Source organism: Limnobacter sp. (assembly GCF_036846585.1).
Classification (GTDB): domain Bacteria; phylum Pseudomonadota; class Gammaproteobacteria; order Burkholderiales; family Burkholderiaceae_B; genus Limnobacter.
On sequence record NZ_DAIUBR010000005.1, the window covers coordinates 36,784 to 125,907 of the forward strand.

84 protein-coding genes and 3 tRNA genes are annotated in these 89,124 nt (G+C 54.7%); 47 read left to right on the forward strand and 40 right to left on the reverse strand.

The window, feature by feature from the left end; all coding sequences use genetic code 11:
* Nucleotides 1-2 precede the first annotated feature (2 nt).
* The 4 genes from V7028_RS03845 to V7028_RS03860 all read left to right on the forward strand — a co-directional run bounded on the left by V7028_RS03845 (nt 3) and on the right by V7028_RS03860 (nt 6,463).
* A complete protein-coding gene (locus tag V7028_RS03845; protein WP_334118782.1) occupies nt 3-5,084 on the forward strand; it encodes a beta strand repeat-containing protein in 5,082 nt (1,693 codons plus the stop codon).
* A gap of 96 nt (nt 5,085-5,180) precedes the next feature.
* On the forward strand, nt 5,181-5,588 hold the full coding sequence (locus V7028_RS03850) for a heme-binding protein (RefSeq protein WP_334118783.1): 408 nt from the start codon (nt 5,181-5,183) through the stop codon (nt 5,586-5,588).
* 10 nt (nt 5,589-5,598) lie between these two features.
* On the forward strand, nt 5,599-5,949 hold the full coding sequence (locus V7028_RS03855; protein ID WP_305565089.1) for a DUF4870 family protein: 351 nt from the start codon (nt 5,599-5,601) through the stop codon (nt 5,947-5,949).
* A gap of 1 nt (nt 5,950) precedes the next feature.
* Nucleotides 5,951-6,463: an NlpC/P60 family protein gene (locus V7028_RS03860; protein WP_334118784.1), complete on the forward strand. Its 513-nt coding sequence runs from the start codon at nt 5,951-5,953 to the stop codon at nt 6,461-6,463.
* 59 nt (nt 6,464-6,522) lie between these two features.
* On the opposite strand, the gene htpX is transcribed toward V7028_RS03860, so the two are convergent.
* A complete protein-coding gene (gene htpX / locus V7028_RS03865; RefSeq protein ID WP_334118785.1) occupies nt 6,523-7,401 on the reverse strand; it encodes a protease HtpX in 879 nt (292 codons plus the stop codon).
* A gap of 108 nt (nt 7,402-7,509) precedes the next feature.
* Between htpX and V7028_RS03870 the strand changes: the two genes are divergently transcribed.
* The 7 genes from V7028_RS03870 to pstS all read left to right on the forward strand — a co-directional run bounded on the left by V7028_RS03870 (nt 7,510) and on the right by pstS (nt 15,406).
* Nucleotides 7,510-8,409 (forward strand): LysR family transcriptional regulator, encoded by a 900-nt coding sequence (locus tag V7028_RS03870; RefSeq protein ID WP_334118786.1) that lies wholly within the window; start codon nt 7,510-7,512, stop codon nt 8,407-8,409.
* A gap of 51 nt (nt 8,410-8,460) precedes the next feature.
* Nucleotides 8,461-9,333: an AEC family transporter gene (locus V7028_RS03875; protein WP_334118787.1), complete on the forward strand. Its 873-nt coding sequence runs from the start codon at nt 8,461-8,463 to the stop codon at nt 9,331-9,333.
* Between the two features lie 87 nt (nt 9,334-9,420).
* Nucleotides 9,421-11,403 (forward strand): peptidase U32 family protein, encoded by a 1,983-nt coding sequence (locus V7028_RS03880; RefSeq protein WP_334118788.1) that lies wholly within the window; start codon nt 9,421-9,423, stop codon nt 11,401-11,403.
* Nucleotides 11,404-11,537: 134 nt separating this feature from the next.
* Complete coding sequence (gene pstC / locus V7028_RS03885) at nt 11,538-12,488, forward strand: phosphate ABC transporter permease PstC (protein WP_334118789.1); 951 nt, start codon at nt 11,538-11,540, stop codon at nt 12,486-12,488.
* Nucleotides 12,489-12,491: 3 nt separating this feature from the next.
* Nucleotides 12,492-13,409: a phosphate ABC transporter permease PstA gene (pstA, locus tag V7028_RS03890; RefSeq protein ID WP_334118790.1), complete on the forward strand. Its 918-nt coding sequence runs from the start codon at nt 12,492-12,494 to the stop codon at nt 13,407-13,409.
* A 21-nt stretch (nt 13,410-13,430) separates the two neighbouring features.
* Nucleotides 13,431-14,210, forward strand: coding sequence for a phosphate ABC transporter ATP-binding protein PstB (gene pstB / locus V7028_RS03895; RefSeq protein ID WP_334118791.1), 780 nt, complete (start codon nt 13,431-13,433; stop codon nt 14,208-14,210).
* Nucleotides 14,211-14,365: 155 nt separating this feature from the next.
* Entirely contained in the window at nt 14,366-15,406 is a 1,041-nt protein-coding gene (gene pstS / locus V7028_RS03900) for a phosphate ABC transporter substrate-binding protein PstS (protein WP_334118792.1), read from the forward strand.
* Between the two features lie 84 nt (nt 15,407-15,490).
* Here the strand turns inward: pstS and V7028_RS03905 are convergent, their stop codons facing one another.
* From V7028_RS03905 to V7028_RS03925, 5 genes are all read right to left on the reverse strand, one after another.
* On the reverse strand, nt 15,491-16,177 hold the full coding sequence (locus V7028_RS03905) for an MIP/aquaporin family protein (protein WP_334118793.1): 687 nt from the start codon (nt 16,175-16,177) through the stop codon (nt 15,491-15,493).
* A gap of 6 nt (nt 16,178-16,183) precedes the next feature.
* Nucleotides 16,184-16,672, reverse strand: a complete 489-nt coding sequence (locus tag V7028_RS03910) for an arsenate reductase ArsC (RefSeq protein ID WP_334118794.1) — start codon at nt 16,670-16,672, stop codon at nt 16,184-16,186.
* Nucleotides 16,669-17,019: an ArsR/SmtB family transcription factor gene (locus tag V7028_RS03915; RefSeq protein WP_334118795.1), complete on the reverse strand. Its 351-nt coding sequence runs from the start codon at nt 17,017-17,019 to the stop codon at nt 16,669-16,671. The genes V7028_RS03910 and V7028_RS03915 overlap by 4 nt, the downstream gene beginning before the upstream one ends.
* Before the next feature lie 71 nt (nt 17,020-17,090).
* Nucleotides 17,091-18,248 carry an alpha/beta fold hydrolase gene (locus V7028_RS03920; RefSeq protein WP_334118796.1) on the reverse strand — a complete coding sequence of 386 codons (1,158 nt, stop codon included), beginning with the start codon at nt 18,246-18,248 and terminating at the stop codon, nt 17,091-17,093.
* A 93-nt stretch (nt 18,249-18,341) separates the two neighbouring features.
* Nucleotides 18,342-19,133 carry a PaaX family transcriptional regulator C-terminal domain-containing protein gene (locus tag V7028_RS03925; protein WP_334118797.1) on the reverse strand — a complete coding sequence of 264 codons (792 nt, stop codon included), beginning with the start codon at nt 19,131-19,133 and terminating at the stop codon, nt 18,342-18,344.
* Nucleotides 19,134-19,244: 111 nt separating this feature from the next.
* Between V7028_RS03925 and V7028_RS03930 the strand changes: the two genes are divergently transcribed.
* The 4 genes from V7028_RS03930 (at nt 19,245) to V7028_RS03945 (ending at nt 21,965) form a co-directional block, all read left to right on the forward strand.
* Entirely contained in the window at nt 19,245-20,255 is a 1,011-nt protein-coding gene (locus V7028_RS03930) for an MDR family oxidoreductase (protein ID WP_334118798.1), read from the forward strand.
* Complete coding sequence (locus tag V7028_RS03935) at nt 20,248-21,153, forward strand: DMT family transporter (protein WP_334118799.1); 906 nt, start codon at nt 20,248-20,250, stop codon at nt 21,151-21,153. Before V7028_RS03930 ends, V7028_RS03935 begins: the two co-directional genes overlap by 8 nt.
* A gap of 141 nt (nt 21,154-21,294) precedes the next feature.
* The gene (locus V7028_RS03940) at nt 21,295-21,594 is read left to right on the forward strand and encodes a toxin-antitoxin system TumE family protein (RefSeq protein ID WP_334118800.1); all 300 of its coding nucleotides are present in this window, start codon (nt 21,295-21,297) and stop codon (nt 21,592-21,594) included.
* Nucleotides 21,591-21,965 (forward strand): HVO_A0114 family putative DNA-binding protein, encoded by a 375-nt coding sequence (locus tag V7028_RS03945; RefSeq protein WP_334118801.1) that lies wholly within the window; start codon nt 21,591-21,593, stop codon nt 21,963-21,965. The genes V7028_RS03940 and V7028_RS03945 overlap by 4 nt, the downstream gene beginning before the upstream one ends.
* Nucleotides 21,966-21,974: 9 nt before the next feature.
* Here the strand turns inward: V7028_RS03945 and V7028_RS03950 are convergent, their stop codons facing one another.
* A complete protein-coding gene (locus V7028_RS03950; RefSeq protein ID WP_334118802.1) occupies nt 21,975-23,042 on the reverse strand; it encodes an FkbM family methyltransferase in 1,068 nt (355 codons plus the stop codon).
* A 105-nt stretch (nt 23,043-23,147) separates the two neighbouring features.
* Nucleotides 23,148-23,840 carry a fatty acid hydroxylase family protein gene (locus V7028_RS03955; RefSeq protein ID WP_334118803.1) on the reverse strand — a complete coding sequence of 231 codons (693 nt, stop codon included), beginning with the start codon at nt 23,838-23,840 and terminating at the stop codon, nt 23,148-23,150.
* Nucleotides 23,841-23,969: 129 nt separating this feature from the next.
* Here V7028_RS03955 and V7028_RS03960 point away from each other — a divergent pair, with 129 nt between their 5' ends.
* Complete coding sequence (locus V7028_RS03960; protein ID WP_334118865.1) at nt 23,970-24,734, forward strand: class II aldolase/adducin family protein; 765 nt, start codon at nt 23,970-23,972, stop codon at nt 24,732-24,734.
* A 9-nt stretch (nt 24,735-24,743) separates the two neighbouring features.
* On the opposite strand, the gene V7028_RS03965 is transcribed toward V7028_RS03960, so the two are convergent.
* From V7028_RS03965 to V7028_RS03975, 3 genes are all read right to left on the reverse strand, one after another.
* Nucleotides 24,744-25,469 carry a DUF2778 domain-containing protein gene (locus tag V7028_RS03965; RefSeq protein ID WP_334118804.1) on the reverse strand — a complete coding sequence of 242 codons (726 nt, stop codon included), beginning with the start codon at nt 25,467-25,469 and terminating at the stop codon, nt 24,744-24,746.
* 111 nt (nt 25,470-25,580) lie between these two features.
* On the reverse strand, nt 25,581-25,883 hold the full coding sequence (gene sorU / locus V7028_RS03970; RefSeq protein WP_334118805.1) for a SorU family sulfite dehydrogenase c-type cytochrome subunit: 303 nt from the start codon (nt 25,881-25,883) through the stop codon (nt 25,581-25,583).
* 46 nt (nt 25,884-25,929) lie between these two features.
* The gene (locus tag V7028_RS03975) at nt 25,930-27,171 is read right to left on the reverse strand and encodes an NADH:flavin oxidoreductase/NADH oxidase family protein (protein WP_334118806.1); all 1,242 of its coding nucleotides are present in this window, start codon (nt 27,169-27,171) and stop codon (nt 25,930-25,932) included.
* 108 nt (nt 27,172-27,279) lie between these two features.
* On the opposite strand from V7028_RS03975, the gene V7028_RS03980 reads away from it, so the two are divergent.
* Both V7028_RS03980 and V7028_RS03985 read left to right on the forward strand, forming a co-directional pair.
* Entirely contained in the window at nt 27,280-28,146 is an 867-nt protein-coding gene (locus tag V7028_RS03980; protein WP_334118807.1) for a DMT family transporter, read from the forward strand.
* Between the two features lie 30 nt (nt 28,147-28,176).
* Nucleotides 28,177-29,316, forward strand: a complete 1,140-nt coding sequence (locus tag V7028_RS03985) for an AI-2E family transporter (RefSeq protein ID WP_334118808.1) — start codon at nt 28,177-28,179, stop codon at nt 29,314-29,316.
* Between the two features lie 98 nt (nt 29,317-29,414).
* On the opposite strand, the gene V7028_RS03990 is transcribed toward V7028_RS03985, so the two are convergent.
* The 3 genes from V7028_RS03990 to V7028_RS04000 form a co-directional block, all read right to left on the reverse strand.
* A complete protein-coding gene (locus V7028_RS03990; protein ID WP_334118809.1) occupies nt 29,415-30,335 on the reverse strand; it encodes a metal-dependent hydrolase in 921 nt (306 codons plus the stop codon).
* Between the two features lie 135 nt (nt 30,336-30,470).
* Entirely contained in the window at nt 30,471-30,863 is a 393-nt protein-coding gene (locus V7028_RS03995) for an acyl-CoA thioesterase (protein WP_334118810.1), read from the reverse strand.
* 6 nt (nt 30,864-30,869) lie between these two features.
* Complete coding sequence (locus tag V7028_RS04000; RefSeq protein ID WP_334118811.1) at nt 30,870-31,442, reverse strand: thermonuclease family protein; 573 nt, start codon at nt 31,440-31,442, stop codon at nt 30,870-30,872.
* An 84-nt stretch (nt 31,443-31,526) separates the two neighbouring features.
* Here V7028_RS04000 and V7028_RS04005 point away from each other — a divergent pair, with 84 nt between their 5' ends.
* Nucleotides 31,527-32,330 carry a crotonase/enoyl-CoA hydratase family protein gene (locus tag V7028_RS04005; RefSeq protein WP_334118812.1) on the forward strand — a complete coding sequence of 268 codons (804 nt, stop codon included), beginning with the start codon at nt 31,527-31,529 and terminating at the stop codon, nt 32,328-32,330.
* A gap of 21 nt (nt 32,331-32,351) precedes the next feature.
* On the opposite strand, the gene bcsR is transcribed toward V7028_RS04005, so the two are convergent.
* From bcsR to bcsB, 9 genes are read right to left on the reverse strand one after another with little or no spacing between them, the layout of a single operon-like run.
* Nucleotides 32,352-32,564, reverse strand: coding sequence for a BcsR/BcsP family cellulose biosynthesis protein (gene bcsR / locus V7028_RS04010; RefSeq protein WP_334118813.1), 213 nt, complete (start codon nt 32,562-32,564; stop codon nt 32,352-32,354).
* Nucleotides 32,565-32,580: 16 nt separating this feature from the next.
* Nucleotides 32,581-34,278, reverse strand: a complete 1,698-nt coding sequence (bcsG, locus tag V7028_RS04015) for a cellulose biosynthesis protein BcsG (RefSeq protein ID WP_334118814.1) — start codon at nt 34,276-34,278, stop codon at nt 32,581-32,583.
* 4 nt (nt 34,279-34,282) lie between these two features.
* Entirely contained in the window at nt 34,283-36,787 is a 2,505-nt protein-coding gene (bcsA, locus tag V7028_RS04020; protein WP_334118815.1) for a UDP-forming cellulose synthase catalytic subunit, read from the reverse strand.
* Nucleotides 36,784-37,524, reverse strand: a complete 741-nt coding sequence (gene bcsQ, locus V7028_RS04025; RefSeq protein ID WP_334118816.1) for a cellulose biosynthesis protein BcsQ — start codon at nt 37,522-37,524, stop codon at nt 36,784-36,786. Before bcsQ ends, bcsA begins: the two co-directional genes overlap by 4 nt.
* Entirely contained in the window at nt 37,521-37,730 is a 210-nt protein-coding gene (locus V7028_RS04030) for a hypothetical protein (protein ID WP_334118817.1), read from the reverse strand. Before V7028_RS04030 ends, bcsQ begins: the two co-directional genes overlap by 4 nt.
* Nucleotides 37,727-39,133: a hypothetical protein gene (locus V7028_RS04035; RefSeq protein WP_334118818.1), complete on the reverse strand. Its 1,407-nt coding sequence runs from the start codon at nt 39,131-39,133 to the stop codon at nt 37,727-37,729. The genes V7028_RS04030 and V7028_RS04035 overlap by 4 nt, the downstream gene beginning before the upstream one ends.
* The gene (locus V7028_RS04040; RefSeq protein WP_334118819.1) at nt 39,134-41,488 is read right to left on the reverse strand and encodes a cellulose synthase subunit BcsC-related outer membrane protein; all 2,355 of its coding nucleotides are present in this window, start codon (nt 41,486-41,488) and stop codon (nt 39,134-39,136) included.
* A complete protein-coding gene (gene bcsZ / locus V7028_RS04045; RefSeq protein WP_334118820.1) occupies nt 41,481-42,626 on the reverse strand; it encodes a cellulose synthase complex periplasmic endoglucanase BcsZ in 1,146 nt (381 codons plus the stop codon). Before bcsZ ends, V7028_RS04040 begins: the two co-directional genes overlap by 8 nt.
* A 1-nt stretch (nt 42,627) precedes the next feature.
* Nucleotides 42,628-44,859, reverse strand: coding sequence for a cellulose biosynthesis cyclic di-GMP-binding regulatory protein BcsB (bcsB, locus tag V7028_RS04050; RefSeq protein ID WP_334118821.1), 2,232 nt, complete (start codon nt 44,857-44,859; stop codon nt 42,628-42,630).
* A gap of 243 nt (nt 44,860-45,102) precedes the next feature.
* On the opposite strand from bcsB, the gene V7028_RS04055 reads away from it, so the two are divergent.
* Together V7028_RS04055 and V7028_RS04060 are read left to right on the forward strand one after the other, a co-directional pair.
* Nucleotides 45,103-45,441: an STAS domain-containing protein gene (locus V7028_RS04055; RefSeq protein ID WP_334118822.1), complete on the forward strand. Its 339-nt coding sequence runs from the start codon at nt 45,103-45,105 to the stop codon at nt 45,439-45,441.
* 9 nt (nt 45,442-45,450) lie between these two features.
* Nucleotides 45,451-48,522, forward strand: a complete 3,072-nt coding sequence (locus V7028_RS04060) for a response regulator (protein WP_334118823.1) — start codon at nt 45,451-45,453, stop codon at nt 48,520-48,522.
* Nucleotides 48,523-48,525: 3 nt separating this feature from the next.
* Here the strand turns inward: V7028_RS04060 and V7028_RS04065 are convergent, their stop codons facing one another.
* Complete coding sequence (locus V7028_RS04065) at nt 48,526-49,338, reverse strand: MerR family transcriptional regulator (protein WP_334118824.1); 813 nt, start codon at nt 49,336-49,338, stop codon at nt 48,526-48,528.
* A 61-nt stretch (nt 49,339-49,399) separates the two neighbouring features.
* Here V7028_RS04065 and V7028_RS04070 point away from each other — a divergent pair, with 61 nt between their 5' ends.
* Together V7028_RS04070 and V7028_RS04075 are read left to right on the forward strand one after the other, a co-directional pair.
* On the forward strand, nt 49,400-50,488 hold the full coding sequence (locus V7028_RS04070) for a phospholipase A (protein WP_334118825.1): 1,089 nt from the start codon (nt 49,400-49,402) through the stop codon (nt 50,486-50,488).
* A gap of 5 nt (nt 50,489-50,493) precedes the next feature.
* A complete protein-coding gene (locus V7028_RS04075; RefSeq protein WP_334118826.1) occupies nt 50,494-51,351 on the forward strand; it encodes a hypothetical protein in 858 nt (285 codons plus the stop codon).
* A gap of 16 nt (nt 51,352-51,367) precedes the next feature.
* On the opposite strand, the gene V7028_RS04080 is transcribed toward V7028_RS04075, so the two are convergent.
* The 7 genes from V7028_RS04080 to V7028_RS04110 form a co-directional block, all read right to left on the reverse strand.
* Entirely contained in the window at nt 51,368-53,275 is a 1,908-nt protein-coding gene (locus tag V7028_RS04080; RefSeq protein WP_334118827.1) for an ATP-binding cassette domain-containing protein, read from the reverse strand.
* 2 nt (nt 53,276-53,277) lie between these two features.
* On the reverse strand, nt 53,278-54,144 hold the full coding sequence (locus V7028_RS04085) for an NUDIX hydrolase (protein WP_334118828.1): 867 nt from the start codon (nt 54,142-54,144) through the stop codon (nt 53,278-53,280).
* Nucleotides 54,144-55,268: a rod shape-determining protein RodA gene (rodA, locus tag V7028_RS04090; RefSeq protein ID WP_334118829.1), complete on the reverse strand. Its 1,125-nt coding sequence runs from the start codon at nt 55,266-55,268 to the stop codon at nt 54,144-54,146. The genes V7028_RS04085 and rodA overlap by 1 nt, the downstream gene beginning before the upstream one ends.
* A complete protein-coding gene (mrdA, locus tag V7028_RS04095; RefSeq protein ID WP_334118830.1) occupies nt 55,265-57,175 on the reverse strand; it encodes a penicillin-binding protein 2 in 1,911 nt (636 codons plus the stop codon). Before mrdA ends, rodA begins: the two co-directional genes overlap by 4 nt.
* Complete coding sequence (mreD, locus tag V7028_RS04100; RefSeq protein ID WP_334118831.1) at nt 57,172-57,696, reverse strand: rod shape-determining protein MreD; 525 nt, start codon at nt 57,694-57,696, stop codon at nt 57,172-57,174. Before mreD ends, mrdA begins: the two co-directional genes overlap by 4 nt.
* Nucleotides 57,686-58,672, reverse strand: a complete 987-nt coding sequence (mreC, locus tag V7028_RS04105; protein ID WP_334118832.1) for a rod shape-determining protein MreC — start codon at nt 58,670-58,672, stop codon at nt 57,686-57,688. The genes mreD and mreC overlap by 11 nt, the downstream gene beginning before the upstream one ends.
* A 68-nt stretch (nt 58,673-58,740) precedes the next feature.
* Nucleotides 58,741-59,784: a rod shape-determining protein gene (locus V7028_RS04110; RefSeq protein WP_008248080.1), complete on the reverse strand. Its 1,044-nt coding sequence runs from the start codon at nt 59,782-59,784 to the stop codon at nt 58,741-58,743.
* A gap of 233 nt (nt 59,785-60,017) precedes the next feature.
* Here V7028_RS04110 and gatC point away from each other — a divergent pair, with 233 nt between their 5' ends.
* From gatC to gatB, 3 genes are all read left to right on the forward strand, one after another.
* Nucleotides 60,018-60,317 carry an Asp-tRNA(Asn)/Glu-tRNA(Gln) amidotransferase subunit GatC gene (gatC, locus tag V7028_RS04115; RefSeq protein WP_334118833.1) on the forward strand — a complete coding sequence of 100 codons (300 nt, stop codon included), beginning with the start codon at nt 60,018-60,020 and terminating at the stop codon, nt 60,315-60,317.
* 64 nt (nt 60,318-60,381) lie between these two features.
* Nucleotides 60,382-61,866 carry an Asp-tRNA(Asn)/Glu-tRNA(Gln) amidotransferase subunit GatA gene (gatA, locus tag V7028_RS04120; RefSeq protein WP_334118834.1) on the forward strand — a complete coding sequence of 495 codons (1,485 nt, stop codon included), beginning with the start codon at nt 60,382-60,384 and terminating at the stop codon, nt 61,864-61,866.
* 14 nt (nt 61,867-61,880) lie between these two features.
* Nucleotides 61,881-63,320, forward strand: a complete 1,440-nt coding sequence (gatB, locus tag V7028_RS04125) for an Asp-tRNA(Asn)/Glu-tRNA(Gln) amidotransferase subunit GatB (protein ID WP_334118835.1) — start codon at nt 61,881-61,883, stop codon at nt 63,318-63,320.
* A gap of 235 nt (nt 63,321-63,555) precedes the next feature.
* Here gatB and V7028_RS04130 read toward each other — a convergent pair whose 3' ends face one another.
* Nucleotides 63,556-64,338 carry an exodeoxyribonuclease III gene (locus V7028_RS04130; RefSeq protein WP_334118836.1) on the reverse strand — a complete coding sequence of 261 codons (783 nt, stop codon included), beginning with the start codon at nt 64,336-64,338 and terminating at the stop codon, nt 63,556-63,558.
* Between the two features lie 25 nt (nt 64,339-64,363).
* On the opposite strand from V7028_RS04130, the gene pyrE reads away from it, so the two are divergent.
* On the forward strand, nt 64,364-65,068 hold the full coding sequence (gene pyrE / locus V7028_RS04135) for an orotate phosphoribosyltransferase (RefSeq protein WP_334118837.1): 705 nt from the start codon (nt 64,364-64,366) through the stop codon (nt 65,066-65,068).
* On the opposite strand, the gene V7028_RS04140 is transcribed toward pyrE, so the two are convergent.
* From V7028_RS04140 to V7028_RS04160, 5 genes are read right to left on the reverse strand one after another with little or no spacing between them, the layout of a single operon-like run.
* Nucleotides 65,069-65,356, reverse strand: coding sequence for an HP0495 family protein (locus V7028_RS04140; protein ID WP_334118838.1), 288 nt, complete (start codon nt 65,354-65,356; stop codon nt 65,069-65,071).
* A 3-nt stretch (nt 65,357-65,359) separates the two neighbouring features.
* Nucleotides 65,360-66,550 (reverse strand): D-alanyl-D-alanine carboxypeptidase family protein, encoded by a 1,191-nt coding sequence (locus tag V7028_RS04145; protein WP_334118839.1) that lies wholly within the window; start codon nt 66,548-66,550, stop codon nt 65,360-65,362.
* A 47-nt stretch (nt 66,551-66,597) separates the two neighbouring features.
* A complete protein-coding gene (locus tag V7028_RS04150) occupies nt 66,598-67,236 on the reverse strand; it encodes an alpha/beta hydrolase (RefSeq protein WP_334118840.1) in 639 nt (212 codons plus the stop codon).
* Entirely contained in the window at nt 67,233-67,544 is a 312-nt protein-coding gene (locus tag V7028_RS04155) for a (2Fe-2S) ferredoxin domain-containing protein (protein WP_334118841.1), read from the reverse strand. The genes V7028_RS04150 and V7028_RS04155 overlap by 4 nt, the downstream gene beginning before the upstream one ends.
* A gap of 42 nt (nt 67,545-67,586) precedes the next feature.
* The gene (locus V7028_RS04160; RefSeq protein ID WP_334118842.1) at nt 67,587-68,678 is read right to left on the reverse strand and encodes a VanZ family protein; all 1,092 of its coding nucleotides are present in this window, start codon (nt 68,676-68,678) and stop codon (nt 67,587-67,589) included.
* A gap of 143 nt (nt 68,679-68,821) precedes the next feature.
* Between V7028_RS04160 and V7028_RS04165 the strand changes: the two genes are divergently transcribed.
* From V7028_RS04165 to V7028_RS04175, 3 genes are read left to right on the forward strand one after another with little or no spacing between them, the layout of a single operon-like run.
* Nucleotides 68,822-69,577, forward strand: a complete 756-nt coding sequence (locus V7028_RS04165; RefSeq protein WP_334118843.1) for a biotin--[acetyl-CoA-carboxylase] ligase — start codon at nt 68,822-68,824, stop codon at nt 69,575-69,577.
* Nucleotides 69,574-70,353 carry a type III pantothenate kinase gene (locus V7028_RS04170; RefSeq protein ID WP_334118844.1) on the forward strand — a complete coding sequence of 260 codons (780 nt, stop codon included), beginning with the start codon at nt 69,574-69,576 and terminating at the stop codon, nt 70,351-70,353. Before V7028_RS04165 ends, V7028_RS04170 begins: the two co-directional genes overlap by 4 nt.
* Nucleotides 70,350-71,069 carry a hypothetical protein gene (locus V7028_RS04175; RefSeq protein ID WP_334118845.1) on the forward strand — a complete coding sequence of 240 codons (720 nt, stop codon included), beginning with the start codon at nt 70,350-70,352 and terminating at the stop codon, nt 71,067-71,069. The genes V7028_RS04170 and V7028_RS04175 overlap by 4 nt, the downstream gene beginning before the upstream one ends.
* A gap of 6 nt (nt 71,070-71,075) precedes the next feature.
* On the opposite strand, the gene V7028_RS04180 is transcribed toward V7028_RS04175, so the two are convergent.
* Nucleotides 71,076-72,173, reverse strand: a complete 1,098-nt coding sequence (locus V7028_RS04180) for a class I SAM-dependent methyltransferase (protein ID WP_334118846.1) — start codon at nt 72,171-72,173, stop codon at nt 71,076-71,078.
* Nucleotides 72,174-72,266: 93 nt separating this feature from the next.
* Here V7028_RS04180 and V7028_RS04185 point away from each other — a divergent pair, with 93 nt between their 5' ends.
* The 3 genes from V7028_RS04185 to ttcA are packed head-to-tail and all read left to right on the forward strand — an operon-like array spanning nt 72,267 to nt 74,307.
* Nucleotides 72,267-73,031, forward strand: coding sequence for an SDR family oxidoreductase (locus tag V7028_RS04185; protein ID WP_334118847.1), 765 nt, complete (start codon nt 72,267-72,269; stop codon nt 73,029-73,031).
* Entirely contained in the window at nt 73,028-73,432 is a 405-nt protein-coding gene (locus V7028_RS04190) for a dihydroneopterin aldolase (protein ID WP_334118848.1), read from the forward strand. Before V7028_RS04185 ends, V7028_RS04190 begins: the two co-directional genes overlap by 4 nt.
* 2 nt (nt 73,433-73,434) lie before the next feature.
* A complete protein-coding gene (gene ttcA, locus V7028_RS04195) occupies nt 73,435-74,307 on the forward strand; it encodes a tRNA 2-thiocytidine(32) synthetase TtcA (RefSeq protein WP_334118849.1) in 873 nt (290 codons plus the stop codon).
* A 97-nt stretch (nt 74,308-74,404) separates the two neighbouring features.
* Here the strand turns inward: ttcA and ilvA are convergent, their stop codons facing one another.
* The gene (gene ilvA / locus V7028_RS04200) at nt 74,405-75,925 is read right to left on the reverse strand and encodes a threonine ammonia-lyase, biosynthetic (protein WP_334118850.1); all 1,521 of its coding nucleotides are present in this window, start codon (nt 75,923-75,925) and stop codon (nt 74,405-74,407) included.
* Nucleotides 75,926-76,098: 173 nt separating this feature from the next.
* Here ilvA and V7028_RS04205 point away from each other — a divergent pair, with 173 nt between their 5' ends.
* From V7028_RS04205 to V7028_RS04255, 11 genes are all read left to right on the forward strand, one after another.
* Nucleotides 76,099-76,677, forward strand: a complete 579-nt coding sequence (locus V7028_RS04205) for an SPOR domain-containing protein (protein WP_334118851.1) — start codon at nt 76,099-76,101, stop codon at nt 76,675-76,677.
* Nucleotides 76,678-76,681: 4 nt separating this feature from the next.
* Nucleotides 76,682-77,323 carry a thiol:disulfide interchange protein DsbA/DsbL gene (locus V7028_RS04210; protein ID WP_334118852.1) on the forward strand — a complete coding sequence of 214 codons (642 nt, stop codon included), beginning with the start codon at nt 76,682-76,684 and terminating at the stop codon, nt 77,321-77,323.
* Between the two features lie 18 nt (nt 77,324-77,341).
* Nucleotides 77,342-78,337, forward strand: coding sequence for a septal ring lytic transglycosylase RlpA family protein (locus tag V7028_RS04215; protein WP_334118853.1), 996 nt, complete (start codon nt 77,342-77,344; stop codon nt 78,335-78,337).
* 63 nt (nt 78,338-78,400) lie between these two features.
* On the forward strand, nt 78,401-78,937 hold the full coding sequence (hslV, locus tag V7028_RS04220; RefSeq protein WP_334118854.1) for an ATP-dependent protease subunit HslV: 537 nt from the start codon (nt 78,401-78,403) through the stop codon (nt 78,935-78,937).
* A complete protein-coding gene (gene hslU / locus V7028_RS04225) occupies nt 78,934-80,268 on the forward strand; it encodes an ATP-dependent protease ATPase subunit HslU (protein WP_334118855.1) in 1,335 nt (444 codons plus the stop codon). Before hslV ends, hslU begins: the two co-directional genes overlap by 4 nt.
* A gap of 88 nt (nt 80,269-80,356) precedes the next feature.
* Entirely contained in the window at nt 80,357-81,244 is an 888-nt protein-coding gene (argB, locus tag V7028_RS04230; RefSeq protein WP_334118856.1) for an acetylglutamate kinase, read from the forward strand.
* Nucleotides 81,245-81,285: 41 nt separating this feature from the next.
* Nucleotides 81,286-81,942, forward strand: coding sequence for a PhaM family polyhydroxyalkanoate granule multifunctional regulatory protein (locus V7028_RS04235; RefSeq protein ID WP_334118857.1), 657 nt, complete (start codon nt 81,286-81,288; stop codon nt 81,940-81,942).
* Nucleotides 81,943-83,214: an FIST signal transduction protein gene (locus V7028_RS04240; RefSeq protein WP_334118858.1), complete on the forward strand. Its 1,272-nt coding sequence runs from the start codon at nt 81,943-81,945 to the stop codon at nt 83,212-83,214.
* 15 nt (nt 83,215-83,229) lie between these two features.
* Nucleotides 83,230-84,597, forward strand: coding sequence for a bifunctional UDP-N-acetylglucosamine diphosphorylase/glucosamine-1-phosphate N-acetyltransferase GlmU (gene glmU, locus V7028_RS04245; protein ID WP_334118859.1), 1,368 nt, complete (start codon nt 83,230-83,232; stop codon nt 84,595-84,597).
* Between the two features lie 16 nt (nt 84,598-84,613).
* Nucleotides 84,614-86,455 (forward strand): glutamine--fructose-6-phosphate transaminase (isomerizing), encoded by a 1,842-nt coding sequence (gene glmS / locus V7028_RS04250; RefSeq protein WP_334118860.1) that lies wholly within the window; start codon nt 84,614-84,616, stop codon nt 86,453-86,455.
* Nucleotides 86,456-86,472: 17 nt separating this feature from the next.
* Nucleotides 86,473-87,495, forward strand: a complete 1,023-nt coding sequence (locus tag V7028_RS04255; RefSeq protein WP_334118861.1) for an AraC family transcriptional regulator — start codon at nt 86,473-86,475, stop codon at nt 87,493-87,495.
* Here V7028_RS04255 and V7028_RS04260 read toward each other — a convergent pair.
* Complete coding sequence (locus V7028_RS04260) at nt 87,445-88,668, reverse strand: AmpG family muropeptide MFS transporter (RefSeq protein ID WP_334118862.1); 1,224 nt, start codon at nt 88,666-88,668, stop codon at nt 87,445-87,447. The two genes, V7028_RS04255 and V7028_RS04260, sit on opposite strands and share 51 nt — an antisense overlap.
* Before the next feature lie 50 nt (nt 88,669-88,718).
* On the opposite strand from V7028_RS04260, the gene V7028_RS04265 reads away from it, so the two are divergent.
* The 3 genes from V7028_RS04265 to V7028_RS04275 all read left to right on the forward strand — a co-directional run bounded on the left by V7028_RS04265 (nt 88,719) and on the right by V7028_RS04275 (nt 89,023).
* Nucleotides 88,719-88,804 (forward strand) — tRNA-Tyr (locus V7028_RS04265).
* 53 nt (nt 88,805-88,857) lie between these two features.
* Nucleotides 88,858-88,931, forward strand: a tRNA-Gly gene (locus V7028_RS04270).
* A gap of 17 nt (nt 88,932-88,948) precedes the next feature.
* Nucleotides 88,949-89,023, forward strand: a tRNA-Thr gene (locus V7028_RS04275).
* Nucleotides 89,024-89,124 lie beyond the last annotated feature (101 nt).

Genomic DNA, 89,124 nt, shown 5'->3' on the forward strand with positions numbered 1-89,124 from the left:
CATTGAACAATCTGAATGCCGGAAGCTTGACAGTCAATGCCACCACGATTGATCAAACAGAAACAGGCACGGTGGAAGTACAGAACACCGCAACCCTGACTGCCAACACGGTGACGTTGGGCAACACAGGGAACGACTTCAAAGGTCAGGTGAACTTCGAAGTGACCGATCAGGTGAAGTTGCACGACACCAACAATCTGATTGTTGCTGGCAACGTAAAAAGTGCCACAATTGATGCGCAAACGCTGACCCTGAATGGTTTGTCTGCGGCGGGTAACGTTACCTTGAAAGCCAACAGTATCAGTGACGGGCAAGATGGTGCTGTGGTTGTTGCTGGAACAAGCACGCTGCAAGGTGGTTCAGTCAATCTGGACAATCCAGGCAATCGTTTTGATAAAGTGGTGGACCTGAATCTGAGCGGCGCGTCAACAGTGCATTCTTCAGAAAATCTGGAAGTGGCTGGCAAGGCAGCATCGGTATCCGCTTCCTCAGGTCAATCACTGACTGTGTCGAACCTCACTTCACAAACAATCGTGTTGGATGGCAAGCAGGTTCAACTGAATGGCTTTTCGACCACGGGTGATTTAACCTTGACGGGTGGTGATGTAACGCAGCAGGGTGCCTTGACCGTTGGCGGTGTAACCACCTTGGCTGCCGCGAAGGTTACTTTGGAAGACGCGGGCAACGACTTCAAAAACACCGTGATTCTGAATTCAGCGGGCGATGTGAAAATTCAAGACGCCAACAGCGTTGACCTGCAAGGCACGGTCAACAAACTGACCGCAACAGCCATTGCTGATGTGAACCAGGCCGCCGCACTGACTGTAACGAAAGCCAGCGATATTACGGCAGCCAACATCAACTTGAACAATGAAAAGAATGTGTTCGGTGACGTGGTTACGGTGAATGCCACGCAGGTGGCCGCAGTGCATTCAGATCAAAATCTTGCGGTGGGTGGTAGCGCGGGCACGTTAAACGCAGTGGCTGGCGAGAACCTTCGCCTGTCTTCCGCAACGGTGGGCACATTGAATGCCACTGGCAAGAAGATCAATCAAGCCAAGCCAACAGACAATGTGCAAGTGACTGGGAACGCCACTTTGACGGCACAAAATGTGGACTTGCGAAATGCATCAAACGATTTCAAAGGCGTGCTTGAATTGGTGGTGACTGGACGGGCAGATGTTGTCGATGGCAATGATTTGTTCCTGAAAGGCCACGCACAAACTCTGAATGCAACGGTTGGCGGTACCTTGACCGCAGGCGATCTGGAAATGAGGAATGGAACCCTGGCTGCATCCACCATTCAAATGAACAAACTGAATGTGTTGGAGAAGGCGCAGTTGCAGGCAACTACGGTGACCCAAACCGAGGCCAACCAGTCAGGTGGAGAAATCACGATTGCTGCTGATACAGTAAGCTTGGCCCTGGAAAATGATTTCAAGGGTAATGTGATTCTGAACAATGTGGGCGCAGCGACCATTCATGACAACAATCAACTTGTCTTGAGTGGCAGTGCAAAGAACTTGACTGTGAAAGCAGCGCACATCAAACAATCTGACGCGTTGAAAGTTGAGGGGCTCACGAATCTTGTTGCCGGAAGCATTGAGCTGATGAATGACAACAACGATTTCGAGGGTGTTGTTGATCTTCAAGTGGTGGGCAAGGTATTGCTGCGTGACGCGAATAGTTTCACTGTTCAGGGCAATGCGGGCGAGGTGATTGTACAGGCGAAGAACACCGTGACACTTGGTGATCTTCAAGCCGGTAGTTTGAACGCCACTGCGAATGTGCTTGAACAATCCGCTGCAGTGGATGTGGCTGGCAATGTGGTGTTGAATACGAACACTGCGAATCTGATTGAAAAGGGGAATGCATTCGGGGGCGCTGTGTTGCTCAATGGTGGCAACAATACGCTTCACACCACCGGCGATTTGAAAGTGGAGGGCCGTTCTGCTCAGTTGAATGTCAAAGCCAGGAACGTGACCCAATCGAATACGCTCACAGTGACCGCGCCTGCTGCGTTATCAGCCGATACGGTTGAGCTGCTTGATGAAAAGAATGATTTTCAGGCCAATGTAAACACCACCGTGGCAGGCAATGTCGCCATTCACGATCAAAACGATCTGTCCATTTCAGGCAGTATGCAGCAGTTGGATGTTAGCGCGGGCAAAGCGCTTGAACTGAAAAACCTGACAGCTGAACTTGTGAAGGCGCAGGCTGATCAAATTGAGTTGGATGGTATTGCAAGCAGCAAGTCCACTCATTTGAAGTCCCGTTCAGTGACCCAGGGCGAATCTTTGTCTTTCAATGGTGAAACAACCATTCAGGCAACTTCTGTCAAGTTGGAAAACAGAAACAACGATTTCGGTGACGTCTTGAATTTGAGCGCGACTGAATTCGCGGAAATTACGGATGCCAACGCGCTAATGCTTGGTGATGTGCGGGGCGGCGGCGTGTTGAAACTGACTGCGCAGTCGGTCAATCAGGGCGAGACAAGCAATCCTGGTCCTTCCATCAATTACAGTGGTGATGTATCGGTCACTGCTGCCAATGTTCAATTGAATCGAATCGACAATGATTTTTCAGGGCGGCTGACTGTGAATTCAGACAACGCTACGGTGGTTGATTCGAATTCCCTGAACATCAATTTTGTGGGTCGTGATTTGTCCGCGACTGCGAACAAGCTGGTAATAGAAAATATTCAAGCCAGTGGCAATTTTGTGCTGACTGCAGAAGCTGCGGATGTCTCTTCCCAACATGATTTGTCGATTCAAGGCAATGTTGGCGATCTAACCGTGCGGGCAAATCGTTTGACTCAAGCACAGGCATTGACTGTTCGCAACATTGCCAGTTTGCAGGCCACCACCGTGGAATTGTTCAATGATGCCAACGATTTTCAAGGCGAAGTGGCACTGAATGTTGCTGGCAGCACAAAGCTGAATGACGCAAATGCATTGGTGGTGTCTGGCAATGTAAATGATCCCTCATTGCTTAAAGCCCAGTCGATTCAACAGGTCAACGCATTGAGCGCAAAATCCGGCCTGACACTGCAGGCCAATAAAATTGCGTTGGACAACAATGCCAACAAATTGAATGGTGTTGTGCGAATTGAAGGCGAAGCACAGGCGAATACAACCACTTTGCACAGCCAGGGCGCGTTGGCTGTGGAAGGGGCCAATATTTCACACTTGAAGTTGGTGGCCAAAGAGGCTGTTTTGGGTGATCTGGGCGAACTTCAGCAATTGGAAGTGACTTCAGAAAAGCTCACTCAAAGTGCAGCGTTGCATGTACAGCGGCAAACCGTGCTGAATGCCGACAACGTTACGCTGGAAGATTCCAAAAATGATTTTGTGGGTGAGGTAATTCTTGCAGGAAAAGATTCTTCCGTTCCTGAGGTGTCGATTGCGGATAAAAATTCGCTAAACGTTCAGGCCACAGATGTGAAACTGGCTGCGCAGGTGCAAGGCAACTTTGGCTTGAAGGCGCAGAACGTGGTATTGAATGCCACTACTGTGGCGGGCGGCAGCAACATCAACTTGACGGGTGCCCTGACCCAAAACGAGCTTGTGAGCTTGAACAACTCGGTGTTTAAAGCAGACAGTATTGCTTTGAAAGACATGGGGAACCGCTTCAATGGAACCACACAACTGGATTCTGGCAAAACAATTCAAATGTCGACTTCCGGCGATTTGAATGCGGACAATGGTTCTTCCACGGGCGCCTTGAGTTTGACCGTTGGGGGCAACACCACGGTGAAAGGCGCGCAGGTGGTGTTTGCACAATCGCAGCTTGATGGAAATCTGGAAGTAAATGCCAATGGCATTTCACAAACCAATTCCTTGCATGTGGGGGGCACCACTGAGCTGAACGCAGTTGGCGGCACGGTTTCGTTGCAGCATGTAAACAACCAGTTCCAAAACACCGTCAATGCAACTGCAGAACAAACCGATATTAATGCGCGTGGTGACTTGCAGGTGATGAACCTGATGAGCCGTGGTGGCCAGATCACTGCGGATGGTCGACTGTTGTTCCTGGGCAATGTCGAGCAAACTGGTGGCACCCTGACATTTACAGCCAAGGGCGCGCCGAGCGCTTTGTCCTCGGCTGAAATTGCGATCCTGTTGCCACCGGCGCTTGATGTGTTTTCCGCCAAAGAAGCTGTGGATCCAATCACCGGTCTGGGGCGCATCACCCTTGCAAGTCCTGCCATTGACCAACAGTCAGGGCAAATCCTGACCGCTGCCGGGTCGATGACACAATTCAATTCGACTGCAAACGGGTCTGTGGTATTGACCAAAAATAACCAGATCAACGGTCAGTTAGCCGCTTTGTCTGGACAGAATTATGGGCAGGCATATGGCTACAATCCAGCGCAAGGGGCCAGCCTTTTTGCTGTGAACAATGATGTGCAGTTGCGTGTTGCCGGAATGGGAGTCGAGGCTGATCTGGTGGCCATTCGTGCACGAGGTGTTTCGACCACAGGCGATGTGTCACAAATTCGTGCACGCATGCCGTACAACGACATTGCCGCAGGAACATCCCGCTCGTTTGCAGGTCTTACACTTTCCATTCCCACAGGCAATGTCAGTGGGTCGCAAGGTGGCGTCGCACTATTTGGCGAGTCCTCTGGCGTGGGGCAATCTGCTGTTAGCGGTGCAATTCGTGTTGAAGTGGGTGAAGTGAACCGGGCTGGTTTTGGTGGTTTTGTGACGGTGTTGCCTTTTGAGGGAAATAATTTGTTGCCGGGGCAGGTGGTGTATTTGGCTGGGCCTGAACGCAAAGGAAAGTATGTGTTTTTCTATGATGGTGCACGCAGTTTGAGCCGGGTTCCGGTGGTGTACAACGGTTCGTTGCTGGTTTCCCCCCAAGAGTCGGCGGCCTTGACCACGGCACAGGGCGCGGTTGTGCTGGCGCGCCAGGAGCAAACCCGCTCCGTGGTTCGCACTGAAAATGTGGCTGGTAAAATCATCAATGGCGTTGTGCTTGAAGTGGGGCCAGGTCGCCCCGCAACCGAGGGCATCGGCGGTGCTGGAAAACCTGCTTCATGCGATGCTGCGGAGGAAGGCTTGAGTTGCAATCCGTAAGCTTTCTGTTTGAATTAGGGACTTCCTGTGTAGCCATCACGGGAAGTCTCACGCATACTTCGGGTTGACTTTTTAAAACCGAATTGGAGCGAGTTCATGAAAACCAAAGCCGTGTTGTCTGCTGATGATGTTCAGGCCATTTTGTCTGCCGCCCGTGCAGAAGCTGACAAGAATAACTGGGGTGTCACCATCGCAGTGGCAGACGATGGTGGTCACCTGTTGGGTTTGCTTCGCCTGGATGGTGCACCACCCATGAGCGCGCACATTGGCCCGTCCAAAGCCAAGACCGCTGCCATGGCCAGAAAAGAAACAAAAATTCTCGAAGACGTGATTAACAATGGTCGCACCGCTTTTGTGACGGCACCTTATGTTGATGGTTTGCTTGAAGGCGGCGTGCCTATCGTGGTGGACGGTCAGTGTGTGGGTGCAGTGGGTGTGTCTGGCGTAAAGTCAGATCAAGACGCACAAATTGCCCGTGCCGGTATTGCTGCATTGAAGGTGTAAGGGGGATTCGATGAGCTATCAACCCAACCCGGTTCCAAACCAGGAAGAGTCCAACCGCACCATTGTGCTGATCGCTTATATTCTTGGCGCTGTGGGTATATTTACGGCGTTCATCCCCATTTTGATTGCCTTGATTATTTGTTATGTCAAGCGCGGCGAAGCCACGGGCACCATTTACTACAGTCACTATGACTGGCTTATTTCCACTTTCTGGATCGGCATGTTCTGGTTTGTGGTGTCCGTAATTACCATGTTCGCTTTTGGTTTGGGCATGTTGGTTTACATCGCGTTGAGCATTTGGCTTTTGTACCGTTTCGTCAAGGGTTTGCTGCGTTTCAGCGAAAGAAAGGCCGTCGTTTGACATGTTGATGCGCACGCCCTGGATAGCACTGTATGTTTGCGCTTTGGCATTTCTGATTCACGGATGTGCCAGTTTGCAGGAAGAACCAGGTGACACCTTGGTGCTGGAAGATGGTACCGTGTTTGTTGGCGATGCAGCTGATCGTGGCATGGTGCAGCAAGCCTTGCTGACGCAGTTCCGTGAATGGCGGGGAACACCCTACAAGCTGGGGGGCAATTCAAAAGCGGGTATTGATTGTTCGGCGTTTGTGCAACAAACCCTTTCTACCCATTTCAGTGTGAACGCCCCGCGCACCACCACCCAGCAAGTGCAACTGGGGGTGGCCGTTGACCGGGACAATTTGAAGGTGGGTGACTTGCTGTTTTTCCGCACGGGTTACACCACCAAACATGTGGGTTTTTACTTGGGCGGCGGGCAGTTTTTGCATGCATCGACCAAGGTGGGTGTCACTATCAGCAAGCTTGATGATTTGTACTGGCGAAAAACTTTCTGGAAGGTGCGCAGGGTGATGTAGCACTGAAAAGTAGCATCCAAAAAACCCGCCGCTGGCGGGTTTTTTTTTGCGCTGAACAATTAATGTTGCTGGGCCAAGGCCTCAATGCGTTGCTCAATCGGGGGGTGGCTGCTGAACAACGCCATGATGCCACCTTTGCCCGAAATACCGGATGCTGCCATGCTCGATGGCAGTTCACCGGCCTGCATTCCGCCCAACCGCTTGAGTGCGGAAATCATGGGTTGGCGAGAACCCATCAGTTGTGCTGCGCCAGAATCGGCACGGAATTCACGCTGACGCGAGAAGTACATCACGATGATCGACGCCAAAATACCAAGCGTAATTTCCATCACGATCACGGTGATGAAGTAACCCATGCCCTGGCCGCTTGATTCCTCATTGTCTTTGCGCAGAAATTGATCCACTGCAAACCCCACCACGCGGGCGAGGAAAAACACAAAGGTGTTCACCACGCCTTGAATCAGGGTCAAGGTGACCATGTCGCCGTTGGCCACGTGCGCAACCTCGTGGGCCAGCACGGCTTCGGCTTCTTCACGGCTCATGCTTTGCAGCAAGCCGGTGCTTACAGCCACCAGCGAGTTGTTTTTGCTAGGGCCGGTGGCGAATGCGTTGGGCGCGCCCTCGTAAATGGCCACTTCCGGCATGGCGATGTTGGCCTTGCGGGCGAAGCGCTCCACGGTTTGAACCAACCACTGCTCGGTCGGGTTGCGCGGGGTTTCAATGACCTGTGCGCCGGTGCTCCACTTGGCCACTTTCTTGCTGATCAACAGGCTGATGAACGAACCACCAAAGCCCAGTACCGCGCTAAATGCCAGCAGCATACCCAGGTTCAACTGCCCACCCGCCATGAACTGGTTCAGGCCCAGTAAATGCACGGTAATGCCCAGAACCACCATGATGGCGATGTTGGTGGCGAGAAATAAAACAATGCGTTTCATGATGCGTGTTCCTTGTTCGGGAAAATAGACAGTTGAAGTGTACGTGGGTTTAATGTAAGAATAAATGGAACATTTGCTTATTAAGTGTTCGATTTAATCGAAGTATCCATGAAGCTTACTGACCTGAATTTTCACCACTTGCGCTATTTCTGGATGGTGGCCAACACGGGCAGCCTGACCGCTGCTGCCGAACGGCTTGGCCTTCGGGCGCAAACGCTATCCAGTCAAATTGCCCAATTGGAACAAACGCTGGGACGCGCACTGTTTCAGCCAGTGGGTCGGGGTTTGGGGTTGACGGAAGCCGGGCGCATCGCCTTGCGTTATGCCGACCAGATATTTCAGTTGGGCGAGCAAATGGCAGAAAGCCTGGGCGATGAACAGCTGGACTACACCCTTCGCCTGTCGGTGGGCATTGCCGATGCCTTGCCAAAAACGGTGTCGTTTCACATGATCGAGCCGGTTTTGGGTATGCAGCGGCCGGTGCGGCTGGTGTGCCAGGAAGGGCGATTCGAAACGCTGTGTTCAGAACTGGTGCAACACAGTGTGGATGTGGTGCTGGCCGAGCGCCCCGGCGGGCAGGGCACGGCGCACCTGCAGGTGGCCAAGTTGCTGACCTACCCGGTGCGTATTTTTGCAAGCCCTGCGCTGAAAGCGAAGTACCGTGTAAATTTTCCGCACAGCCTGCAACATGCGCCATTTCTGATGCCGTCGCGCAACAACGTGTTGCGCCTGAAGCTGGAGCACTGGCTGGAAAGCGCTGGGGTGGAGGTAAAAGTGGTGGGTGAATTTGATGACCTGGCCCTGCTGGAAACCTTTGGCCGCGCGGGCTTGGGGTTGTTTGCCGTGCCCGCATTGTTGATTGGGGATGTGGTGCGCGACCACACGGTGGTGCACATGGGCGACGCGGTCGATGTGGTTGAAGACTTTTTCGCATTTACCCACCCGCGCAACTTGAACCACCCTGCTTTGAAGCTGCTATTCAATGCAAACCCGAATCGCCCCGCCTAGGCGCTTGCAGTAAACTTCGCCTTTCTTGTCCCTTCTTTGAACGGTCTGCCCATGTTATTGCGCATTGTTGCGGTTATTTTCCCGGTGTTTGCGGTGGTGGCTTTGGGCTATTGGTATGGGCGGGCCAAGAAGCCGGACATGCGTTTTGCCAACCAGTTGAACATGGAAATTTTCGTACCGGCGCTGGTGTTTTCTGCGCTGGCCAGCAAATCGTTCGACATTGAAGCTTATTGGTTGCTGGCCGTGGGCGGTGCAATTGTCATTTTGGGGTCGGGTTTGCTGGCGTGGCCCGTTGGCCGTTTTCTGGGTATTGACAGCCGCGTTTTCGTGCCACCGATGATGTTCAGCAACTGCGGCAACATGGGTTTGCCACTGGCCATTCTAGCCTTTGGTGAACAGGCGCTGCCTGCGGCGGTCATGTTGTTTGTTGTGGGCAATACCCTGCATTATTCGCTTGGCACCTGGATGATGAGCCCAAACGCGCGGGTTTGGAATTTGTGGAAAGAACCCGTGATTGCTGCGTCGCTGGTGGGCTTGTTGATCAGTGTGCTGGGGATTGAGGTGTGGGAGCCCCTGTATTTCGCCATTGACATGACCGGGGACGTGTCCATTCCGCTGCTGCTTTTTGCCTTGGGTGTGCGTTTGACCCAGGCCGATTTTTCGGATGTGAAACTAGGTGTTATTGGTGGTGTGCTGTGCCCTGTGACGGGTTTGATTTTCGCCTTTGTTTGCGTGTGGTTACTGCCATTAAGCCCCGAGCATGCAGCCATGCTGATCGTATTCGGTGCTTTGCCACCTGCGGTGCTTGGCTTTGTGTTTGCTGAAAAATACGGCCTTCAGCCCCACCGTGTGGCCTCGCTGGTGATGATGGGCAACCTGATGAGCCTGATATTCGTGCCGCTGGCCCTTTACTGGGTGTTGTAAACCGGGCGTGGCAATCACGGTTTTGCTTTCAATCAGACCGGCTTTTTGAAATAATGGGCACCCTTTGCCAGAAATATCAGTGAAATCATGAGTTTGTTGCCACACGAATTGGAATTGCTTGCCCCTGCACGCGACGTTGAAATTGGTCGCCAGGCGATTCTGCACGGTGCAGACGCGGTTTACCTGGGCGGCCCGGTGTTTGGCGCGCGCGCCAACGCAGCCAACTCGGTGGCAGACATTGCAAAGCTGGTGGAGTTTGCCCACCGTTACCACGCCCGAATTTTCACGACCATCAACACCATTCTTCACGATGCCGAGCTGGAAGAGGCCCGCAAACTGGTGTGGCAACTGTATGACGCAGGCGTTGATGCACTGATTATTCAAGATATGGGCTTGATGGAAATGGACTTACCGCCCATTCAACTGCACGCCAGCACGCAATGCGATATTCGCACGGTCGAGAAAGCGAAATTTTTGGCTGACAGTGGTTTTTCCCAACTGGTACTGGCGCGTGAGCTGACTGTTGACGAAATTGCAGCGGTTCACGCTGCTGTGGGCAATTCGGCCACCATTGAATACTTTATTCACGGTGCGTTGTGCGTGGCTTTTTCCGGGCAGTGTTACATCAGCCAGGCGGAAACTGGCCGCAGTGCCAACCGCGGCGATTGTTCGCAAGCCTGCCGACTGCCCTACACGCTGACCGATCAAAGCGGCGCTGTGGTCGCTTTTGACAAACATTTGCTGTCCATGAAAGACAACAACCAAAGCGGTAACCTGGAGCATTTGATTGATGCGGGTGTACGGTCTTTCAAAATTGAGGGGCGTTACAAAGACATGGCCTATGTGAAAAACATCACGGCCCATTACCGGATTTTGCTTGACGAGATCATGGAGCAGCGCGGCGAATTCACCCGCGCATCCAGCGGCACCACACGCCACTATTTCCGGCCCGACCCCGACCGCAATTTTCACCGTGGCTCAACCGATTACTTTGCCAGTGGCCGCAAGATCGACATTGGCGCCTTTGATTCCCCGAAGTTCATTGGCCAGCCCGTGGGCCATGTGGTCGCGGTGAATGACAAAAGCATCGACATTCAAACCAGTGATGAATTGCACAATGGCGACGGCCTGAATTTCATGCGCAAGCGCGAGGTAATGGGTTTGCATGTGAACCGCGCCGAGAAACTGCACAACAAGGGTGAAGGCCAGGCCGTGTACCGGGTGTTTCCCAAAGATCCGGTTTCCAGCTACGACGGCATGAAGGCTGGCTTGCCCATGCACCGAAACCGCGACCACGCCTGGGACATGGCCTTGAGCAAAGAAAGTGCCGAGCGCCGAATTGGCCTGTGGCTGACCTTGACTGAGTGGATGCAAGGCGATGTATTAAAGGGTTTGCAGCTTGACCTGACTGATGAAGATGGTGTGGTGGCCGCAGCGCAGGTTGAAATGGCATTGGAGCCAGCCAAGCAGGCCGACACGGCAGTGGACAGTATCAAGACCCACCTTGGCAAGCTGGGCGGTACCGATTTTTCAGCCTTGGGTTTGAATGTGCACCTAAGCCAAGCCTGGTTTGTGCCTGCCAGCGCCTTGAATGCCATGCGCCGCGAGGCTATTGAGGCACTGAACGCGGCCCGTCTGGCTGCCTGGCAGCGGCCGCCCCGCAAGGATCCGGTGCAGCCTTATGTGGAGTACCCCGAAAAGTCTCTCAGCTTTCTCGCCAATGTTTACAACAACAAGGCGCGGGAATTTTACAAAAAACATGGCGTTCAGATGATCGCCGCTGCGTATGAGTCGCACGAGGAAGCAGGCGAGGTGCCGGTTATGATCACCAAGCATTGTCTGCGATTTTCGTTTAATTTGTGCCCAAAACAGGCCAAGGGTGTGAAGGGGGTTCAGGGTCAAGTGAAAGCCGAGCCCATGGTGCTGGTCAATGGCGACCAAAAGTACACTCTGAAATTCGATTGCAAACCCTGTGAAATGCACATCATGGGTAAAATGCGCAAAGACATATTCAATAGCCCACCCCCTTCGGTGGTGCCAATCACTTTTATGAAGCGAAAGCCGGCCTGAATTTCCGGCCTTGTTCTCGCCCCGTGGTATTCGATTTCATGGGTAAGTCTTATTTTTGTCATTTTTTTGTCATAATTCTTGGATACCCTTGTGGGTCTGCGTGAAAGCTTCAGCTGGATTAACCATTTATCAACATGTCCAATAACTCGATGATCAAGGTTCCGACCAAGCGGGGCGATACCATATTCGGCCTGTTGACCAGCGGAGCGTCCGTGTTCACCCTGTTGTTGCTGGGCGGAATCATCGCTTCCTTGATGGTTGCATCCTGGCCAACCATCACCGCATTTGGCTTTGATTTCCTGTTTACGGCCAACTGGGACCCGCCCATTGATGAATACGGTGCATTGGTGCCTATTTATGGCACGCTGGTGACCTCGTTTATTGCCTTGGTCATTGCTGTTCCCATCAGTTTTGGTATTGCCCTGTTTCTCACCGAGCTGTCGCCCCCCTGGTTGCGCCGTCCCTTGGGCACCGCCATTGAATTGCTGGCTGCTGTGCCTTCGATCGTGTATGGCATGTGGGGTTTGCTGGTGTTTGCCCCCATTTTTGCGAAGTATGTCCAGGGGCCCTTGGGTGCCACCTTGGGAAAAGTGCCCGTGATCGGCGCACTGTTTTCAGGCCCGCCCATTGGCATTGGCCTGCTGACTGCGGGTGTGGTACTGGCCATCATGATCATTCCTTACATTGCCGCTGTCATGCGCGATGTGTTTGAAGTAACCCCCGTGATGCTGAAAGAAGCCGGTTATGGCATGGGTTGTACCACGTGGGAAGTGATCTGGAAAATTGTGCTGCCCCACACCAAAGTGGGTGTGATCGGCGGGGTGATGTTGGGCTTGGGGCGCGCTTTGGGTGAAACCATGGCCGTTACATTCGTGATTGGTAACACCAACTATCTGAATGATATTTCCTTGTTCTCACCGGGCAACAGCATTACATCTGCACTGGCGAATGAATTTGCGGAAGCCGATGCAGGTTTGCACACCTCGGCGTTGATGGAATTGGGTTTGATCCTGTTTGTGATCACGTTTTTCGTGTTGGTGGCATCCAAGCTGTTGCTGGCCAAATTGTCGAGCAACGGGAGATAAGCCATGAGCAGCATTTACACCGACCCCACCGCGATTTCCAAAGAGAACCTGGTGACCACCGTGGCCACCGACGAGAAAATGCGTTTGAAAATGCAGTCCAAGCGCAAGCTGATCAATTCAATCGCGCTGACCCTGTCGCTGGCGGCCATGGCCTTTGGCCTGTTTTGGTTGATCTGGATTTTGTACACCACGGTCACCTTGGGCATCAATGGTTTGTCCTGGAATCTTTTCACTGAAATGACCCCGCCACCTGGCGTAGAGGGTGGTGGCTTGGCCAACGCAATCACGGGGACCTTGCTGATGGTAGGTTTTGCCACCTTGTTTGGCACGCCGCTGGGTATTTTGGCGGGTGTGCATTTGGCGGAATCGCGCAAAGACAACAAATTGGCTGCGTCTGTTCGGTTTATCAACGACATTTTGTTGTCTGCACCATCAATAGTGATTGGTCTGTTTGTGTACGCCGTGATGGTGCGCATCATGGGTCACTTCTCAGCGTGGGCGGGCGTGGTGGCTTTGGCCTTGATTCAAATTCCGATTGTGATTCGCACCACCGAGAACATGTTGCGCCTGGTGCCCGATGCCCTTCGCGAAGCGGCCTTTGCACTGGGTACGCCCAAGTGGAAAATGGTGATGGCGATCACCGTGAAGGCCAGCTATGCAGGCATTTTGACCGGCATTTTGTTGTCGGTTGCCCGCATTGCGGGTGAAACTGCACCTTTGTTGTTTACAGCGCTGTCGAACCAGTTCTGGAACACCGACATGATGAAGCCGATGGCGAACTTGCCTGTGATGATTTTCAACTTCGCACTCAGCCCTTTCAAAGAGTGGCAGGAACTGGCCTGGGCCGGTGTATTCCTGATCACGGCAGGTGTGCTGGTGTTGAACATCATTGCGCGTTCGCTGTTGAAGAACTCAAAATAATTGACCATTCAAGGCCTAAAAATGCCCAATACTGAAGTTGTTGTTGAAAAAACGAAACTGGAAGTCAAAGACCTGAACTTCTATTACGGTGATTTTCACGCGCTGAAGTCGGTGAACCTGACGATTCCGGAACGGAAGGTGACTGCATTCATCGGCCCGTCGGGTTGTGGGAAGTCCACTTTGCTGCGCACTTTCAACAAGATGTATGCGCTGTACCCCGAGCAGCGTGCCGAGGGCCAGATCTTGATGGACGGCGAAGACCTGATCACCAGCAAGAAAGACATTGCCCTGATTCGTTCCAAAATTGGCATGGTGTTCCAGAAGCCCACGCCGTTTCCGATGTCGATCTATGAAAACATCGCGTTCGGTGTTCGCCTGTTCGAGAAGTTGTCCAAGGGCGAGATGGAAGAGCGCGTGGAATGGGCGCTGACCAAGGCGGCGTTGTGGAAAGAAGTGAAAGACAAGCTGCATCAAAGTGGCAATGGCTTGTCGGGTGGCCAGCAGCAGCGTTTGTGCATTGCGCGCGGCATTGCGATCAAGCCTGAAATTTTGTTGCTCGATGAACCCTGTTCGGCGCTTGACCCTATTTCTACGGCCAGCATCGAAGAATTGATTACCGAGCTGAAAGAAGATTACACGGTGGTGATTGTGACCCACAACATGCAGCAGGCCGCCCGGGTTTCCGATTACACGGCCTACATGTATTTGGGTGAGCTGATTGAGTTCGGTGTGACTGACCAGATTTTCCTGAAGCCTAAAAAGCAGGAAACAGAAAACTATATCACTGGCCGATTTGGCTGATCACGCTTGCCAAGTACTTGACTTGATTGCTAAAAAACCACATCCGGACATCTGGGTGTGGTTTTTTGACATTTATGTTAATGCCTTATTTTTGTCATGATTCTGAAATATTTGTGCGGCAGTATGACCATACTTTAATAAGTGAGGTGAAAAAAATGTTCAACATCAAAACAATCGCTACAGCGATTTCTGCAGGTGCTCTGGCCCTGAGCATGACTTCCGCAAACGCCGCTGAAATTACTGGTGCCGGCGCTTCTTTCCCTGCACCTGTTTACTCCAAGTGGGCCGATGCTTATAACAAGGAAACAGGCAACAAGGTGAACTACCAGTCCATCGGTTCCGGTGGTGGTATCAAGCAGATTACGGCCAAGACAGTAGACTTCGGTGCATCCGATGCGCCTTTGAAGCCTGAAGATTTGAAAGAAAAGGGTTTGATGCAGTTCCCAACAGTGATTGGTGGTGTTGTGCCCGTTGTGAACCTGCAGGGCGTGGCCCCCGGCCAGATGAAGTTGAACGGCGAAGTGCTGGCCAACATCTACCTGAACAAGATTACCAAGTGGAATGACAAGGCGATTGTTGCCTTGAACCCAGGTGTTAACCTGCCTGAAACCGACATCAGCGTGATTCGTCGTGCCGATGGTTCCGGTACTACTTTCATTTTCACGAACTACCTGAGCAAGGTAAGCGCTGACTGGAAGAGCACCGTAGGCGAAGGTACAGCCGTGAAGTGGCCAGTGGGCTTGGGCGGCAAGGGCAACGAAGGTGTTTCAGCATTCGTTCAGCGCCTGCCAGATTCAATCGGTTACGTTGAGTACGCGTACGCCAAGCAAAACAAGCTGACATTTACACAATTGCAGAACAAAGACGGTGCGTATGTTCAGCCTGGTGACGAAGCTTTCAAGGCTGCTTCCGCTGGTGCCGATTGGTCCAACGAGTTCTATGAAATCCTGACCAACCAGCCTGGCAAAAATGCATGGCCCATCACTGGCGCAACATTCATCTTGTTCCACAAGCAACAAGCTGACGCAGCCAAGGCTTCTGAAGTACTGAAGTTCTTCACCTGGGCCTACGCCAAGGGCGACAAGTTGTCTTCTGACCTGGACTACGTTCCACTGCCAGACGCAACTGTAAAGCTGATCGAAAATGCATGGAAGTCTGTTAAGACAACCGACGGCAAGGCGATTGCACTGAAGTAATTTTCAACCCTGGTTGAAATTTGAAAAGGCCCTCGGTTGATCTAAACCGGGGGCCTTTTTGTTGTCTTGCCTTGTTATAGCGATTCAAGCTGCGGGATTGGGTGCTTGGGAAGTTGTAATTTGAGTGTTTATGCTGAGGCTTTTGTAAATTGCCAAGGCAAGCAAGCCGCCAACGACTTCAAACACCATGTAGGCGGGAACGTCTGCTGGTGCAATGCCTGCAAAGCTGTTGGAGAACAATCGGCCGAAAGCAGCAGCCGGGTTGGCAAACGAAGTGGACGATGTGAACCAGTAAGCCGCACCGATGTAGCAGGCCACCATGCCCGACACGCGTTCTTGTTTGGCCATGAGAATAACCAGCAACAAACCCGCTGTGGCTACAATTTCACCCGTCCAGATGCCCCAGCCAGTGCGTGCTTTCTCGGAAAACTGTAGCAGTTCCATATCGAACATTTGGTGGACTAGAATGGCGCCACAAAATGCGCCAGTCAGTTGAACCAGAATGTAGGGCAGCAATTCGGATGCGGGCTGCCGCTTGAGCAACACCATGGACAACGTAACCACGGGGTTGAAGTGCGCACCGCTGACGGGACCGAACACTTCAATCAGGATGTACAGGCCGAACACGGTGGCCAACGTGTTGGCAATAAGTGCCACGCCATTGTTGCCTTCGGACAGGTTTTCAGCCATCACGCCAGAACCGATCACGATGGCCAGCAGCAGCAGGGTGCCGAGAAATTCAGCACCCAGTCGTTTAGGTAAGGTGTACATGGTCAATCAGCTCCGTGCAATGGCGGCCAGCGCTGTGTTCAATTCGGCTGTACTCATGCTGCCCAGTGGCAGTTGAATAAGCTGCATCATCTTAAAAGCAATGGCTTGGCGCGTCAGCTCAAAGGCACGGGGTTTGTTCTCTTCCACTTCATTGGATGGGTCTGGGTAGCCCCAGTGTGTTTTCACGGGGCTGCCTGGCCAGTAAGGGCATTGCTCGGCCGCTGCGCTGTCGCACACGGTGATCACGATGTCGATTTTTGGTGCGCCGGGTTCAGTGAATACGTCCCAGCTTTTGCTGGTGTACTTGCTGGTGTCGATGCCTACGTTGGCCAGCGCTTGAAGGGCGTAAGGGTTCACGCGGCCACTGGGCGCACTGCCTGCGCTGAAGGCTTTGATGTCTTTCCCGTATTGTTGGGCCAAGTGGTTCAGCATGCCTTCTGACAGCACGCTGCGCGCAGAGTTGTGGGTGCAAAGAATGAGGACATTGGTGCTCATGACGATACTTTTCCTATTTGTTCGACTTCGTGTTGAATGGGTGTGCCTTGAGGAGTACAGCCTTGGCCCTCGCAGCAGTTTTCGGTCAGGTAGGCGATAACGCCGTTCATGTGGGCAAACTGGGCGCTGTAAATCAGGTTGCGCCCATCGCGAATGGGTTGAACCAGCCCCGCGTTGCTGAGTTCTTTCAAGTGGAAAGACATGGTGGCGGCCGGTATGTCGAGCCGTTCGCAGAGTTGGCCAGGGGTAAGCCCGGCGGGGCCTGTCACGACGAGCGTGCGAAACACGCGCAAGCGAGAGCTGTGGGAGAGGGCGGCCAGTGCTTTGATGATGTCATTTTCTTCCATAATTCGATAATAATGGAAATATCGAATTAATGGAAATTTTTTGATTACAAAAACCTGTAAACGGGCTTTTCTTACGCGGCGCGGGGTTTGCGGATTTTGGGTTTTGGTGCTGCCTGTTGCGAATGGCCTGCCAGCCAATCTGCGACCTTTTCCCACACGTGTGTGCGAGCTTGACCGCCCAAAATAACACCCATGTGCCCGCCGGGGGCAATCAGGAAAGATTTGTCTTTGGAGGAGACCATGGACAGGCTTTTTCTGGCCATGCTGGGGGGCACCAGGTGGTCGGTTTCCCCGGCAAACACTAGCATGTTGGCTGTGATATTGCTTAGTTCGGAAACCTGGTCGCCTATTCTGACTTTGCCATTGGCCAGCCTGTTGTCCACCGCGAAGCGGATCATGAAGTCGCGAACCACGCCGCCCGGGTAAAGCATCATGTTGTTCAGGTAGTCGGCTGTGGTGGTGTGTTGTTCTACAAAATCACGGTCGTTCAGGCGGGTCAGCAGGTCCCAGTAAGTGGTGATGCTGGCCATCGGCGCGGTGAGTTTGAAACCGAGGCTGACCATCCAGCCGGGTGGGCTGAACAGGGTGGGATTGATCCGGTCCAGGCGAAATTCGCTGTATTTGCGAATGAAGCGCGCTGTGACGTTCAGTGTGTTGGACGCAAAGGCCATGATGTTTTTGCCGTCGCGAAGGTCGATTGGGCTGGCCACGGTCACCAGGTTGCGAATGTGTTTGTCGTGCCCGTAACCGCTGTACAACAGGCACAGCAAGCCGCCCATGCACCAGCCAAACAGGGAAATGTCTTTGGATTGACTGTGCTGGCGAACGGCTTGAAGGGCTTGGCCCATCATGGTGTGGCTGTAGTCGAACAAGCCAAGGTGGCCGTCTTTGCGTTCAGGCTTGCCCCAGTCGATCACATACACCCGATAGCCCGCTTCAACCATGGCTTTCACCAGGCTGCGGTCTGGCATCAGGTCAAATGTTTCTGTGGTGACACCCAGAGGTGGCACCAGTACCAAAGGCACTGCGTGTTGCAATGCCGCACCGGATGTGGGGTTGGAGGGCGCGTAGTAGCGCACCCGCATGGGCAGGTGCTCGGCAATTACGTCGTATTCGGTTTTGCCCGACTGGATCAGGATTTCCTTGCGAAAAAACCAGTCCGCCGCATTGGTCGCGGTGTTCACGGCCAATTCGTGGATTTTCAAAGCGGATCTGAGTAGTTTTTTCACGGTTGCTGCGGTGCAATGTTGGGATGGACGAAGTTTATACGCAGCAATGGGCGTTTCGGATGAGGGTTTACTCTAAATAGGCCGCTGCTGCTTTCAGCCTTCCATGCTTGCCCACATACCGCTCCAGATCCGCATGCCCGCCTGGTCCACTTCATCCACTGCGTTCAAGAACCGTTCCCGGGCCTGAACATCCACCCACTCGGCTGGCAGGAAGGGGTCGTACACCACATGCTTGATCGCTGTGCCGCCGAGCAAAAATGATTCACGCGCGGCCACTTCCGGTTCCAGTGACTTAAAACGATCCAGCCAGGTGCGCATCTTTTTCTCAAGCTGTACGTAGTTTTGTTCCAGCGCGTTGGGCTTCCACAGGGCGCTGATGCGCTGGGTAAACTCGCAGTCGAACTGCTGCGCAACGAACACAGGCGCTTCTTTTTCAAGGCCCAGTTTGTACAGCCTTGCCCGCACTGTTTCAAGCGTGTCTTCAATGTTGTTGGGTCGAATGAACAGGTGTTCATTCAGGGGCTGAAAGCCGAGCATCAGCAATGCACGGGCGCGGGCGCGCTGCTGTTTGGCTTCGCTGCGCGAAAGCTTTTCAGCCTGAACCACAATGTAGCTGCCATCCCATGCGCGAACGCGGGTGCTGCGGGTGCGCCAGGCAGCCACGTCGTCGGCCAGGGTGTGGGCGTCGTCGGTCAACTGATAAAGGGCGCGGCCTGCCGATTCAATCAACCCTTCCGATGAAAGGCGCACCAGCGCCACGCGGGTGTTGTTCACGCTGATGTCGAAAATGCCGCAGGCGGCAATGGCCTGTTTGGCAGAAAGGGGGCGGCCTTTGGATGCAAGTAACAGGTCGAGAATCAGGCTTTTGGCGGTGGGTTTGCGCACGATGTGGTTGTTCTTCTAAGGCAAACCTGAAGTGTATGCAAGGCAGGCCTTGCGCGCAAATTTGATCACAGGTTTGTGCGATCATTGGCTCACCCAGAATAAGGAGACAAAATGATCAGGGCATGGATTTCCCGGGCTGCAGACCAAGCGCAGGCCGAGCTGGAAACGTTGGATGAATCTGAATTCACCGGGCAAGACGTGGTTTTGAAGCTGCACTACAGCTGCCTGAACTACAAGGACGCGTTGGCGCTAACCCACACTGCACCCATTGCGCGCAAATACCCCATGGTGCATGGCATTGATGCTGTGGGCGAGGTGATTGAATCGAACACCAGCCAGTGGCCGGTGGGCAGGGTGTGCCAGGTGAATGACTGGGGGCTGGGCGAAACCCATTGGGGCGGCCTGGCCGAGCGGGCCAGTGTGCCTGCGCAATGGATTTCCCCGATACCTGAAGGGCGAAGTGCCCGCTGGGCGGCAGCCTTGGGCACAGCAGGTTACACCGCTGCCTTGTGCGTGATGGCCTTGCAAGACCACCCGGTGAAGCCCGGTGATGGCCCTGTGCTGGTGACCGGTGTCAGCGGGGGCGTGGGCACAGTGGCCTGCCTGCTGTTGCAGCATTTGGGTTACGAGGTGGTGGGGTTGACGGGGTCGATTGACGCGATGGGTGAGCCCGTGTCGGAATCGGCTGCCAAACATTTCGAGCGCTTGCAGTTGGGGTCAACCCACCTGATTCACAGGGAATCGATGTCGCGCCCCGGCAAGCCTTTGCAGAAAGAACAGTTCGCAGCGGTGGTGGACAGTGTGGGCAGCCACACCTTGGTGAATGCTTGCGCCCAAACCCGCTATGGCGGCGTGGTGGCAGCTTGCGGTTTGGCGCAGGGCATGGATTTCGAGGGCAGTGTGGCGCCTTTTATTTTGCGGGGCATTACCTTGCGCGGCATTAACTGCGTGTACAGAACACATGCCGAGCGCGACCGCGCCTGGGGCTTGCTGGCCCATGCGTTGGGCGAATACGACCTGGATTTCATGATCAAGGAAGTGCGGCTGGCACAGGCGCTGGACAGCGCCCACCTGGTGTTGGCCAATCAATTGCAGGGCCGCGTGGTGGTGAACTGTGCCTGAAAGCCGTTCAAGTTACCTGCCTTACCTTGCCCTGGTTTTAAATGCTTTTGTGTGGGGGGTGTCCTGGTGGCCCCTGCGTGAATTGCAGGGTGAGGGGCTACACCCGCTGTGGTCTTCCGCGCTTACTTACCTGTTGGGCGCGGTGGTGATGTTGTGTGCCATGCCCAAAGTGCTGGAGGAGTTTATGCAGCACAAACACCTGTGGATATTGGCCTTGGCTGCGGGCACCACCATGGTGGGCTTCAACTGGGGCGTGTCGATTGGCGAGGTGATCAGGGTGGTGTTGTTGTTTTACCTGATGCCGATTTGGGCCGTGTTACTGGCACGTGTGGTGCTGCACGAACGTATTTCGCTGAAGGCGATGTTGCGTGTGGCCCTTGCATTTGGCGGCGCAGTGCTGGTGTTAAGCCCCAATGGCGCTTTGGGTTATCCGGTGCCTTCGAACATGGCGGAATGGTTGGGTTTGATGGGTGGTGCGGCATTTGCACTGAACAACATCATGCTGCGCCACCAGGCACAGCGCACGCCACAGGCCCGTTTGTTCGCAATGTTCGTGGGAGGGGTGGTGGCACCCGCAGTGGTGGCCACTGTGTTGGCTGTGTTGTTAGGGCCGGGTAATTCAGTGGTGCAATGGCCTTCCGTGCCCGGCGGGTTTGGTGCGCTGGTGTTGTTGGGTTTTGCCGCCAGTTTGCTGGTGGCCAATTATGGTTTGCAATATGGCGCATCGCGTTTGCCGGCGAATATTACTGCGGTGGTCATGTTGTCGGAAGTGGTGTTTGCCACCTTGTCGGCCATTGTGTTGACCCACGAGGTACTGACCCTGCAAGTGGGCATAGGCGGGATGATGATTTTGGTGGCCGCTGCGCTAAGTGCGCTGGATGGCGGTGATGCGCATTGATTGTGGAGCACCGGCTTAAAACCTACTGTGAGTGATAGTGTTCGCTCGATGAAGTGACACGAATTGGCAAATTTGGATTTAATCTGTTTTAGTGATGAGTTAATCACTATTCATTGCGTATCAGCAGTGATATTATTTGTCATGTCTGAGCGTAAGGTTATTGATGAAATTCACAAAATTTCAGACAAGAAAGGAAATGGTCAATTAAGGCGGGAAGTGTGGGTTGATTGTTTGACGGGTGAAGTGGCTCGCTACAATTTAGCCTACATCAATCATCGGGTTTACAACCGTGACAATGGTCGTGTTGTAGGTTATGACAATGCGCACGACGGACATCATCGCCATGTAATGGGGCGCATTGAGCCTGTCGAGTTTATTAATTTCGAAGACATCGAATCAAGGTTTGAAAGTGATTGGCTTGCATTAAGAGGACACAAATGAATAAGTTGCTGATCAAAACTGGTTCGACTGAAACGTTTTTCAAACGTGGCAGGGATATTGCGAAAAAGGCTGACGCCCGTGGTCCATTAACAGATGAAAAAATTATTAGTTTTGAGGACCCCTCTGAGTTGGTTCGTTTAATGACCGATGCGCGGCTGGCTGTGTTTCGGGAGGTGAAGCACAGTGCGGGGTCTATCACTGATATTGCCGAGCGCTTGCACCGCGATCGGAGTGCGGTGAAACGTGACATCGATGCGCTGGCACTGGCTGGTTTGTTGAACGTTCAGGATTGCGTACTGCCTGGTCACGGTAGAATGAAATGGGTGGAGGCCGTGGCGCAGCGCCTTAGCCTTCGTGCTGAATTGGCGTAGTTTGGTCAATCAGCCGGGGATAAAGAACATCACTGTTTCGGTCCAGCCTTCGGTGTAGTGGCGCAAGTACACCTTGTAATCATTGCGTACACCCATAATGATTTCTGGCACCTGCCAGAAATGTGCCGGGTCGTGATACACGGCCACGGCCAGCTTGGGGTGATCTTCCTGAATGTGCCACTTCATGCCTTCCAGGGCTTTGGGTTCGGCACCTTCAAGGTCCAGCTTGATGAAGCTGACCGATTCGGTGACACGATTGTCCAGCGTGTCCACATCAATTTTCACACGGCCTGTTTCTGAAATTTTGCAGGCTGAGCCAGCGCTTGCGTCGAACGACAGCGTTTGTTTTTCGTTGAACAAACCCACTGGGTGCATTTGAATATTGTGGTGGGCGGCCAGTTTTTCTTTGGCAATCCCCAGTGTTTTTTCTGCGGGTTCGAAAAAGTGAACGCCACCGAACTGGGGGCAGTGCTTGATGAATTCTGCCGTGGTGTAACCGTCAAAGCCACCACCGTCTACGAACACTTCGCCTGGGGCGAATTTCACGAAGGGTTCGAAGTATTGTTGGTCGGCGGTGTAATCAAAAAAGCGCATGGCACGCAGGTTGGCGTTCAGGCGGAATTCCATGACGCGGTTGAACACTTCACGCGATTCCTGATCGGCAAACAGTTCACGCACCCATTCAAATTTCTCGGGATGCGCGGCGTATTCCTTCTGCGTGTCCGCCAAGGCTTGTACCTGCGGCAACTGGTAGTGGCTGGCATCGGCCACTGCAAAATAATCCATCGATGCCACGCCATTCAAACGCAGCAGTTTGTTCATGGCTGTTTTGGGGCGTGCCTGCGTGACGGTTGAAATCACCATGCTGCCTGCGGGCACGTCGCCCAACTTCACCACTGGTTTGCCCCGGTATTCGGTGGCGGTGGTGTACTCGTCAATAAAGCCGTCCAGGTTCGCCTTGTTGGCCACGGCATCTGCAAATTCATTGATGCCCAGCACATAGCGTTTCTGGGTGGTGTTGCCAAAGAATTCCGCGTGGAAGGCGGCGGCGTGGGCTTTCAGGCTGAGTTGTTTCATGACAGTACGGGCAGGGTGACGATGAATTCAGTCTACTGCCGGTTTTGTCGGGTCAAGGGCTCGAAAAGCGAGGGAAAACAGGTGCTTATCTACCCCACGGTGCGCTTATTTTTTATCCCAAGTCCCCATCAACCAATCCATGATCGGATAGGTAATGTTGAAATTTTTGTGCGCCATAATTCGCTGATCGTGGTGCGTGGTGTGCAAGCGCGCAAAGCGCGTGAAGCCCGGAATGCGGTGCACCCAGTGTTCTTTCTTTAAGTGGTAAGACAGGTGAAACAGTTCGTAATTCAGGTAGTAGGCCATGCCGGTGGCCACCAGCAGCAGGGCCACATTCGGGCTGAACAGCCAGGCCAGCAAAAAGCCCATGGGCACGAAAAACGCGACCACGAAAAAGCCGACAATGGCGATTGGAAACAGCACGGCTTTGAAGTCTTGGTTGGTGTCAATTTCCATGTGGCTGTCGGTGAAAAACTTGTGGTGCTGAAGTGAATGCCTTTTGTACACAAACCCCAGGCCTTTTACCGGGCGGTGCATGGCGTATTTGTGCCCGGCCCATTCCGCAAAGTTGGCGTATAGAAATGTGGCGGGTATGGTCAACCACTCCAGAAAACCGGGTGATTCAAGCCAATAAATGCACAGGGCGATGACGCCCAGCCCCAGGGTCATGGTCATGGCCAAGTGTAAATAGCCTTGGTACCCCGTCGATACGAATTCAGCCCGGTAGTTGGCACGCACCGATTGAACGGTTGGGCCTTGCGATTCCCTTTGCGCTTGGGGTTTGACTTTGGCATGCATTGTATTACTGTCTCCTGCACTGTGATTATTATTCTGTAATGTTAGATTGCCCTTGATCGCCTTGCATTTCAAGTGTTTTTGGCGATTAACCGCCCCTGCACTGGTACACTTTCTGAAAATACAATTCATATAAATGCACAGGAGACAGACATGAATACACCTATTGCCCCTGCCGAATGGCAGGCCCGCATCGACTTGGCGGCCGCGTACCGCTTGGTGGCCATGCATGGTTGGGATGACTTGGTGTTTACCCACATTTCGGCCCGTGTGCCGGGTGAGGAAGGTCACTTTTTGATCAACCCGTATGGCTTCATGTTTGAGGAAATCACCGCCAGCAGCCTGGTGAAGGTGAACATGAATTGCGAGAAAGTGGACAACAGCCCCTACGATGTGAACCCGGCGGGTTTCACCATTCACAGCGCGGTGCATGCAGTGCGCCACGATGCCCATTGCGTGATGCACACCCACACGGTGGCCGGTGTTGCGGTTTCTACTCAAGAACAGGGTTTGCTGGCCATTTCCCAGCAGTCGCTTTTTCCGCTGGCCGGTTTGGCGTATCACGACTACGAAGGCCTTGCTCTGCGCGAGGATGAAAAGGCCCGTCTGCAAGCCGACCTGGGCGAAGCGAACACCATGATTTTGCGCAACCACGGTTTGCTGACCTGTGGCCCCACGGTGGCCGATGCGTTTTTGAACATGTTCATTTTGCAGCGGGCCTGCGAGGTTCAAATTGCAGCGCAATCAGGTGGTGCCATGTTGATCCCAATTGCCCAGCCCATTGTGAATGGCATCAAGGCGGCAGCCGCGCAAGTAACCCGCGGTTTGGGGGGCAACATTGCCTGGCCTGCGCTGTTGCGCAAGCTGGACCGCGAGCAGCCTGATTACAAAAGCTGATTCGAAGTGCTAAACCCACTTTTTGAGTATTGCGATCACTGAAAACAAAAACCAGGTTGTGATTAAGGCGACGAACAAAGCTGTAGATATCACAAACAGAATTTCCAGGTCGCCTACCTGGTCAGCGCCTTGTGCGCCGACATTGTCGATGATCCAGTTACCAAACAATTTTAGAAATTGCGGAAATGAATCAGGCTCTTGATACCAGTGGCGCGTAAGCAACAGGGTGCATATACCAATCCACAGCGTTATGACTAACGTTCTAAACAAGCTTTTCATTTCACTGCGACCACGCCATAGGCTTGCAGCTCGGTGTTGGGTACATTGACTGTGCTTTGTTCCCTTCAGCATTGCACGTATTTGCAAGAAGTCTGCTGGTTTTTCAATCGTGATGCAATCTTCGCTTCTACCAAGAGGGCCTTTGGGATGTAAGCGGAACTGCCCGCGCTTTACTGCTTCGCAGTAAGTGATGTCGTCAATTTTGTTGTCTATCGCGTACAGGGAAAACCATTGGCTTTTGTCATCAAGACAATCGTAAAGTGCGCCTAAAAATCCGCCAGATTGTCGATCGACAATGTAATGTTTTCCGGGCGGTATGGGGCCGATACTGGGTATGCATATGGACTGCACTCGATTCGTGTGAACACCATTCCCGGAGAATGCTTCTGCCTGACGATTGGCGTACTTAAACTGGCTGCTGCGCTTGTTGTTTAATTCGAATTCGCAGTGAATCATCAAGATACATGTTAAAAAATGGTGAATATTTGCAGATTGTGCAGGGAGTCCAGATCATTGCGGAGTGATGTGAGTTTGTTTTTAGTGGCTTGCTTGGGTCACTCTGATGCCTTACTGACGCTGCGAGTTTCCACCTGTCACGGTGGAAACATACTTAGCCAGAATTTTCATTTGATCCGCAGTTAGGTGATCCACAAAAGGGGGCATGCTCCCTTTGCCGTTTTTAAGTGCGTTCAGCACGCGTTCTTCACTGGGCTTCAGTTCATCCAGCACCGGGCCTACTTTGCCTTTGGTGCCTGCGTCGGCCAGTGTGTGGCAAATGGCGCAGGCGGGTTCGGCGTCGGTTTGAAACAGTTTTCGGCCTTGTTCAAGTATGGCTGCATCTTCCAGTGCGAATGCGGTTGATGCACTCAAGAACAAAGCCAATAACAAACTGTTTCTAATCATCATCGCCTCTGGATCAAGCCCTCAACTTGCGGGCTTTGAACAAGCCCCAACTGCTGTCAAGAATATAGAAAAACAGGGCTTTCAGGGCGCTTTCGTTCGGGACAGGGTTTTTGCCCTTGCCCATGCGGTGAATTTGCCGGGTGTACCACTGAATTTCCAGCAAGCCGGTGCGGTCTACGGCCTTCACGCCGGTAATCAGTGGCTTGACGGGGTGCAGGGTTTCCTTGTTGTCCAACAGCCGCTTGGGCAGGTCGGGTTCAATGGCAATAGCGCGGGCCAGGCCGATCACGTCTACTGCGCCGGTGTTCAGTGCTTCTTTCATGCCGCCCACGGTGCGGAAGCCGCCGGTCAGCATCAGCGGCACTTTGCATACAGCGCGTACTTTCTCGGTGAAGTCGATGAAGTAGGCTTCGCGTTTCACGGTACTTTCTTTTTTCGGCTTGGCGGTGGCACCGGTCATGGCGGGGGCTTCGTAGGTGCCGCCGGACACTTCAATCATATCGATACCGCGGGCGGTCAGTTCCTGAATCACAGCCAGTGATTCTTCCTCGGAAAATCCACCTTTTTGAAAGTCGGCTGAATTCAGCTTGATGCCCACGGGGAAATCCGCCCCAACCTGTTTGCGTACTTCGTCGTAAATGGCCAGCACAAAGCGGCGGCGGTTTTCAGCGCTGCCGCCCCATTGGTCGGTGCGCTGGTTGCTTAGCGGGCTTAAAAACTGGCTGATCAGGTAGCCGTGCGCACCGTGAATTTGCACGCCATCAAAGCCGGCGTCTTTACACACTTTGGCGGTGCGGCCCCAGCGGGCAACCAGGTCCAGAATTTCAGTCTCGGTAAGTTCGCGCGGGGTGGCAAACATCATTTGCAGGCTTTTGTGAAAGGGCACTGCAGAAGGCGACACGGTTTCCTTGTTCATGCCTTTGGGGCATTGTTTGCCGGGGTGGTTGATTTGCACCCAGATTTTGCTGCCATGGGCCTGGCCTGCTTTGGCCCATTGTTGCAGCAGGGGCATGTCGCGGTCGTCTTCAATCACAACGTTACCGGGCTCTGCACGTGCGCGGCGGTCTATCATCACATTCCCGGTTATATTCAAACCAATACCACCGGCTGTCCAGCGTTGGTACACGCGCACAATTTGCGGTGTTACCCGGTTGTCGCGGGTGCCCAGGGCTTCGCTCATGGCGGCTTTTACCAAGCGGTTGGGAAGGGTTGTGCCGCAGGGCAGTGTCAATGGATCGCGAAGTTCAATGCGCATGGGGGAAGCGTCTCCGGTGTTTAGAAATTGAAAATTATTGTTGTCACATAGTAGCGTGCACGAATGAAAAAAATTGAAGTCAACACACTAATTTTTACGGTCTTTGCCATGTGCGCATTTGCGGCCAATTCGTTCTTTTGCCGCGCGGCTTTGGCCGCAGGGCAAATTGACCCGGCCAGTTTCACCGCCATTCGGCTACTCAGTGGTGCCATCACTTTGTGGCTGTGTTTGCGCATTCAAAACAAGGGTACACAGCAAGGCAGTTGGATGGGCGCGTGGGCCCTGTTTGGTTATGCGGTGCTGTTTTCCATGGCGTATTTGTACATGAGCACGGGCACTGGCGCATTGATTTTGTTTGGCAGTGTGCAGCTCAGCATGATTGGCTATGCTGCCACGCAGGGTGATCACTTGCGGGGCTTGCGCGCACTGGGCGCGCTGGTGGCTGCTGCCGGCCTTGTGCTGTTGGTGTGGCCACATTTGCAAACGCCTGCTTCTGTGTTGGCTGCCGTCAGCATGGCCTTGGCAGGGGCCTGTTGGGGCGTGTATTCCGTGGTGGGCAAGGGGTCAAAATTCCCTTTGGCGGACACGGCGGGCAATTTTTCCAGGGCTGCATTTTTAATGCTGCTGGTGTGGGTGGCGGTGTATTTTTCTGCCAAGGCTGGCTTTCACCTTCCGGGTGTTACAGTCGAGCGGGGGCTGGCCCTGCATACCGTGTACCTGCCCACACCCAGCGTGGCGGGCGTGTTGTTTGCCCTGGCGTCGGGTTGCCTGGCCAGTGGCATTGGTTATGCGGTGTGGTACAAGGTGTTGCCTGCCTTGCCCACCACATCGGCTGCCAGTGTGCAGTTGAGCGTGCCGGTGATTGCCGCGCTGGCGGGCGTGTTCTTCCTGAACGAATCAGTCACGATCACTTTGCTGGTGGCGATGGTTATGACTTTGGGTGGGGTGTATCTGGTTTTGCGGGCCAAGCGTTAAGGGTGCACGGTGTAACTTGAAAGGCGATGGATGAAAAAAACCGAAGAGCAAACTGAGAAGCAAACCGGGTCACAGCCTGTGGGTTTGTCGGCGTTGGCCAAGCAGTTTTATTTGCAGCACTGGGGCTTGTTGCTCAGTGGGGCCTTGCTGCTGGCTGTGGTGATTGCCCTGTGGCCTGTGTTGGCACCTTTTGTGGCGGCGTTTGTGTTGGCCTATTTGTTGGCGGCCCCAAGCCGTTGGGTGCACCGGAAATTGCGTGAACGCATTCCCTTGCCGGTGTGCGCGGTGCTCACATTTTTCATGCTGCTTTTGATTTTTTCCAGTGTGGGTTTGTTGTTCATCCCTGTGGTGCTGACCCAGCTTGAACTGATTCAAAACAACCTGCCACAACTGATTGTGAATGTGAAGCGCACGGTGTTGCCTTGGCTAAATGATGTGTTTGGCTTGAGCATTTCTGTGGACAGCACCGACATGAAAGACCGCATTGCTGCTTACATCAGCGAGAACCGTGGCACGCTGGCTGAGATCAGCACGAAGATACTACGCTCGGGTTCCCAATCGGTGTTGGGTATTACCGGTTTTGTATCGCTGACGGTAATCGCCACGCTGTTCATTCTTCCGGGATGGACCCAGATAGGAAAGCAGTTTCAGCAAGTTTTCCCACCGCACTTGTGGAAACGTGCGCAGCCTTTGTTCACCGAAATTGACACGGTGATGACTGAATACATCAAGGGCATGATGATTGTGATGTTGTTTCTCAGTACTTTTTATTCAATTGGCTTAAGCGTGGTGGGCCTTCAAAGCGGTTGGGCAATCGGCATGCTGGCCGGTGTGCTGTGCGTGGTGCCCTATCTCGGTTTTGCGCTGGCTTTGTTGGTGGGTTTGCTGACCGCTGCGCTTGAACTGCAAGGCTTTTTGCCCATTGTGCTGGTGTTGTTTGTGTTCATTGCCGGGCAGTTTCTGGAAGGTTTTGTGCTGACACCCCTGGTGGTGGGCGACAAAATTGGCTTGTCGGCATTGGCTGTTATTTTTGCTCTGGCATTTTTCGGAGCCTTGTTCGGTTTGGTGGGTGTGTTTCTGGCTTTACCATTGGCCGCCATTTGCAAGGTGGCGTATGTGCATGCCTTTGCGCATTATGAGCAAAGCGACTATTACCGGCGGGGAGCCTGAACAAACCAAAAAAGCCGGTGGGCTGCTCACTTCTCCCACCGGGTATTCATCCCAAGTTTTCTGTCACGAAATCTTCGGCATTAAACTGATAACAACTATCAGGCTGCATTGGCTTTCAGCTGATTGTTCATGCGTGCACGAATGGCGTTTGCAATGTCGGTGTTGGGCTTGCGGCCCGAGCCTTCAACCGTGGCCACAAAGTTGTCAATTTCTGTCAGGAAGCGGCTGTTGTCGTGCATCCAGGGGTGGAAGTCGGCTTTGAAGTAGTCCATGAATTCGCCGTTGGCCACGGGCTTGCGCAGCACGCCCACTTTCTTGCCCCACAACATTTTGCTTACTGCCCAGAAGCCTTTGATGTGGCCGCCTTTGATGGTTTTGTCGGCAAACACCAAGCGCATGTGGAAGTAGGCAACGAACGGCCAGAAAATTACGGTGGCCAACACCATGGCAAAGCGGCGGCTGAATCGGTTGCGCATGTTGTTGGGCAGCACATGATTCCACACGTCGTAGGCCACAGCCTTGTGTTCGGTTTCTTCATAAGCGTGCCACATCCACATTTGCTTGTAGGCGGGGTCGGATTTTTCACCCAATACATCGGGGTTGCGCAGCAACTGGTCGGCCATCAGTGCTGTGTAGTGTTCCAGTGCAATGGTGCCAGCCAGCGTCAAGCGCTTGCCCAGTGTTTTCTTGATGAAGGCCAGAAAGCCCCACAGGAAATTGTCCAGTTGCGATGCGGGCAGGCCGGCACGGTCCAGCATTTCGTTGTACTCAACGTGCTCGCGGCTGTGCATGGCTTCCTGGCCAATGAAGGCCACCACGGCCTTTTTCAATTCAGGATCCGTAATTTCATCGCGGTAGTTGCGCACGGCGTCCATGAACATGCGCTCGCCTGCCGGGAAGAACAGGGACAGGGCGTTCATGAAATGGGTCACGTGGGGACCTTGCTCATGCCAATTGGATACCTTTTCTTCAGGCAGATTCAATTTGACATCGCGACGAACAGGCATGATGTTTTTCATGGTTTGACTCCTACACTTGTTTTATTGTTGTTGCCACAATCGACCGTGACATTGAGCAATGTAACAATAAAATTTCGGCTCGACAATAGCAAAAACTGAGTGCTGATTCTAGAAACGAATTCGGGTTTTCCCGAATTAAAGTGCAGTTTTGAAACGGTCTGGAATGGGGGTTGAACGGCCAGTGACGGGGTCTACCCACACCATTTTGGCGCTGCCGGTGGCCACCAGCACTTCGGGGGCGTCGGTGCGGCGCATTTCGTAATGCTGCACCAGGCTGCTGCGCCCCATGTCGCCCGCCAACACTTTGATGGCAACAACGCCCGGTGCTTTCAGTTCTTTCAGAAAGCTGCATTCGGTGTGAACAATCACCACGTAGGCGGGGTTGTGGTTGGTGTTTTCGGGAAACTGGTCAATCCATTCAACACGGGCTTGTTCAAAACAGCGGAAGTAGACGGTGTTGTTCACATGGCCAATCTGGTCCATGTCGCCCCAGCGAAGCGCAACGGTGGTGGTGTAGATTTCTTTCATGTGGTTTTAACGTTGGTTGCGTTGTTCGGTGCGCCATTGCCATGGCGCCAGTGGTGCAGTTTGTTGCCACAGGCCTTTGCGCTGGTTGCGAGCCTGGTTTTCGGCGGTTTCGTACAGCACGCGGTCTTCGCTGCTTTGGCTGCGCGCAAATTCCCAATACCACCAGGCGTGTCCTGCTTCAATGGCTTTCAGGTTCACGTCGGTTTCTGCTTCACACAAACGCTTTTCGCAACCTTCAACTGGCAGCACCACTTTGGCCACCTGGCGCTTGTAGCGGTCGGTGTTGTTCACCACAATTTTTACGTTTTTGTTCATGACCTGTTGTGTAAGCCAGGCTTTTGACTGTTCGCCACCGGCTTGTTTCAATTCGGGCGAATCCACAGCGTGCATGCGAATTTTGAGGGTGGCGCCGTCGCGGTTGCGAACGGTGATTGTGTCGCCGTCGACCACGCGGGTCACCTTGGCCAAATAAAAACTGCCCGACCGTGCATTGGTGGTTTTGCGCGGGCTTTCCTCGGCGGCGTTGGGGCCATACGGGCTAAGGTAATAGCCCAGCACGGCCAAAACCAGAGTCAACACTTTAAAGATCATATTGGGTTTGAGAATGTTCACGGTTAAGATGGCAAAAAGCCTTCACGACAACAAAAAACAGCCGAGCGTACCATGGACAGAGTATCCCTGCAGTTCAACAACGACAACACCGTGGCCACTGTGGCCCTGAATCGCCCCGAGAAACACAACGGGGTGGATTGGCCCATGTTGAAAGCAGTGCGCAAGGTGCAATTGCAATTGGCCAAACACAACACATTGCGTGCGGTTGTTTTGAAAGGCGAGGGGCCTTCGTTTTGCGCCGGGCTTGATGTGAAATCGGTGATGAGCAACCCCAAAACTGCCGTGGTGATGTACGCCAACCTTTGGTTGCCCATGCGCAATATTTTTCAAACCTGGAGCATGGGGTGGCGCGACCTTGGTGTGCCCGTGATTGCGCAAATTCATGGCAATTGCTTTGGTGCCGGTATTCAGCTGGCTTTGGGCGCAGACATTCGTGTGTGCACGCCCGATTCACAATTGTCGATTCTTGAAGCCAAGTGGGGTTTGGTGCCCGACATGGGCGGCGGCGCGCTGTTGCGTGAATTGTTGCCCGTGGATGTGGCCAAGGAATTGACCATGACTGGCCGTGTGCTCAGTGGTGTTCAAGCGAAGGAATTGGGTTTGGTGACCCATGCCGTTGATAATGTGGATGACAAAGTACAGGCCCTTGTACAGGAAATTCTGACCCGTTCACCCGATTCGGTTGCGGCCAGCAAGTTCATGTTGCAGCGGATTTTCGGTATCGATGAAGGGGCGCATTTAACGCAGGAACGCCGCTGGCAGCGCCGCCTGTTGGGTTTTAAGAACCAGCGCATTTCGGTGGCGAAAAACAGCAAACAGCCCACCATGCCTTTTGCGAAACGCCAAATTCGCTGACCCCCAACTTGATGGGGTTACTTAATCTTCACCCGCGTGCGGGGCCAGGGCAATGCCAAACAGAAATGGCCAGCGCTGGAATGAATCGTACACCGCTTGATCGTACTGAATGTCTTGATACATGTTGTGGTCAAAGCCGTTGAGCTGCGCACTCAGGGCGTAAATGTCGTGCGCCATGTCGGCAGGCGGCATGAACAGGGCGGGTGGATTGTGCGGGTCGAATGTGGCGGCCATGTGTTGTCCGTGTTGCTCAGGGCGCTGGTGCGGTTTGCACGGGACCCAGTATTTTCCAGCCAGTGCCCGGTGCTTTCATCCAGTAAGAACCCTGGCTTTCCATCACGGTAATATTACCTTGTTGCGCAACAAAGCGTGTGCTGGGCAAGTCGCTCAGCAACACGGGCCAGGCTGGGCGCAGCTGTTGCTCGGCAGGCAGGGCCATCCAGCGGTTCAGCAGTTCACCCAATGCTGTGTAGCTTGTGGGCTGCCTGACCGTGACTGACCCGCCTGGTGCGGCCACATAACCTGGTGCCATCCAATAGCCAAACACGGGTACTTTGGTAATGGCCGGGGTGGGCAGTTCCCGCAGCCCTGGCAACTGACCGTACTCGCCGGTTAAACCGGCTCCGTGTTCGGGTACCACCAGCACCAGGGCTTTGCGGTCACTGCGTTTGATTTCGCCCAACATGGATTGAAGGTCATTCAGCACGCGCTCAAGCCGCAGGGGGTAACTTTCCAGGCTGTTCAAATTGCTGTTGGGAAAGCGATTGCCATCGTGCAGGGTGATGCTGTTGTAGTAGTACGCTACAGCAGGGCCGCTTTGTTCGATGCGCTTTTTCCACCAGGTGCGCAGGTAATCGCCGTCGCGCCCAACCTGTGAACCATCAAATGCCTGTACCCCGGTTTGCACTTCGTTGTGTGCAACACGCTGTTTGGCCGCACCCCCCAGGTTGCTGTTCACCAGTTTGGTGAAGTTTTGAAAGCGGCCATCGTGATTCAAGCCTATTTCCACTTCGAAACCCACATCACGAAGCTGGTCAAACAACATGCAGTTGTTTGCTGTACGGTTGTACAGGGCATCGTGTTCGGTCTGCCCGCATTTGCCCCGCAACAGCCGAATGGCTGCCGGGCCTGAATAGCTGGTGGCGGAATTGAAGTTCTCGAACATGAAGTCGGCTTGCCGGACAAGTGGATGCCGACTTTGTTTGGCATATTGCAGGTCGGCCCAGGACATGGAGCAGATTTGCAGCACGATCACATCAAAGTCGGGGGGTGTTGTGGGTGCGAAAGGTGTCAGTGCCACTGTGCGTTGACGCTCGAAAAAGCCGTTCAATGTTGCGCCTGGTCCGGCACTTTCATTGTTGTCGTCGCGCAGTTTGACAGCACTTTCCTGATCCCGTGCCACGCGCAATTTTTTCAGGTCCGCCTGCCCCAGTGCCAGCAATTCAGCCGGTGACAGGTTCACACGCGCCTGGGCCATTGGTTCGACGGTCAGGGTGCTGGCCACCTGCGATTGCTGTTGAATCACGGGCAATGTTTGCAGCAGCATGACCGCAAGCAAGCCAACCCCGACCCAGGTGCTGATGCGCAGGTAACGGTCCAGCACCCGAACCAGTATGAAGCTGGCAAGGGCACCCCACAGCATCCAGGGTTGAATGGTTCGTTTGGTCAGTTCCCACAGATAGTCTGGCGAAAAGCCGAACAGTGCCTTGATCTGGTCCACCAGTGCCCACGACACCGCCAGCCCCAGTTCATGCAATAGCAAGGCAATGGCTGGGCCGGTGAACAATAGGTAACGCAGCACTTTTACCAGCTGTTTGTTGTCGTATGCAGCCGGGTTTGTGGCGATCAGCAGGGCAAACAGCGCAAGGTTCAATACGGGGCTTAGTACAAGTTGGCCGACAAAGTGCAAGCCAAACTTGATCAGGAAGTACAGGTTCCACAACAGCATGGTTCTAGTTCTCCCACTTCTCGTTGTGTGCCTTGTTGCCCATCAGGCGGTTGCCCACTTCTACAGCACCTTTTCGCAGCCAGGCGAAAAGACGCACATAGCCGATCATGCCTTTGGCAAACACATCTTTCAGGCCCCCAAGTGCACGGTCACGGGTTTGGTCTTCCTGCCAGTTCAGCCATGCGTCTGCGCGTCCGAAAGTGCATTGGATCAACTGGGTTTCCTGTTCGGGGGTCAGGTTGGTGAACAGCGCTTCCACGTGACCGCTTTCGGTGAAGTGGATCTTCGCCGGAAACAGAAATTCTCGGTCACCGCGGTGCAAGCCCACCTGCACCTGACTGAATTCGGCAATGCCTGTGGCGTCGGCAACAGCCAGTGTCAAGCCTGCTGCTGAATACTCTTCGGTGTAGCAGCTGATTGTGTAGCCACCAGGCAGTTTGAGAAACGCGGGCATCACCATCCTGACGCGGTGGTGAACATGTTTTTGAATGGATTCCGTGGCCACGCCAACGGCGGCACCCAATATGGCCAGGTTAAAGCCACACCACAACAGGTTCATCACCACAGTGCCGGTTTCATGCGTGTTGAATACAAACAGGCGCAACACGCCCACGCCGAAGCCTAGCAGATTGAGCAACAGCAAAATAAGGTAGGGTTTGGCAATGTTGGCGTCGAAGTAGCTTTCCTCGATCAAGCCACCTTTGGATGTCACGTTGAACTTGCCCAGCTTCGGGTTGATGAAGGCCAGTGTGGTGGGCAAAATGATGTACCAGGACAGCACGGTTTCATACACCTCAGACCAGAATGATCGTCTGTATTTTCCCTGAATGGCCGAGTTGGTGTAGCTGGAAATAATCAGTTGCGGCAGGGCATAACTCAAGATTGTCAGTGCTGCAGCGTTGATCAGGTGTTGTTCGAAAAACAGGTAGGCCATGGGCATGACCAGAAAGACAACACGCGGAATGCCATAGAAAAAGTGCAACATGGCGTTGGAATAGCAAATGCGCTGAAACAGGCTGAGCCCCTTTTTGAACATGGGGTTGTCGGTTCGGAAAATTTGCGCCATGCCGCGCGCCCAGCGAATGCGCTGACCAATGTGGCCTGCCAGGGTTTCAGTGGCCAGCCCTGCGGCCTGAATGTTGTTCAGGTACACGCTGTTGTAGCCCAGCGAATGTAGTTTCAATGCGGTGTGTGCGTCTTCTGTCACAGTTTCTACCGCAATGCCACCCACTTCAAGCAAGGCTTTGCGTTCAATCACTGCGCAACTGCCGCAAAAAAACGAGGCGTTCCAGTAGTCGTTTCCATCTTGAATCAAGCCGTAGAACAGTGAGCCTTCATTGGGCATTTGCCTGAAAAAATTGAAGTTACGCTCAAACGGGTCGGCCGAGAAAAAATGGTGGGGCGTTTGCACCAGTACGCACTTGGGGTCTTTTGCAAACCACCCCATGCTGGTTTGCAAAAACGAACGCGTGGGAATGTGGTCGCAGTCGAAAATGGCGATGTACTGGCCATGGGTGTGCTTCAGGGCATGGTTGATGTTGCCGGCTTTGGCGTGTGAATTGTCGGGTCGTGAAATGTATTCGACACCGGCCTGTCTGGCGAATTCTTCAAAGGCGGGGCGATGGCCGTCGTCCAGAATGTACACGGTGATTTTTTCCAGCGGCCAGTCCACTCCTTTCGCGGCATACACAGTGGGGCGCACCACCGACAAAGGTTCGTTGTAGCTGGGAATGAATACATCCACTGTGGGCCAGTCGTTCAGGTTCAGTTCCAGCGGCATGGGTTTGCGTTTCAGGGGCCATGCGGTTTGAACAAAACCAAAAATCAGAATGATCCAGGTGTACGCTTCAGCAATCACCAGTGTGTAGCCCAGAAATATTTCCGTGCCGCTTTCCAGGTCCAGTGAACTGGTGAAACGCCAAAACACATAGCGGGCCAGCAGCAGCATGGTCAGTGCCATAAGGCACAAATTGGCAAAGCGTTCAGGCATGCGTTTGAACAGAATTGCAAACAGGTAGCACACTGCGATGAAGACCCATTGCCCGGCCAGTGGCAGTGAAGCTTGTGCGGTGAAAAGAAACAGGGCCAGGGCACTTAAACCCAGCACCCAGCGCGCGGTCTTGAACCGAAGTATTGTGTTGCGCGACTGTTCTATGCGTTCTTCAAGCCGGGCAGCGGCCATCAGTTTGTCAGTCACGCGCACCAATGCGTGTCGAAATGCACGGAACGGGCGTTGTACTGTGAAATCAAAAAGGCTGGCGATGGGGCTGAAAATATCATGCAAAGCCACAACAACAATTCGCAAAACAAGGTACAGCACATTGCGGTTTTGCGCGTGGCCAGGTGTGTGGCTCGGGGGGCTGCTCAGTGTGCTGTTCAAGCTGTCCGGGCGCAACCAAAGTGCCTGAAATAGCCGCAGCATGCGAGCCCGGGTGCTTAAGTGCGGGAACTCCCGCAGGTCCAGCAAGCGCTCAAGTTGCTTGATCAATCCTGGTGAGGCGCTGCTCATCCGATCTCCGCGTCGATCCAGTTGCACAGTTTTTGTTGATCGTCGACCAGTTGTGAACGGGGTGCGTAATCCAGCAGGGGCAGTCCGGCTGCAAGGCTTTCAGACAGGGCTTGGTCTTCATGCAGGTAAAACGGCAGCAGACGATGGCTCAGTTTCATTTTGCACAGGGTCCATAGGTCCAGATGCAACACCTTGGTTGAATCAAAACGGTTCATCAAAAAGTACGATGCACCACGGCTTTCAAGCAGGTGTGGCAGCAGGGTGTTCACGCCCAGAATGGAAGCAGAATCGGGAACCAGCGTAACCAGGTTGAGATCGGAAAGCGCCATGATTTTCTGCACCCAGGGTGCAGGCCAACGTGGCAGGTCAACAATCACCACACCGTCGTCTTCAAACTGCGCATGACGAAACAGCGCGGTCAAATTCTCGGGCTGCTCCATCAACATCTGGTCCACGGCCAGTTGTTCGAGCAGGCTCAGTTGCCCAAAGGGCAGCAGTTTGAAACCCGCGGTTGTGGTTGCAACCACGCTGTCCAGTTCCTTGACCTGCAACAGGGCTTGACCCAAACCGTTCGGGCTGGCTTGCGCGTAGCCCAGCTGAAACTCAATGTTGTTTGCCGGGTCGGCCTGAACCAGCGTTACTTTTCTGCCCAGCGTGCACAGGTTCGATGCGGCTGCAATGGCCAGGCTGGTGCGTCCTGCACCGCCTGTTGGCGAGACCAGGGCAATGATGATCATGCGTCCTCTTCGTCAGTGGGGCCGGCGATCCATTTGCCGTGCCGTACCAGTTGGTAACAATCGTCGGGTAACTTGTTGTTGCTCCAGTTGGCCCAGTCGCTCAGCCATATCCGGGAGGCGGGAATTCTCATCATTTTGCCGATTAGGACAATGGTCAACAAGACGCCAAGGAGCAGACCGCCCAGAATCAGTGCAAAGACAATCATGTTTGTCCTCCACTCAACAGTTGGGCAATGCGTTGCAGCCAAGGGCGATTCGTATTTGTCATGTCCCGGTTCTCATCCCACAGTTCATCCAGTTTCACGGGTTCGTTGGGGTCGGCTGCCATCAGGTCTTCAACCGACAGGGGTTCAAGTTCTTCGTTCAAGTCCGCCAGCAGTTCAGTTTGTTCTTTCATGCCGATAAACTGAATGTCGCCGCTGAACAGGGTGGTCAATTTTTCCCTGAAACACGAGCCAAGCCATTGGCGATAGTCTGATTCATCGGGTTCATCCACCCAAATTTTGAGCACGTAAATGGCTTCGCGGGTGGCGGTGAATACACAGGTCGCCCGGGACCAGTTGGCCAGCCGCAATGCGGTTTGTGCGGTCATGTGCCGCATCAGCGAAAGCCGTGTAATGGTGCTGTGCATGGACCATCGTTGTGACAGTTCCAGCATCATCAGGCCGTGCGTTGCAAATGAGGGGTTGGCCACCAGCGTCAGCAGGCCCGGCATGAATATCTCGTGCAGATCACGGGCGAAATTGTCGGCATGTTCAGAATCGGGCAGGTCTTTCAGGTCAGGCTGCTGAATCCGGTTGTTGGGCAGTCCCAGCCAGGTTGCAGGATCCTCATTGTTCAGCATCACCGAGTCTGCACCCATTCGCAACAGCACGGAAGCATCGAGAGAACTGAATTCTCCGTGGGCTTTTACATGGACACCGCTTGCTGCGTTGTCTGAAAAACGAAGGCGATGGCAGGCTTGCGCCAGTTGTTTCAATCCACCAAATTGCTGACTGTCCAGCACGTGGTGAACGGGTAGTTGCATCATCTGGTTCGTGTCGGTCCACAAATTGGTTTGCATGCCCCACTGGGTCGGCCACCAGGGGCGAAACTCGAAGTCCCCCCGTTCGTTGACATCGGCCAAGCCGTCCGCAAACACGCTCCATTGGGGCAGGTCGCCCTGCACCACGGTGACCACGCTGGCCCGGGCGTGCAGCGCCCACTGGTGCAAAAGCCGCATGTGTGCCATCGGGTTGCGTTTGCTCAGCACCTCGTCTTCCTGATTAAACCAAAGCCCTGCGTGTTCAACAATCACAAGGCTTGGCTTGAGCACACACAATGTGTTGAGCGATCGGCAAAGCTGGCGAATACCCGTGTGTGCCCGGCCTTGTCGCCACACGTCGCGAACCGACACCACGTCTAGCCCTTTCGGTGCCTTGGCCTTGTTGCTCAGGTAAGGCTCAAACATGTTGCGCAGGTCGCTTTGCCGGCTTGTTGTCAGCCACAGGCAGGCTTTAAACGAAGTTTCTTCCTGCGAGTCCAGCCAATGCTGCACCAGACCTTGCGAGAAATTTCCTGCATGGGGTGCGCGCAACACATAGGCACCGGGCTTGGGCAGGTCAATCATTCAGAACCTCGAGTAGGGTGCAACGCCCTCGGGCGGTGCGCTCAATTCGAAGAAATCGCCAAAGGAATACTTCACGTAAGCCTGCAAGCGATCCGGGTTGTAGCCTTCCGACCGGTCTATTTCAAAGTAAGCGCCCACCACCAGGTTTTTTATGATCTGCCGCTCAAGCGCAAGCCGCAAGCCCGTGCTGCCGCCTCCACCGGGGCCGCCTGCCTGCAAGGTGGGGTTGCCTTGCGCAGCGGCGGCTGCGGCAAGTTCGGGGTGAAGCGGGTAAAGCTGGGTGTCGTCTTCACGCGATTCACTGGCACCAAGCCGGGCTTGAATTTGCCAGGACCAGTCATTGAGGCGACCCGTCCAGGTCACCGGGAATGTCAGCGATGCAAACGCTTGCGGGCTGTAATAGCCACCTTGCCCGAAGCTGTAGAAACGCAGGTTTTTCTGGAACGACCACAAAAACAATGAGGCAGCAATTTCGACTTCGTGCCCCGGGCGCTGGTACACGGTTTTGCCAACAATGCCTTGCAGGTTTACTTCTGTGTTGTCTGGAATGTTCTTCCCGGTGATCAGGTTGGCGCGTGCAATGCCAACAAAGTCCAGTGTGGGGCTGAAGGCTTCGTAATACACGGCGCTTACGCCATTCCTGCGGGCACCCCCCCATGTTTCACCAGTCAGTGGATCGACCGCACCTGTGGTTGACAGCACGCTGCCATTGACCATGCGACGCGCCACTTCCAGTCGAAGTGATCCATTGCCCAGGTCCGTGCGCCATTGCACCCCTCCCACCCAGTCATTGACCGGGTAGTCGCCCACGGTGGTGCCCAGGTCGATGCGGTACTGGTCTGTTTGAATGCCAACACCCACCACATGCCCATTGTAATTCTGGTCAAGGCGATCGCTTGAAATGGCGGGGTCTGTGGCCAGTGTGGTGCCCAGCTTTGCAAAGTTACTGGCGGTGGCCGGGTTCACGCGGCCTGATTTGGCGTTCAGTGTGTCGGCGCGCAGGAAAAGGGTCCTCTCGAAATCCAGCGGCAGGTCTATCTGCAGTGGCACTTCGTTTGTCTCGATTTTTGACACGCCTTCTTCGCCGTCGATCACTGCGTTGTCATACGACATGCGAAGGCGGACCTGCTTTTTTTGTTGCAGGTTTTGCTCGATGTCTTGTACTTCGGGCTCGGCGCGCCATGTTGGATTCGCCCCCATGGCATTGGCCAACTGGTTGTAACGGCCTTGCTGTTCCAGTGCGCGAAGTGAATCCAGATGTCGGCTGTACAGCACACGTTTTTCAAGGGCACTCATGCCCTCGGTCCAGTTTTCTCGTGGCACGGCGTTGATCAAATCAAGCGCATCCTTGCCCCGGTTCTGGCGGGCTGCCAGCAAGGCAGATGCAAAGCGCATTTCCGCACTGGGGTCTTTGGACATGCCTTGGTCCATCAACCGCTGGGCTGATTGTTTGCTGCCCATGTCGCCTTGATCGTCCAGCAGGGTGGCCAGGTCGTAGCGGAACCAGGGGTAAGCCGGGTTCAGGTCAATGGCTTGCTGCAAAAGGCTGGCTGCGGCTGTGGTGTTGCCTTGCTGAATGTGTTGTTGTGCCTGATCACCAAGTTGCTGCCCACGCTCAAAGTTGGAAACCACTGGTGTTTCGGTTGTTAATGATGGAGGTGATGGTTCGATGACTGCCGCGTTGATCGGGGGTTTTGGTGTGGTCCGGGGTGCGGTTTTGCGTGTTGCTGGTTTTGTAATGCCGCCCAGTTCAGCCAGCAGTTTGGTGTAGCGCAGGTCTTCGGGGAACTGCTGCATCAACGCCAAGGTTTGTTTTTTGGCGTATTCGCGGCCTTCGGTTGTGCGGCTCATCAAACGGTAAATTTGCACCGCGGCGTCGCCCAATGGGGCTTGCGGTAAAAGCTGGCGCAAACGCTGTGGCAAATCGACCGGTACTTGCTCACTGACAGCCAGGTAACGCAGTTCTGCAAATGGCTGTCTTTTTTCCCCCGCCAGCGCAATGGACTGCTGAAGTTCAATCGCAAAAGGGTGGTTGCCGTGAAGCATCTGTAATTTGCCTAGCCACACGTTGGCAGCCTGAATGTCGCCACGCGCCAGGTCGATCAGCCCTTGCCAGCGCAGTGCGGATGCATTGCTGGGGTCGAGCAGCAGGATTTTGTTGAATGATTGCACGGCCAAATCAAACCGATAACGTTCGTACCAGTAAATGCCTTTGTCGCTCAGGGTGCGAATGCTGGTTTGCTGGTTTCCCTGCGCGGCAATGCCTGGTGTGGGCAGCAAAAGAGGAATGCCCGCAAAGCATGCGTGAACCGCAAGGCTTAACGCACAAAACCTGAAAGAAAAGCGCTTAGCCACAGTGTTTGACCTCTTTGCCTTTTGGCAAAAGCGCCCCCCAGGCGTTGAAGCGATACTGTTTGTCCATGAACCCCTGCGCAAAAAGGGCAAGTGCACCGTTGTAATAACCGTATTGCAACCAGACAGCCTTGTCGGCTTTTGTCAGGGTGTTTGCATGGAATGTTTTGGCCAGTTCAACTGCGCCTGTGGCCTGTAAAAAAGGCGCCACGGCAGCCTGAAAGCCCTTTGGTCCCGCTTGCGGGGAAGCATCGCCACTTTGTGGGTCAACCCACTCCGGCATGTTCTGGCGCTTCAGCAACAGGGCCACTGCGGGCGACAATTGCTTTAATAAGGGGGCAACCACCGGGTCGCCGTTGTTGCTCATCCCGATCCACATGTAGGTGCGAATGGCATCGTAGTCGCCGCGTTGTTCGTCATCAGGCAGACTCATTTCGCCGTTGTTGTACAACACCCAGTCTGGATAAAATCCGCTTCGCCCGGTGTCCAGCAGCAGGCGCTGGCTAGCCAGGTAAACATTTGCCCAGCGGGGGTCGTCTGCCCAGGCATTGGCAAAGCGCGCCATCATGAATGGGGGCAGGTAGCTGGGGTTCAACCTGACAGCCCCATTGGCTTGTACAAAGCCATTCTTGCCGGGCAATATGCTTAAACCCAGGCCGTGCACCTCCAAGCTTTCCTGATCCAGAATCAGTTTGCCCAGCGCGCGCGCCTTGTCGGCATACGGCGCATGGCACCACACGCGGCTTGCTTCCAGCAGGGTGTAGGCGATCCAAAGGTCTGCGTCCGAGGCACTGTTGCCATCAATCACCCCCCAGTTGTCGCCTTGTTTGCCCCATACCCAGGCAGGCAGTTGCTTGCCCAAATCGCCCGCACTCAAGTTGTTCTCTGTCCAACCCAATAGTGCATCGAATGTTTTTCTGTCCTGCGCTACCAGGGCGAAAAACAAGCCATAAGCCTGGCCTTCCGATACGGTGCGCAAATCAGCCTGACTGTGGTCGATCACCCGGCCATCGTCGCTGACAAACGCTTTCTTGAAGCCTTCCCAAGCGGACCAGGATGGCGCTGCACCGCATCCGCTTGTTGCTGCAAGCGCCAAAGCACCCAAAAACAGACGAACACCCACCGTGCGCCAAAACGCCATGTCACCCACCTTTTGCGCGGCGTGACGCGCGACCTGACAGCCAGACAAATGCCAGCATGGCCAGAACGACGCCTGCCAGTGCACCGCCCACCGCGATCAGCGCCGGGTATTCTGAGAACACAATCCGCAAACGCAGCCACCAGGGCAATGCGCCGCTGATGTAGGTTTCGCCCAAACTGTAGCTTTGAATGTCGTCGCCGCGAATCAGGCTGACGCTGCCTTTGATGCCGGCCACATCACCGTAATCAGACAAGGCCGCGATCGCGCGCTCGAAGCTGTCCTGGTCGGTGCCAGTGATCACCACGCCTGCTTTTCCGGCTGCCCAGTGCGATTCAAACCCCATGATCGCGCCCAGCGAGCCCGCTGTTTGAATCAAGGCTCGTGCGTCGTCACCGGGCTGCAGGTCGGTGTCGTTTTGCCACAAACCCTTGAGCCACTGAAATGCAGGGGGCAGGCCCATGCTGCGTTCCGTGGCGTTTAACACCATGGGCAAATTCATGTTTCCAGCATTCAGCCAGGGCAGGCGATCGCTGGTGCCAATAGCAAGCCAGTTTTTCCCGCCCACGCCTTGTGGGTTGTCTGACACAACCAGGCTGGTGCGTGTGGCAGGCAAGCCTGTCCACTGGCCAAACAGCCCCATCACGTTCAGGTACGAACGAATTTCAAGCGGGGTAGGGTTGGCTGGCAACACGATCGCGGTATCTGACAAATCGGCCATGATGCTGAACGGGTAACCGCCATTGGCAAACGCTGTCAGGTTGGGCATGCGGGTGTAATGCGGCAGGTTGGAAAAATCCAGCGTTGATTCCGGATCAATGGAACCCCGTGCTACTTGAGACACCCGTGTGCAGGTGCCTCGGCCTTCGGGCATGAACCCGAATGCGAACGACAGTTCGTTGTTGCCCCCCACCCGAAAGGCCGGGATCTGCAAGGCTTCCTCGCTGGTTAGTTCAGCCTGGCCCAACAGGTCGATGTTGATTTTGTTTTGGGCTTGCTCAGAGCGTGGCGGCAAACGGAACGACTGGATCAGGGCATTGTTGATTTCAATGTTCAACAGTGAATCGTTCCAGCGTGAAGGTGCCGTGTAACGGTACTTCAAATCCATCGGGATGTTGCGCCCTGCCCAACTGAACAAATCAGGCGGCAAGCGCAGATTGATGGCGGTGCGTGGCTTGTCGGCACTGGCTTCCAGTTGCCCCGGGAAGTCGATCAGTTCAGCAAAGCGAACAGGGCGGTTGGTGGGCACGTAGCGGGGCGCATCATAAGGTTGGCGTGGGGCACCCAGATTGACCTTCTTCACCAGCGCTTTCTGGCCGCTCAACACCTGCCCCTCGATCACCAAGCCGTACACGGCTTGAAGCAGTTCCTCGTCGTTGCGGCCCATCACGTACAGGTGTTTAACCCATGGGTTGTCCGTTGCGCCGACAATCATCAGGGTTGGGCCTTCAATGTCCGCCTCGGTCATGCCCTGTGGCAAGTTTTTGCCTTTGGACAACACAATGGTGTGCCGCGTCTGCGAAGCCGATTCAAGCACTTCAAATTCCGCTTGCCGATAAAACGCTTGTGCACCCATCCAGGATGCAAGTACCCCAGCTGCTTTCATGCTGGCGTCAGTTTGCTCTTGCGGCAGCACCAACGGCAAACGCAGCTTGCGGCTGTCCCTGGAGTCAAAAAAGGGCGCGGGCAGCAAAGCCAGGTCGTTGACCAGGTTCAGTGGTGTGTAGACAATCGTCAATGTGCTTTCCGGGCGAATGTCCAGGCGCAGCGTGGGGTTGTTGGGGTCGATACATTCCGCGTCATAAGTGCCGTCGTATTCAACCCGTACGGTGGTGAAGTCGGAAAAAAGCATCGGATCAAGGTCAAGCGACAAGGTATGTGGCACCCCGGCTCGGTTTGCGCTTAACTGTTCAATGGCCGACAACTGGTTGTTGACATACACACGAATGAAAGATTGTTCGTGACGCATGCCCTGTGGATACAACACCTTCAGGTCAAGCTTGGCGCGTGTCACCAACTCATCCAGCCGAACACCGGAATTCAGGTCAACAACGCGGTTGGCACCGGTCAGGCGGGCGCCATTGGGTTGTCCCATTTCCGAAAAGCGTTGTGTTCTCGTTTTCTCGGCAGCCGTTACCACTTCTTGAATGAGGGGCACGGTGCCTTGCGAGACCGGCCCTTGGGCAAACCCTGTCAGGCAGGACAGGCAAAGTGCAATTGTAATTATCGCGCGCATAAATTAATAATCGAAAGATCCTGTAAAAATCAGCCTGGAAGAATTATTTGAACTGACTGTTGCATTCAGTTGAATTCAGTGCGGATTTGGCATTCTTTTGAAAGTTATTCCACATCGATTGTCACGTTATCCTATTGTTTTGTATATGCTCAATTTCTTGGGCTTGTTTAATGCAATTATTAGTGGAAGTGTCGCAAAGGCCACACTTTCCGAAAAGAGATTTCACAGTTTAGGGCGAATAACATGGTTTCAGCAGAAGACATTGGGGATGTATGCGTGTTGCGGGTGGAGGCGGTTCGTCTGGACAGCGCGGTGGGCACAATCATTCGAAATGCCGTGGTTTCGAAACTTGAAACAAATAAAAAATTCGCGCTGGACATTGCTGCCGTGAAACTGGTCGATTCAGGTGGATTGGGTTCGCTGGTGGCATTGCTGAAAAACATTTCCAACAATCAGGGGAAGTTGGTGTTGGTGGGGATGAACAAGTCAGTCCGAATGATGTTCGAATTGTCCCGCATGGATCGACAGTTCTCGCTGAGTGATGACATGCCGAAAGCACTCGCATTTTTTCAGCAGGTTTGATCTGCCGTGGTGGAAGACAATCCCGACAAGTACTTGCCCCGAATCATCGTAGTTGACGATTCTGAGATTGAGCGCAACTTGCTGGTTCACACCGTGGCCGCATGGGGGTATCCGGTTGAGTTTGCCAGTACTGGCCAGGAAGCAATTGCGCTGATTCAGCGCGAGAAAATTCAACTGGTGCTGGCCGATCTGGAAATGCCGGGCATGCAGGGCACTGAGCTGTGTTCGGCCTTGCGCAATCTTGACTTGGGTCAATACACCTACATCATTTTGATGTCGGCGCAAAATGACGAGGAATTCCTGATCAATGCGCTTGATGCGGGCGCAGACGATGTGCTGGCCAAGCCCGTGGACGGCAGTGAACTGGAAGCACGTTTGCAATCGGCAGTTCGACGCATTGAATTGCAAGCGCAATTGACCACCAAAACAGAAGAGCTTTCCCATGCGCACGATGTGATTGCACATGATTTGCGGGCTGTGTCGGGCCTTCAGCAAAGTTTTTTGCCAGAAGCCGATAGCCCGTTTCCCGGCTTGAATTACCAGTGGCTGTCGGTGCCCTCGAAATATGTGTCGGGCGACCACCTGCAGGTATTCGAATTATTGCCTGAGGTGTATGGCTTTTACCTGCTTGACGTTTCAGGCCATGGCATACCAGCGGCAGTCAAGTCGATGCAACTGGTGCAAATGTTCATGGACCACTCCAGCTCCAGCATTGTGTTTGAAGGGCGCTCAGGCACCGATGGGCAGCGTATTGTGTCGCGCCCTCGCGATGTGGTGTCCCGGTTAAACCGGCTGTTTCAGCAAACTGAATCGGATCTGTCGTACTTCACCATGATTTACGGGTTATTCAATTCATCCACCCACCACGTGTCAATGTGCCAGGCGGGTCACCCATCACCCTTGTTGTTGTCGGGCAATCATTCAGTGAAGGTATTGGGCAATGGGGGATACCCGGTTGGTTTGTTTGACATCGATGATTTTGAAGACATTGAACTGACGCTGGGCAACGGGGATGCCCTTGTCCTGTATTCCGATGGTGTCACCGAGGTGTTGTCTGCTACATCCGAGGCCTTTGGTGAGGAACGCTTGCTTGATTTTGTGACGCAACAGGCCAGGCTTGGTCGGTGGGCGGACTTGCCCGAGCGAATCCAGATGAAGGTACAGCACTGGGGCGGCGCGTTTGTCCAGAAAAAAGGTTTTGAAGATGACGTGTCGATCCTGATGTTGGCACCTCGGCCCGGCGTGCTGGATCAACGCGAGGTGGTTGACCAGGATCGTCAGGTGCCGGAACTGCTTTTCAAGCTTCAGAATTTAACGGATCAGTGGAACGAAGTACCTCAAACGACCCAGGAAAAGTCGATTGTGATTGTCGATGATTCCCGCAGTTTTCTCAGAATTTTTGAGGCCATGCTCAACAGCTGGGGGTACACCGTCCATTCGGCCAGAAACGGACACGAAGCCCTCGCTTTAATCGAAAAGGTGCAGCCTGACTTTGTGTTGACCGACTGGGACATGCCCGGCATGAGCGGTATTGAGTTGTGTGAGCAGGTGCGCGCCCACACCCAGACTGCTTACATTTACATCATCATGATCACCGGTTACGCAAGCCGCGATGATCTGCTGAACAGTTTGAAGGTGGGTGCAGACGATTTCATGACCAAACCGGTCAACCCCAGTGAATTGAAAGTGCGTCTGAAAACAGCGCAGCGCATTGCCAGTTTGCACACCGGGCTGGAGCGCCGCCACAACGAGCTGAGTCAACTTTATGAAGCGTTACAACGCGACATGCGGGAAGTGTCGCGCATTCAGCGCGCCTTGCTGCCCAAAAGCAGGCCTGATCCCTGGCCCTTTGCCCTTCAAACCATTTATCAGCCGCAGGGCTATGTGTGCGGCAAGCAGATGGGGGTGCTTGAAACACAGGCCAACGAACATGGTTTTTTCATGCTTTCGATGCCTGGTGACGACACAGCAACCGCCTTGCAAACCATGGCCTTGGCCCGTTGGTTTTCAATGGCCAGGGCGACCCGCGTGCTGTTTCCGATCGAGCAAACAAGTGCCAAGATTCGACGCTACCTGGCCACGCCTGAGCAGGTATTGGCACAGTTGTCCCGCCTCTCTCCCTCACTGAATGAAGAAGCCCAGCGATTTGACCTGCTGTACGGATTGATGAATCTTGATCAGGGTACTTTGCTGGTGGCGGGCATTGGCAGTTGGCGCATGGTGTTGGCCCAGCCTGGTGCTGAACCAGTATTTTTCGAGGTTGATGGCACACGCGACAACAGCGAGCGGCAGGGCAAGGTGCTGTATCAAGGTGTCATTGCGCCGGGCAGCCGTTTGTATTTGTATTCACAGGAATGCGCACACACCCTGGGTGTTTCCGACTTTCAGGTCTGGAAAGAACAGGTGTTGCTGACTGAACGTGGCAGCGATTCCCTGAACAAAGAGTTTTCCCGCTTGTTGTCCCTTGGGCGCGCAGACCATGCGACGGCAGGCGATGCGGCCTTGTTGGGCCTTCAATGGCGGGAAAGTTTCGAGCCGGTGCGTTTCTGCCCCAGCCCTTCGCAACTGGAACTGCTGATTGCTGAATTGAGCGCAACAAGCCTTGAGCTGAAAGACGAGTTTTGTACGCATCAAAGCCCCATGAAACTGGGTGAGTATCTGGATTGCCTTGCTTTTACTGCCGTGGCGGACACGGTCAATATCGGTGTGCTAAGCAATGCGGTGCGAAGTTTTGTGGGGGGGTTGGCTTATCTGGAAGACCTTTGCTACAACACCGACCTGGTGGTGTCAGAGGCCTTGACCAACGTGATGGTGCATGGTTTCAAAGACAGCAGGCCAGCACCTGTGCAGTTAACAGTTCTGGCTTTTCACAATGCTGTCGGGGTTGTGCTTGAGGATCAGGGGGCGAGCATTCCGGCCCATGTGCTGGACAATATGCGCAATGCCGAGGCATTTCAGGATGACCTGACTCTGGGCGAACTGCCAGAAGGTGGGATGGGTTTGACCTTCATGCGCATGGTGTCGCAACGTTTTGTATACCGTGTTTCACCCAATGCGAACAAATTGATTTTGTTGCTTTGATCGTTATTTGTCCACTGGCTTTTCGTCAGCCATTTTGTCGATCAATCCGACAATCCGTTCGTCCACAAACTTGCTGGCAGACTTTTGCAGGGCGCGCGATACTTCCGATTCAATGGCTGTCATTGCCAGCGGGCGAATTTTCCAGATCAACTGCGCCAGTCGCGGCAATTCTTCTTTGGGTGGCAGGTTGTCGCCATATTGGTCCAGTTCCTTGACAAAAAGCGACACTGCCTGATCACAAAAACTTTCCAGGTGCCCACGCAGGGAATGAATCAAGTCCAGCAGGTCTACCAGTGGAATACCCGCGCTGGCCATTTCAGCGCCAGCATGCAGAATCTTCGGGCTGGGTGCGCGGTAACGCAAACCATCGGGCTCCAGCAAACCCAATTCGATCGTTTTGGCCAAGGCGCCACGGCTTAAGTTGGTGCCAAACATGGTGGCCAAATGCACCGGGTTGTAGTTTTTCGGCGTTTCGTCAGTCCACGGGCTGGTGATTGCGTGTGTTAAACCCAGCAACTGGCGAAGGTCGTAGCCTTTGTCTATCGCGTCCAGCATTTCCTGAATGTTGCCCAGCGTGTAACCACGCCCCAACATTTGACCGATAAGCTTCAGGCGGGAAAGGTGGTCTTCACTGTAGTAGCCGACACGTCCGCGTTTTTCAGGCGGAGCCAGCAGACCGCGGTCTTGATATGCGCGCACATTGCGCACCGTGGTGTTGGCGGTTCGGGCCAGTTCATCGATGGTGAATTCTCGACCCTGCCCACTGTTGGGCACGTCTTTATTTGCTGACGATTTTTTAAAGCGAAATGAAACCATTTAAGAATTGTAACCAAATGTGAGAGTATCTAGCCAATCCGGCTTTACGCAGCAGTCAATCATGAACAAAGCAATTTTCCTTTTGCTGGCCCTTTCAGGCTTCGGTTCCTGGGCCCAGGCCCAGGAAATTTACAATAAAACCCTCAACGAAGAAGCACTGCGCACCTGCCTGTTTCTGGACGATGATCAACTTCGCCTGCGTTGCTTCGATGATGCCACAGGCCGAAGCCTTGTGGTCAAAGACGGCTCATCCCCAGAGGCCGCAGCGTCAATTGACGGGGGGCTTTTGCTGTACAGGCGCAGTGAAGACTCCACCCTGTCTTGGCTGGACCGTCGCTGGGAGCTTGCACCGGCTTCAAAACGCGGTACTTTTTCGGTGCGCCCGTATCAGCCAGTGTACTTGCTGCCGGTGTACCACAACAAATCGCCCAATATTCGCCCAAGTAGCCCGAACCCGGCCAACACGGTTCAGCCGGGTGATGCCCCCGAAAATCTGGATCGCAATGAATTGAAGTTCCAGCTAAGCCTGAAAACCAAGGTGATGGAAAACATGTTCGGCGACAACGGCGACCTGTGGTTTGCCTACACCCAGTCCAGTCGGTGGCAGGTCATGAACGAAGACATTTCCCGGCCATTCAGGGAAACCAATTACGAACCGGAACTGATTTTCACTTGGCGCTCCAGCTGGAGTGAATTCAAGGATGCCACAGGTTGGGAGCCCCGCTTGCTGGGCCTGAGCGTGAATCACCAGTCCAATGGCCGGGCACTGCCCCTGTCGCGTTCGTGGAACCGCTTGATCGGCATGGTGGGGTTTGAGCGCGACAACACCATGATCCAGTTCCGCCCCTGGCTGCGCTTTCCGGAAGACACAGGCGATGATGACAACCCCGACATCAGTGATTTCATGGGAAGGGGCGACATGTTGCTGGTTCACAAAAGCGATGGGCATGAATATTCGCTATTGACTCGTCACAATTTCCGGGGCGGCGACGATTCCCGCGGTGCAGTGCAGTTTGATTGGGCTTTTCCACTGACCAGCAATTTACGTGGTCACTTGCAGTACTTCACCGGTTATGGCGAAAGCTTGATTGATTACAATTACAAATCTGATTATCTGGGTCTTGGTTTGTCATTGGTGGGGTGGTATTGAAAGTCATGTTGAAGTATGTGCTGTTGTCGGTGTTCTGGTTTTTTGCAGCCACGGCGCACGCCCAAACCCCGGTAGTATTCGTGTTGGCAGCAGGTGAAAACGTGGTGGTCACCAACCCAAAGGGTCAACGATACAGCGCTTTGCCCACGCAGCGTTTGTTGTCTGGCCACCAGGTTGAAGTTCCGAAAGGGCAGCGTTTGGCCGTATTGGTTCTGAAAACCGGAAACAGGCGCGTGTTCACCGGCCCGGCAAATTTGAAAGTGATTGCAGACACCATCCGCTTGCTAAGCGGCCCCGCAGCGAAGGTATTTCCCTTGGCGCAGGAAGATCTGGACATGGTGGATCAATGGATCAAGCTGTATGCCAGGCCGCGTGGTTCTGCACCGGGCAGTGCCAAGGCACGGCCTGAGGACGGTGGCGAACTGGACGTGATTCAGCCTGTTGATGGTTCGCTGTTGCTGACCCGCACCCCCCAGTTTGTGTTCAAAGGCGATTTGCCGCGTGAAGGCAATTTGATGCTGTTTGATTCCAAAGGCAAACGTTTTTGGGTCGAGCCCATCGAAAGTGAGTACGTCAGTTTTCCGCCAGCGGCAAAGTTCGAGTGGGGGCAGCGTTTTACCTGGGAGGTGCGCCGTTTGACAGGCGGGCGGGTGCTCAGTGGCAGTTTCAATATTGCCAGCGAAGAAACAGCACGCGCCTTGCTCCAGGCCCGGATTCCGGACCTGCCTGGCACCCTGCCGGAATCCATGCTGTTTTATGGCATGCGCCTGCAAATGGCGGGCGCCTACAAAGAAGCGGATGACGTGTGGGCCAGCCTGGGCATTTCGCTGACCCTGAATGGTCAGCCCACCCGCTTGCGCTGAACCCGCCTCGCCGAATTTAACCGTCCAGTTCTTCCCAGCGGGCGTAGGCGGCCAAAAGTTCATTCTCAAGCGCAGCCATGCGCGTTTGTGCGGCGGCAATTACACTGGCTTGCTGCTGATAAAAACCGGGGTCGCCAATTTTGGCCACTAGCGCTTCCTGTTCCGTCTCCAGTTTTTCAATCAGGGCGGGCAGCATTTCAAGTTCCCGCTGTTCTTTGTAACCCAGCTTTTTTGTTTTTTTTGCAGACCCTGAAGCGGGGGCTGTGGTGGCAGCGGCAGCCGCTGGTATGTCTGCCCCGGGTTTGTCTTTGCCCACATTGGCCCAGGGGTCGGTGGTGCGCTGGCGCAGCCAATCGTCGTAACCGCCCACGTAATCGCCCACCATTCCACTGCCTTCAAACACCAGGCAACGGGTCACAATCTGGTTTAAAAATTCCCGGTCGTGGCTGACCAGAATCAGAGTGCCTTGGTAGGCCATCAACTTTTCTTCCAGCAACTCCAGCGTTTCGATATCTAGGTCGTTGGTCGGTTCGTCGAGCACCATGACGTTGGAAGGCGTCGAAAACAGTTGCGCGAGAATTAAGCGTGCACGCTCGCCACCTGAAAGGCTTCGCACGGGTTGGCGGGCACGGTCGGGCGTGAAAAGGAAGTCTTGCAGGTAACCAATCACATGCTTGGCCTGACCGTCGATGGTGATGAATTCCTTGCCGGCACCAATGATTTCAACCGCCGTGTCTTCTTCATTGAACTGGCTGCGCAACTGGTCGAAGTAAGCGACTTCCAGCTTGGTACCCAGCTTGATGTGGCCTGAATCCGGTGCGAGTTGGCCCAACAGCACCCTCAGCGCAGTGGTTTTCCCAATGCCGTTGGGGCCCAAAAAGCCAATTTTTTCACCGCGCACAATGGTGTTCGTGAAGTCGCGCAGAATTTGTAAATCGCCAAGCCGCTTGTTGATGTCGGTCAGTTCCGCCACCAGCTTGCCGCTTCGCTCGGCCTCCTGCACCTGTACTTTTGCAGTACCCACAATGTTGCGGCGGTCGGAAAACTGTTTGCGCATTTCCATCAATGCGCGCACGCGGCCTTCGTTGCGGGTGCGGCGTGCTTCAATGCCGCGGCGAATCCACACTTCCTCTTCGGCCAGTTTTTTGTCGAACAGGGCGTGGGCTTTTTCCTGTGCGTGCAGAAATTCCGCCTTGCCTTTCAGATAACCCTCGTAGCCGCCAGACCAGCTTTTCAGCATGCCGCGGTCCAGGTCGCAAACCCGTGTGGCCAGCTTGCGCATGAATGAACGGTCGTGGCTCACAAAAATAACCGCGCCCTTGAACTGGCGAATCTGCTCTTCCAGCAATTCAATGCTGGGAATGTCCAGGTGGTTGGTGGGTTCGTCCAGCAACAGCACATCGGGGTTGCTGACCATGGCTTTGGCCAGCATTACTTTGCGTTTCATGCCACCCGACAATTTTGCGAAGGGCAAATCAGGTGGCAGCTTCATGCGGGAAAGCATTTGGTCCACTTCACTTTCCAAATGCCAGCCGTGGTGCTCGCCCAACTCATGCTGCGCATCTTCAAGCGCCTTGGCCTGCTCGGGGCTCAGGGTGTCGTGGTTCAGTGGCCCAAGTGCACGGCTGATGCTGATGTGTTTTCCCAGCGCGCCAAAGCCCTGCGCCACCACATCGAAAATGGTTTCGTTGTGTTCTTGCGGCACAGCCTGTTCAAGGCATGTCATGCGCAGGCCGTCTTGCTTGATCACAAGGCCGTCTTCGGGCGTGGTCACCCCGGTCAGAATTCGGAACAGGGTGCTTTTGCCGGTGCCGTTGCGACCCACCAAGGCCACGCGTTCGCGTTCATCAATGGAAAAGTCAACCTGATCCAGCAGCACGGTGGTACCGATGCGGTACGTGGCGGCTTTTAAACCCAACAACATGTTTAGTCCTTTCGTGTTTGTTCGATGGTGGTCAGCGCCAGCGCACAGCACAGGGCCGCGTCGGGCGTGAACTGCCATGCATTGATGGCTTCAACGCAGGCTTTCGGGGGCATTAACTGGAATGCACCCACCTCGCCATCGCGGTTGCAGGGGCGGCGGTTTGGCTTTAACTGACCATGAAACAGAATCACTGTTTCGTGATGCCAGCCACCATACAGCAAGGGGCGGCTTAATACCAGTTCATGTGGGGACATTGGCCTAATCCATTCAAAATCGTCTGAATGAAGCCCGGCCTCCTCACTTAGTTCACGCCACAGCGCATGTTCCACGGTTTCAGCACTGGCAATGCCGCCTGCAGCCAAATTGTCCAGCATGCCTGGGTTCTCGTGTTTGTTGTGCGCCCGCACGCCAGTCCACACCATGCCTTGGTGGTTCTCGACATGCACATGCACGGCACGGCTTCTCAAGCCCCAGGTTTTGAACAGCGCGCGTTCTGCCTGCCCCAAAACTTCGCCGTGCCGGTTCAGCAGCAGCTGTTCTTCGTTGCGCCAGCCGGGTGCCAGGCCCCATGCGCGCGCCATGTTGCCCGCTGTCATCAATGCGGCGCTTAACGCCTGCTGATTGGCAACCGTGGTGCATTCAATACCCCGCGCACTTTGCGTGCAGGTCAAACCACAAGCATCAAAAGCGCGCAGCAGCTCGGGCACATGTGCTGTATCCAAATGCCCAATGTGTTCGCTGTTCAGATACCAGTCCGAGAACTGGCTGGCCGGGGCGCTGGTGTGGTCCCGCCAACGCGCGATAAACGGCTTGAATTGTGTTGGCAGCGTGTGGTCCAGCCACGCTTTGTCTGCGTGAATGTGGTACATCAGGTCTGAACCAGCTTCTTGGTGTTTTGAATACTCATCAAAATACCCGCACCCATGCCCAGTGTCACCATGGCTGTACCGCCGTAACTCATCAAGGGCAGGGGTACGCCAACCACCGGCAAAATACCGCTAACCATGCCAATATTCACAAAGGCATAGGTAAAGAAAATCAGCGCCATGGCACCGGCCATCAGCCGGGAAAACAGAGTGGGTGCATTGCCGGCAATGACAAGGCCGCGCACAATCAGGCAGGTATACAACGTCAACAGCACCAGGCAACCCAGCAGCCCGAACTCTTCTGCCAGCACCGCAAAAATGAAGTCGGTTGTGCGTTCCGGAATGAATTCCAGGTGGGTTTGCGTGCCCTGTAAAAACCCTTTTCCCGTGAACCCGCCAGACCCCACTGCCACAGTGGACTGAATGATGTGGAATCCCTTTCCAAGCGGATCCTGGGTGGGGTCGAGCAGGGTCATTACGCGCTGGCGCTGGTATTCGTGCATCAGGGTCCAGAACACTGGCAAGCTGGCCAAAAACAGGCCCGTGAGCCAAGCCAGCACTTTCCAGGACAAGCCTGCGAAGAAAATCACGAAAAATCCCGAACCCAGCACTAGCAGGGCTGTGCCCAGATCGGGCTGTTTCAGGATCAGAATGCCCGGAATGGCCAGAATGATTGCGGCCATCGCGAATTCACGCCAGCCGGACACGTTTTCGCGTTGCTGAAAGAACCAGGCCAGCATCAAGGGCATCGCAATTTTCATGATTTCAGACGGCTGAATCCGAATGAAACCCAGGTTGAGCCAGCGCTGCGCACCTTTGGAAATGTCGCCAAACAACTCCACTGCGATCAGCAAGACCACGCCAACCACGTACAGCGGTACCGCGATTCGCATCAAGAACTGTGGTTTCAGGTTGGCTGTCACCCACATCACCAGAAAGGCGATCAACAGGTTGCGGGAGTGGTCAGCAAATCGGCCCTCGAAGTCGAATGCTGCGCTGTACTGCGTGATCAGGGCAAACGCCACCAGTGAAAGCAGGATGGTGCTGAGCACTGGATCAAACACAGTAATGAACGGTCTGACGCGGGGCCAGATGGGTTCTCGGTGCATGGGGCGGGCGCGTTTCATGGCAATGCCTCCTCGGTGGGCGCCAATGGCACTGGCAACACGATGGATGGGTCATTTTGCGCTTGCAATGTCCAAAAGGTGTCCAGTACCTGCTTGACTGCCGGGGCGGCAGACTGGCTGCCAAAGCCCGCATTTTCTACAATGGCGGCAAGGGCAATCCGTGGCTGCTCCATAGGTGAAAACGCAATAAACCAGCCATGGTCGCGTAAACGCTCGGCGGCGGCAGCTCGGTCTTTATAGGTTTCGCCCTGTTTCAGGCCGAACACCTGGGCGGTGCCGGTTTTGCCGGCAACCTCATAATTCACGTCCCGGAATACCCCGCGCGCCGTGCCTTCCAGCACTGCACCGCGCATGCCTAATTTTACCGAATCCACGTGGCGTTGTTGAAGGTTCATTTGCCGGAAAGCTTCCAGTGGTTTTTCTGTCATTGCGCCGCTGACCGGGTTTTGAAAAGCCCGCACCAGCCGTGGCGTCGCATTCATGCCGCCGCTGGCCAGCACTGCAGTGGCGTGCGCCAATTGCAGCGGCGTGTAGGTGTTGTAGCCTTGCCCAATGGCAACCGACACGGTTTCGCCTGAATACCAGCGTTGCGCTTCTGCTTTTTTAAATGCAGCAGCCTTCCATTCCCTGGAGGGAAGAACGCCAGTGCGTTCGCCATCCAGATCAATGCCGGTGCGCGAACCAAAGCCAAAGCGACCCATGAATTCGGAAATGATGTCGATGCCCATTTCGCTGCCCAGCATGTAATAGTAGGTGTTGCAGGATTCAGCAATCGATTTGTACATGTCCACCAAGCCGTGCCCGCCAATTTTGTCGTCCATGAAACGGCGGGAACCAAAATCAAAATAACCGGGGTCGCGGATGGTGGTGGACGCATTTCGGAACCCTTTCTCAAGTGCGGCCAAAGCCATAAATGGTTTGAAGGTGGAACCCGGTGGATAGGTGCCCGCCAGCGGGCGGTTCAACAAGGGGCGGTCAATGCTTTCGTTCAGGGCTTTCCAGTTTTCGGAATCAATGCCTTCGACAAACAGGTTGGGGTCAAAGCTGGGCGCACTGACCATGGCCAGAATGTCCCCGTTGCGCGGATCAATCGCCACCAAGGCACCCCGCTTTCCAGCCAGCGCTTTTTCAGCAGCGTCTTGCAGGCGAATGTCGATGGACAACATCAGGTTTTCACCCGGCACCGCAGGGGATCGTGACAACACCCGAACGGCACGCCCACCCGCCGAGGTTTCTACTTCCTCAAAGCCGGTGCGGCCATGCAGTTCCGTTTCATATCGTTTTTCCAGGCCGTCCTTGCCAATATAGGCCGTACCCCTGTAGTTATTGGTTTGGTCCAGTTCTTCAATCCGGTCCTGGTCGCGTGCAGAAATGCGGCCGATGTAACCCAGCAGGTGCGCAGCCTGTGAACCATGAGGGTATTGCCTGAACAGGCGCGCCCGAATTTCCACACCGGGAAAACGAAAGCTTTGCACGGCGAAACGGGCCACTTCCTGATCGGTCAGCCGGGTGCGGATCGGGATGGACTCGAAGCGTTTGGATTCAGCCCGAAGTTTTTTGAAACGTCGGCGATCCAGCGTTGAAATTTCAACAATCTTCCCCAATTCATCGATCATCTCGTTGAGTTTGTCGATTTTTGAAGGGGTAATTTCCAGGGTGTAGGCCGAATAGTTGTTGGCAAGCACCACACCATTTCGGTCCAGAATCAGCCCCCGGTTTGGCACCAGTGGCACAATCGTAATCCGGTTGTCTTCGGCTTTGGATTGGTATTTGTCATAGCTGATCACCTGCAACCACAGCAGCCGACCCACCAGAATCATGAACAGTGCAACCACGAACAGCCCGGCGAGAAACAGCCGCAGCCGGAACTGTTTGATGGCTTGTTCAGGGTGAGTGAACTCGGTCATATCGGGCGGTCATTGTCACGGTTTTCAGGCAGCTTTTGCGGGGCGAGCAGCAAGAACTGCGTCAATGGCCACAAGGCAGCGGTCAGGGCGCTTTCTGCAAATATCCATGCACCGGGGAAGGCGGCACCGAACATTACACGTATACCCACAGTAATTGCCTGTGCAGCCAGCAGTAGGGGGAATATGTGCGCTGCTTGCATCATGGGTGAAAACCACATGACGCGCCGGTGGATGGTGATCGCAAAATAGGAAAGCAGGGTGTAGGCAAGCGCGTGTTCGCCGAACACGCTGGCTGAATGCACGTCAATGGCCACCCCAAAACACCAGGCTGCGCCAATCCCGATCCGGCGGGGTTGGTGAATGTTCCAGAACACAAGCACCAGGGCCAGCAGGTCGGGGGTGATCCAGTTTCTGTCAATTGGAATGAACTTGAACAGCATCGCTGCCAAAAGGGAAAACACAATGAACCACGGGTTCACCGGGCGCAGAATTTCCGAATCGCCGAAAGGGTTAATTGCCATTGGCCCCTCTGTCGGTTGTGGGGGCTGCCGGGGCGACAACTGGCGGTGCTGCTTGTTGTTGGGCAGGCGCAACCGCTGTGGCAGGTGCAGGCTGACTCGTGCCCTGGTTGGCGGGCGCGGGCTCGGTGTTGTCTGGAATGGTCATGAATGTATCCAGCACCAGCACAAAGCGGTGGCGTTCCACACCGGCAATGGGTTCGCAGAAAATGCTGGCGAAGGCATATCGCGAATTGCGTTCCACGCGAATGACGCGTGCCACCGGAATGCCACGGGGGTACACACCATCCAGTCCGGAAGTCACCAGCAGGTCGTTGTTTTCTATGTCGGCATTGGCCGCCATGAAGCGGAGTTCAAGCAAACCACCATCCAGCCCACCGTAAGCCACACTGCGAATGCCATTGCGCAGGTTCTCCACCGGGATAATCTGTTCTTTGTCGGTGATCAGGCTGACTTCTGCCCGGCTGGGGAAGGCTCGGGTTACTTGCCCAAGCAGGCCGAGTTCATCGATGACGGGCATGCCTTCCTTGATGCCTTGAATCAGGCCTTTTCCGATGATGATCTTGCGCGAAAAAGGATCCTGGGCGTCGCTTACGATTTCACTCAGGATGGACCGCTTCACCTTCAGCGTGTTACCCACGTTCGTGAGTTTGCGAAGTTTCTCGTTTTCCAGCTTCAGGGTTTCGAGCTCGTGCAGCTTTTGCTTGTCCTGAATTTGTGTGCGAATCAGTTCTTTGTTTTCTGATTGCAGCGAATCCAGTGTGGTGACGTAATCAATACCGGCGCGCGCCCATTCCACGGGCAAACTGGCAACGGTCTGGACAGGGTACAGTACGGTGCCAACCACTTTCCGCACCACTTCCATGGCACCAAAGCGGGCATCGACAAATAGTAAACCCACCGAAAGCGCGACAAAAAAGACCAGCCGCACACGTGCGGACGGGCCTTGTTTGAACAGCGGTGGTGGTGTGTACTCCATAGGCTTGTCGCCGGTTCAATACCAAGCCGCGTGAGAAGCCAGAGTTCGAACCGTTTATTGCTCGCTACTTATTCACTGGTGAAAATGGTGCCCAATTTGTCCATGCGTTCAAGCGCAAGGCCACAACCGCGAACCACGCAAGTCAGCGGGTCTTCGGCCACGTGCACTGGCAAACCGGTCTCTTCCATCAACAAACGGTCCAGGTCGCGCAGCAAAGCGCCACCACCGGTCAGCATCATGCCGCGTTCGGCAATGTCGGCACCCAGTTCAGGTGGTGTTTGTTCCAGTGCGGATTTCACAGCCGAAACGATCGCGTTCAAAGGCTCGGTCAGCGCTTCCAGAATTTCATTCGATGAAATCGTGAAGCGGCGTGGAATGCCTTCGGACAAATTGCGGCCGGTCACTTCCATGTCTTTCACTTCTGAACCAGGAAATGCAGAGCCAATCTGCTTCTTGATGGCCTCTGCGGTTGGTTCGCCAATCATCATGCCGTAGTTGCGGCGAATGTAGCTGATGATTGCTTCATCGAACTTGTCGCCACCCACGCGCACGCTGCCTGCGTACACCATGCCTCCCAGGGAAATAATGCCCACTTCCGTGGTGCCGCCGCCAATGTCCACCACCATGGAACCCGATGCTTCGGAAACCGGCAAGCCTGCGCCAATGGCTGCTGCCATGGGTTCTTCAATCAGGTAAACCTGGGAAGCACCGGCGCCCAGTGCGCTTTCGCGAATGGCACGGCGTTCAACTTGTGTAGACCCGCAGGGCACGCAAATGATTATTCTGGGGCTGGGCGAAAACAGGCGGCTTTCATGAACCATCTTGATGAACTGTTTGAGCATTTGCTCTGTCACCGTGAAGTCGGCGATCACGCCGTCTTTCATGGGGCGAATGGCCTCAATGTTGCCCGGGACCTTGCCCAGCATCTGCTTGGCTTCAAGGCCAACGGCCGTGATGGTCTTCTTGCCGTTGGGGCCGCCTTCCTGGCGAATGGCCACAACGGACGGTTCATCGAGAACGATTCCCTTGGTGCGGGCGTAAATGAGCGTATTGGCCGTGCCCAAATCAATGGCCAAGTCGTTTGATAAGTAGCTGCGTAGAAACCCAAACATGGTGATGTTCTAACCTGTATTGTGTAGTTGGAGAGCTGCCAAGCCCGCGAAGCTCAAAGTTGTACAGAAGTTGCCCGACACGCCACTAATTATGGGACTTCACTTGTCAAGTGGCGTAACTACCGATGATAACCTATAAAATAAGAAGACTTTGATCAACACAGACTTTCACCAAGCGGCTTTTGCATCATTTAGAAGCGATGTTCAGGCCTGCTTGTCGGCGGAGAAATTTTATGTCCCTGGATTCCGGGCAAATTGCGAAAATTGCAGCCTTGTCGCGCTTGAAGCTGGCGCCTGAGCAAGCCCAGGCCCTTGAGCAACAATTAAACAACATCATGCAGCTGGCCGACCGCTTGAGCAGTGAAAACACCGACGGTGTCGAGCCACTCGCGCATCCAATTTCACTGATTCAGCCCATTGCCCTGCGCTTGCGCGAAGACGTTGTGACTGAACATGAAAACCGCGCAGCCAATATGGCCAATGCGCCCGCTGCCGAGAAGGGCCTGTTCCTGGTGCCCAAGGTGATTGAGTAAATCTTTCATCGATGTGTTGTGTCCTTTTTTATTCCCGATCTGATATTGGAATGTGGTTTTAAACATGTCTTCCCAACTTCAAAGTATTTCCCGGCTTCGCGCCTTGCTGGACGAAAAAAAAGCCAGTGCCACTGAATTGGCCCAAGAAGCGCTGCGCAATGCGGGCCAACAGTCCAGCTTGAACGCATTCGTCGACATTCGCGATGACCTGACCTTGCAACAAGCCAAAGCCGCCGATGCGCGTTTGGCCGCAGGCGAAACCGGCGCCCTGTTGGGAATTCCAACCGCTCACAAAGATATTTTTGTCACGCAGGGTTGGACAAGCACAGCGGGTTCCAAAATGCTGGCGGGCTACCAAAGCCCCTTCGATGCCGAAGTGGTGTCACGCTTGAATGCCGCAGGCACGGTTAGCATTGGCAAATTGAATTGCGATGAATTTGCCATGGGTTCCTCGAATGAGAAAAGTGCTTATGGCCCTTGCCTGAACCCTTGGGACACACTGGCCGTGCCAGGAGGTTCTTCGGGTGGTTCGGCTGTGGCGGTGGCCTCTGGAGTGGTGCCTTTCACCACCGGCACCGACACTGGCGGGTCCATTCGTCAGCCAGCATCTCTTTGTGGCATCACCGGAATCAAGCCCACCTATGGCAGTTGCAGCCGCTACGGCATGATTGCGTATGCCAGCAGCCTGGACCAGGCCGGCCCCATGGCGCACAGCGCCCGCGATTGTGCGCTGGTGCTCAATGCGATGGTGGGCTTTGATGTGAAAGACAGCACCAGCGTGCAGCGCCCAGTCTCAAGCGAAGATTTCACCGCAGGTTTTGGAAAGCCCCTGCGTGGCGGTGATTCTGCAAAGCCCTTGGCCGACGTTCGAGTGGGCTTGCCCGCTGAATTTTTCGGTGAAGGTTTGGCCGCGGATGTGCGTGCCCCCATCGATGCAGCGCTGAAGCAGCTTGAATTCATGGGTGCCACGCTGGTGAACATCAACTTGCCGCGAACGGAATTGTCCATTCCCGCGTACTACGTGATTGCGCCTGCCGAAGCCAGTTCCAACCTGTCGCGTTTTGATGGGGTGCGTTACGGCCACCGTGCGGTCGAGTACGCCGATTTGAAATCCATGTACGAAAATTCTCGCAGCGAAGGTTTCGGCCTTGAAGTGCAGCGCCGCATCATGGTGGGTGCCTATGTGCTCTCGCATGGTTATTACGATGCGTATTACCTGCAAGCCCAGAAAATTCGCCGCCTGATTGCGCAAGACTTCCAGGCCGCATTCCAGCAGTGCGATTTCATTGCAGGGCCGGTCAGCCCCACAGTGGCGTGGAATTTGGGTGAAAAGTCGGCCGACCCGGTGCAAATGTACCTGGCCGATATTTACACCCTCAGCACCAGCCTGGCGGGTTTGCCCGGCATGAGCGTGCCAGTGGGCTTTGGCGACAAAAACCGCCCTGTGGGCATGCAACTGATTGGCAACTATTTCAAGGAAGGTGAATTGCTGGCGCTGGCAGACCATTACCAGACCGCCACCGATTGGCACCTTCGCACACCGTCTTAAAAAAGGATCACACCATGCAATGGGAAATTGTGGTGGGTCTTGAAACCCACACCCAGCTAACAACCGTGTCAAAAATCTTCTCCGGAGCCAGTACGGCCTTCGGTGCCGAACCCAACGCACAGGCCTGCGCGGTGGACTTGGCCCTGCCCGGCGTGTTGCCTGTGATGAACAAGGCCGCCGTGACGCGTGCCATTCAGTTTGGTTTGGCAGTGGGCGCCAAAGTGGCTGAACACTCCGTATTTGCCCGCAAAAACTATTTTTATCCCGACTTGCCCAAGGGCTATCAAATCAGCCAGTTTGAAATTCCCGTGGTGCAGGGCGGCACTGTCAGCTTTTTGCTGGGCGATCAAATGAAAACCGTGCGCCTGGTTCGCGCCCATTTGGAAGAGGATGCGGGGAAAAGCCTGCACGAAGACTTCGCAGGCCTTTCGGGCATTGACTTGAACCGCGCTGGCACGCCGTTGCTGGAAATTGTGACCGAGCCCGACATGCGTTCAGCCGAAGAGGCGGTGGCCTACGCCAAAACCCTGCACACCTTGGTGACATGGCTGGGCATTTGCGACGGCAACATGCAGGAAGGCAGCTTCCGCTGCGATGCCAATGTGTCGGTTCGCCCCAAAGGTGAGGCCAAGCTGGGCACGCGCTGCGAAATCAAGAACCTGAACAGCTTCAAGTTTTTGCACGCCGCCATTTTGTTTGAGGCTCAGCGTCAAATCGAGATCATCGAAGATGGTGGTGTAATCAGGCAGGAAACGCGACTTTATGACCCGGATCGCAACGAAACCCGTTCCATGCGCAGCAAAGAAGATTCGGAAGACTACCGTTACTTCCCCGACCCGGATTTGCCGCCACTGATGATTTCCGCGGAGTGGGTTGAGCAGGTTCGCGCTGAAATGCCGGAACTGCCGGGCCAGAAGCAGGCTCGTTACACGACGGATTTGGGTTTGAGTGAATACGATGCCGTCACCGTGACGGCCAGCCGCGCCATGACCGACTACTTTGAGGCCGCGTTGGCGGAGGCCGGCAATGACAAAGCCAAGCCCTTGGCCAACTGGTTGTTGGGCGAGTTTTCCGCCAGCTTGAATCGCGATGACAAAACCCCGGCTGAATCACCGATTGCCCCTGCCTTGATGGCTGCCTTGGTGAAGCGCCTGGTGGATGGCACCTTGAACAACAAAACTGCGAAAGTGGTTTTTGCGGCGTTGTGGGAAGGTAAGTACAGCGACGTGGATGCGTGTATCAAGGGCGAGGGGCTGGAGCAAATCTCTGATTCTGGCGCTGTTGAGCAAATGATCGATGATGTGCTGGCTGCGCACCCTGGCCCTGTGGCCGAGTACAAGGCTGGCAAAGAAGCGTCGTTCAACTTCCTGGTGGGGCAGATCATGCGTGCGGCGCGCGGCAAGGCCAACCCGGCGCAGGTGAACGAGATTTTGAAAGCGAAATTGAGCGTCTAATTTCTCGGCCAGCCCGGTGGGGCTGCCCGATTCTGCACAGAAAGCCGATAAGTCCCTTGTTGGATTAATTCTTGTTCACCGAGCTCGGCAAAAAAGATGGCCGAGTCTCGGTGTCAGCTTGCAGCCGAACGCAGCGAATGAATTCACAAGGGGCGGTTTTCTTGAATGTGCAGAACAGGCAAACCCACTGCCGAGTGGGCCTAAAGAAGCCGAGTGTACTCGACAAGCCCATTCATCAAAGCGGATGGTCGTAATCCGCAATCAATGGCGCATGGTCTGAAAACTTCTGCCCTTTGTAAACACTCACTTCGCGAATCTTGTTCCGCAAAACCGGGCTGACCATCTGGTAGTCAATTCGCCACCCCACGTTCTTGGCATAGGCTTGTCCCCTGTTGCTCCACCAAGTGTAGCAGCCATCGGTTTCTTCAGGGTACAACACCCGATAGGCATCCACCCAGCCGCGTTTTTCCATTGCATCGCCAATCCAGGTACGTTCTTCGGGCAGGAAGCCGCTGTTCTTCAGGTTGCCTTTCCAGTTTTTCAGGTCAATTTCCTTGTGGGCAATATTCCAGTCGCCGCACAGCACCACAGGTTTCTTTTTGCTCCCAAATTCGTCGAAAACTTGCGCAAAGTGGTCCAAAAACCGGAATTTCGCTTCCTGGCGTTCCTCCGAGCTGCTGCCGGACGGAAAATAGATTGACGACACAACCATGTTGTCGAATTCCGCCGTCACCATGCGGCCCTCAGCGTCGAACTCTGCATTATTCAGGCCGTAAATTACGTTAAGTGGCTCTATTTTGCTGTAAATGCCCACGCCGCTGTAGCCTTTCTTCTCGGCGGCCTGAAAGTAGCCGGTGTATTCGCCAGGTTGCAGGTGTTCAGGCCCAAGGTCGGCCAGGTGCGCCTTAATTTCCTGCACGCACACCACATCGGCCTGGCTTTGGTTCATCCAGTGGAAAAACCCTTTTGTGTGGGCAGAACGAATTCCATTCAGATTTGCTGAGATAATGCGGGTCATTGTATGAAGTCTGTTTTTTTAGGGATTGATCGTGGTCGATTCAAATCAAAGTTTGCAGGTGCTTTCCGACCAGTTTTTGCAGTTCGCTGTCGAAAAACAGGTGTTGCGCTTCGGTGAGTTCAAAACCAAGGCGGGCAGAATGTCCCCTTACTTTTTCAATGCGGGTTTGTTCAACACGGGTTTTTCTCTTCAAAAGCTCAGTGAATTTTACGCACAAACTTTGCTTGAGCAAACCGTTGAGCGGGGAATTGAGTTCGACATGTTGTTTGGCCCAGCCTACAAAGGCATTCCTTTGGTCGCAGGTGCCACCATGGAAATGGCTCGCCGTGGCCGCGATGTGCCGTATGCATTCAATCGCAAGGAAGCAAAAGACCACGGAGAGGGCGGTTCACTGGTTGGTGCTCCGCTGGAGGGGCGGGTTGTCATTGTGGATGACGTCATATCGGCAGGCACCTCGGTGCGTGAGTCCGTTGAAATCATTCGTGCCAATGGAGCAGAACCCGCCGCCGTGCTGATTGCACTGGACCGCATGGAGAAAGGCATGCGCGACGGGCAAGACACCCAACATTCGGCAGTGCAGGAAGTGGAGCAGTTATACGGCATCCCCGTGATAGCGATTGCCAACCTGCAAGATTTGTTGCGTTATCTGTTGACTCGCCAGGCGGCGAATGTTCGCCTGGCAGGCTGGTATGAAAAAGTGAAGGAATACCGCACCCGCTACGGCGTGTAATTACAGAACAACAGACACCAGTTCGTGCCCGGAAAGGGCGCGGTAAATGTCGTCAAGTTCGTCCTGGCTGTTCACCTGCACCGAGCAAGTCAGGCTGATGTAGTTGCCTTTGCTGCTGGGGCGCATTTCAACCCCAGCCACGTCAAAGCCTGGGTTCATGGACAGCAGCAAATCACAAATCACTTGTGAAAATTCAGGCACGTTTTTCCCCATCACCTTGATTGGAAAGAGACAGGGAAATTCGATCAGACTTGGCGGCTTGTCTTGCCCGGGCATTGGTTTGTCCATGGCTTACTCTTCAAACCACAGCTTGGCGGAATCCACCACGCGGCCAAAAATGCCCGCTTCATCAACAGTGGACAAGGCCAGCAAAGGCACTGTGCCAATCGTTTCCCCGTTCAAGGTCAACTTCAGGGTACCCAGTTCTGTGCCTGCGGCGATGGGGGCAATCAAGGTTCCCTTTTTTTCGACCGTTGCTTTCAGCTGTTTGGCCATGCCACGGGGTACGTTGATCAACAGGTCTTTGTTCACGCCCAGTTTCACGTCTTTGGCCTGGCCCTTGTACACCTCGCTGGTGCTGATCGCCTGTTTGGCAGAATACAGCTTCACCGTTTCAAACATCTGGTAGCCGTAGTTCATCAACTTCAGGCTTTCCTGTGTGCGAGCCTGGTCCGAGGTGGTGCCCAGCACAACAGAAAGCAAGCGGCGGTCCACGCCATTGGGCAACTTTCGGTTGGCCGAGCTCACCAGGCAATAGCCTGCGGACTCGGTGTGGCCGGTTTTCATGCCATCCACGGAAGGGTCGATCCACAGCAGGCGGTTGCGGTTGGGCTGGCGGATGCCGTTGTAGGTGTACTCCTTGGTGGAATACATCTTTTTGTAGTATTCGGGAAAGTCAGTAATGATGCGTTTGGCCAGAATACCCAAATCACGCGCTGTGGTGTAGTGCTGTGGGTCGGGCAGGCCGGTTGCATTTTTAAAGTTCGTGTCGGTCAGGCCAATGCGCTTGGCTTGCTGATTCATCAGAGTGGCAAAGTTGTTTTCATCGCCTGCCAGCAATTCGGCTATGGCACGGCTTGCATCATTGCCCGATTGAACAATGACCCCGTACAGCAGCTCTTCCACGGTCACGGGTTTGTTGGGCTCAATGAACATCCGAGAGCCCTCTGCTTTCCATGCATACGGGGAAACAGGCACTTGCTGATCCAGGCGAATCTGTTTGCTTTCCAGTGCTGCAAAGGCCATGTAGGCGGTCATCAATTTGGTCAGTGACGCAGGGTCCAGGCGTTCCCTGCTGTTGAATTCAGCCAGTGTTTGCCCGGTTGTCAGGTCAAGCAGCATGTAACCTTTCGCACCGATTTCCGGTGGAGGGGGCATAACGCTGGATTGCGCGGCCGCATGGCCGGCGAAAACGCCCAAACCCACGATCAAAGAGAACTGACTCAATTGGCGCTTGAATCTGGAAAATCCTGAATTAAACAAGTAAAAAGCTCCTGTGTATTAAAAATGGAAAAGTGCGTTGGGCGCGTTCAGCTTGGGTAGTAACGCACAACCAACTCTTTTAGTTGAGGTAATTTTCCATGAAAAAAATGCTCCACCCCTGGCATGACCACCACGGGCAGATTTTGTTCACCCGCCCAACGCAAAACGTCGGTCAAAGGCACTGTGTCGTCAACCTCGCCATGAATCACCAAGGTGTTTTCCGGCACTTTGGCCACCGTGAACCGGCTTGTGGCCGTGCCCACAAGGGCAAGCTTCCCGATGTCAAGGCCCGAATTGCGCAGGCGCTCTGCGGCGTGGCTGGTCACAAATGCACCAAATGAAAAACCGGCCATGGCGATTGGCTGGTCTTGCAGGTCGGCGCGCAGCAGCGCGGCGCGTGCCCGGTGCGTCAAATCGACCAGGTCGTCGCATTCGCCCAGGCCGTTGTCGTGGACGCCCGCACTTTGGCCCACACCCCGAAAATTGAACCGCAAGGTCACGTAGCCCAGTTGCAGGAATGCACGTGCCAGTGTTTGCACCACCTTGTTGTCTTTGGTGCCGCCAAACAGCGGATGCGGGTGGGCAATCACCGCGAGACCCCTGGGTGCAGTGGCGGGTTCGTCAATGGACACTTCGATCGGGCCGGCTTTGCCGTCCCACAGTTCATGTCGGGTTTTCGGGTTCATGGCAGCCGCAGTCGCTCAACAATTTTGCCGCCCACCAAGTGGGAATCAATAATTTCATCCACATCCGTGATGTCCACATAGGTGTACCAAACACCTTCCGGGTACACCACCATCACCGGGCCTTCATCACACCGGTCCAGGCAGCCTGCCTTGTTCATGCGAATTTTTCCCTGGCCGTTCAGCCCAAGTTTCTTGATGCGTTCCTTGGCGTGTGCATGGGCCGCAGAGGCATGGCAATCGGCGCAACAACTTTCATTGTTGGGGCGTTGGTTGGTGCAGAAAAAAACATGCTTGTCGAAGTAGCTCATGGCTGGAGGAATCCGCAGGTGTGCTGAAAAGTATTCAGACTATTATCGCCGAAAACGCCGCTCGGGCAGGCTGAGAAAGGTCAAAACAGTCAGGGCCAGAATCGGCCACAGCTCGCTGATCCATCGACCCGCCTCCTGGAGGTTCCTGAAAATGGCCAGTGCACCACTGCCCGGGTTGCCCAGTTCCGGGTCGTATACGCCGGGCAGCAACAGGGTAATCAACCAGCCACCCAGCAAGTGGATCAGGCCGATGCGCGCCATCTGGTGTGGCAGCACGGGCATCATGGAAATGCCCAGTGCCACAACAAACGCGATGGCAAGCCCCAGGCTGTTGGCTTCAAACCAGCGCTGGCCCAAATAAGACCAAGCCGATGCGGGCGCCAATACAAGGTAGTCGAGCAAGCGAATGAACAGGGTGACTGCAATCAGTACGATCAGCAGCCGTGCCCTTGGAGACCCTGCATGGGTTTGTGCCAGGCCGATCATCCACGCGCAAACCAGAAAACAGTAGTTGATAAAAGTGGGGGCAATGGTCTCGATGCGCAGCAGGAGTTCCAGTGGCAGGCCAAATGGCGTGCCTTGTTGCAAGGGGCCGGGAATCTCAAACAAATTACCCAGCCAAAGGCCCGTGCTGAAGGTGGGGTTCTGTGGTGGTAAAATGCTAAGGAACCACAGGCACAGCAAGCCCATGCCAATCCATGCGCGTTGAATCAGCCAGTGTTCAAGCCGCCTGTTCAGGCGCGGCGCGATGCGGTGTTGCGCCGTGACGTAAATGCCGGCCAACACCCCCAAGGCTGCGCCAATCGTGTTGGTCACCAGATCCATTTTGGACGGCACCCGGCTGGGTAAAAACGTTTGCAACGATTCCAGCGAGAACGAAATCAAGGCGCAAGCCAACACTGTCGCGATTTTGTCGAGGGTGCGGGGTTGCCGGTTCAAGCCCAGCAACATCAGAAAGCCAAGTGGAATGTAGCCCCCGATATTGATGAAGACATCGGCCCACAATACTTTTTGGTGAACGGGGATCCAGGGGCCAAACAGGAACTCAAACGGACCAATGCCGATGTGGCGCCAATCGCTGTAGGGGAACAGGCTCAGGTGAATCACCACGCACGCATACAAACTCGCAAACATCAAAATCCCCGTGTATGGGGTTCTTTTCAGAAGGGTGGAGTGGATTGGAGGCATTGGGTTTGAGCAATTCCTTGGTTTTGTGTGCCCTTCGGGGGTTAAGATGAGCGAAATTTTCCAACTCGCCCCGATGTGACGCTCATCCGATGTTAACCCAAGCAGATGTGCACTGGATCGAACTCGATTCAGTCGACTCGACAAATGATTATCTAGCCCGCGCATACCTGCAGGGTCGGGTATCGGGTGTCACCGCCGTGCTGGCGCACAGCCAAACTGCAGGCCGTGGACGGGCGGGTCGGCGCTGGCAGACCTTGCCGGGTGCCAGTTTGTGTTTGTCCATTGGTTTGCCAGTGGCGGGGCACACCGTGTCGTTTTTACCGCTTTGCGTGGGTGTGGCTGCCGCGCAGGTGATCGAAACGTTGCTGGTGCCGGTGCGCTTGAAGTGGCCCAATGACCTGTTGGTCGGGCAACAAAAGCTGGGTGGCGTGTTGTGTGAGTCGTTTCAATGCAACGGTGGTCCGGTCACGGTGGTCGGTTTGGGTGTGAATCTATTGCAACCCAGTGTGCCCGAAGCCCTTGGCGGTCAAGGTGCAACTGGTTTGGTCGAGCATCTGGGTGATCAAACTCAGCCGCAAGTGCGCGAACTGGCAGATCGCTTCGTGTCGGCCATTTTGCAGGCCATCCATGCGGCCAGTGCGCAGGGCATTGGGGCGATTTTCAGCGAATTCAACCGCCTGGATGCCTGGCTGGGTTGCGATGTGCTGGTGATCGACAATGGCACCGTGCGACTGCAAGGCAAAGCCATGGGCATCAATGAACAGGGTGCCTATTTAATCAACACGGAAGAACAGGGGATGCTGGCTTTGAATGCGGGCGATCTTTCGCTGCGGGTGCGGGCATGAGCAAACCCAGCGTCCTGTTGTGCATTGATGCAGGCAACACACTGGTCAAATGGTGTGTGCACTACGACGCGTCCCTCCCGCTGTTGGCGGTGGCGCAGCAGTGGAGCAAACCCACGGCTGAATTCAAGCTTGATGACTTGCCAGGCCTGGTTGATGCTGTGTTGCTGAGCAATGTGTTGGGGCCAGAATTTGAAGCATCGCTGCGTGCGCACTGCGACACCAGAAAAATTGAATTGCATGTTTTGAAAGCGAATGTCAATTCGCAGCTTCAGTCTGCTTACGACAATTCAGCCTTGTTGGGGAAGGATCGCTGGGCTGCGTGTCTGGCTGTGGCGCAGGCCAGCAAAGCACCCGTGAACCTGGTGGTCAGCTTTGGTACGGCCACCACTCTGGATGCGCTTGTCAAGAAAGAAGGTGCGTGGCAACACCTGGGCGGCTTTATTGTGCCGGGCGTTCAAACCATGTTGACCAGTTTGCACAACAACACGGCTGAACTTCCGAAGGTGGATTTCAATACGCTGGCTGTGGGCCACTTCGAATGGCCGCGAAACACGCAGCAGGCCATTGGCGCAGGGGTTGGGCGCATGCAAATTGCATGGGTTCAATTGCTGGTGGATGAGCTGAAACGTACACACGGGCAACTGCCGGTGGTGTGGTTCAGCGGCGGGTTTGCCGCAGCAATGCAAAGCCTTTACCCGGCTGCGCAGTTGCTTGAGCATGCGGTGTTCAAGGGCCTGGTTTTTGATTATCAGATGCAGCACGGGGGGGCGGCATGAATGGTTGGCGCGCCCTGTTAGGGCTTTTTGTTGCTGGCAATCTGGGCCTGTTGGCTTGGGGTTTGTTGGGTGCGGATGGCTCAACGCGAGCCATCGAGGCACCGGGTTTGCGGGCGGAATGGGTCACGGTGGAGCGACCATGGACGCAGGCCGTGGATGTGGTTTTGTCGCCGCAGCCACCGGCGCCGAAGATCAATTTGAAACAAGGGCAGGCGAACCTGGATTCGGCGATTGAAAACGCCAGCAAGCAAGTGCTGGATGATCCGAAAAAGAATCAGCAATGCCGTGTGTGGGGGCCTTTGCTGCAAAGCGAATCAGCTCGCGTTCAAGAGTCTTTGAGCAATTGGAATGGCAATTTCGAGCGCCTTGAAAAGCAGGTGCCCGTGGGTTACGTGGTGTACTTGCCGCAAGAAATTGTTAACAGCGGAGTGGGCATTGAGCAGTTGTCTGGCAAGGGCATCACCGACATGTTTTACATCACAACGCCCGGTCCTTTACAGGGCACCATCTCCTTGGGCCTGTTTCGGGATCTGGACCGTGCAAATGTTCAAAAAGACGATCTCGCCAAGCGCGGTGTTGCCGGCGTACAAATTCGCGAGCGGCTTGGGCCTGCCCGGGTATTTTTTGAATTGCGGGGCACGCCTGCCCAAATCGAGACAGTAGAATCCGTTTTCAAGCTGAATCGCAAAGGCGAGCTAAAGCCGTGTGATTCTTAGGGGCTACTAAAGGTCACCGCTTCGGTCATTGGCCAAAAATGCCCGGCTCAATGTAGTGCTTTCTGCATCAATGCCTTTGCTCCAGCAAATCACCTTGAACGCCTCGCCCATGTCGGCTTCGTTCAACAGTGTGTTCAAATTCTGGCGCATTAGTGCGCCGCGCACCGGGTGTGTAAAATCGGGCTGTTGTTGTGCAATGTCCAGAATGCCATGTGCAAGCAAGAATTCACCTTGATGAGAATACCCTTCCAGGTCGCCGCCCACGCGGCTTAATGCCAAGAACACATCACTGAAATTTACATGTGCAGTCAAGTCCTGCTCGCCCACCTTCAGCAGAAAATCATCGTGCGCGGTGTGGCGGCTTGTGGCGCGCAAGGTGCCTTGGGTGCGGCTGGGGTGGTAATACTGTGCAGCGTGGTAACCATAATCGATCATCAGGGCCACGCCGTTCAACCGTTCGGTGATTGTGCTTACCCAGGCGGCACTTTGTTCTGCAATTTCCGATTCATAGCCCTCGGGCCAGGGTCCATGCGTTGCATGCAGTGCCCCAATGGTGGTGGCAAAAATCGGGTCAGCGGGTTTCCATGCCCACTGAAGTTCATCATTCTGATGTTGTACCCATGCCTCAAGCGGACCATTGCCGTGCCACTTGAAACGGCGCACCGGTGTGGCGTCCAGCACCTCGTTGCCCAGAACCACGCCATGCAGCACATCGGGCAGGGTGCTTAACCAGCGCACCTTGTGTTCAACATCGGGGCCGTGTTGTGCAAGCAGCCTGGCAAGTTGAACCGGCTTTAAGCCACCCGACACATCCACAATGTTGTACTGCGAAATCAAATCGCCTGCTGTATGCAACACATCACAAGCCAGCTGCCCCGTTCCCGCACCAAATTCATAAATCACTCCCCCGCAACGCGTCAGCACTTCACGCAGGGCGATGCCGATTGTTTGACCAAACAGGGGGCTTAGTTCGGGCGCAGTTACAAAATCGCCTTCGATTCCGAAAATGCGCTCCCCGCGCGCGTAATAACCATGCTGCGGGTGGTAAAGCGCAAACTGCATGAATTCGTCAAAGCGAACAGGTGTGTTAAAAGTCGACAGCATGGGGCAGGTCTGGTTTAGAATAGCGGGTTCTTCTTTTAAAAATCAAAGCCTTGACTGGCATTAAAGCTGGCGTTTAACCCAGAATTCTAACCGATGACGCATGCAAAACAACAATTTGCCCTGGTAACAGGGGGCGCGAAGCGACTGGGCAAGGCCATTGCCCTGGAACTGGCACGCGCTGGCTGGTCGATTGTGTTGCATTGTCGAAGCTCGCTGGTCGAGGCCCGCGACACCGCAGCGCAAATTGAAGCCCTGGGTGTGCAGTGTGTTGTGGTGCAGGCCGATCTTGAAAAACCCGAAGAAGTAGAAGCCTTGTTTGATCAAGCCGAGAAGGCTGGCCCCATTCGTTGCGTGGTCAACAATGCGTCCTTGTTTGAATTTGATTCTGGCGAAACCTTTCAGCCCGAGCTGTTTCACCGGCACATGGCGTCCAACCTTGCAGCGCCCATTCAATTGGCCAAACGCCTGTTTCAGCATGTGCCCGACGATGAACAGGCGGTGATGGTCAACCTGCTGGATCAAAAACTGAAAAACCTGAACCCTGATTTTTTAAGCTACACCTTGACAAAGGCCGGCCTTGAAACTGCCACCACCATGCTGGCCATGGAACTGGCCCCCAAAGTGCGGGTGGTGGGTGTGGCCCCAGGCCTTACGCTGATTTCGCACTTACAAACCGATGCGCAATTCCAGAGTACTCATCGAATTTCGCCTTTGAACAAATCTTCCGAGCCCCAGGACATCGCCAACACAGTGTTGTTTCTGGTGCAAAACCGCGCAATCACTGGCACCACCATCCTTGTCGATGGCGGGCAGCATTTGGTGCCCATGGCGCGCGATTTCAGCATGATGACACCATGACCGACTGGTTTTTTGATCCTCGCCTTTCCGACTGCCGTCGCGTATTCATTCGCGACTTCGACGTGTCGGCCGCCATCGGCGTATTTCCGCAGGAATTGGGGCGCACACAGGCCGTGCGCATCAACATTGATTTCTGGGTGAAATGCGCCGCTACCCCTTCCGAGCGCGACCTGCTGGTGGACGTTGTCGATTACGACTTCGTGCGCCCCGGCATTCACGGGTTGATTCAGGCAGGCCACATCGGCCTGCTGGAAACATTGGTCGACAAGACCCTGGCCTTGGTGCTTGATCATCCCAAAGTGGTGGCCGCCCGCGTGCGTGCCGAAAAATCCGAGGTATACCCCGACTGTGAATCAGCCGGTGTGGAGGTATTCCGCTTCAAATCTTCTCAGAGTGTTTAACCATGCAAACCATCACCATTTTCCCCAACAAGGCGGAACAGAAAGAGGCGTTTGAATTCAACAAGCTTGAAAAGCGCCTAACCAAGCAGGTGGGCCAAGCCATTGCCGACTTCAACATGATTGAGGACGGCGACAAGGTCATGGTGTGTGTATCCGGCGGAAAAGACAGCTATGGTTTGCTCGACATTTTGTTGTTGTTGCGCCAGCGCGCACCGATCCATTTTGACATCATTGCGGTGAACCTGGATCAAAAGCAGCCCGGTTTTCCCGAAGAAGTGCTGCCCAATTACCTGCGCAGCATCAACGTGCCGTTCCACATCGAAGAGCAAGACACGTATTCGATTGTGAAGCGCGTTATTCCCGAAGGCAAAACCACCTGCTCGCTGTGCTCACGTTTGCGTCGCGGTATTTTGTACCGTGTTGCTTCTGAACTGGGTGCAACCAAGGTGGCTTTGGGCCATCACAAAGACGACATTTTGCAAACCCTGCTGTTGAATTTGTTTTACGGTGGCCGCATGAAGGGCATGCCGCCCAAGCTGGTCAGTGACAATGGCGAACACACAATTATTCGCCCGCTGGCCTACTGCCGCGAAAGCGATCTGGCCCGGTATGCGGAAGAAAAGAATTTTCCGATCATTCCGTGCAACCTGTGTGGCAGTCAGGAAAATCTGAAGCGCAAGGAAATGGCAGCCTTGCTCAAGCAGTGGGAAAAACACAACCCGCGCTGGATCGCCAACCTGTTCACATCCTTGTCCACGGTGGTGCCTTCGCACCTCATGGATCGCAAGCTCTTCCCGTTTGAAACGATTCGCCCCGGCTCGGTGCTTGAAGACGGCGCAGGCGATACAGCGTTTGATGCGGATGATGAGTGCTAGATATCGCGGCCTTGGCGGGAAAGCCCGCCTTAAATCGGCCACAAAGCATCAGGCACACAACCTTTCTGCACGGTTTAACCCTGTTTTGAGCTCGCCATTATTTCAAAAACAGCTTGTACGCCGGGTTCTCGGTTTCATTCACCGCCGGGTAGCCGAGTTGTTTCACAAACTTGTCGAATTCGCCGTGGTCCGCTGGCGGCACCTGAATGCCCACCAGAATACGGCCGTAGTCGGCACCATGGTTGCGGTAGTGAAACAGGCTGATGTTCCAGCCCGGGTTCAGTGCCGTTAAAAATTTGGTCAATGCGCCGGGCCGCTCAGGAAATTCAAAACGGTACACCAGCTCGTGTGCGGCCAGGTTCGATTTGCCGCCCACCATGTGGCGCAGGTGCAGTTTGGCCATTTCATCGTCGGTCAGGTTCAGTGCGTCAAATCCTGATTCAATGAATCGCTGTTGCAGCTCGTCAGCCTGTACCCGGTTGCCAATTTGAATGCCCACAAAAATATTGGCCTTGGCTGAGTCGGACATGCGGTAGTTGAACTCGGTCACATTCGTGGGGCCGAGCAGATCGCAAAATTTTCGGAAGCTGCCACGTTCTTCTGGCACGGTGATGGCGAATACCGCCTCTCGTTGCTCACCCACCTCGGCACGTTCGGCCACAAAACGCAGGCGATCAAAATTCATATTGGCGCCACATGAAATGGCCACCAGCGTCTGGTTTTGCAGACCCCTCTCGGTGGCGTATTGCTTCAGACCCGCCACGGCCAGCGCACCGGCCGGTTCAAGAATGCTGCGTGTGTCCTGAAACACATCCTTGATTGCTGCACAGGCCTCGTCTGTGGTCACGCGCACCACGCCGTCCACGTACTTTTCGCACAGGCGGAAGGTTTCTTCTCCCACCAGTTTCACTGCGGTGCCATCGGAAAACAAGCCCACTTCAGAAAGTGTCACGCGCTTGTGCTGCTCCAGGCTTTGAGCCATGGCGTCTGAGTCCACGGTTTGCACGCCGATGATCTTGATGTCGGGGCGCAACTGCTTCACATACGCGCCCACGCCTGCTGCAAGGCCGCCCCCCCCAATCGCGATGAAAATTGCATGAATGGGTCCCTGGTGCTGGCGCAGAATTTCCATGCCAACGGTGCCCTGGCCTGCAATCACATCGGGGTCGTCAAAGGGGTGCACAAAGGTCAGGCTTTTGGCTTGCGCCAGTTTGGCGGCATGTTCGGCAGCATCGCTATAGCTGTCGCCAAACAGCACCACATTCACCCAGTCGCCGCCGAAGCGTTTCACCGCGTCAATTTTCAGGGCGGGTGTGGTGGTGGGCATCACAATGGTGGCCAGGCAGCGCATTTTTGCTGCAGAAAGTGCCACGCCTTGCGCATGGTTGCCTGCCGATGCCGCAATCACGCCGCGCTCCAGTTGAATCGGGCTAAGGTGCGCCATTTTGTTGTAGGCACCCCTCAGCTTGAAACTGAACACCTCTTGCATGTCTTCGCGTTTAAGCAACACCTGGTTGCCGGTGCGCACGGACAGGGAATGTGCGCGCTCAAGCGGTGTTTCGATGGCTACATCGTAAACCTTGGCGGTCAATATGCGTTTTAGATAGTCAAGACCCACAAAGCACCTTTATTGCTGACTTTTAAGCGAATTTCGGGCGCAGGCCCAAGAAGCCTACACTTTACAGCATGAGGGCAATCGCATTGGGCGCCTTGCGCGTTTGGGCCGCATCTGCGGGCCGCCTTCGGGCATAATTTAAGGTCAGTTTCTCAAGGACAGGTTTTAACACCCAAATGGCATCAACAAAATCGGCGACATCAAAAGCAAAACCCCTGGCAAAAAAATCCCGGGGCAACACTATACCGGCCTTCGTGTTTGGCATGGTCTTTGGCCTGTTGATCGCGCTTGGCGTGGCACTGTTTGTCAGCAAGTCCCAATTGCCCTTTTCTGGCGCTGAAACCCAGGGCGCAATTCCGAACGTGTCCCCAGGTCCGGGCAACAGTCCACCCGACCCCAATTCTGCAATTTATGGCAAGGCCAATGCCAATCAGGGAAATATCGTTGCCGTTGATCCATTTCAGCAGGGCACGGAACCACAATCGGGTGACAACACTCCAACCCAGCAAGCAGATCCCGTCGCCCAAACCATCTACTTTTTGCAAGTGGGCAGTTTTCGCAACCGGGAAGACGCAGAGCAGTTGCGTGCGCAACTCGCCTTTGTGGGCACAGAGTCTGAAATTGCCGTGGGCGAGGTCAACGGCAATGTTGTAAATCGCGTTCGTGTGGGACCTTTTGGCAGCGCGAATGAAGCTTATCAGGCACGAATTCCGTTGACCAAGGGCGGGTTCGAAGCCACAGTGGTCAAGGAGTAATCAAATGAAACGTCGTGAACTGATTCAAAGTGCGCTTGTGCTGGGTGTTGTGGGTGCGTTCGGTGGCATATCCACGGCATTTGCCCAAGCGGCGGGCGCCTTCAAAAAGGTGCGCAGGGAAGTGCCCCGCTCAACCCCGGGAAAAATCGATGTCGTGGAGTTTTTTTGGTACGGTTGTATCCACTGTTACAACTTCGAGCCCAAGGTCAATGCCTGGGCCAAGAAGCTTCCCGGCGATGTTTTGTTCACCAAGGTGCCCATTGTTTTCCAAAGCCAGCGTGTAAATTTTCAGGGCCATCAGCGCCTGTATTACACCCTCGAGGCCATGGGCAAGCTGGATATTGCGCACAGCAAGGTGTTTGAAGCCATGCACAAAGACAAAAAACAACTGGCCAACGATGCGCAAATTTTTGACTTCGCTGAATCCATCGGTTTAAAGCGCGAAGAATTCGCCAATGTCTTCAAATCTTTTGGTGTCAATGCAAAGTGTGCACAGGCCAAAGCGCTGTTTGAAGCCTACGGCGCAGATGGCGTACCAACCTTGGGCGTGGACGGAAAGTTCTTTACCTCCGCCTCGGTGGCCGGGTCCGAGGACAACGCGCTTCGTGTGGTTGAAGCCTTGATTAAACGACAGCGTCAGGCTTGAGCGCAAAGGGAGACGGGAATGAAGACTGGTTTCAGTGGCAAAGGCGTTGTTCAAATTACATGGTGGGCCTCGCTGTTGCTGGCACTTGGTGCTTGTTCAAGCGTACCGCTTGACACGCCTGCTCTGCCACAGAAAGCGGCGGTCAAACCGGCTTCGCCCCCGCCTGTTGTCAAGCACGGGCAGTGGGAAACTGCACCCCAGGGCGGAGGCTATTATCTGGATGACGGCCCCGGCGATCTTCGCCCTGCGAATCTTGGCGAATTACCGTCTGCAGAACCTCAAATTGAGCCAATCGCAATTCGCAACACCCGCCCTTACACCGTGATGGGGCAAAACTTCGAGCCGCAAACATCGCTCGAAGAGTCCTACCGTCAAAAAGGTCGCGCAAGCTGGTACGGCAAGAAATTCCACGGTGCAAAAACCGCCAATGGCGAAATTTACGACATGCACCAAATGACAGCCGCGCACCCCACACTGCCATTGCCCAGTTATGCCAAGGTCACCAACCTGGCCAACGGCAAGTCTGTCATTGTGCGTGTGAATGATCGTGGGCCATTTCTGCGTGGGCGAATTATCGATCTAAGCTATGCGGCGGCCTACCAGCTTGACTACATCAAGCAGGGCAGCGCGGAAGTGCTGGTTGAAAAAATGACCCCGGAGGCAATCACCCAGTTTCATACCGAGAAAAACGGCACCCAAGTGGCAGGCGGCAACGTCTCCGTCGAGCGCGTGGGGTTGGCCCCCAATGTAGCGCCCGTGCCCATCAAGCGAACCCCACTGTATTTGCAAATCGGCGCCTTTGGCAGCAAAAGTAATGCAGAAGCACTGCTGATCCAGGTGTCGAACAATCATGAAAGTTTCGGCAAGGCCAGCCAGATCCTTTCCGAATCCGGCGTGCACCGGGTTCTGGTGGGGCCGTTTGCCAGCATTGATCAAGCCAACGAGGCCGCCATTGAGCTTAGTGCTTTTGTAGCGGTTCAGCCTGTGATCAAACAAGACTTGATCCTGCCCTGATCGTCCCCATATCCTGACAATCTGCGCTTCATTCGCGCTACACCACACACACAAAGGATAGGCATGGAGCAATATCACGGCACCACCATTCTGTCGGTTCGCAGGGGCAACCAGGTTGCTCTGGGCGGCGACGGACAAGTTACATTGGGCCATATTGTTGTTAAGGGCACCGCCCGCAAAGTGCGCCGCTTGCATCACAACAAAATTTTGGCGGGTTTCGCTGGCGGGACCGCCGATGCATTCACCCTGTTTGAACATTTCGAAGCCCAGCTTGAAAAACATTCAGGGCACCTGCAGCGCGCAGCCGTTGAGCTGGCCAAAGAATGGCGCACCGACCGCATGCTGCGCAGGCTTGAGGCCATGCTCGCCGTGGCCGATGAAAGTCATTCATTGATCATTACTGGCAATGGCGATGTGCTGGAGCCCGAACAAGGGTTGGTTGCAATCGGCAGTGGCGGTGCCTATGCCCATTCCGCAGCCAAGGCGCTGCTTGAAAACACCGAGCTATCACCCAGCGAGATAGTGAAAAAGTCGCTGACCATTGCGGGCGAACTGTGCATTTACACCAACCAACATCACACCATTGAAGTGCTGCCATGACCCAACTTACCCCCACAAACATTGTTGACGAACTCAACAAAAATATTGTTGGCCAACATGCGGCAAAACGTGCAGTCGCCGTGGCCTTGCGCAACCGCTGGCGACGCATGCAGGTGGCCATGCCCCTGCGCCAGGAAATCACGCCCAAAAACATACTCATGATTGGCCCAACCGGCGTGGGCAAAACCGAAATTGCCCGTCGCCTGGCCAAGCTTGCCAACGCACCTTTCATCAAGATTGAAGCCACCAAATTCACGGAAGTGGGCTATGTGGGCCGCGACGTGGACACCATCATTCGCGACCTCATTGAAATTGCCTTGAAGCAGGTTCGCGACGAGGCGCAGGTGGGCGTTCAGGAAGAAGCCAAGTCCGCTGCGTTTGACCGTGTGCTTGATGCCCTGTTGCCGCCGGCCCGCGATTTCGGTTTCACCGAACAAGCCCCTGCCGCCACCGATGAAAATCGAACCCGCATTCGTTTTCGTGAAAAACTGTTTGCAGGCGAGCTGGACGACAAGGAAATCGAAATTGAAGTGGCAGCGTCGGCACCTTCACTTGATGTGGTTGGCCCTCCGGGGATGGAAGAGCTCACAGGCCAGTTGCAGTCCATGTTCCAGAACATGTCTGGTGGCAAGAAAAAGCTTCGCAAAATGAAAGTGTCTGAAGCACTCAAAGTCATTCAGGACGAAGAGGCCGCCAAGCGCGTGAACGAAGAAGAAGTTCGCGCAAAAGCCATTGCCCGCGTTGAACAGGACGGCATTGTCTTTCTCGATGAAATCGACAAGATCGCCACCAAGGCCGACGGGCGGGGCACCGATGTATCCCGTCAGGGTGTGCAGCGCGACCTGCTGCCCCTGGTGGAAGGCACCACAGTGAACACCAAATACGGCATGATCAAAACGGACCACATCCTTTTTGTGGCCAGTGGGGCGTTCCATCTGTCGCGCCCATCCGACCTGATCCCCGAGTTGCAAGGTCGCTTCCCCATCCGCGTTGAACTGGAATCGCTCACAGTTGAAGATTTCAAGCGAATCCTCACCAGCACAGATGCATGCTTGACCGAGCAATACAAAGCCTTGCTGGCCACAGACGGGGTGGCGCTTACCTTCACCGACGAAGGTGTGCGCCGTCTGGCTGAAATTGCCTTCACCGTGAATGAGAAAACCGAGAATATCGGCGCACGCAGGCTGTACACTGTCATGGAGCGTCTTCTGGAGGAAGTCGCCTTCGAGGCCGATGGGCAGCCCAGAGGGGTTGAAATCACGGCAGAGTTTGTCGATTCCCGTCTGGGCGAAGCGGCCAAATCCGAGGATCTGGCGCAATTCATCCTCTAGAATCCGTCGATCGGCATTGATGCCACATTTGTCCGGGTAGATTGGCTTTAAAATGCACCTTGTGCACTGTTTTCTACCCGGATCGCCCATGACCCCCGACATCCTTACCCCCGCCGTCAAAGCCAAAGTCTTGTCCGAGGCATTGCCCTACATTCGTCGCTTTCACGGCAAAACCGTTGTGGTGAAGTACGGCGGCAACGCCATGACGGACATCGAACTGCAAAAATCGTTTGCACACGATGTCGTGTTGCTCAAACTTGTGGGCATCAACCCGATCGTCGTGCATGGCGGTGGCCCGCAAATTGACGAGGCGCTTCGCCGTGTGGGCAAACAGGGTACTTTCATCCAGGGCATGCGCGTGACCGACGAAGAAACCATGGAAGTGGTTGAATGGGTTTTGGGTGGCCAGGTGCAGCAAGACATCGTCATGATGATCAACGAACACGGCGGCAAAGCCGTGGGCTTGACCGGCAAAGATGGCGCCTTGATTCGAGCCCGGAAAATGCAGCTCGCCGACAAAACCGAGCCCGGAAAATTTCATGACATCGGTTTTGTGGGTGAAATTGCATCTATCGACCCCGCCATCGTGAAAGCCCTGCAAGACGACGCATTCATCCCGGTCATCTCCCCAATCGGGTTTGGCGAAGACGGCCATGCCTACAACATCAACGCCGATCTGGTGGCCGGAAAAATTGCCGAAGTCCTGAAGGCTGAAAAGCTCATCATGATGACCAACACGCCCGGCGTACTGGATAAAGATGGCAAGTTGCTCACCGGCCTTACCGCCAAACGGATTGATGAGCTGTTCGAAGACGGCACCATTTCAGGCGGCATGCTGCCCAAGCTGTCCTCGGCCATTGAGGCCGCGAAAAGCGGAGTAAACTCGGTTCATGTGGTTGATGGCCGTGTGCCGCACTGCCTCTTGCTCGAAATTTTGACCGACCAAGGCGTGGGCACCATGATTCGCAGTCACTGATTTCAACAGCGGAACAATCCGCACCACATGCAGGGGGAGACATGTCGAACAAAAGAATACCCAATTTGTCAGTCACCGACGGATTTGATTTTGTAAAAAAGATCTGGGGCAGCTTGCCCATCCCCAGTGTGATGAATCCCACCACCGATCTGGATGAGCTGGATAAGCGGATCTCCGACCTCAAAGCGGTGGAGCAATGGCTCAATGTCAACCTCAGCATGTTGCGCGCCACCATTCAAGGGCTGGAAGTGCAGCGCGGCACCATTGCCACGATCAAATCGTTCAGTTCCAATTTGGGCTTGGGTGGTGATCGCCCAAGCGGCGTCAATCTCGCTGTCAATGAAGAACTCATCCGCAACGCCATGCAGGCCGCTGTCGCACCGCCGCCAGTGCCCCGGGTGGAGCCCGTTGCCCCTAAAGTTCCCGACCCCGAGCCGCAATCCCGCACCGAAAGTGAAGCAGCGGCAGCGGCACAGGAATCGTCGAAGGCCATTGTGTCAAATGCCACCGCCTGGTGGGGCTTGCTGCAAGACCAATTCAATAAAGTGGCCACTTCCGCCATGTCGGGTTCCGGGCTTGAAGCGGATGCAGCAAAACCTGCCGCAAAATCTTCGGCCAAGTCCGCTGCAAAACCGAAAGCCAGGCGAGCCACGACCACACGCAAGAAAACCGCAAGCACCACGCGCACAAGGACCTAGATGTTTCGTTTTGGCCACGCCACACATCCCAACTGGAGAGAAGCACTTGAACTCGTGTTGGTGCAGCTCGAAGGCCAAATGCAGTTGGAACAATTTGCAGCCGACATCAGTCGGCCCCAGAAGCTGGGTTTGATCTATGCCACCGAGGCCTTTGCCGACAGCATGCCGCAGATCCTTCAAGGGTTGCGGCAACGCACGGGTTTCAAAGACTGGGTGGGGGGCATTGCACCGGGCGTGTGCAGCAGCGGGGTGGAATATTTCCAGGAACCGGCAATCGCAGTCATGCTCATGGAATTCCCCGCCGATTCTGCCCGCGTGTTCTCGGGCAAAGTGCCCTTGCCCAAACCCGGCAGTGTCACAGCATCGGGCCGCGAAGCCATGTCAGCCGCGCTCATTCACATCGACCCCCTGACCGAGGATATCGACGACCTGCTTGAAGACCTCAGCTTGAAAGTCAGTTCAAGGCAAATTTTTGGGGGGTTGGTTTCTGCTGGCACGGTTCACACACATGTTGCGCTAGAACCTCTCTCGGGTGGCGTGTCTGGTGTGGTGTTTGCCAACGGCCTGCCCATCGAAGTGCGCATGACCCAGGGTGTTCAGGTGGTGGGGGTTGAACACGAAATCACCGGTTTGCGTGGCAATTTCGTTGAAGAACTCGATGGTAGGCCCGCGCTTGATGTGCTGCTCGCCGATTTGGGCCTGCAACCCGATGTCGACGAGGCCAATCCGGCCAGTCAGGCAGCTGATGTATTGGCCAAGCGTTTTGCACACGGTTTGTTTGTCGGCTTGACCGATCGTTCGCTGGCTGAATCCATCGCAATCAAAGGTTACACTGCTGGGCGCTCTGAGGCCCATCAGCTCAAGGTGCGCCCCGTTGTGGGCTTGGACCCCAACAAAAAATCACTCGCGGTGGCTGAAGACTTCAAGCTTGGTGACCGGCTTTCGTTTTGCACACGCGATGAAAACTCCGCCCGCGTTGATTTAACCCGCATGTGTGCAGAACTGCGTGAAGACCTGGATGCCCCGGCGCCTCAGCTTAATGAATTGCGGGCAGCCGGCTTTTCTGGAATTCATTCTCAGCGCAAGCCGCGTGGTGCGGTGTACATTGCCTGTAATGGTCGGGGTGCTGCGCTGTTTGGCTTCCAGGGGGTTGAGCAGCAAATCGTGCGTGAGCAATTGGGCGACATCCCCTTGATTGGCTTCTCTGCCAACGGAGAAATTTTCCGGGGGTCACTGTACGGCTACACCGGTGTACTCGCGTTATTTTTCTAAACTTGAATTGTTGACATGAATATTTTGATTCTCGCAGCCGGCAAAGGCACCCGCATGAAGTCTGCCCTGCCCAAGGTGTTGCACCCCGTGGGCGGCCAGTCCATGCTGGCCCGTGTAGTGGGCACTGCATCGAAATTCGACAACCCGCACCTGGTGGTTGTGTTGGGCCATGGCGCGCAAGAAGTGCAGCAACATTTGGCTTCACATGCCAACCTTCAGTTCGCCACCCAGGCCGAGCAACTGGGCACGGGCCATGCTGTTCAGTGCGCCAGTTCAGCGTTGGCAGATCATGCTGTCACATTGATTTTGTACGGCGATGTGCCGCTCATTCAATTCGAATCGCTTCAGCCCCTGGTCAAGGCCGCCCAAGCTGGCCAGCTGGGTTTGATGACCTTGAGCATGGCCAATCCCCATGGTTATGGCCGAATTCTTCGCGACGCAGAAGGCGCGGCAGTCGGCATTGTCGAGCAAAAAGATGCCACTCCCGCGCAACAGGTTATTTCGGAGGTGAATACCGGCATTCTGGCTTGTCCCACAGCACAGTTAAAAACTTGGGTCAACCGCTTAAGCAACAACAACGCGCAAGGCGAGTACTACCTCACCGACATCATTGCCATGGCGCATGCCGAAGGTCTTCTGGTGCGCACTTGCCAGCCCGCCCATCATTGGGAAGTGTCCGGTGTCAATTCCCGTGTACAGCAGGCCGAACTGGAACGCATCTGGCAACTGCACCAGGCTGAAAAGTTGATGGTTGAAGGTGTGCAGTTGCTGGACCCGGCACGCATCGACCTGCGCGGCACCCTGCATTGCGGTGCCGATGTGTCCATCGATGTGGGTTGCGTGTTTCAAGGCAATGTCACGCTGGGCGACAGGGTATCGATTGGCCCGTACTGTGTACTCAACAACGTCAGCATTGCCGCAGGCACGCGCGTTGATGCATATTCCCATCTCACCGACGCAACGGTGGGCGAAAACGCCGTTGTTGGCCCCTATGCCCGCTTGCGGCCCGGTGCAAAATTGGGCAATGAAGTGCACATCGGCAACTTCGTTGAAGTGAAAAATGCCACCATCGCCAACCAATCCAAAGCAAACCACCTGGCCTACATTGGCGATGCGCAAATTGGCGAGCGGGTCAACGTCGGTGCGGGCACCATCACCTGCAATTACGATGGTGCAAACAAACACCTCACCATCATCGAAGACGATGTATTTATCGGGTCTGACACACAACTGGTCGCCCCCGTCACCGTGAAAAAAGGTGCCACCCTTGGCGCGGGAACCACCTTGACCAAAGACGCGCCTGAAAATGCACTCACCGTGTCGCGCACCAAACAAATCACGATCTCGGGCTGGAAGCGCCCGGTCAAATCAACCAAAAAATAAAGGAATACCTCACACCATGTGCGGAATTGTCGGCGTACTTTCTAAAACCAACAGCGTGCCAGTGTTGATCGATGGCCTGAAAAAACTTGAATACCGCGGATACGATTCCGCGGGTTTGGCCATTCAATCCGATATCGATCAATCCATTCACCGCGCCCGCAGTGTGGGCCGCGTGGTCGAACTGGATTCCACCACCAAAACCCTCAATGCCCGCATGGGAATTGCTCACACCCGCTGGGCCACACACGGCGTGCCCAGCGAACGCAACGCGCATCCGCACATCAGCGAAGGGCAGGGTATTTCAGTCAGCGTGGTGCACAACGGCATCATTGAAAACCACGAAGAAATTCGCAAGGCGCTCACCGCAGAAGGCTACGTTTTCCAGTCCGACACAGACACCGAGGTCATTGCCCACCTCGCCCACAAACACCTGGCGCAGGGCATGCTCCTGCTGCCTGCAGTGCAAGCCACCGTCAAAAAGCTCGAAGGTGCGTTTGCCATCGCAGTGATATGCAACACAGCCCCGCTCACCCTGGTGGCCTCCAAAAAAGGCGCGCCCTTGCTGGTGGGGCATGGCGAAGGCGAATTTTTTCTGGCCTCCGATGCCTCGGCGTTGGTGGCGCACACCAAGCTGATCACCTATCTGGAAGAAAGCGACGTGGTGCAGTTGCAAGCCACTGGCGTCTCGTTTTTTGATGGTGCAGGCACGCAGGTCAAGCGCCCCATCATCGAAAGCCAGTTGTCCGCCGATGCGGTGGAACTGGGCCCCTATGCACACTACATGCAGAAGGAAATATACGAACAGCCTGGTGCCATTGCGGCAACCCTTGAAATGGTCAGCAATGCCTCTGCAGTAAAGCCGGAATTGTTTGGTGCCGAAGCGGGCAACATTCTTCCCGGCATTCAACAGGTGCTTATTCTGGCCTGTGGCACCAGCTACCACGCCGCACTGGTTGCGCGTTACTGGTTTGAATCCATAGCAGCCCTGCCCACCAGCGTTGAAATTGCCAGCGAATACCGCTACCGCACCAGCGTCAGCCTGCCCAATACCCTGGTCATCACGATTTCGCAATCCGGTGAAACAGCCGACACTTTGGCGGCGCTTGAGCACGCAAAATCCCAGGGAATGAACAATGCCCTGTCCATTTGCAACGTGCCAGAATCCGCACTGATTCGCGCCAGCAACTTGAAGTTTCTTACCCGTGCGGGTCCGGAAATTGGCGTGGCTTCCACCAAGGCATTCACCACCCAGTTGGCGGCGCTTTTTACCTTCACGCTGGTCATGGCAAAACTGCGCGGCAAGCTCTCTGCCGATCAGGAAAAAACACTACTCACGCAACTGCGTCACCTGCCGTCGGCCATGCAGAACATCCTGGCCCTCGAGCCTGAAATCAAGGCATTGGCAGCCAGTTTTGCAGAAAAGCGCCATGCGCTGTTCCTGGGCCGTGGAGTGCACTACCCGATTGCCATGGAAGGTGCATTGAAGCTCAAGGAAATCAGCTACATTCACGCCGAAGCTTATGCTGCGGGCGAGCTGAAGCACGGCCCGCTTGCACTGGTCGACGCAGACATGCCCGTGGTGGCGGTCGCGCCCAAAGACACCTTGATCGAAAAACTGAAGTCGAATTTGCAGGAAGTGCGTGCCCGTGGTGGCGAGTTGTACATTTTCGCCGACCGCGACACCAAAATTGAAAAAGCCGATGGAGTGCATGTCATCAATTTATTGGACCACGCCGGGCACCTGTCACCAATTTTGCACACGCTCCCATTGCAGCTGTTGTCCTACCACGTTGCCCTGGTCAAAGGCACCGACGTGGACAAACCACGCAACCTTGCCAAATCAGTGACCGTCGAGTAACGGCAGCCCGATCGCGCATGCCCGCCCGCCGAACCGTAGCCAGCGTCAAAATTCTTTGCGAACTGGGTGTTCGCCTGGGTTCGGGTTTAAGTGCTTTGCTCACGGGCTCATCCATTTTGCCTGCGCAACTGGATGATCCACATCTGGAAATCGATCCGGATCAGGAACTGCAGGTCATTCACAACCTGGTTCGTCTTCACGGCAAAGTGCCGGGTTTGGGCTTGATGGCTGGGTCGGAATACCATTTGACCACCTACGGCATCTGGGGTTACGCACTCATCACCAGCCCCACCTTCCGGCAGGCGGTTGAACTGGGTTTGCGTTACCTCGACCTTACTTTCGCGTTCTCGAAAGTCGAACTGAGGCAGGCCAATGGCATTGCATCCATTGTTTTGTCCGTCGATCATTTGCCCCCCGCCGTGCGCACCTTTGTTGCTGAACGGGACAGCTCTGCCATTCAGGTTTTGCAACGCGAACTGTTTGGCGTCAGCCTACCCCTGCACAGCATGGAATTCGCCTTTCCTCTTACCGGCGACCTGGCCCAATACGAAACCATGTTTGGTTGTGCCCCGCAATTTTGTGCAGCATTGAATCGCGCCAGTTTCGATGAGCAATGGTTGAGCCTGCCCTTGCCCAAGGCCAATGAAACCAGTTCAAAATTTTGCGAAGTCCAGCTTGAAACCCTGTTGTCGCGGCGCATGCAGCGTGGTGGCGTATCGGCCTGGTTGCGCAACAAACTGCTGGCAGATATTTCATCCTCGCCCAGCCTCGATCAAATCGCCACGGATCATTTCATGACAGAACGTACCTTGCGCAGACGGCTCACCGACGAAGGCACCAGCTTTCGGGACCTGCTTGCCGAGGTGCGGCAAACCATGGCCGAAGAACTGTTGTCCTCCGCCGGTCTCAGCGTGTCCGAAGTGTCGGCCCGCCTGGGTTACTCCTCACCCTCTGCGTTCATTCACGCCTTTCAAAAGTGGCACGGTTGTTCACCGCGCCAGTTTCTGGATACTCGTCCGAAGCAGGTAAAGGGCAATTAAACCGGGTATGGCCGCAATGGTTGAAAAGATGAAAAAGTCGCTCCAGCCAAACGCATCCACCACATAACCTGCGGGTGCCGCCAGGTACACTCTGCCCATCGCCGCCAGCGAAGACAGCAACGCATACTGGGTTGCGGAAAATTCCTTGCTGCACAGGCTCGTCAACAGCGCTACAAAAGCAGCCGTGCCCATGCCGCCGCACAGGTTCTCTACAAATACCGCGCCGCCCATCGCCCAAATATCGGGTTCAATCACCGACAGCAGCCAGAACGACAAATTCGACACAGCCTGGAAAATTCCGAACAACATCAGTGCCCCGTACAAGCCCATGCGCGTCATCAAAGCGCCACCCAAAAAGGCGCCCAGCAGAGTCGCAATCAGGCTGACCGTCTTGTTCACTGCGCCCACCTCGGTCAGCGTGAACCCAAGGCCCTTGAGCAGAAACGCAGTGGTCAGTGATCCCGCAAACGCATCGCCCACCTTGTACAGCACAATCAGCACCAAAATCCAGATCGCTGCTTCCTTGCTCATGAAGTTGCGGGTAGATTCCTTCACAATGTCGAACAATTTTCGCTTGATTGCCCGCTTTGCAAGGTCCTCTGGGGTGTCCGCTGTCGGGCTGAATGCCGTAATCACAGCGCAAACAGCGATCAATCCGGCCATCAGCAGGTAAGTGCCAGACCAACCCAGAAATTCCCCGGCAAGAATCAGCGCCAAACCGCCCGACACCAGCATGGCCACCCGATAACCCGTCACATAGTACGCAGCGCCCAACCCCCTTTCCTGCGTGGGAAGCAGGTCGGTTCTGTATGCGTCAATGGCCATGTCCTGGGTGGATGAACAAAATGCAATCGCTGCCGCAACCGCCGCAACTGTCCACGCCGAATGCGCATCCAGGAATGCCATGGCTGCAATCAGCACGGCGCACGCCAATTGCATGATCGCGATCCAGCCGCGCCGTTGGTCAAAAAAGCCGGGTGTCAGGTAATCCAGGAAGGGCGACCACAAAAATTTGTAGGTGTAGGGAAACCCTACCACCGCGTACAAACCAATAGTCTTGATGTCCACATTCTCGACCGCCAGCCACGCTTGAAGTGTGCTTCCGGTCAAGGCAAGGGGCAGTCCACTGGAAAAACCAAGAATTAATATACAAATAAGGCGGAAAGGGGGCATAGGGTGTTGACGGTAATTAAAAAAGCATACATAATCCGGGGTTCTCTTTTGGAGAGATGTCCGAGTGGCTAAAGGAGGCAGACTGTAAATCTGTTGGCGTATGCCTACGCTGGTTCGAATCCAGCTCTCTCCACCAAGAATTCAAGCAGTTTAACCGAGTGCGCTCTTGAAAAGGGGTTCACAAGGTGTGCGGGTGTAGCTCAATGGTAGAGCTGAAGCCTTCCAAGCTTAAGACGAGGGTTCGATTCCCTTCACCCGCTCCAGGCTTTAATAGAAAGATGCTCATGTGGCTCAGTGGTAGAGCACTCCCTTGGTAAGGGAGAGGTCGGCAGTTCGATCCTGCCCATGAGCACCACCGTTTAACCGCACTCGCCGCGTTGAGTGCCCGCACAGAGGTCGTCATGGCAAAAGAAAAGTTTGAGCGCAAGAAGCCACACGTAAACGTTGGAACGATTG

What these genes read in the sequence shown, in the direction of transcription:
- V7028_RS03850 (WP_334118783.1), top strand. Translation starts at nt 5,181, where the DNA reads ATGAAAACCAAAGCCGTGTTGTCTGCTGATGATGTTCAGGCCATTTTG.
- V7028_RS03855 (WP_305565089.1), top strand. Translation starts at nt 5,599, where the DNA reads ATGAGCTATCAACCCAACCCGGTTCCAAACCAGGAAGAGTCCAACCGC.
- V7028_RS03860 (WP_334118784.1), top strand. Translation starts at nt 5,951, where the DNA reads ATGTTGATGCGCACGCCCTGGATAGCACTGTATGTTTGCGCTTTGGCA.
- htpX (WP_334118785.1), bottom strand. Translation starts at nt 7,401, where the DNA reads ATGAAACGCATTGTTTTATTTCTCGCCACCAACATCGCCATCATGGTG.
- V7028_RS03870 (WP_334118786.1), top strand. Translation starts at nt 7,510, where the DNA reads ATGAAGCTTACTGACCTGAATTTTCACCACTTGCGCTATTTCTGGATG.
- V7028_RS03875 (WP_334118787.1), top strand. Translation starts at nt 8,461, where the DNA reads ATGTTATTGCGCATTGTTGCGGTTATTTTCCCGGTGTTTGCGGTGGTG.
- V7028_RS03880 (WP_334118788.1), top strand. Translation starts at nt 9,421, where the DNA reads ATGAGTTTGTTGCCACACGAATTGGAATTGCTTGCCCCTGCACGCGAC.
- pstC (WP_334118789.1), top strand. Translation starts at nt 11,538, where the DNA reads ATGTCCAATAACTCGATGATCAAGGTTCCGACCAAGCGGGGCGATACC.
- pstA (WP_334118790.1), top strand. Translation starts at nt 12,492, where the DNA reads ATGAGCAGCATTTACACCGACCCCACCGCGATTTCCAAAGAGAACCTG.
- pstB (WP_334118791.1), top strand. Translation starts at nt 13,431, where the DNA reads ATGCCCAATACTGAAGTTGTTGTTGAAAAAACGAAACTGGAAGTCAAA.
- pstS (WP_334118792.1), top strand. Translation starts at nt 14,366, where the DNA reads ATGTTCAACATCAAAACAATCGCTACAGCGATTTCTGCAGGTGCTCTG.
- V7028_RS03905 (WP_334118793.1), bottom strand. Translation starts at nt 16,177, where the DNA reads ATGTACACCTTACCTAAACGACTGGGTGCTGAATTTCTCGGCACCCTG.
- V7028_RS03910 (WP_334118794.1), bottom strand. Translation starts at nt 16,672, where the DNA reads ATGAGCACCAATGTCCTCATTCTTTGCACCCACAACTCTGCGCGCAGC.
- V7028_RS03915 (WP_334118795.1), bottom strand. Translation starts at nt 17,019, where the DNA reads ATGGAAGAAAATGACATCATCAAAGCACTGGCCGCCCTCTCCCACAGC.
- V7028_RS03930 (WP_334118798.1), top strand. Translation starts at nt 19,245, where the DNA reads ATGATCAGGGCATGGATTTCCCGGGCTGCAGACCAAGCGCAGGCCGAG.
- V7028_RS03940 (WP_334118800.1), top strand. Translation starts at nt 21,295, where the DNA reads ATGTCTGAGCGTAAGGTTATTGATGAAATTCACAAAATTTCAGACAAG.
- V7028_RS03945 (WP_334118801.1), top strand. Translation starts at nt 21,591, where the DNA reads ATGAATAAGTTGCTGATCAAAACTGGTTCGACTGAAACGTTTTTCAAA.
- V7028_RS03950 (WP_334118802.1), bottom strand. Translation starts at nt 23,042, where the DNA reads ATGAAACAACTCAGCCTGAAAGCCCACGCCGCCGCCTTCCACGCGGAA.
- V7028_RS03955 (WP_334118803.1), bottom strand. Translation starts at nt 23,840, where the DNA reads ATGCATGCCAAAGTCAAACCCCAAGCGCAAAGGGAATCGCAAGGCCCA.
- V7028_RS03965 (WP_334118804.1), bottom strand. Translation starts at nt 25,469, where the DNA reads ATGATTCACTGCGAATTCGAATTAAACAACAAGCGCAGCAGCCAGTTT.
- V7028_RS03975 (WP_334118806.1), bottom strand. Translation starts at nt 27,171, where the DNA reads ATGCGCATTGAACTTCGCGATCCATTGACACTGCCCTGCGGCACAACC.
- V7028_RS03980 (WP_334118807.1), top strand. Translation starts at nt 27,280, where the DNA reads ATGTGCGCATTTGCGGCCAATTCGTTCTTTTGCCGCGCGGCTTTGGCC.
- V7028_RS03985 (WP_334118808.1), top strand. Translation starts at nt 28,177, where the DNA reads ATGAAAAAAACCGAAGAGCAAACTGAGAAGCAAACCGGGTCACAGCCT.
- V7028_RS03990 (WP_334118809.1), bottom strand. Translation starts at nt 30,335, where the DNA reads ATGAAAAACATCATGCCTGTTCGTCGCGATGTCAAATTGAATCTGCCT.
- V7028_RS03995 (WP_334118810.1), bottom strand. Translation starts at nt 30,863, where the DNA reads ATGAAAGAAATCTACACCACCACCGTTGCGCTTCGCTGGGGCGACATG.
- V7028_RS04005 (WP_334118812.1), top strand. Translation starts at nt 31,527, where the DNA reads ATGGACAGAGTATCCCTGCAGTTCAACAACGACAACACCGTGGCCACT.
- bcsR (WP_334118813.1), bottom strand. Translation starts at nt 32,564, where the DNA reads ATGGCCGCCACATTCGACCCGCACAATCCACCCGCCCTGTTCATGCCG.
- bcsG (WP_334118814.1), bottom strand. Translation starts at nt 34,278, where the DNA reads ATGCTGTTGTGGAACCTGTACTTCCTGATCAAGTTTGGCTTGCACTTT.
- bcsA (WP_334118815.1), bottom strand. Translation starts at nt 36,787, where the DNA reads ATGAGCAGCGCCTCACCAGGATTGATCAAGCAACTTGAGCGCTTGCTG.
- bcsQ (WP_334118816.1), bottom strand. Translation starts at nt 37,524, where the DNA reads ATGATCATCATTGCCCTGGTCTCGCCAACAGGCGGTGCAGGACGCACC.
- V7028_RS04030 (WP_334118817.1), bottom strand. Translation starts at nt 37,730, where the DNA reads ATGATTGTCTTTGCACTGATTCTGGGCGGTCTGCTCCTTGGCGTCTTG.
- V7028_RS04035 (WP_334118818.1), bottom strand. Translation starts at nt 39,133, where the DNA reads ATGATTGACCTGCCCAAGCCCGGTGCCTATGTGTTGCGCGCACCCCAT.
- bcsZ (WP_334118820.1), bottom strand. Translation starts at nt 42,626, where the DNA reads ATGGCGTTTTGGCGCACGGTGGGTGTTCGTCTGTTTTTGGGTGCTTTG.
- bcsB (WP_334118821.1), bottom strand. Translation starts at nt 44,859, where the DNA reads ATGCGCGCGATAATTACAATTGCACTTTGCCTGTCCTGCCTGACAGGG.
- V7028_RS04055 (WP_334118822.1), top strand. Translation starts at nt 45,103, where the DNA reads ATGGTTTCAGCAGAAGACATTGGGGATGTATGCGTGTTGCGGGTGGAG.
- V7028_RS04065 (WP_334118824.1), bottom strand. Translation starts at nt 49,338, where the DNA reads ATGGTTTCATTTCGCTTTAAAAAATCGTCAGCAAATAAAGACGTGCCC.
- V7028_RS04070 (WP_334118825.1), top strand. Translation starts at nt 49,400, where the DNA reads ATGAACAAAGCAATTTTCCTTTTGCTGGCCCTTTCAGGCTTCGGTTCC.
- V7028_RS04075 (WP_334118826.1), top strand. Translation starts at nt 50,494, where the DNA reads ATGTTGAAGTATGTGCTGTTGTCGGTGTTCTGGTTTTTTGCAGCCACG.
- V7028_RS04080 (WP_334118827.1), bottom strand. Translation starts at nt 53,275, where the DNA reads ATGTTGTTGGGTTTAAAAGCCGCCACGTACCGCATCGGTACCACCGTG.
- V7028_RS04085 (WP_334118828.1), bottom strand. Translation starts at nt 54,144, where the DNA reads ATGTACCACATTCACGCAGACAAAGCGTGGCTGGACCACACGCTGCCA.
- rodA (WP_334118829.1), bottom strand. Translation starts at nt 55,268, where the DNA reads ATGAAACGCGCCCGCCCCATGCACCGAGAACCCATCTGGCCCCGCGTC.
- mrdA (WP_334118830.1), bottom strand. Translation starts at nt 57,175, where the DNA reads ATGACCGAGTTCACTCACCCTGAACAAGCCATCAAACAGTTCCGGCTG.
- mreD (WP_334118831.1), bottom strand. Translation starts at nt 57,696, where the DNA reads ATGGCAATTAACCCTTTCGGCGATTCGGAAATTCTGCGCCCGGTGAAC.
- mreC (WP_334118832.1), bottom strand. Translation starts at nt 58,672, where the DNA reads ATGGAGTACACACCACCACCGCTGTTCAAACAAGGCCCGTCCGCACGT.
- V7028_RS04110 (WP_008248080.1), bottom strand. Translation starts at nt 59,784, where the DNA reads ATGTTTGGGTTTCTACGCAGCTACTTATCAAACGACTTGGCCATTGAT.
- gatC (WP_334118833.1), top strand. Translation starts at nt 60,018, where the DNA reads ATGTCCCTGGATTCCGGGCAAATTGCGAAAATTGCAGCCTTGTCGCGC.
- gatA (WP_334118834.1), top strand. Translation starts at nt 60,382, where the DNA reads ATGTCTTCCCAACTTCAAAGTATTTCCCGGCTTCGCGCCTTGCTGGAC.
- gatB (WP_334118835.1), top strand. Translation starts at nt 61,881, where the DNA reads ATGCAATGGGAAATTGTGGTGGGTCTTGAAACCCACACCCAGCTAACA.
- V7028_RS04130 (WP_334118836.1), bottom strand. Translation starts at nt 64,338, where the DNA reads ATGACCCGCATTATCTCAGCAAATCTGAATGGAATTCGTTCTGCCCAC.
- V7028_RS04140 (WP_334118838.1), bottom strand. Translation starts at nt 65,356, where the DNA reads ATGGACAAACCAATGCCCGGGCAAGACAAGCCGCCAAGTCTGATCGAA.
- V7028_RS04150 (WP_334118840.1), bottom strand. Translation starts at nt 67,236, where the DNA reads ATGAACCCGAAAACCCGACATGAACTGTGGGACGGCAAAGCCGGCCCG.
- V7028_RS04155 (WP_334118841.1), bottom strand. Translation starts at nt 67,544, where the DNA reads ATGAGCTACTTCGACAAGCATGTTTTTTTCTGCACCAACCAACGCCCC.
- V7028_RS04160 (WP_334118842.1), bottom strand. Translation starts at nt 68,678, where the DNA reads ATGTTTGCGAGTTTGTATGCGTGCGTGGTGATTCACCTGAGCCTGTTC.
- V7028_RS04165 (WP_334118843.1), top strand. Translation starts at nt 68,822, where the DNA reads ATGTTAACCCAAGCAGATGTGCACTGGATCGAACTCGATTCAGTCGAC.
- V7028_RS04170 (WP_334118844.1), top strand. Translation starts at nt 69,574, where the DNA reads ATGAGCAAACCCAGCGTCCTGTTGTGCATTGATGCAGGCAACACACTG.
- V7028_RS04175 (WP_334118845.1), top strand. Translation starts at nt 70,350, where the DNA reads ATGAATGGTTGGCGCGCCCTGTTAGGGCTTTTTGTTGCTGGCAATCTG.
- V7028_RS04180 (WP_334118846.1), bottom strand. Translation starts at nt 72,173, where the DNA reads ATGCTGTCGACTTTTAACACACCTGTTCGCTTTGACGAATTCATGCAG.
- V7028_RS04185 (WP_334118847.1), top strand. Translation starts at nt 72,267, where the DNA reads ATGACGCATGCAAAACAACAATTTGCCCTGGTAACAGGGGGCGCGAAG.
- V7028_RS04190 (WP_334118848.1), top strand. Translation starts at nt 73,028, where the DNA reads ATGACCGACTGGTTTTTTGATCCTCGCCTTTCCGACTGCCGTCGCGTA.
- ttcA (WP_334118849.1), top strand. Translation starts at nt 73,435, where the DNA reads ATGCAAACCATCACCATTTTCCCCAACAAGGCGGAACAGAAAGAGGCG.
- V7028_RS04205 (WP_334118851.1), top strand. Translation starts at nt 76,099, where the DNA reads ATGGCATCAACAAAATCGGCGACATCAAAAGCAAAACCCCTGGCAAAA.
- V7028_RS04210 (WP_334118852.1), top strand. Translation starts at nt 76,682, where the DNA reads ATGAAACGTCGTGAACTGATTCAAAGTGCGCTTGTGCTGGGTGTTGTG.
- V7028_RS04215 (WP_334118853.1), top strand. Translation starts at nt 77,342, where the DNA reads ATGAAGACTGGTTTCAGTGGCAAAGGCGTTGTTCAAATTACATGGTGG.
- hslV (WP_334118854.1), top strand. Translation starts at nt 78,401, where the DNA reads ATGGAGCAATATCACGGCACCACCATTCTGTCGGTTCGCAGGGGCAAC.
- hslU (WP_334118855.1), top strand. Translation starts at nt 78,934, where the DNA reads ATGACCCAACTTACCCCCACAAACATTGTTGACGAACTCAACAAAAAT.
- argB (WP_334118856.1), top strand. Translation starts at nt 80,357, where the DNA reads ATGACCCCCGACATCCTTACCCCCGCCGTCAAAGCCAAAGTCTTGTCC.
- V7028_RS04235 (WP_334118857.1), top strand. Translation starts at nt 81,286, where the DNA reads ATGTCGAACAAAAGAATACCCAATTTGTCAGTCACCGACGGATTTGAT.
- V7028_RS04240 (WP_334118858.1), top strand. Translation starts at nt 81,943, where the DNA reads ATGTTTCGTTTTGGCCACGCCACACATCCCAACTGGAGAGAAGCACTT.
- glmU (WP_334118859.1), top strand. Translation starts at nt 83,230, where the DNA reads ATGAATATTTTGATTCTCGCAGCCGGCAAAGGCACCCGCATGAAGTCT.
- glmS (WP_334118860.1), top strand. Translation starts at nt 84,614, where the DNA reads ATGTGCGGAATTGTCGGCGTACTTTCTAAAACCAACAGCGTGCCAGTG.
- V7028_RS04255 (WP_334118861.1), top strand. Translation starts at nt 86,473, where the DNA reads ATGCCCGCCCGCCGAACCGTAGCCAGCGTCAAAATTCTTTGCGAACTG.
- V7028_RS04260 (WP_334118862.1), bottom strand. Translation starts at nt 88,668, where the DNA reads ATGCCCCCTTTCCGCCTTATTTGTATATTAATTCTTGGTTTTTCCAGT.